This window comes from Actinosynnema sp. NPDC049800 (genome assembly GCF_040656635.1).
GTDB lineage: Bacteria > Actinomycetota > Actinomycetes > Mycobacteriales > Pseudonocardiaceae > Actinosynnema.
The window spans coordinates 1-111606 of the sequence record NZ_JBFAMT010000008.1 but is presented as its reverse complement, the minus strand read 5'-3'; the positions used below and the strand labels follow the sequence as shown (position 1 = coordinate 111606).

At 72.9% G+C, this 111606-nt stretch carries 112 protein-coding genes and 1 pseudogene (1 of these 113 only partly in view); 57 read left to right on the top strand and 56 right to left on the bottom strand.

The genetic code is table 11. From position 1 onward, the window contains the following. Window positions 1-1302: the final stretch of an ATP-dependent RNA helicase HrpA gene (hrpA, locus tag AB0I91_RS12740; protein ID WP_499636798.1), read on the top strand. It extends 2601 nt beyond the left edge of the window; 1302 of the gene's 3903 nt are visible here — the last part of the coding sequence; its start codon lies beyond the left edge, outside the window; the stop codon is at window positions 1300-1302. 38 nt (window positions 1303-1340) lie between these two features. Here the strand turns inward: hrpA and AB0I91_RS12735 are convergent, their stop codons facing one another. Continuing rightward, window positions 1341-1826, bottom strand: a complete 486-nt coding sequence (locus AB0I91_RS12735) for a MarR family winged helix-turn-helix transcriptional regulator (protein ID WP_499636796.1) — start codon at window positions 1824-1826, stop codon at window positions 1341-1343. 525 nt (window positions 1827-2351) lie between these two features. Here AB0I91_RS12735 and AB0I91_RS12730 point away from each other — a divergent pair. Next, window positions 2352-2720, top strand: a complete 369-nt coding sequence (locus AB0I91_RS12730; RefSeq protein WP_498778681.1) for a hypothetical protein — start codon at window positions 2352-2354, stop codon at window positions 2718-2720. Window positions 2721-2932: 212 nt separating this feature from the next. On the opposite strand, the gene AB0I91_RS12725 is transcribed toward AB0I91_RS12730, so the two are convergent. The 10 genes from AB0I91_RS12725 to AB0I91_RS12680 all read right to left on the bottom strand — a co-directional run bounded on the left by AB0I91_RS12725 (window position 2933) and on the right by AB0I91_RS12680 (window position 13526). Further along, a complete protein-coding gene (locus tag AB0I91_RS12725; RefSeq protein WP_498778680.1) occupies window positions 2933-3589 on the bottom strand; it encodes an FHA domain-containing protein in 657 nt (218 codons plus the stop codon). A 4-nt stretch (window positions 3590-3593) separates the two neighbouring features. Continuing rightward, complete coding sequence (locus tag AB0I91_RS12720; protein WP_499636794.1) at window positions 3594-4874, bottom strand: vWA domain-containing protein; 1281 nt, start codon at window positions 4872-4874, stop codon at window positions 3594-3596. Then, a complete protein-coding gene (locus tag AB0I91_RS12715; protein ID WP_498778678.1) occupies window positions 4864-5832 on the bottom strand; it encodes a PP2C family protein-serine/threonine phosphatase in 969 nt (322 codons plus the stop codon). Before AB0I91_RS12715 ends, AB0I91_RS12720 begins: the two co-directional genes overlap by 11 nt. 2 nt (window positions 5833-5834) lie before the next feature. Then, window positions 5835-7943: a serine/threonine-protein kinase gene (locus tag AB0I91_RS12710; RefSeq protein WP_499636792.1), complete on the bottom strand. Its 2109-nt coding sequence runs from the start codon at window positions 7941-7943 to the stop codon at window positions 5835-5837. A gap of 461 nt (window positions 7944-8404) precedes the next feature. Continuing rightward, window positions 8405-9466, bottom strand: coding sequence for a hypothetical protein (locus AB0I91_RS12705; RefSeq protein ID WP_499636790.1), 1062 nt, complete (start codon window positions 9464-9466; stop codon window positions 8405-8407). A gap of 1 nt (window position 9467) precedes the next feature. Continuing rightward, the gene (locus AB0I91_RS12700; RefSeq protein WP_498778675.1) at window positions 9468-10430 is read right to left on the bottom strand and encodes a glutamate ABC transporter substrate-binding protein; all 963 of its coding nucleotides are present in this window, start codon (window positions 10428-10430) and stop codon (window positions 9468-9470) included. Beyond that, the gene (locus AB0I91_RS12695) at window positions 10427-11710 is read right to left on the bottom strand and encodes a GlnX family signal transduction membrane protein (RefSeq protein ID WP_499636788.1); all 1284 of its coding nucleotides are present in this window, start codon (window positions 11708-11710) and stop codon (window positions 10427-10429) included. The genes AB0I91_RS12700 and AB0I91_RS12695 overlap by 4 nt, the downstream gene beginning before the upstream one ends. Before the next feature lie 134 nt (window positions 11711-11844). Further along, entirely contained in the window at window positions 11845-12348 is a 504-nt protein-coding gene (ybiA, locus tag AB0I91_RS12690; RefSeq protein ID WP_499610420.1) for a riboflavin biosynthesis intermediates N-glycosidase, read from the bottom strand. A 64-nt stretch (window positions 12349-12412) separates the two neighbouring features. Then, window positions 12413-12988: a pyridoxamine 5'-phosphate oxidase family protein gene (locus tag AB0I91_RS12685; protein WP_498778672.1), complete on the bottom strand. Its 576-nt coding sequence runs from the start codon at window positions 12986-12988 to the stop codon at window positions 12413-12415. Beyond that, window positions 12972-13526, bottom strand: coding sequence for an antibiotic biosynthesis monooxygenase family protein (locus AB0I91_RS12680; protein ID WP_499610424.1), 555 nt, complete (start codon window positions 13524-13526; stop codon window positions 12972-12974). Before AB0I91_RS12680 ends, AB0I91_RS12685 begins: the two co-directional genes overlap by 17 nt. 97 nt (window positions 13527-13623) lie before the next feature. Between AB0I91_RS12680 and AB0I91_RS12675 the strand changes: the two genes are divergently transcribed. Further along, entirely contained in the window at window positions 13624-14667 is a 1044-nt protein-coding gene (locus AB0I91_RS12675; RefSeq protein ID WP_498778670.1) for a threonine aldolase family protein, read from the top strand. Here AB0I91_RS12675 and AB0I91_RS12670 read toward each other — a convergent pair. The 4 genes from AB0I91_RS12670 to AB0I91_RS12655 all read right to left on the bottom strand — a co-directional run bounded on the left by AB0I91_RS12670 (window position 14624) and on the right by AB0I91_RS12655 (window position 17726). Beyond that, window positions 14624-15871 (bottom strand): RNA polymerase sigma factor, encoded by a 1248-nt coding sequence (locus AB0I91_RS12670; protein WP_498778669.1) that lies wholly within the window; start codon window positions 15869-15871, stop codon window positions 14624-14626. The genes AB0I91_RS12675 and AB0I91_RS12670 overlap by 44 nt on opposite strands. A gap of 1 nt (window position 15872) precedes the next feature. Further along, window positions 15873-16229 (bottom strand): YciI family protein, encoded by a 357-nt coding sequence (locus AB0I91_RS12665; protein ID WP_499610430.1) that lies wholly within the window; start codon window positions 16227-16229, stop codon window positions 15873-15875. Between the two features lie 85 nt (window positions 16230-16314). Next, window positions 16315-17277, bottom strand: coding sequence for a zinc-binding dehydrogenase (locus AB0I91_RS12660; protein WP_498778724.1), 963 nt, complete (start codon window positions 17275-17277; stop codon window positions 16315-16317). Between the two features lie 8 nt (window positions 17278-17285). Continuing rightward, the gene (locus AB0I91_RS12655; RefSeq protein WP_498778667.1) at window positions 17286-17726 is read right to left on the bottom strand and encodes a MarR family winged helix-turn-helix transcriptional regulator; all 441 of its coding nucleotides are present in this window, start codon (window positions 17724-17726) and stop codon (window positions 17286-17288) included. Window positions 17727-17975: 249 nt separating this feature from the next. Here AB0I91_RS12655 and rox point away from each other — a divergent pair, with 249 nt between their 5' ends. Next, window positions 17976-19400: a rifampin monooxygenase gene (gene rox, locus AB0I91_RS12650; protein ID WP_499636786.1), complete on the top strand. Its 1425-nt coding sequence runs from the start codon at window positions 17976-17978 to the stop codon at window positions 19398-19400. A gap of 56 nt (window positions 19401-19456) precedes the next feature. Here rox and AB0I91_RS12645 read toward each other — a convergent pair whose 3' ends face one another. The 3 genes from AB0I91_RS12645 to AB0I91_RS12635 are packed head-to-tail and all read right to left on the bottom strand — an operon-like array spanning window position 19457 to window position 22118. Further along, the gene (locus AB0I91_RS12645) at window positions 19457-20545 is read right to left on the bottom strand and encodes a winged helix DNA-binding domain-containing protein (RefSeq protein WP_499636784.1); all 1089 of its coding nucleotides are present in this window, start codon (window positions 20543-20545) and stop codon (window positions 19457-19459) included. Then, window positions 20542-21630 (bottom strand): epoxide hydrolase family protein, encoded by a 1089-nt coding sequence (locus AB0I91_RS12640; RefSeq protein ID WP_499636782.1) that lies wholly within the window; start codon window positions 21628-21630, stop codon window positions 20542-20544. Before AB0I91_RS12640 ends, AB0I91_RS12645 begins: the two co-directional genes overlap by 4 nt. Before the next feature lie 38 nt (window positions 21631-21668). Continuing rightward, window positions 21669-22118 (bottom strand): GNAT family N-acetyltransferase, encoded by a 450-nt coding sequence (locus AB0I91_RS12635; RefSeq protein WP_498778663.1) that lies wholly within the window; start codon window positions 22116-22118, stop codon window positions 21669-21671. Between the two features lie 189 nt (window positions 22119-22307). Between AB0I91_RS12635 and AB0I91_RS12630 the strand changes: the two genes are divergently transcribed. From AB0I91_RS12630 to AB0I91_RS12615, 4 genes are read left to right on the top strand one after another with little or no spacing between them, the layout of a single operon-like run. After that, window positions 22308-22790, top strand: a complete 483-nt coding sequence (locus AB0I91_RS12630) for a (2Fe-2S)-binding protein (RefSeq protein WP_498778662.1) — start codon at window positions 22308-22310, stop codon at window positions 22788-22790. Then, complete coding sequence (locus AB0I91_RS12625) at window positions 22787-23782, top strand: FAD binding domain-containing protein (protein WP_499636780.1); 996 nt, start codon at window positions 22787-22789, stop codon at window positions 23780-23782. Before AB0I91_RS12630 ends, AB0I91_RS12625 begins: the two co-directional genes overlap by 4 nt. Next, window positions 23779-25956, top strand: coding sequence for a xanthine dehydrogenase family protein molybdopterin-binding subunit (locus AB0I91_RS12620; protein ID WP_499636779.1), 2178 nt, complete (start codon window positions 23779-23781; stop codon window positions 25954-25956). Before AB0I91_RS12625 ends, AB0I91_RS12620 begins: the two co-directional genes overlap by 4 nt. Beyond that, window positions 25953-27653, top strand: a complete 1701-nt coding sequence (locus tag AB0I91_RS12615; RefSeq protein ID WP_499636777.1) for an acyl-CoA dehydrogenase — start codon at window positions 25953-25955, stop codon at window positions 27651-27653. The genes AB0I91_RS12620 and AB0I91_RS12615 overlap by 4 nt, the downstream gene beginning before the upstream one ends. Window positions 27654-27659: 6 nt before the next feature. Here AB0I91_RS12615 and AB0I91_RS12610 read toward each other — a convergent pair whose 3' ends face one another. Next, window positions 27660-28442: an SDR family NAD(P)-dependent oxidoreductase gene (locus tag AB0I91_RS12610; RefSeq protein WP_499636775.1), complete on the bottom strand. Its 783-nt coding sequence runs from the start codon at window positions 28440-28442 to the stop codon at window positions 27660-27662. A 107-nt stretch (window positions 28443-28549) separates the two neighbouring features. On the opposite strand from AB0I91_RS12610, the gene AB0I91_RS12605 reads away from it, so the two are divergent. Continuing rightward, window positions 28550-29185 carry a TetR/AcrR family transcriptional regulator gene (locus AB0I91_RS12605; RefSeq protein WP_499610450.1) on the top strand — a complete coding sequence of 212 codons (636 nt, stop codon included), beginning with the start codon at window positions 28550-28552 and terminating at the stop codon, window positions 29183-29185. Between the two features lie 185 nt (window positions 29186-29370). On the opposite strand, the gene AB0I91_RS12600 is transcribed toward AB0I91_RS12605, so the two are convergent. From AB0I91_RS12600 to AB0I91_RS12590, 3 genes are all read right to left on the bottom strand, one after another. Beyond that, entirely contained in the window at window positions 29371-30807 is a 1437-nt protein-coding gene (locus AB0I91_RS12600; protein ID WP_499636773.1) for an aldehyde dehydrogenase family protein, read from the bottom strand. A gap of 117 nt (window positions 30808-30924) precedes the next feature. Continuing rightward, the gene (locus AB0I91_RS12595) at window positions 30925-32367 is read right to left on the bottom strand and encodes a DHA2 family efflux MFS transporter permease subunit (RefSeq protein WP_498778655.1); all 1443 of its coding nucleotides are present in this window, start codon (window positions 32365-32367) and stop codon (window positions 30925-30927) included. Window positions 32368-32435: 68 nt separating this feature from the next. Continuing rightward, entirely contained in the window at window positions 32436-33095 is a 660-nt protein-coding gene (locus AB0I91_RS12590) for a DUF899 domain-containing protein (RefSeq protein WP_498778654.1), read from the bottom strand. 132 nt (window positions 33096-33227) lie between these two features. On the opposite strand from AB0I91_RS12590, the gene AB0I91_RS12585 reads away from it, so the two are divergent. From AB0I91_RS12585 to AB0I91_RS12560, 6 genes are all read left to right on the top strand, one after another. Next, window positions 33228-33890: a winged helix-turn-helix transcriptional regulator gene (locus AB0I91_RS12585; protein WP_498778653.1), complete on the top strand. Its 663-nt coding sequence runs from the start codon at window positions 33228-33230 to the stop codon at window positions 33888-33890. A gap of 96 nt (window positions 33891-33986) precedes the next feature. Next, window positions 33987-35165, top strand: a complete 1179-nt coding sequence (locus tag AB0I91_RS12580; RefSeq protein ID WP_499636771.1) for an acyl-CoA dehydrogenase family protein — start codon at window positions 33987-33989, stop codon at window positions 35163-35165. Window positions 35166-35200: 35 nt separating this feature from the next. Further along, a complete protein-coding gene (locus AB0I91_RS12575; protein ID WP_499636769.1) occupies window positions 35201-36358 on the top strand; it encodes an epoxide hydrolase family protein in 1158 nt (385 codons plus the stop codon). Window positions 36359-36544: 186 nt separating this feature from the next. After that, window positions 36545-37021, top strand: a complete 477-nt coding sequence (locus AB0I91_RS12570; RefSeq protein ID WP_498778650.1) for an SgcJ/EcaC family oxidoreductase — start codon at window positions 36545-36547, stop codon at window positions 37019-37021. Between the two features lie 37 nt (window positions 37022-37058). After that, window positions 37059-37541 (top strand): SgcJ/EcaC family oxidoreductase, encoded by a 483-nt coding sequence (locus tag AB0I91_RS12565; RefSeq protein ID WP_498778649.1) that lies wholly within the window; start codon window positions 37059-37061, stop codon window positions 37539-37541. A 25-nt stretch (window positions 37542-37566) separates the two neighbouring features. Continuing rightward, complete coding sequence (locus AB0I91_RS12560; RefSeq protein ID WP_230567897.1) at window positions 37567-38031, top strand: peroxiredoxin; 465 nt, start codon at window positions 37567-37569, stop codon at window positions 38029-38031. A 316-nt stretch (window positions 38032-38347) separates the two neighbouring features. Here AB0I91_RS12560 and AB0I91_RS12555 read toward each other — a convergent pair whose 3' ends face one another. Together AB0I91_RS12555 and AB0I91_RS12550 are read right to left on the bottom strand one after the other, a co-directional pair. Next, on the bottom strand, window positions 38348-38803 hold the full coding sequence (locus tag AB0I91_RS12555; RefSeq protein WP_498778648.1) for an SgcJ/EcaC family oxidoreductase: 456 nt from the start codon (window positions 38801-38803) through the stop codon (window positions 38348-38350). Between the two features lie 95 nt (window positions 38804-38898). After that, window positions 38899-40128, bottom strand: coding sequence for an acyl-CoA dehydrogenase family protein (locus tag AB0I91_RS12550; protein ID WP_498778647.1), 1230 nt, complete (start codon window positions 40126-40128; stop codon window positions 38899-38901). 171 nt (window positions 40129-40299) lie between these two features. On the opposite strand from AB0I91_RS12550, the gene AB0I91_RS12545 reads away from it, so the two are divergent. The 4 genes from AB0I91_RS12545 (at window position 40300) to AB0I91_RS12530 (ending at window position 46110) form a co-directional block, all read left to right on the top strand. Further along, entirely contained in the window at window positions 40300-41664 is a 1365-nt protein-coding gene (locus tag AB0I91_RS12545; protein ID WP_498778646.1) for an FAD-dependent oxidoreductase, read from the top strand. Window positions 41665-41800: 136 nt separating this feature from the next. After that, window positions 41801-43378, top strand: a complete 1578-nt coding sequence (locus tag AB0I91_RS12540; protein ID WP_498778645.1) for a GMC family oxidoreductase — start codon at window positions 41801-41803, stop codon at window positions 43376-43378. Window positions 43379-43412: 34 nt separating this feature from the next. Next, on the top strand, window positions 43413-44792 hold the full coding sequence (locus AB0I91_RS12535; protein WP_498778644.1) for an aminotransferase family protein: 1380 nt from the start codon (window positions 43413-43415) through the stop codon (window positions 44790-44792). A 139-nt stretch (window positions 44793-44931) separates the two neighbouring features. Then, the gene (locus AB0I91_RS12530; RefSeq protein ID WP_499636767.1) at window positions 44932-46110 is read left to right on the top strand and encodes a coiled-coil domain-containing protein; all 1179 of its coding nucleotides are present in this window, start codon (window positions 44932-44934) and stop codon (window positions 46108-46110) included. 84 nt (window positions 46111-46194) lie between these two features. Here the strand turns inward: AB0I91_RS12530 and AB0I91_RS12525 are convergent, their stop codons facing one another. The 4 genes from AB0I91_RS12525 to glyA all read right to left on the bottom strand — a co-directional run bounded on the left by AB0I91_RS12525 (window position 46195) and on the right by glyA (window position 50334). After that, window positions 46195-47322: an FAD-dependent oxidoreductase gene (locus AB0I91_RS12525; RefSeq protein WP_499636765.1), complete on the bottom strand. Its 1128-nt coding sequence runs from the start codon at window positions 47320-47322 to the stop codon at window positions 46195-46197. Continuing rightward, on the bottom strand, window positions 47319-47840 hold the full coding sequence (locus AB0I91_RS12520; protein ID WP_498778641.1) for a TetR/AcrR family transcriptional regulator: 522 nt from the start codon (window positions 47838-47840) through the stop codon (window positions 47319-47321). The genes AB0I91_RS12525 and AB0I91_RS12520 overlap by 4 nt, the downstream gene beginning before the upstream one ends. A gap of 30 nt (window positions 47841-47870) precedes the next feature. Beyond that, window positions 47871-48926: a winged helix DNA-binding domain-containing protein gene (locus AB0I91_RS12515; protein WP_499610473.1), complete on the bottom strand. Its 1056-nt coding sequence runs from the start codon at window positions 48924-48926 to the stop codon at window positions 47871-47873. 88 nt (window positions 48927-49014) lie between these two features. Further along, complete coding sequence (gene glyA / locus AB0I91_RS12510) at window positions 49015-50334, bottom strand: serine hydroxymethyltransferase (RefSeq protein ID WP_499636764.1); 1320 nt, start codon at window positions 50332-50334, stop codon at window positions 49015-49017. Window positions 50335-50409: 75 nt separating this feature from the next. Here glyA and AB0I91_RS12505 point away from each other — a divergent pair, with 75 nt between their 5' ends. From AB0I91_RS12505 to AB0I91_RS12495, 3 genes are all read left to right on the top strand, one after another. Beyond that, the gene (locus AB0I91_RS12505) at window positions 50410-51252 is read left to right on the top strand and encodes a helix-turn-helix domain-containing protein (protein WP_498778638.1); all 843 of its coding nucleotides are present in this window, start codon (window positions 50410-50412) and stop codon (window positions 51250-51252) included. A gap of 10 nt (window positions 51253-51262) precedes the next feature. Next, window positions 51263-51895, top strand: coding sequence for an AAA family ATPase (locus AB0I91_RS12500; RefSeq protein WP_498778637.1), 633 nt, complete (start codon window positions 51263-51265; stop codon window positions 51893-51895). A 66-nt stretch (window positions 51896-51961) separates the two neighbouring features. Further along, window positions 51962-52390: a MarR family winged helix-turn-helix transcriptional regulator gene (locus tag AB0I91_RS12495; RefSeq protein ID WP_498778636.1), complete on the top strand. Its 429-nt coding sequence runs from the start codon at window positions 51962-51964 to the stop codon at window positions 52388-52390. On the opposite strand, the gene AB0I91_RS12490 is transcribed toward AB0I91_RS12495, so the two are convergent. The 4 genes from AB0I91_RS12490 to AB0I91_RS12475 all read right to left on the bottom strand — a co-directional run bounded on the left by AB0I91_RS12490 (window position 52371) and on the right by AB0I91_RS12475 (window position 56142). Beyond that, the gene (locus AB0I91_RS12490; RefSeq protein WP_498778635.1) at window positions 52371-53264 is read right to left on the bottom strand and encodes a hypothetical protein; all 894 of its coding nucleotides are present in this window, start codon (window positions 53262-53264) and stop codon (window positions 52371-52373) included. The two genes, AB0I91_RS12495 and AB0I91_RS12490, sit on opposite strands and share 20 nt — an antisense overlap. Continuing rightward, the gene (locus AB0I91_RS12485) at window positions 53261-53908 is read right to left on the bottom strand and encodes a hypothetical protein (RefSeq protein ID WP_499636763.1); all 648 of its coding nucleotides are present in this window, start codon (window positions 53906-53908) and stop codon (window positions 53261-53263) included. Before AB0I91_RS12485 ends, AB0I91_RS12490 begins: the two co-directional genes overlap by 4 nt. A gap of 127 nt (window positions 53909-54035) precedes the next feature. Then, window positions 54036-55322 (bottom strand): M20/M25/M40 family metallo-hydrolase, encoded by a 1287-nt coding sequence (locus AB0I91_RS12480; protein WP_499636762.1) that lies wholly within the window; start codon window positions 55320-55322, stop codon window positions 54036-54038. After that, window positions 55315-56142 carry a M55 family metallopeptidase gene (locus AB0I91_RS12475; protein WP_499636760.1) on the bottom strand — a complete coding sequence of 276 codons (828 nt, stop codon included), beginning with the start codon at window positions 56140-56142 and terminating at the stop codon, window positions 55315-55317. Before AB0I91_RS12475 ends, AB0I91_RS12480 begins: the two co-directional genes overlap by 8 nt. Before the next feature lie 130 nt (window positions 56143-56272). Here AB0I91_RS12475 and AB0I91_RS12470 point away from each other — a divergent pair, with 130 nt between their 5' ends. From AB0I91_RS12470 to AB0I91_RS12455, 4 genes are read left to right on the top strand one after another with little or no spacing between them, the layout of a single operon-like run. Beyond that, a complete protein-coding gene (locus AB0I91_RS12470) occupies window positions 56273-58018 on the top strand; it encodes an ABC transporter substrate-binding protein (protein ID WP_498778723.1) in 1746 nt (581 codons plus the stop codon). Beyond that, a complete protein-coding gene (locus AB0I91_RS12465) occupies window positions 58015-58971 on the top strand; it encodes an ABC transporter permease (RefSeq protein ID WP_498778631.1) in 957 nt (318 codons plus the stop codon). Before AB0I91_RS12470 ends, AB0I91_RS12465 begins: the two co-directional genes overlap by 4 nt. Then, window positions 58968-59852: an ABC transporter permease gene (locus AB0I91_RS12460; RefSeq protein WP_499636759.1), complete on the top strand. Its 885-nt coding sequence runs from the start codon at window positions 58968-58970 to the stop codon at window positions 59850-59852. Before AB0I91_RS12465 ends, AB0I91_RS12460 begins: the two co-directional genes overlap by 4 nt. Then, window positions 59849-61438, top strand: a complete 1590-nt coding sequence (locus AB0I91_RS12455; protein ID WP_499636757.1) for a dipeptide ABC transporter ATP-binding protein — start codon at window positions 59849-59851, stop codon at window positions 61436-61438. The genes AB0I91_RS12460 and AB0I91_RS12455 overlap by 4 nt, the downstream gene beginning before the upstream one ends. On the opposite strand, the gene AB0I91_RS12450 is transcribed toward AB0I91_RS12455, so the two are convergent. From AB0I91_RS12450 to AB0I91_RS12430, 5 genes are all read right to left on the bottom strand, one after another. Continuing rightward, window positions 61393-62214: an SDR family NAD(P)-dependent oxidoreductase gene (locus AB0I91_RS12450; RefSeq protein ID WP_498778628.1), complete on the bottom strand. Its 822-nt coding sequence runs from the start codon at window positions 62212-62214 to the stop codon at window positions 61393-61395. The two genes, AB0I91_RS12455 and AB0I91_RS12450, sit on opposite strands and share 46 nt — an antisense overlap. Window positions 62215-62604: 390 nt before the next feature. Next, window positions 62605-63039 carry a winged helix-turn-helix transcriptional regulator gene (locus tag AB0I91_RS12445; RefSeq protein ID WP_499610496.1) on the bottom strand — a complete coding sequence of 145 codons (435 nt, stop codon included), beginning with the start codon at window positions 63037-63039 and terminating at the stop codon, window positions 62605-62607. A 3-nt stretch (window positions 63040-63042) separates the two neighbouring features. Beyond that, on the bottom strand, window positions 63043-64254 hold the full coding sequence (locus AB0I91_RS12440) for an acyl-CoA dehydrogenase family protein (RefSeq protein WP_499636755.1): 1212 nt from the start codon (window positions 64252-64254) through the stop codon (window positions 63043-63045). Next, window positions 64254-65261, bottom strand: a complete 1008-nt coding sequence (locus tag AB0I91_RS12435) for a phosphotransferase family protein (protein ID WP_499636753.1) — start codon at window positions 65259-65261, stop codon at window positions 64254-64256. The genes AB0I91_RS12440 and AB0I91_RS12435 overlap by 1 nt, the downstream gene beginning before the upstream one ends. Further along, on the bottom strand, window positions 65258-65899 hold the full coding sequence (locus AB0I91_RS12430; RefSeq protein ID WP_499636751.1) for an HAD family hydrolase: 642 nt from the start codon (window positions 65897-65899) through the stop codon (window positions 65258-65260). Before AB0I91_RS12430 ends, AB0I91_RS12435 begins: the two co-directional genes overlap by 4 nt. 246 nt (window positions 65900-66145) lie before the next feature. Here AB0I91_RS12430 and AB0I91_RS12425 point away from each other — a divergent pair, with 246 nt between their 5' ends. Beyond that, on the top strand, window positions 66146-66697 hold the full coding sequence (locus tag AB0I91_RS12425) for an SDR family oxidoreductase (protein ID WP_499636749.1): 552 nt from the start codon (window positions 66146-66148) through the stop codon (window positions 66695-66697). Beyond that, complete coding sequence (locus AB0I91_RS12420) at window positions 66694-66924, top strand: hypothetical protein (RefSeq protein WP_499636747.1); 231 nt, start codon at window positions 66694-66696, stop codon at window positions 66922-66924. The genes AB0I91_RS12425 and AB0I91_RS12420 overlap by 4 nt, the downstream gene beginning before the upstream one ends. Before the next feature lie 65 nt (window positions 66925-66989). On the opposite strand, the gene AB0I91_RS12415 is transcribed toward AB0I91_RS12420, so the two are convergent. Together AB0I91_RS12415 and AB0I91_RS12410 are read right to left on the bottom strand one after the other, a co-directional pair. Further along, window positions 66990-67514 (bottom strand): DUF6886 family protein, encoded by a 525-nt coding sequence (locus tag AB0I91_RS12415; protein WP_499636745.1) that lies wholly within the window; start codon window positions 67512-67514, stop codon window positions 66990-66992. Window positions 67515-67749: 235 nt separating this feature from the next. Next, window positions 67750-68184 carry an Hsp20/alpha crystallin family protein gene (locus tag AB0I91_RS12410; RefSeq protein WP_498778620.1) on the bottom strand — a complete coding sequence of 145 codons (435 nt, stop codon included), beginning with the start codon at window positions 68182-68184 and terminating at the stop codon, window positions 67750-67752. Window positions 68185-68296: 112 nt separating this feature from the next. Between AB0I91_RS12410 and AB0I91_RS12405 the strand changes: the two genes are divergently transcribed. Together AB0I91_RS12405 and AB0I91_RS12400 are read left to right on the top strand one after the other, a co-directional pair. After that, window positions 68297-68866 (top strand): hypothetical protein, encoded by a 570-nt coding sequence (locus AB0I91_RS12405; RefSeq protein ID WP_498778619.1) that lies wholly within the window; start codon window positions 68297-68299, stop codon window positions 68864-68866. Window positions 68867-69393: 527 nt separating this feature from the next. Continuing rightward, window positions 69394-71004 (top strand): outer membrane protein assembly factor BamB family protein, encoded by a 1611-nt coding sequence (locus AB0I91_RS12400; RefSeq protein ID WP_499636743.1) that lies wholly within the window; start codon window positions 69394-69396, stop codon window positions 71002-71004. 95 nt (window positions 71005-71099) lie between these two features. Here the strand turns inward: AB0I91_RS12400 and AB0I91_RS12395 are convergent, their stop codons facing one another. Both AB0I91_RS12395 and AB0I91_RS12390 read right to left on the bottom strand, forming a co-directional pair. Beyond that, window positions 71100-72029, bottom strand: coding sequence for a S66 peptidase family protein (locus AB0I91_RS12395; protein ID WP_498778617.1), 930 nt, complete (start codon window positions 72027-72029; stop codon window positions 71100-71102). Then, the gene (locus tag AB0I91_RS12390) at window positions 72026-73939 is read right to left on the bottom strand and encodes a prolyl oligopeptidase family serine peptidase (protein WP_499636741.1); all 1914 of its coding nucleotides are present in this window, start codon (window positions 73937-73939) and stop codon (window positions 72026-72028) included. Before AB0I91_RS12390 ends, AB0I91_RS12395 begins: the two co-directional genes overlap by 4 nt. A gap of 117 nt (window positions 73940-74056) precedes the next feature. On the opposite strand from AB0I91_RS12390, the gene AB0I91_RS12385 reads away from it, so the two are divergent. From AB0I91_RS12385 to AB0I91_RS12350, 8 genes are all read left to right on the top strand, one after another. Next, the gene (locus tag AB0I91_RS12385; RefSeq protein WP_230567929.1) at window positions 74057-74623 is read left to right on the top strand and encodes a DUF3090 domain-containing protein; all 567 of its coding nucleotides are present in this window, start codon (window positions 74057-74059) and stop codon (window positions 74621-74623) included. Between the two features lie 29 nt (window positions 74624-74652). Next, the gene (locus tag AB0I91_RS12380; protein WP_498778615.1) at window positions 74653-75426 is read left to right on the top strand and encodes an SCO1664 family protein; all 774 of its coding nucleotides are present in this window, start codon (window positions 74653-74655) and stop codon (window positions 75424-75426) included. A gap of 110 nt (window positions 75427-75536) precedes the next feature. Beyond that, window positions 75537-76010, top strand: a complete 474-nt coding sequence (locus tag AB0I91_RS12375; protein ID WP_498778614.1) for a GNAT family N-acetyltransferase — start codon at window positions 75537-75539, stop codon at window positions 76008-76010. After that, the gene (locus tag AB0I91_RS12370) at window positions 76011-76772 is read left to right on the top strand and encodes an aminoglycoside phosphotransferase family protein (RefSeq protein WP_498778613.1); all 762 of its coding nucleotides are present in this window, start codon (window positions 76011-76013) and stop codon (window positions 76770-76772) included. An 11-nt stretch (window positions 76773-76783) separates the two neighbouring features. Continuing rightward, window positions 76784-77590 (top strand): DUF3097 domain-containing protein, encoded by an 807-nt coding sequence (locus AB0I91_RS12365; protein ID WP_499636739.1) that lies wholly within the window; start codon window positions 76784-76786, stop codon window positions 77588-77590. Window positions 77591-77630: 40 nt separating this feature from the next. Next, window positions 77631-78056, top strand: a complete 426-nt coding sequence (locus AB0I91_RS12360; protein ID WP_499636737.1) for an NfeD family protein — start codon at window positions 77631-77633, stop codon at window positions 78054-78056. Window positions 78057-78072: 16 nt separating this feature from the next. Then, window positions 78073-79284: an SPFH domain-containing protein gene (locus AB0I91_RS12355; RefSeq protein ID WP_498778610.1), complete on the top strand. Its 1212-nt coding sequence runs from the start codon at window positions 78073-78075 to the stop codon at window positions 79282-79284. A gap of 145 nt (window positions 79285-79429) precedes the next feature. Continuing rightward, window positions 79430-80395 (top strand): hypothetical protein, encoded by a 966-nt coding sequence (locus tag AB0I91_RS12350; protein ID WP_498778609.1) that lies wholly within the window; start codon window positions 79430-79432, stop codon window positions 80393-80395. Between the two features lie 56 nt (window positions 80396-80451). Here the strand turns inward: AB0I91_RS12350 and AB0I91_RS12345 are convergent, their stop codons facing one another. Next, window positions 80452-81831 (bottom strand): amidase family protein, encoded by a 1380-nt coding sequence (locus AB0I91_RS12345; protein ID WP_498778608.1) that lies wholly within the window; start codon window positions 81829-81831, stop codon window positions 80452-80454. 36 nt (window positions 81832-81867) lie between these two features. Beyond that, window positions 81868-82242 (bottom strand): DUF1707 SHOCT-like domain-containing protein, encoded by a 375-nt coding sequence (locus tag AB0I91_RS12340; protein WP_499617850.1) that lies wholly within the window; start codon window positions 82240-82242, stop codon window positions 81868-81870. A gap of 100 nt (window positions 82243-82342) precedes the next feature. Between AB0I91_RS12340 and AB0I91_RS12335 the strand changes: the two genes are divergently transcribed. After that, window positions 82343-83227, top strand: a complete 885-nt coding sequence (locus AB0I91_RS12335) for a pentapeptide repeat-containing protein (protein ID WP_498778606.1) — start codon at window positions 82343-82345, stop codon at window positions 83225-83227. Window positions 83228-83288: 61 nt separating this feature from the next. Here AB0I91_RS12335 and AB0I91_RS12330 read toward each other — a convergent pair whose 3' ends face one another. Next, window positions 83289-83801: a CGNR zinc finger domain-containing protein gene (locus AB0I91_RS12330; RefSeq protein ID WP_498778605.1), complete on the bottom strand. Its 513-nt coding sequence runs from the start codon at window positions 83799-83801 to the stop codon at window positions 83289-83291. Window positions 83802-83999: 198 nt separating this feature from the next. Here AB0I91_RS12330 and AB0I91_RS12325 point away from each other — a divergent pair, with 198 nt between their 5' ends. After that, complete coding sequence (locus AB0I91_RS12325; protein WP_499636734.1) at window positions 84000-84674, top strand: TetR/AcrR family transcriptional regulator; 675 nt, start codon at window positions 84000-84002, stop codon at window positions 84672-84674. Here AB0I91_RS12325 and AB0I91_RS12320 read toward each other — a convergent pair. Beyond that, a complete protein-coding gene (locus tag AB0I91_RS12320) occupies window positions 84579-85466 on the bottom strand; it encodes a ferredoxin family protein (RefSeq protein ID WP_499617849.1) in 888 nt (295 codons plus the stop codon). The two genes, AB0I91_RS12325 and AB0I91_RS12320, sit on opposite strands and share 96 nt — an antisense overlap. 143 nt (window positions 85467-85609) lie before the next feature. On the opposite strand from AB0I91_RS12320, the gene AB0I91_RS12315 reads away from it, so the two are divergent. From AB0I91_RS12315 to AB0I91_RS12300, 4 genes are read left to right on the top strand one after another with little or no spacing between them, the layout of a single operon-like run. Continuing rightward, window positions 85610-86308: an alpha/beta fold hydrolase gene (locus AB0I91_RS12315; RefSeq protein ID WP_498778602.1), complete on the top strand. Its 699-nt coding sequence runs from the start codon at window positions 85610-85612 to the stop codon at window positions 86306-86308. Then, window positions 86296-87009 carry an SDR family oxidoreductase gene (locus AB0I91_RS12310; RefSeq protein ID WP_499636732.1) on the top strand — a complete coding sequence of 238 codons (714 nt, stop codon included), beginning with the start codon at window positions 86296-86298 and terminating at the stop codon, window positions 87007-87009. Before AB0I91_RS12315 ends, AB0I91_RS12310 begins: the two co-directional genes overlap by 13 nt. A 57-nt stretch (window positions 87010-87066) precedes the next feature. Next, window positions 87067-87240 carry a hypothetical protein gene (locus tag AB0I91_RS12305; protein WP_499636730.1) on the top strand — a complete coding sequence of 58 codons (174 nt, stop codon included), beginning with the start codon at window positions 87067-87069 and terminating at the stop codon, window positions 87238-87240. Beyond that, entirely contained in the window at window positions 87198-87857 is a 660-nt protein-coding gene (locus AB0I91_RS12300; protein ID WP_499636728.1) for a class I SAM-dependent methyltransferase, read from the top strand. Before AB0I91_RS12305 ends, AB0I91_RS12300 begins: the two co-directional genes overlap by 43 nt. 18 nt (window positions 87858-87875) lie before the next feature. Here AB0I91_RS12300 and AB0I91_RS12295 read toward each other — a convergent pair whose 3' ends face one another. Together AB0I91_RS12295 and pip are read right to left on the bottom strand one after the other, a co-directional pair. After that, the gene (locus tag AB0I91_RS12295) at window positions 87876-88352 is read right to left on the bottom strand and encodes a hypothetical protein (protein ID WP_498778598.1); all 477 of its coding nucleotides are present in this window, start codon (window positions 88350-88352) and stop codon (window positions 87876-87878) included. A 208-nt stretch (window positions 88353-88560) separates the two neighbouring features. Beyond that, window positions 88561-89505: a prolyl aminopeptidase gene (gene pip / locus AB0I91_RS12290; RefSeq protein WP_498778597.1), complete on the bottom strand. Its 945-nt coding sequence runs from the start codon at window positions 89503-89505 to the stop codon at window positions 88561-88563. A gap of 43 nt (window positions 89506-89548) precedes the next feature. On the opposite strand from pip, the gene AB0I91_RS12285 reads away from it, so the two are divergent. Next, entirely contained in the window at window positions 89549-90016 is a 468-nt protein-coding gene (locus tag AB0I91_RS12285) for a MarR family winged helix-turn-helix transcriptional regulator (RefSeq protein ID WP_499617846.1), read from the top strand. A gap of 106 nt (window positions 90017-90122) precedes the next feature. Here AB0I91_RS12285 and AB0I91_RS12280 read toward each other — a convergent pair whose 3' ends face one another. Continuing rightward, complete coding sequence (locus tag AB0I91_RS12280) at window positions 90123-91067, bottom strand: helix-turn-helix transcriptional regulator (protein ID WP_499636725.1); 945 nt, start codon at window positions 91065-91067, stop codon at window positions 90123-90125. A 94-nt stretch (window positions 91068-91161) separates the two neighbouring features. On the opposite strand from AB0I91_RS12280, the gene AB0I91_RS12275 reads away from it, so the two are divergent. Next, on the top strand, window positions 91162-91575 hold the full coding sequence (locus AB0I91_RS12275) for a VOC family protein (RefSeq protein ID WP_498778594.1): 414 nt from the start codon (window positions 91162-91164) through the stop codon (window positions 91573-91575). 94 nt (window positions 91576-91669) lie between these two features. Continuing rightward, window positions 91670-92881 (top strand): glycosyltransferase family 2 protein, encoded by a 1212-nt coding sequence (locus AB0I91_RS12270; protein WP_499636723.1) that lies wholly within the window; start codon window positions 91670-91672, stop codon window positions 92879-92881. A gap of 744 nt (window positions 92882-93625) precedes the next feature. On the opposite strand, the gene AB0I91_RS12265 is transcribed toward AB0I91_RS12270, so the two are convergent. From AB0I91_RS12265 to AB0I91_RS12255, 3 genes and pseudogenes are all read right to left on the bottom strand, one after another. After that, window positions 93626-93808, bottom strand: coding sequence for a CysS/YqeB C-terminal domain-containing protein (locus tag AB0I91_RS12265; RefSeq protein WP_499636894.1), 183 nt, complete (start codon window positions 93806-93808; stop codon window positions 93626-93628). Between the two features lie 51 nt (window positions 93809-93859). Next, window positions 93860-94195: pseudogene (locus AB0I91_RS12260) on the bottom strand (YqeB family protein); the annotation flags it as partial. A gap of 126 nt (window positions 94196-94321) precedes the next feature. Further along, complete coding sequence (locus AB0I91_RS12255) at window positions 94322-94927, bottom strand: TetR/AcrR family transcriptional regulator (RefSeq protein WP_499636721.1); 606 nt, start codon at window positions 94925-94927, stop codon at window positions 94322-94324. 92 nt (window positions 94928-95019) lie between these two features. Between AB0I91_RS12255 and AB0I91_RS12250 the strand changes: the two genes are divergently transcribed. Continuing rightward, on the top strand, window positions 95020-95991 hold the full coding sequence (locus AB0I91_RS12250; protein ID WP_498778590.1) for a tyrosine-type recombinase/integrase: 972 nt from the start codon (window positions 95020-95022) through the stop codon (window positions 95989-95991). A 130-nt stretch (window positions 95992-96121) separates the two neighbouring features. On the opposite strand, the gene AB0I91_RS12245 is transcribed toward AB0I91_RS12250, so the two are convergent. Continuing rightward, complete coding sequence (locus AB0I91_RS12245; RefSeq protein ID WP_499617843.1) at window positions 96122-96694, bottom strand: ricin-type beta-trefoil lectin domain protein; 573 nt, start codon at window positions 96692-96694, stop codon at window positions 96122-96124. Window positions 96695-96975: 281 nt separating this feature from the next. Between AB0I91_RS12245 and ku (AB0I91_RS12240) the strand changes: the two genes are divergently transcribed. The 7 genes from ku (AB0I91_RS12240) (at window position 96976) to AB0I91_RS12210 (ending at window position 105376) form a co-directional block, all read left to right on the top strand. Further along, window positions 96976-97767 carry a non-homologous end joining protein Ku gene (ku, locus tag AB0I91_RS12240; RefSeq protein ID WP_498778588.1) on the top strand — a complete coding sequence of 264 codons (792 nt, stop codon included), beginning with the start codon at window positions 96976-96978 and terminating at the stop codon, window positions 97765-97767. A 93-nt stretch (window positions 97768-97860) separates the two neighbouring features. Then, complete coding sequence (gene ku, locus AB0I91_RS12235) at window positions 97861-98742, top strand: non-homologous end joining protein Ku (protein WP_498778587.1); 882 nt, start codon at window positions 97861-97863, stop codon at window positions 98740-98742. A 16-nt stretch (window positions 98743-98758) separates the two neighbouring features. Continuing rightward, entirely contained in the window at window positions 98759-100216 is a 1458-nt protein-coding gene (gene ligD, locus AB0I91_RS12230; RefSeq protein ID WP_499617842.1) for a non-homologous end-joining DNA ligase, read from the top strand. Further along, window positions 100206-101111, top strand: coding sequence for a non-homologous end-joining DNA ligase (ligD, locus tag AB0I91_RS12225; RefSeq protein WP_499617853.1), 906 nt, complete (start codon window positions 100206-100208; stop codon window positions 101109-101111). The genes ligD (AB0I91_RS12230) and ligD (AB0I91_RS12225) overlap by 11 nt, the downstream gene beginning before the upstream one ends. Beyond that, a complete protein-coding gene (locus tag AB0I91_RS12220) occupies window positions 101108-101701 on the top strand; it encodes a GrpB family protein (protein WP_499617841.1) in 594 nt (197 codons plus the stop codon). The genes ligD (AB0I91_RS12225) and AB0I91_RS12220 overlap by 4 nt, the downstream gene beginning before the upstream one ends. Before the next feature lie 69 nt (window positions 101702-101770). Further along, window positions 101771-104770: an ATP-binding protein gene (locus AB0I91_RS12215; RefSeq protein WP_499636719.1), complete on the top strand. Its 3000-nt coding sequence runs from the start codon at window positions 101771-101773 to the stop codon at window positions 104768-104770. A gap of 144 nt (window positions 104771-104914) precedes the next feature. Beyond that, a complete protein-coding gene (locus tag AB0I91_RS12210) occupies window positions 104915-105376 on the top strand; it encodes a PPOX class F420-dependent oxidoreductase (protein ID WP_498778583.1) in 462 nt (153 codons plus the stop codon). Between the two features lie 172 nt (window positions 105377-105548). Here AB0I91_RS12210 and AB0I91_RS12205 read toward each other — a convergent pair whose 3' ends face one another. The 4 genes from AB0I91_RS12205 to AB0I91_RS12190 all read right to left on the bottom strand — a co-directional run bounded on the left by AB0I91_RS12205 (window position 105549) and on the right by AB0I91_RS12190 (window position 109246). Further along, on the bottom strand, window positions 105549-106055 hold the full coding sequence (locus AB0I91_RS12205) for a GNAT family N-acetyltransferase (RefSeq protein ID WP_499636717.1): 507 nt from the start codon (window positions 106053-106055) through the stop codon (window positions 105549-105551). An 8-nt stretch (window positions 106056-106063) separates the two neighbouring features. After that, a complete protein-coding gene (locus AB0I91_RS12200) occupies window positions 106064-106732 on the bottom strand; it encodes a VOC family protein (protein ID WP_499636715.1) in 669 nt (222 codons plus the stop codon). 37 nt (window positions 106733-106769) lie between these two features. Beyond that, window positions 106770-108821, bottom strand: coding sequence for a putative bifunctional diguanylate cyclase/phosphodiesterase (locus tag AB0I91_RS12195; RefSeq protein WP_499617837.1), 2052 nt, complete (start codon window positions 108819-108821; stop codon window positions 106770-106772). Window positions 108822-108889: 68 nt separating this feature from the next. Then, window positions 108890-109246 carry a hypothetical protein gene (locus AB0I91_RS12190; protein WP_498778579.1) on the bottom strand — a complete coding sequence of 119 codons (357 nt, stop codon included), beginning with the start codon at window positions 109244-109246 and terminating at the stop codon, window positions 108890-108892. A gap of 67 nt (window positions 109247-109313) precedes the next feature. On the opposite strand from AB0I91_RS12190, the gene AB0I91_RS12185 reads away from it, so the two are divergent. Both AB0I91_RS12185 and AB0I91_RS12180 read left to right on the top strand, forming a co-directional pair. Further along, window positions 109314-110090 (top strand): glycerophosphodiester phosphodiesterase family protein, encoded by a 777-nt coding sequence (locus AB0I91_RS12185; protein WP_498778578.1) that lies wholly within the window; start codon window positions 109314-109316, stop codon window positions 110088-110090. Window positions 110091-110178: 88 nt separating this feature from the next. Further along, the gene (locus tag AB0I91_RS12180; RefSeq protein ID WP_498778577.1) at window positions 110179-111576 is read left to right on the top strand and encodes an MFS transporter; all 1398 of its coding nucleotides are present in this window, start codon (window positions 110179-110181) and stop codon (window positions 111574-111576) included. The last annotated feature ends 30 nt before the right edge of the window (window positions 111577-111606 follow it).

Below are 111606 nucleotides of genomic sequence, written 5' to 3'. Positions count from 1 at the left end.
TTCGAACCCGGCGCGGCCGTCGACGGCGTCACCGTCACCCTGCCCCTGCCCGCGCTCACCGCCCTGCCCGACGACTCGCTGTCCTGGCAGGTACCCGGCCTGCGCACCGAACTCGTCGTCGCGCTCATCCGGTCGCTGCCCAAACCGCTGCGCCGCAACTTCGTGCCCGTGCCCGACGTCGCCGCCGCCGCCCTGACCGGCATCGACCCCGACGAACCCCTGCTGCCCGCCCTGGAACGCCAACTGCGCACCCTCACCGGCGTCGTCGTGCCCCGCGAGGAGTGGCAGCTCGACCAGGTGCCCGACCACCTCAAGCTCACCTTCACCATCGTCGACGAGAACGACCGCGAACTCGCCCGCGGCAAGGACCTCTCCGCCCTCAAGGCCCGCCTGCGCGGACAACTGCGCGAAACCCTCGCCGCCGCCGCGAGCAACCTCGCCCGCACCGGCCTGACCACCTGGGACGTCGGCGACCTGCCCCGCACCGTGCAGCGACAGCGCTCCGGCATCGTCGTCACCGCCTACCCCGCCCTGGTCGACAAGGGCGACACCGTCGCGGTGGAGATCCTCGACACCCCCGGCCGGCAGGCGCAGGCGATGTGGCGCGGCACCCGCCGACTGCTCCTGCTCAACACCCCGTCCCCGGTCAAGACCCTGCAACGCGGCCTGAACAACGCCGAGAAGCTCGCCCTGACCCGCAACCCCCACGGCGGTGTCGCGCCGCTGCTGGCCGACTGCATCTCCGCCGCCGTCGACAAGCTCCTGCGCGACGCCGGCGGCCCCGTGTGGACCGAGTCCGCGTTCACCAAGCTCACCGACCACGTCCGCCGCGGCCTCGGCGAGACCACGTTCGACGTCGTGCACAAGGTCCGCCGCGTCCTGGAAGCCGCCCAGGACGTCGAACTGCGCCTCAACGGCCTGCGCGGCGCCGTGTTCGACGAATCCGCCGCCGACGTCCGCGCCCAGTTCACCGGCCTGGTGCACAAGGGATTCGTCACCGAGGCGGGCGCCGACCGGCTCGCCGACGTGCACCGCTACCTGCAGGGCATCGCCCGCCGGCTGGAGAAGCTGCCCGAGAACGTCCGCCGCGACCAGGAGTGGATGGACCGCGTCCACGCCGTGCACGCCGAGTACCGGGAACTGCGCGCCGCCCTGCCCGCCGACGAACCGCACCCCGAACTCGACGAGGTGCGCTGGATGATCGAGGAACTGCGGCTGAGCTACTTCGCCCAGACCATCGGCACCCGCTACACCGTCTCCGACAAGCGCATCTTCAAAGCCCTCGACGCCGTGCCCCGCTAGCCCGCGCCGGGCTCCGGCCGACCCGCCGGCGCCCGGTGCTACTCGCACTGCTCCAACAACGCCCGCAACGCGTCGGCGACCACCGCTCTGGTGTCCTCGTCCAACGGCTCCAGCAGCCGCGCGTACTGCCGCATGTGCTCGGCCAGCATCCCGTCCACCAGCCGGCCGCCGCGGTTGGTCAGCTTGATCCGCACCAGCCGCCGGTCCGCGGCGTCGGGCACGCGCTCCACCAGGCCCTTGGCCTCCATCCGGTCGATCCGGTTGGTGATCGCGCCCGCCGTGACCAGCGACGCGGACAGGAACGCCCCCGCCGTCATGCCCTGCGCCGAACCCGCCCGCCGCAACGTGGTCAACACGTCGAACTCGCCCGGCTCCAGCTCGAACCGGCCGGTGAACTCCCGCAACTCGCGCTCCAGCAGCCGCGCCAGCCGCGTCACCCGCGTCAGCACCGCCATCGGCGAGGTGTCCACGTCCGGCCGCTGCACCGACCACTGCGCCAACACCAGGTCGACCGCGTCCGCCATCACCACTCCTGACCCCCTGGGCGCCGTGCCGGACGACCCACCGCCCGACGCCGCACCGACCGCGGTCCCCCTTCGATCCGCACCCCCCACCGTATTCGTGATCGACAACGTGTGCGGGCGTCCCGGCGAAAACCCGCGTCCCGGCCCACCGGCGTCCGCGCGCCCGGCCCAGTCGCGGACTCCGCCCGCCCGACCCGCCCCTGCGCCGACTCGTCGGTCGCCGTGCGTCCGAACGCCGCGGTCCTCGACCGCGCGCACCGCCACCGCACGCCGGTCCGCCGCGTCCGGGTCGCGTTCCCGCGCGGGGGGAGCTCCTCGGCCAGCGCGAGTCCCTGCCGTCGAGAATCGTCCAGTGCCCGATCCGGCGCGCCGCTCACGGGAACCAATTCGTATTCCAGGTGATTGTGGGATGCCGGACCGACTGCTACTGCGAACGGTTGAACGGAATGCGCGTCCCGTTCGCCGACTGGTAGCGTCGCCCGAGCCGCTGACGCAAAAAATTCCCGACTGCCCACAGGGGAGACAATGCGCAAGTTGAAGGCACTCGGCCTGGTGGTCGCAAGTCTCGCGACGATGGCCACGACCTCCTCGCTCGCGAACGGAGCACCACAGCCCGACCTGCTGGTCGGCGGCACCTGCGCCGGGTCGTGGGTGACCGTGACCGGGTTCGCGACCGTTCGCGCGGAGCCCAACACCACGTCCAGGGCGTTGTTCTCCGTCGTGACCGGCGAACCCCGCACCTGCCGCAAGATCGTGACGGGTCAGGTCTACGACGCGTGCGGCGTGTACGACGCCAACGGCTGGATCCTGATCCAGGACTTCAACAACGAGTACGGCGAAGGGCCCGGCTGGTCCGGCTACATTCCCAGCGTCTGCACCCGCGACGGGGTCTGAGCCGAAGTCCCGACACGGCGCACGATAGCCGCGGAAATCAGCGATATCGCCGGGCTGAACGGTGTGGAATTGCGCACCGGGACCAATCCGGCCCCGCGCGGCGACCTCACCGGTAGCGCCGCGGGCCCTGCGTTCAGGGTCATTTATCACGCTGGGTCGCGGTAATCGGCCCACCTTCGGCATTCGGGATGCTTGCCGCCGTCACGCTCGCGCTAGGCGTGCTCGCCGGCCGAGCGGTGCAGGGTGATCGTGGTCCACGCGCCGACGTGGACACGGTCGCCCGGCTCCAACGGGTGCGGCCGGTGGGGCGCCAACGGGGTGTCGCCCTCGTTCACCGTGGTCCCGTTCGTCGAGCCCAGGTCCACCACCGCCCACCCGTCACCCGACGCCACCAGCACCGCGTGGTGGTGCGACACGCCCGGGTCCTCCGGCGGGCCCACCAGGTCGATCCCCGGGAAGATGCCCCGCGACCGGCTCCGCCGCCCGATCGACACCTGCGGCCCCGCCAACCCGAACCGGCGCGGCGGGCAGAACTCCGGGAACGCCATCGCACCCGCGTCCGGCCCGCCCACCGCCACCACCCGCTCGAAGTACGCCCGGTCCGCCTCGACCGTCACGTGCCACGACACCGGCACCGGCCGCGACGACACCGGCGGCGACGGCGCCACGACCGGGTTCAACGAGTCCTGCCCGCACTCCTCGCAGAACCGGCCCACCCGCACCGCGCCACACGCCGCGCACGTCTCCTCGACGGACACCACCGGCTCGGAGTCAACCTCGGATGCCCCGGACCCGGACGGCATCGGCGTGCCGCACACGTCGCAGTAGTCGTCGGTCGCCGAGTCGTGGCCCGCCGGGCAGGTCGCCATCCGCCTAGCCCTTCCCGACCCGCTTGGTCACCGTGGAGCGGGTGTCCAGCGTCATCTCGTCCGCGTCGGCCACCCGCGCGCGCAGCTTCACCGTCCCCGTCCGCGGATCCTCCACCTCCACCACCTTGGCCAGCAGCTTCGCCGTGTCGGTGTTGCCCGACTCGTGCGCCAGCCGCACCGCCCGGCCCAGCTTCGCCGTCGCCCGGCCCACGTCACCGGACTTGCGCGCCTCCAAACCGTCCTGGATCGCCTCCGCCAGCTCCGCCTGCCCCGTGTAGTGGGCGACCTCGGAGCTGATCCGCGTCGACAACGCCGAGTCCTCCGTCCACACCGCCAGCACCCGACCCTGCCCCAGCACCTCACCCGACGGGCCCACCAGGCTCACCCGCGACGCCAGCATCCGGTCGCCCACTCCCGCCGGCCGCACCCGCACCCGCAGGTGGTAGTCGCGGCTCTCCGCGCCACCCCACGCGCCCGTCGGGTACTCACCCGTCCGCGGCCCCGACTCCACCCGCCGCCCCGTCAGGTCGCGCAACCCCGGCGACACCTGCTTGAGCGACACGACCCGCGCGCCCTCCGGCGTCCACAACCGCAGCGACACGTCCGCCACCGCCTTGCCCATCGCGGACGCCGCCATGGACCGGAAGTCCGCGGCCAACCCGTCCGGGTCGGCCACGATGTCCACCGTCCCCAGCATCGCCTCGGCGATCCGGCGCAGCTCCGCCACCCGCCAGTCCGTGCCCACCCCGCGGCAGTCGCACGTGAAGCGGCCCGCCACCTCGTCGAGCACCTTCGTCAACTGGCGCGGCGACTCGTGCTGGTTCTCGCCGTCGGTCAACAGGATCGCGTGCCTCGGCCCGCCCTCGAACCCGGCGAACAGGTCGTCGGCCAACGCCAGCCACCGGCCCATCGCCGTGCCGCCGTCCGCCCGCAGCGCCCGCACGGCCTGCTTCGCCGCGGCCCGCGACCGCGAGTCCGCCACCACCAACTTCCGCGACCGGGGGTAGACCACCCGCGCCGTGTCCGTGCCCGCCACCACCGCGAACCGCACGCCGTCGCGCAACGCGTCGATCGCCGCCACCGTCGCCTGCTTCGCCGCCGTCAACTTCGACGGCGGGTAGGCCATCGACGCCGAGGTGTCCACGATGACCACCTCGGCGGCGTCGGCCGACACCACCTCCGCCGCGACGCCCGTCGTGGTCACCGTGACGATCGCGTCGACGTCCGCGGCGCCCTCGGGCAGGTACTCGTTCTGGAACACCTCGACCGCGAAATCAAGCGCCATGCCCACCCCGCAGTTGGACGACGACCACCGTGATGTTGTCGTGCCCGCCGGCCTTCAGCGCGACCTCCACCAGCTCCCGCGCCACTTCGATCGGCGGCACGCCGCGCGGCAGCACCTCCAGCAGGTCCTCCGGCTCCGGCACGTAGTTCCACAACCCGTCGCTGCACAGCACCAGCAGCCCCGGCGTCTCCACCTTGAACGTCACCGTCTGCGGCGCCTCCACCCCGGAATCCGCGCCCAACCACCGCGACAGCACGTGCGCCCGCCGGTCGGTCAGCGCCTCCTCCTCCGTCAGCACGCCCTCCGCGACCAGCTGCGCCGCCCACGTGTCGTCCGTGGTCAACCGCGCCGCCCCCGCCTCGGCCACCAGGTAGGCGCGGCTGTCGCCCACCCACCCCACCGTCGCCGAATCGTCGGTCACCACCGCCGACACGAACGTGCAAGACGGCGCCACCTCCGCCGCCTCCGGCCGCGCCAACCGGCCCACCGCGTCGTTCGCCGCCACCACCGAGTCCGTCGTCGACGACTCGGCGTCCATCCCCGCCTGCAACCCCGTCAACAGCACGTCCGCCGCCGTGTCCACGGCCGTCTGCGACGCCTGCTCCGCCCGCTCCGACGACGCCACCCCGTCGCACACCACCGCCGCGACCCCGCGCCCGCGCACCCGCCCGAACGCCATCGAGTCCTCGTTGCGCTGCCGCCGCTTGCCGCGGTCGCTCACCCCGGCCACCCCGGGCAGCACGAACTCCACCCGGTCCCGCGCCGACGGCCGCGCCCGACCGCACTGCTCGCAGAACCCGTCCGCGTCGAACTCCTCACCGCCGCACGCGCACATCGGCGGCCACTGCGACCCCGGACCACCCACCGGTGTCCGCTGCAACCGCAGGTTGCGCCCGCACGCCTCGCAGAAGCGGTCCTGCGACGCCACCGGCGACGAGCACTCGGGACAGGATTCCATGATCACACCAACGTCCTGGGCCGGACCGCGTTCGCGCGGTCGACGAGAGCGATGCGTTCCTCCGGGGTGTCGGCCAGCCGCGCCAACTGCCGGTAGCAGCGCTCCAGGCCCGACCGCAGCCCCGAGTCGCTCACCTCGCAGTCCAGCAGCTTCCCGCCGGGCGCCGCGCCGGCGCCCGGCAACGACTCCAACGCCACACCCAACAACTCCACGGTCAACCCGGCCCGCCTCGCCACGTCCAACTCCAACCCCGACAGCCTCGCACCGGCCGCCATCACCTCCGCCAACGCCTCCGCCCCGTCGTCCGCCGCGCACTCCCGGGCCGCGCCCAGCTGCGCCCGCACCGCCGCCACCTGAGCCGCCACGTGGTGGATCGACGTGTCCGGCACCGAGTGCAGCACCCCCACCGCCGCCTCCCGCTCGCCCCGCGCCACCAGCACCCTGGCCAGCCCGAACGCCGCCGACACGAACGCGTGATCGGTGCGCCACACCACCTCGTACCCGGCCGCGGCCGCCTCCGCGTCGCCCGACGCCTCCGCGCACACCGCCACCGCCAGCTTCGGCGCCGCCTCGCCCGGCAACGCGTCGCGCACCCGCTCGAACGCCGCCCGCGCCCGATCACCCCCGCCGTCCACCAACGCGGCCACCCCCCGGTACCAGCCCGGCCGCCAGTCGTCCGGCGCGGGCGTCCACGGGTCGTCCGGGTCGAACGGCGACGCCAGCGCGTCCAACTCGCCGACCGCCTCCCGCACCCGACCCGCCTCGATCAACGCCCGCACCACCTGCAACCGCACCTCCACCGTCTGCACCGGCGCCGCGCGCAACGCCGCCACCACCTGGTCCGGGTCACCCGTCGTCGCCGCCGTCGCCAGGAAACCCGCCGCCGCGTCGGAGGTGTCCACCTGCGGCACCGGCAGCCCCGTCGCCGCCGCCCGCACGTCCAGCCCGTCCTCCGTGCCGAACGCCCGCCGCTCCGGCGTGAACTGCCGCGACACCCCCGGCCGCGGCGTGCCGTCCTGCTGCGCCAACACCTCCCGCAGCACACCGGTCAACTGCTCGGCCATCTCCTCCGCCGACCCGAACCGCTGCTCCGGATCACGGTCCGTGGCCCGCAGCAGGAACCGGTGGAACGAGTCGTGCCGGCGCAGCAGCGGCTGCTCCTCCGGCGACGGCAACGACTCCTTGTAGCGGCCGCGGAAGTCGAACTGGAAGCTCATCACCGCCAACGCCCGACCCACCGTGTACAGGTCGGAGGCCACCGACGGGCCGTCCGTGCCGATCTCCGGCGCCTGGTAGCCGATCGTGCCGTAGATGGGGGAGTGCCGGTCGTCGATGCGCCGCACCGCGCCCAGGTCGATCAGCTTCAGCTGCTCCTCGGTCTGGATCACGTTGTCCGGCTTGAAATCGCAGTACAGCAGGCCCACGTCGTGCAGGTAGCCCAACGCGGGCAGCACCTCGAGCGCGTAGGCGATCGCCTGCGCCACCGGCAGCGACTCGGTGCCCGTGCCGTCCGCCCGCAACTGCTTGATCATGTCCTTGACCGACGTGCCGCCCACGTACTCCATCACGATGTAGTCCACGAGCTCGCCGCTGACCCGGTCGGCGTGCCGCACGAAATTGTGGATCTTGACGATGGTGGGGTGCTCCACCTCGGCCAGGAACCGGCGCTCCGCCATCGCCGCCGCCATCGCGTCCGCGTCACCGGAGTCCAGCAGGCCCTTCAACACCACCCAGCGGTCGCTGACCGCGTGGTCGGCGGCCAGGTAGATCCAGCCGAGGCCGCCGTGCGCCAGGCAACCCAGCACCTCGTACTGGTCGTGCAACACCTCGCCGGGCGCCAGCTTCGGCGTGAACGAGTAGTGGTGACCGCAGTGCGCGCAGAACCCCTCCACCCGCCCGGGCCCGCCGTCCCGGCCGCGCCCGACCTCCTTGCCGCAGCTGGAGCAGAACCGCTTCGCCTCCGGCACCTCCGGATCGGTCAGCACGGCGGTCTTCGGATCCCGGTAGGGCACCCGGGGCACTTCGACCAGTCCCGCGCCCAACCGCCCGCGCCCGGACGACCGGGTGGACGCCGACGCCCGCCGCGCCCGCGCCGCCGACGACGACCCCACGAGCGACCACGGCGCCGTGCCCGGCCCCGTGGCGGGACCGGTCGCGCGGTACGCGCCCGTGGCAGGACCACTGTCGGTTCCGCGGTCAGGCCCACTGCGGGACGCACGGTCGAGCCCACTGTGGGACGCACTGTGGGACGCACGGTCGGGCCCGCTGTCGGAATCCGGCCCGGGGTACGCACCGGTGGCCGCTCCGCTGTCCGCGCCGACCTCGGGCGCACCGACGACCGCCCCACCGCCCGGGCCGGTGGTCCAACCCCCAACCGCACCGGCTCCAAACGCACCGGCCCGCTGCCCGCCCCCGCCTGCGCCCGCCTCACCGGCCGAGGGACCCTGCCCCGGACCGCGCCCCGGACCGGCGGCAGGCGCGGTCGGTGCCAGCACCGGCGCCTCCAGGCCGCACACGTCGCAGAAGCCGTCGTCGTCGATCGCCCCGCCGCAGCCGGCACGTGGACACGTCCTCATCGGGCCTCCGTCCTGGCCAGCACCGCACGCTGGTAGCGCAGCACCGCCACCGTCCCCGCGGTCAAGTCGCACGGCACGCCGGACAGCACGTCACGAGCCCGCCGGTGCAGCACCAGCAGCTCCGCGTCCTCGGCGAACCCACGCCCCGCCGCCTTCGCCCGGTAGGCGGCCAACCGGCCGCGCAGCTCCGCACGCCGGTCCAGCGACCCGGTCAGGTGCGCCACCACCTCCCGCGCCCGCGTCACCGCCGCGCCCACCGCCGCCTCCACGGCCGCCACGTCCGATTCCGCCACGTCCGGGAAACGTCCCCGCAGCCCGTCGAGTGCCCCGGCCACGTCCTCGGCGGGCACCGGCGGGTGGTCGCCGGCGATCGTCGCCACCACCTCCACCCGCACCTCGGCCGCCCGCGCCCGCACCGACTCCACCTCCGCGACCAGCCGCGACAGGGCCGCCGCACGAGACGGGAACGTCCGGTGCAGCGCGTCCACCGCCGCCACCCGTCCGACCAGGTCCGCCACCGCCGGATCGGGCGTCAACGGGTCGGCCGCCGCACGGGCCCGCGCCCGCGCCACCTCCGCGCGCAGCCCCTCCGCCGCCGGCGAGTCGATCCCCGCCACCTGCCCGGCCAACGGCTCCAGCACCGCCAACCGCCGCCCCCACGCCTCGTGCGCCTCCGTCAACACCGCCGTGACCTGCGCGTACTCCGCCTTCATCCGCTCCACCAGCGCGCGCAACGTCACCTGCCGCGCCACCGGCCCGGTCAACGTCCGCACCGACGCCTCCGGCAGCGCGATCGCCGGCCCCCGCAGCAACCGCGCCAGCTCCGCCGGGTCACGCGCGTCCGACGCCTGCCGCAGCAACGCCCGGTAGGCGTCGAACCACTCCCACAGCCGCACCATCCCGGCGTTCGCCGCCTCCCACCGCCGCGCCGACGCACCCGTCAGCTCGGCGCCGCGCAGCAACCGGTGGCCCGGGTGGTCCTCCATCGCCAGCAACGACTCGGCCACCCGGTCGCTCTCCCGCCGGAACGCCGCCAGCTCCTCGTCCAGGGTGTCCACGTCAGTCCCGGTACACCGCGACGGGCGGAGCCGGCGGATCACCGAGCCACCGCTGGTGGATCCGCGCCCACGTGCCGTCCGCCCGCAGCCGCTCCAGCAGCGCGTTGACGAACCGCACGAAGTCCTCGTCGGCCTTCGGGATCGCCATCCCGTACGGCTCGGCGGCGAACTGCGGACCCACCACCTTCGTGTACGGGTCCTGCGCGGCGAACCCGGCCAGGATCGTGTCGTCCGTGGAGATCGCGTCCACCTGGCCCTGCTGCAGCATCACCAGGCAGTCCGTCCAGTGCGTCACCGACACGGGCACCGGCCTCGACGCCGCGGCGGCCACGTTGGCCAGCGAGCTCGACCCCTTCGTCGCGCACACCCGCTTGCCACCGAGCGACTCGATGCCCGTGGCGTCGGAGTTCGACGGCACCAGCACCCGCTGCCCCGCCTGCAGGTACACCGTCGAGAAGTTCACCTTCTGCCAGCGCTCGCACGTCGTCGTCATGGTCCGCACCACGATGTCGACCTCGTGCCGCTCCAACGTCGGTATCCGCTGCTCGGAGGTCAGCACCGTGAACTGGATCGCGCCCGGGTCGCCGAAGATCGCCCGCGCCACCTCGCGCGCCAAGTCGACGTCGAAGCCCTCCAACTCGCCCGAGAACGGGTTGCGGAACCCCATCAGGTACGAGTTCTGATCCGCGCCGACGACCAGCCGGCCGCGCGCCTGGATCTGCGCCATGGTCGACCCCGCCGGCATCTGCCCCGGCGGCGGCAGCGGCCCGGTCGGGCGCAGGCTCGCCGTCGGGTCGCACGACGCCGGCGGCACGTCCGCGGTGCTGGGCGGCTCGGTCAGCTCCACCGCCTCCGCCGGCCGCGGCGGCACCGGCGAACCACCGCCGATCGGCGGCGCGCCACTGGGCACCGGCGCGCACGCCGCCGCCAGCACCACCACGAGCACCGCGAGCAGCCGTCTCATCGGTACTCCTTCAGCCGCTGCCACAACCCGAACACCGAGGCCGCCGCCGCCAACAGCGCCAGCACGACCACCGCGGGCACCACCCCGCCCAACGCGGCCCGCGCCCGTCCGATCCCTTCGGTCAACTCCGCCCGCGCCCCGCCGATCGCCTCCACCAGGTCCGAGTCCAACGCGTCGAACGCCGTGGCCGCGCCCTGCCCGTCGCGACCCAGCGCCAACGCCACGGCCGCCGTGTAGTCGCCTTCGTCGTCGGCCCGGCGGACCTCGCGGTGCGCCTCCCGCCACCGCCCGTGGTGCTCCGCCGCCTCGAGGACCGGCGGCGTCGGGTTCAGCACCCGCACCCGGCCCAGCAGGTCGTCCAGCACCTTGTCGGCCTCGACGTACTCCGCCTCGTAGGTCGTGCCGCTGCCGCGCGCCACCAGCGTCAACGTCTCGTCGCCGCGCGCGGTCAGCGTCGCGATCCGGGCCCGCGCGAGCAGGTCGACCAGCGTGGCCTCGTTCTTGCTCGCCGAGGCGTTGTAGACCACGAGCAGGCTCGCCGCCAGCACCCACAGCAGCGAGACCGCGGTCAACGCGGTCGCCACCACCAGCCCCGGGTTGAGCACCCGGTTCGTCCGGCGGGTCAGGTACCGCTGCGCGAACACCAGCACCACCAGCACGAGCACGCCCAGCAGCAGCTCCAGCCACGGCAGCGACCCGGCGTCCTCCAGGTCGCCCATCACCTTGCCGGTCTCCACCCCGTACAGCTCGCGCGCCGCGGGCAGCAGCCGCGTCTGCATCAACGCCGACGCCTCGCGCAGGTACGCCGCGCCCACCGGGTTGCCCTGCCGGTTGTGCGCGCGGGCCGTCTCGACCAGGCCCGTGTACACCGGCAGCTGGCCCGACAACGTCGACAGCGCCTCGGTCAGCTCGGGGGAGCGGGTGATCTCGCTCGTCGCCGCCGACAACGCCGCGGCGGCCTTCGCCACGTCCGCCTCGTACCGGCCGCGCAGCGCGGCCGACTCCACCCCGCCGGACAGGAACGCGCTCGACGCCGTGGCGTCCGCGTCCGCCATCGCCCGGTAGACCTCCTGGGCGGCGAACGCCAGCGGCTCGCTGCGGTCGGCCAACGCCTCCAGCGCGTCCGACCGGCGCTGCACCGACGTCGCGGTCAACGCCCCGACCAGCAGGCTCACCACCACCAGCAGCAGGGCCAGCAGGCTCAACCTGCCCGGCGTGCTGCGCGCAAGACCCGTCACCCGGCGCAGGGCGCCGCGGTTCCGCCGAGCCTCGACCAGCACGACCGCCCCCTTCCCGAGGTGATCGGCGCCACTCGCCGCTCAGACAGCGTAGATCGAAATTCCACCAATCGGGACGCGAACCGACCCAACCGGCCGGCCCCCGCCCACCGGTTCGCACTCATCGGGTGACGCGGTCACCCCCGACGGAGCCGGGTGCGCACCTCCATCAGGGCCTCGCCCAGCAGGTTCAGCCCCAGCCAGGACGCGGGGTCGGCCGCCCGCTCGTCGTCGGCGGCCAGGCCGATGCCCCACACCCGGTCCAGCGGGCTCGCCTCCACCAGCACCCGGTCGCCGGTGGCCAGCAGGAACGCGCGCAGGTCGTCGTGCGCGCCGAACTTCGCCAGGTTGCCCCGCACGACGATGTCCAGCCGGTGCGCCACCCACCGGTCCTCGGCGAACCCGCGCACCCGGCGGCCCAGCGCCTTCGCCTCACCGGGCGTGCGCGCCGCGAGCACCCGCTCCGCGACGTCCTCGTCGCCGAACAGCAGCGCCTTGCCGCACATCATGAAGTGCTCGGCGGTCCGGTAGGTGCGGCCGTCGACGGTGAACGGCGCCTCCCACCACTGGCTCAGGCACTGCTTGCCGACCGGCGCGCCCGGCCGCGCCTCGTGGCCCCAGAAGAACAGGTACTTGGTCACGGCGCAGACGGTGCCACAGCCTCCTCCCGACGACGGCACGATTTCCGGCGGCGGGCGACGGGGACTAGCGCGGCGGCAGGGGGAGGGGCAGCGCGGGCAGGCCGTCCATGCTGACCGCGTTGAAGTCCTTGCCCTCGCAGTACGCGGCGAACTCCTCGTCCGTCTTGCGGCCGAAGTACTCCTCGTGCAGCGTCCGCTCGCCCCGGTAGTCCATGAACGGCACGGCGAAGCCGCACGTGTCGCTGATCAGCTTCGCGGTCACCACGACAACCGCGCGCAACGCCGGCCCGTCCGCGTCACCGAACCCGGCCACCAGCTCGCCGAACCTCGGGTCGTCCCGGAACACCGGCTCGCCCGTGCCGTGCACGCGCACGATGTTCGGCGGACCGTCGAACGCGCACCACATGAGCGTGATCCGCCCGTTCTCCCGCAGGTGGGCGATGGTTTCGGCGTGGCTGCCGCCGAAGTCCAGGTACGCCACCCGCTGCTCGTCGAGCACCCGCCACGTCCCCCGGCGGCCCTTCGGCGACAGGTTCACGTGCCCGTCGGCGGCCAGCGGCGCGGTGGCGGTGAAGAACACCGGCTGTTGCTCGATGAACTCGCGCAGGCGTCCTTCGATCCGTTCATAGGTCTTCCCCATGGCCGCCAGTATCGCCGACGACCCGGTAGCGCCGGACGTCGCTCCGCGTCAGACCGGTGAACGAGTGCACACGCTCCCACGGCTCCGACACGCCCACCGACCCGTTGCCGCGGGCCATCGCCTCCTCGTGCGCCTCCGGCGACGTCCACTCCGCGTAGTTCAGCACCCGCAGCCCGTCCAGGCTCACGTGGAAGTGCGCCGAGATCCCGCCAGGGTGCAGGTCCCCCTCGGCGGCCAACGCGGTGAACACCAGGTCGACCCACTCCTCGGCGACCCCCGGCCGGTCGAACTCCACCGACACCAGCACCACGCACCCGACCGTCCGGTCCTCGGCGGCCTCCCGACCGGACCGGTAGCGCCGGTAGGCGACCGCGTCGCCCGCCTCCACCGGGCCCGACCACTGCGAATAGGTCACCACGCCGGCACCGTCCACCTGCTCCAGCCACCGCGCGTCGAGCAACGCGCCCGGCCGCGGCTCGAACGGCACGCGGCCGCGGTGGAGGAGGACGAGTTCGGCGTCGGGTCGAGTCAGTTCCATGCCGGCGACGCTAGGCGCGGCGCACCGGCGCCCGAATCAGTCAGCCGACTGGGGAACGTTGTTGCACACAGCTGGCGGCAACGCCCAGACTCCCGCCATGACCTCCGAGATCCGGCGTTCCCTGGTCCAGCACTCCCGGCTCCGCCAGGACCCGCACGCGGTGCTGCGCCGCATGCTCGACCGCGTCGAGCCCGGCCTCCCGCCGGACGAGCCGACCACGCGGTTGGAACAACGGATCGCCGACCTGCTCGGCAAACCCGCCGCCCTGTTCTTCCCCACCGGCACGATGGCGCAGCAGACCGCGTTGCGCGTGCACGCCGAACGCACCGGCCGCCGCACGTTCGCCGCACACCCCCAGAGCCACCTCGCGGTCTGGGAGGAGCAGGGCTACAGCGCGGTGCACGGCCTGCGCCACCGGACCGTCGGCGACCGCGAGGACCTGATCACCCTGGACGACCTCGCCGAGGTCCGCGAACCGATCGCCGCCCTGCTCCTCGAACTGCCCCAGCGCGACCTCGGCGGCCTCCTGCCCACCTGGGACGACCTGGTCGCGCAGACGAAGTGGGCACGCGACGGCGGCGCCGCGACGCACCTGGACGGCGCCCGGCTGTGGGAGGCGCAGACCTACTACGAGCGGCCGTTCGCCGAGATCGCCGACCTGTTCGACACCGTCTACGTCTCCCTCTACAAAGGCCTCGAAGGCGTGCGCGGCGCGGTCCTCGCGGGTGACCGGGCGACGATCGACGCCGCGTCCGTGTGGCGGCGCAGGCTCGGCGGCGCGACCCCCGACTCGTGGCCGGCCGCCGTGACCGCCCTGATGGGGCTGGACGAGGTGCTGCCCAGGATGGCCGAGTTCCGCGACCACGCCGTGGCCCTCGCCGCCGCGATCAACGCCGACGGGTACGCGACCACCCGCCCGCTCGTGCCGCAGACCCCGATGTTCCACGTCCACATCCCCGCGCCCAAGGACGCCGTCGTCGCCGCGGCCCAGCGGATCCTCGCCGAGAGCGGCGTCGAGCTGCCGCGGCGGCCCAGGGCCTCGTCCGACCCGACGCGGTGCAGCATCGAGCTGACCGTCGGCGTCGTGTCGCTCGACTTCACCCCGCGGGAGGTGGCCGATCTGATCCGGCGACTGCGCTGAGCCGACGGCGCAGCAGGTCGCGCTCGGCGTCGTTGCCCGCCAGCTCCAACGCCCGCCGGTACGCCCGCGCCGCGTCCGGACCCCGGCCGAGGCGGTGCAGCAGGTCCGCGCGCACGGCGTGGAACAGGTGGTAGCCCGCCATGCCCGAGCGACCCGACCCGCCGGCGGGCGCCAGGCCGTCGACCAGCGCCAACGCCGCCTCCGGCCCGTCGACCTCGGCCACCGCGACGGCCCGGTTCAACGCCACCACGGGGCTCGGTGTCAAGGCGGACAGGTGGTCGTACAGCCGCACGACCTGCCGCCAGTCCGTCGGCGGCGGGTCGCTGTGCACCGCGTTGATCGCCGCCTGCACCTGGTAGGGGCCGGGCCGGCCGCGGCGCAGGCAGCGCCGCACCAGCTCCCGCCCTTCGGCCACCATCGCCCGGTCCCACAGCGAGCGGTCCTGGTCGGCCAACCGCACCAGGCGGCCGTCGCGGTCGGTGCGCGCCGGGCTGCGACCGTGCACCAGCAGCATCAGCGCCAGCAGCCCGACGACCTCCGGCTCGTCGGGCATCAGCTCCGCCAGCACCCGCCCGAGCCGCACCGCCTCCGCGCACAGGTCCCCGCGCACCAGCTCCGCACCCGAACTGGCCGAGTACCCCTCGTTGAACACCAGGTACACCACCGCCAGCACGGCGCGCAGCCGGTCGGGCAGCTCCGCCTCGCCCGGCACCCGGTACGGGATCCGCGCGTCCCGGATCTTCGCCTTCGCGCGCACCAGCCGCTGCGCCATCGTCGGCTCCGGCACCAGGAACGCCCGCGCGATCTCCGCCGTGGACAGCCCGCCGAGCAGCCGCAACGTCAACGCCACCCGTGCCGCCTGGTTCAACGCCGGGTGGCAGCACGTGAAGATCAACCGCAGCCGGTCGTCGCCCACCGCGTCCACCTCCACGTGCTCGTCACGGGCGTGCAGCAGCGCGGCCTGGGCCTGCCGGGAGTCCCGCGTGGACTCCCGGCGCAGCCGGTCGATCGCCCGGTTGCGGGCCGTGGTGATGATCCAGCCCGCCGGGCTCGGCGGCACACCGGTCTCCGGCCACCGCCGCACGGCCTCGGCGAACGCGTCCTGGACCGCCTCCTCGGCGACGTCGATGTCGCCGAAGACGCGGACCAGGACCGCCACCGACCGGCCGTACTCCGCCCGGAAGACCCGTTCGACCGCCGTCACGTCAGCCGGCGAAGTCCTGGAACGGCCGCACCTCGACCGGCAGCGTGCACGCCACGCTCATCCGCCGGCCCCACTCCAGCGCCGCGTCCAGGTCCGGCACGTCGATGATGTTGAACCCGCCGATGTGCTCCTTGCTCTCGGTGAACGGCCCGTCGGTCACGACCAGCTCGCCGTTCGCGTCCGGGCGCAGCGTGGTCGCCGTCTCCGGGGCGTGCAGACCGCCCGCGAACACCCACACACCGGCCTCCCGCATGTCGGCGTCCACCGCCTGGACGTCCTTCATGATCCGCTCCAGGACCTCCGGCTCGGGGATGTCGTAGCCGGTCGGCTCGATCACGCTGATCAGGTACTGGGTCATCTCGTGCTCCTCAGGTCGGGGTGACTCCGCACCCCCTACACGAACGGCGGAGCACCACATCGACACGACGCGGGAAAAAAGATTCTCAGGGCAGCACGACGAGCTTGCCGACCCGGCGGCCGTGCTCCAGGTCGTCGTGCGCCTGCCGGATCTCCTCCAACCGGTAGACCGTGGTCGGGCCGAGCGACACCTCGCCGCCCGCGACCTGGTCGAGGAACCGTTGCAGCACCTCCGCGGGCAGGTCGGAGCTCTCGCCGCCGTACGCGGTCAGCCGCACGCCCTTGGGGAGGTACCCGATCGGGTAGAAGTCGGGCACGATCCACTCGTTCGACAGCATCCCGGTGAAGCACACCGTGCCGTGCACCCTCGTCGCCGCCAGCGTGTCCGGCAACGTGGGCGTGCCGACCAGCTCCAACGCCGCGTCCACCCCGTCGGGGAACAGCTCGCGCACCCGGCCGGCGACCGTGCCGTCGTCCAGCAGCGGGTGCGCCACGCCGTGCTCGCGCAGCACGTCGAGCCGGTCCGCGCGGCGGGTCGTGGCCAGCACCGTCGCGCCGAGGTCGACGGCCAGCGCGGTGGCGGCGAAACCGAGCGCCGACGTGCCGCCGCGGATCAGCAGCGACTGCCCCGCCCGCAGGTCCAGGCCCGTGGTCAGCGAGCCGTACGCGGTCTGCAACGTCTCCGGCACCGCGCCCAGCACCTCCCACGGCAGGTCCGAGGCGAACGGGATCAGCACCTCGCGCGGCACGACGGTGTACTCGGCGTACCCGCCGTCGAACACCCGCCCCATGCCGCCCATCATCGCCGCCACCCGCTGCCCGGGTGGCAGGTCGCAGTCGCTGTCCACGACACCCACCGCCTCGATGCCCGGCACGCGCGGGAACGTCACGCCCTCCGCCAGGCCCAAGCGGGTGTGCAGCTCGGACCGGTTCAGCCCGAACGCGCCCACCTTCACCCGCACCCACCCCGGCGGCGGCTGCGGCACCGGCAGCTCCGCCACGGCCAGGTTCTCCACCGGACCGGGCCCGCTCAACACGACCGCGCGCATCGACCCGGTCATCCCTGGTGCTCCAGGACCACGTTCAGCACCCGCACCAACTCCTCCCGCTCCGCCGCGGACAACGGGGCCAGCAGCGTCTCCTGAGCCTGCCCCACCACGCGGTCCAGGTGACGCAGGTGGGCCACACCCGACGGGGTGATGCTGACGATGTTGCGCCGCTTGTCGTCCGGGTCCGGGCGGCGCTCCACGGCGCCCTTCTCGGCCAACTCGTTCACGGTGGCCACCACGTCGCTGCGGTCCAGCCCGCCACGCCGCCCGAGCTCCGCCTGGCTGGCCGGGCCGAACTCGTCCAGCGCGGCCAGCAGCGAGTAGTGGTAGCGCCGCGCGCCGACCGCGCCCAACGCCTCCGACACCAGCCGGGCCGCGTGCGTCGTGGCCTGGCCGAGCAGCCAACTCGTCGTGCCGCGCAGCCGCCGGGGCGCGCCTGAGGTCTCCATATGACCGCACTCTACCGACTTGTTGGCCAGGCCAACGTTGACCGGTCGCGGACCCCGCACATGACGAAGGCAAGGAGGAACACCACTCCTTGCCACTCTCAACGTATAGCGCACCGGGGGTCTTGCGGCAAGACCCCCGTCGTGCCGCACACTCTCCCCTCGAAGCCGGGACCTGCGGAAACGCGGAGGTTCCACGAGCGGTGGAACGGCCGGCCGACAGGCGACCCGGGTGGGGAAACAGGGGGTTTCATGATCGACGTGATCGTCGTGGGCGGCGGACCGACCGGCCTGATGCTGGCCGGCGAACTGCGGCTGCACGACGTGCACGTGCTCGTGCTGGACAAGGATCCCAAGCCGACGAAGGTCGTCCGGGCGCTCGGCCTGCACGCCCGCAGCGTGGAGGTGATGGACCAGCGCGGTCTGCTGGAGCGGTTCCTGCCCCTCGGGCAGCAGCACCCGATCGGCGGGTTCTTCGCCGGCATCCCCAAGCCGCCGCCGCAGGGGCTCGACACCGCCCACCCGTACGTCCTCGGCATCCCGCAGCCGGTCACCGACCGCCTGCTCGCCGAACGCGCCACCGAACTGGGCGCGGAGATCCGACGCGGCGGCGAAGTGGTCGGGTTGAGCCAGGACGACGACGGCGTGACCGTCGAGCTGGCGGACGGCGCCCGGCTGCGCACGCGCTACCTCGTCGGCTGCGACGGCGGCCGCAGCACGGTGCGCAAGCTGCTCGGCGTGGACTTCCCCGGCGAGCCGAGCAGGGTCGAGACGCTGCTGGGCGAGATGGAGGTGACCGCGTCACCGGAGACGGTGGCCGTCGTGACGGCGGAGGTCCGCAAGACCCAGACCCGGTTCGGCCTCATGCCGCTGGGGGACGGGACGCACCGCGTCGTCGTGCCCGCCGAAGGGGTGGCCGAGGACCGCACGGTCCCGCCGACCCTGGAGGAGTTCAAGCACCGGCTGCGGGTGGTCGCCGGCACCGACTTCGGCGTGCGCTCGCCGCGGTGGCTCTCCCGCTTCGGCGACGCCACCCGGCAGGCCGAGCGCTACCGGACCGGCCGGGTCCTGCTGGCGGGCGACGCCGCGCACGTCCACCCGCCGGTCGGCGGTCAGGGCCTCAACCTGGGCCTGCAGGACGCGTTCAACCTGGGCTGGAAGCTGGCCGCGGAGGTCGACGGCTGGGCTCCGGAGGGCCTGCTGGACAGCTACCACGCCGAACGGCACCCGGTGGCGGCCGCGGTGCTGGACAACACGCGCGCGCAGATGCAGCTGATGTCCCTCGAACCGGGGGCACGGGCGGTGCGCCGGCTGGTGGCGGAGCTGATGGACTTCGACGAGGTGAACCGCCACCTGACCGAGAAGATCACCGCGACCGCGATCCGCTACGACTTCGGCGAGGGGCACGAGCTGCTCGGCCGACGCCTGCGCGACGTGCGGCTCGAGGACGGGCGCCTGTACGGGTTGATGCACGAGGGCCGCGGCCTGCTGCTCGACCAGACCGGCCGGCTCTCCGTCGCGGGCTGGGCGGACCGCGTCGACCACGTCGTCGACGTCAGCGAGGAACTCGACGCGCCCGCCGTGCTGCTGCGACCGGACGGGCACGTGGCGTGGGTCGGCGAGGACCAGGACGAGCTGGTCGGGCACCTGCCCACGTGGTTCGGTGCCGCCGCCTGAGCACCCGGACGTCGGGCAGGCCCTCGCCTGTGCGAGGTGGCCCGCCCGGCGTCCGGTCAGGCGTGCCCGCCGACCGACACCGTGCCGACGGTCAGCTCCGGCCGCCCCTCCAGGAACTCGCCGACCCACGCCACCTCGCGGTCCAGCTCGGCCGAGTGCGCGGGCGACAGCGGCGCGAACGGCTCGACCGTGACCGCGATCCGCCGACCCGACCGCTTCTGGTGCCACACCCCGGCCACCACGCCGTCCACCAGCAGCACCGGGAAGTTCCCCGCCTGCCCGCCCGACAGCGCCCGCTCGGACGCCCGACCCGGGAACACCACCTCACGCGGGTGGCTGCCCACCACGTAGGCGTCGAAGTAGGGGAGCAGCCGCACCCCGGCCGGCGGCTCGTCCGGCCACGACGTGTCGCCGCGCACCACCCACCCGCCGTCCGCCTGCTCCAGGTCGGCCCGCTCGAACAGCTCGTCCACCCACCGCTTGGGCGCGGCCAGCCACTTCGCGAAGTGCGCCGGTGTGGCCGGCCCGTAGGACCGCAGGTAGGAGTGCAGCAGCTCGACCGCGCCGTTCGCGGCCGGCGCGAAACCCGGCAGCCACCGCTGCGGGCTCGTGTAGGCGGCCTTGCGGCCCTTGTTCGGCGCGAAGCACATCGCGCCGAGGTTCGACGCCACGCCCATCGCCTCCACCCACCGCGGCCACGGCGTCCCGCCGAACGCCTCCATCACCCGGTCGCCCGCCCACACGCCGGTGCGCGCGACCACCTCCTCCGTCAGCTCGTCACCGGTCAGCTCGTCGTCGCGCAACGCGTCCGCGATCGCCGCCACCACCTCGGCCGTCTGCTCCTCGGTCAGCAGCTTCAGCCGTTGCGGCAGCTCCGCCAGCGCGCCCGTCCACATCGGCAGGTCCGCGGCGGGCAGCAGGTGCACCGTGCCGCGCGGCCCGCGCGTCTTCACCAACGTCCGGTCCACCCACACCGCGTCCCGCACCTGCTGCCGGGTCAGCGTCGTGCGGAGCCCGATCGACAACTCCGCCGCCGACATCACCTGGGCGTGCGCGCCGCACATCGCCCGCACCACCTCAACCGGGTCGGCCGACCGCGCCAGCAGCGAGTGCCGGCGCAACCGCCGGCCGAGCACGCGGTTCACCGCACCTTCCCGAAGAACGCGCGCACCTCGGCCGCGAACGCCCCGGGCACCTCCAGCGCCACGAAGTGCCCGCCCGGCTTGGCCTGCGGCCAGTGCACGATGTCGTTGTGCCGCTCGGCCAGCCGCCGGATCGCGGGCGGACCGCTGTAGACGCCCGTCGGCATCAGCTTCTGCCCTTCCGGCCACCCGAACCGCTCGTTGTCGTACATGAACCACGACGACGACCCCGCCGTGCCGGTCAGCCAGTACAGCGTGGCGTTGACCAGCAGCAGGTCGCGGTCGATCGCCTGCTCCGGCGAGTCGACCGTGATGGTGAACTCCCGGAACTTCTGCATCAACCACGCCAGCAGCGCCACCGGCGAGTCGTGCCAGCCCAGCGCGAAGGTCTGCGGCGCGGCGCGCAGCAACGCGTGGTGGTCCACCCCGGCGCCGGCCCAACCCTGCACCTGCCAGTAGAACTCGCGCTCGTCCTCGGTCAACGTCGGCAGGTCCGCCTCGGTCGGGAACCCCAGACCGCCGTTGACGAACACGCCGACCACGTGCTCCGGCGCGGCCTTCGCCACCTCGGGCGCGAGGTAGGCGCCGAGGTCACCTCCCTGCACCCCGTACCGCCCGTACCCCAGCCGCGCCATCAGCCCGGCGAACATCCGGCCCGCGCGGGCGACGTCGAACGGACCGGTCGGCTTCCCGGAGAACCCGAAGCCCGGGATGCTCGGCACCACCACGTGGAAGTCCCGCAAGTGCGCCAACGCGTCCACGAACTCGACGAACGTGTTCGGCCACCCGTGCACCAGCAGCAGCGGCAACGCGTCGGGGTTGTCGCTGCGGACGTGCAGGAAGTGCACGTCCAGCCCGTCGACCTCGGTGGTGAACTGCGGGAAGGCGTTCAGCCGCGCCTCGTGCGCGCGCCAGTCGAACCCCGTGCGCCAGTACTCGGCCAGGTCCCGCAGGTAGTCCACCGGCACGCCGCGCTCCCACCCCTCGCCGGGCAGCGGCCGCACCCAGCGGGCGCGGGCGAGGCGGTCGGCGAGGTCGTCCAGGTCGGCCTGCGGGACGGCGATGCGGAACTCTTCGATCTCGGTCACACCACCGACCCTAGGACCCCAGTAGGACAGGATCCGTCCTAGATCGACCCCGGATGCCCGAACTGGGCGATCCGCAACCCGCCCTCGACCACCACCGTGTCGACCAACCGGAACCCCAGCCCCTCGTACAACGCGATGGCGGGCGCGTTCGCCGCACCCGTCGACACGATCGCCGGCCCGCCCTCGGCCAGCACCTGCTCCACCAGCCGCCTGGCGAACCCGAGCCGGAAGTGGCTCGGCGCCACGCACAGCCGGTCGATGTCCAGCACGCCGTCGACCTTCGCGTAGCCGACGAACGCCACCAGGTCGTTGTCGACGTACCCGCCCAGCCACCGCAGCGGCAGTCTCCGGATGTCCTCCACCGAGTCGTGCAGCCCGGGTATCGCCGTGCTGCCGATCAACTCAGCCTCGACCGCGTACGACAGCGTCGCGATCCGGTGCACCGCCTTCGCCGTCTCGTCGTCGGCGAGGTCCAGGGGAACGATCATGCGGGTCATCCTTTCCCACGAGGTGATCCGCCGGTTACCCGGTCCGATCGGCCGCGGAACGCCGTGTTCGGCGGCCGGCGGCGGCGCTCTGGTCGCCCGGGGGCTACTCCCGGATTGCGCAAGCTGCGAGTAGACCCCCTCCGGCGCCGCGAACTAGCTTCGGGCGACGAGCGGCCCGGAGGGGAAGAAATGGTCGAGATCGCGCTGCGGATCAACGGATCCGAGCACCGGCTGGACATCCAGCCACACGTGAGCCTGCTCGACGCGCTGCGCGACCACCTCGGGCTGACCGGCACGAAGAAGGGCTGCGACCAGGGCGCGTGCGGCGCGTGCACGGTGCTGTCCGACGGCGAGCGGATCAACTCGTGCCTCGCGCTCGCGGTGCAGTACGCGGGCCGGGAGATCACCACCATCGAAGGCGTCGACCACCCGTTGCAGCGGGCGTTCGTGCGGGCCGACGGGCTCCAGTGCGGCTACTGCACGCCCGGCCAGATCTGCTCGGCGATCGGGATGCTCGACGAGCACAAGAACGGCATGCCCAGCGCGGTCACCGACGAGCTGCCCGGCGCGGAGCTGTCCGACGAGGAGGTCCGGGAGCGGATGAGCGGCAACCTGTGCCGGTGCGGCGCCTACAACGGCATCGTCGCGGCGATCCGCGAGGTCGCGGAATGAAGTCGTTCGCCTACGTCGCCGCGCCGGACACGGCCACCGCGTTGCGGGCGGTCGCGGACGGGGACCGCGTGAAGTTCCTCGCCGGCGGCACGAACCTGGTCGACCTCATGCGCGAGCGGATCGAGCAGCCCGACACCGTGGTGGACATCAGCCGGCTGCCGATGTCCGGCGTCGAGGAACTGCCGGACGGCGGACTGCGCATCGGCGCGCTCACGACCAACAGCGGCGTCGCCGCCGACCCGCTGGTGTGGACCCGCTATCCCGTGCTGGCGCAGGCGATTCTCAACGGGGCGTCCCCGCAGCTGCGGAACATGGCCACGGTCGGCGGCAACCTGCTGCAACGCACCCGGTGCCTGTACTTCTACGACGAGGCCGCGCGGTGCAACAAGCGCGCCCCCGGCAGCGGCTGCGACGCGATCGGCGGGTTCTCCCGGGGCAGCGCCGTGCTCGGCGTGAGCGAGCACTGCATCGCGACCCACCCCTCGGACATGGCCGTCGCGCTGGTGCTGCTCGACGCGACCGTCGAGGTGCAGAGCACGCGCGGCACGCGGCGCATCCCGATCGCCGAGTTCCACCGCGTGCCCGGCGACGCGCCGCACGTCGAGACGGCGCTCGCCGCGGACGAGCTGATCACGGCCGTCGAGCTGCCGCCCGCGCCCGTCGCGGCGAACTCGCGCTACCGCAAGGTGCGCGACCGGGCGGCCTTCGCGTTCGCCCTCGTCTCGGTCGCCGCGGCGCTGCGGGTGGAGGACGGCGTGGTCACCGAGGTCCGGCTCGCGCTCGGCGGCGTGGGCACGAAACCCTGGCGTGCCACCGAGGCCGAGCGCACGCTGCTCGGCCGCCCCGCCACCGACGAGTCGTTCCGACTGGCGGCCGACGCGGAGCTGCGTTCGGCCACCGCCACCGCCCAGAACGCCTTCAAGGTCGAACTCGCGCGGCGCACCGTCGTGACGACGCTGCGGCGACTGCTCACCGGCGGGAGCGCGGCATGACCGTCATCGGACAACCGCTCGACCGCGTCGACGGCGACGCCAAGACGACGGGCGCCGCCCGGTTCGCCGCCGAGCACTCCCACCCCGGCCTCACGCACGCCGCGCTCGTGCACGCGACGATCGCCCGGGGCCGGATCACCGCCCTGGACACCGCCGCGGCGACCGCGGTGCCCGGCGTGGTGGCCGTGCTCACCCACCGGAACGCGCCGCCGCTGCAACCGCCGCCCGAGATCAACCCCCTCGACTTCAACACGCTGTTCACCGGCACCTTCGTCCGCTACCTGGGAACCGACGAGGTGCACTGGGACGGGGAGCCGATCGCGGTCGTCGTCGCGGAGACCCTGGCCGCCGCGCAGGAGGCCGCCGCCCTCGTCCGCGTCGAGTACGAGACCTCCGACGCCGCCGTGGACTTCGCGGCGGCGGAGCCGGGCGCGTGGCCGCAACCCGACAGCCCGCTGACGCAGGGCGAGGCGGGCAAGGGCGACGCGGAGGCGGCGCTGGCGGTCGCGCCGGTCGCGGTGGACCTGCGGTTCACCACCCCGCAGCACCAGCACAACGCCATCGAACCCCACGCCACGACCGCGGTGTGGGACGGCGACCGGCTGACCGTGCACGACTCCACGCAGTCGATCGACTGGTTCCGCACCCACCTCGCGGTCAGCTTCGGCGTCCCCACCGAGAACGTGCGGGTGCTCGCGCCCTTCGTCGGCGGCGCGTTCGGCGGCAAGGGCTCGATCTGGCCCGGCACCGTCCTCGCCGCGCTGGCGGCGCGCGCGACCGGCCGGCCGGTCCGGCTGGCGCTCACCCGCGAAGGGGTGTACCGCACCGTGGGCGGCCGGACTCCGTCGATCCAGCGGGTTGCCCTCGGCGCGACCCGGGACGGCAGGCTGACCTCGCTGGTGCACACGAGCACCAGCCGCATCGGCCACGTCGGCGGCATCCCCGAGCAGATCACCGAGCAGTCCCGGCACGCCTACGCCGCCGACAACCTCCTCACCCGCCAGCTCCTGGTGCAGCTGGACCTGGTGTCGAACGCCTTCATGCGGGCGCCGGGCGCGGCGATCGGCTCGTTCGCGCTGGAGTCCGCGATCGACGAACTCGCCTACGAGCTGGACGTGGACCCGGTCGAGCTGCGGATGCGCAACGAACCGGACGTGAACCCGCTGGACGGCAGGGAGTTCGCCCGCCGGCGGCAACGCGAGGTCTACGCGCGGGGCGCGGCCCGGTTCGGCTGGCACGAGCGGAGCCCGCGGCCGGGCACGACGCGGGACGGGCGGTGGCTGGTCGGCACCGGTGTGGCGTCCGCCTACCACCCGTCGTACCAGTTCCCGGCGGACGTGACGGTGCGGCTGTCGGCCGACGGGACCGTGCTGCTGCGCTGCGGCTTCCAGGAGATGGGCATGGGCGCGGCGACCGCGCAGGCCCAGGTCGCGGCCGACGCGCTCGGCGTGCCGGTCGACGCCGTCCGGGTGGAGTACGGCGACTCGGCGCTGCCGCCGTCGCCGGGCGCGAACGTGTCCATCCAGACCGCGAGCATCGCCGGCGCGGTGCTGGAGGCGACCGCGGAGATCAAGCGGTCGCTGAGCGCCCTGGCCGAGCGGACCGGCGGCGACAGCCCCGCCGAGATCATCCGCAACGCCGGCGTGCCGCACGTCGAGGCCGCCGTCGGACCGGAGACCCCGGCCGGCCGCATGACCGGCTCCGAGCGGTTCATGGCGATGATGATGCGCGACCAGCACGTGGTGAGGGCGGCCACGGGCGCGCACTTCTGCGAGGTGCGGGTCGACCCGGAGACCTGCGAGGTGCGGGTGTCGCGGTGGGTCGGCGTGTTCGACATCGGCACCGTGGTCAACCCGAAGACGGCGGGCAGCCAGCTGCGCGGCGGGATCGTGATGGGGCTGGGCATGGCCCTGTCCGAGCAGGCGCTCGTCGACCCGCGCACCGGGCGGATCATGAACCCCAGCCTGGCCGAGTACCACGTCCCCGTGCACGCCGACGTCCCGCCGATCGACGTGTCCTTCCTGGACGAACCGGACCCGACCATGCCCTTCGGCATCCGCGGCGCGGGCGAGGTGGGCATCACCGGCGCCGCCGCCGCGGTGGCGAACGCCGTGCGCCACGCCACCGGCAAGCGCGTCCGCGACCTCCCGATCACCCTGGACAAGCTGCTGTGACCGGCGTCCCCGAACGCTCCGACCGCGACCTCGCCGCGCTGGTCGCCGACCCGTCGCCGACCCCGTCGCCGCCCGCCGGGGACCTGGCCTCGCCGTACCTGCGGCTGCGTCGCCTGCACGCCGAGCGGGGCGACGACACGCCGCTGCTGGCCGACCACGCCCGGCTGCGCACCCTGCTGGAACTGTCCGCGATGGCCGACCCGAGCCTGTTCTTCGCGATGTTCCTGCACCACTGCATGGCCATGGGCGCCGCCCTGGACCAGGGCGCGGACCAGGCGGACGTGGCCGCGCTCGCCTCGGGCCGGTGGATCGGCGGCGCGCTGCTGGCCGAGCTCGGCCACGGCAACAGCAACTCCCGCACCCACACCCAGGCGGTCTACGACCCGGCCACCCGCGAGTTCGTCCTGTCCACCCCGGTCGCGGAGGCGGCGAAGTACCCCGCCACCGCCGGCGCGGCCGGCATCGCCCGGCTCGCCGTGGTCAGCGCGAGGCTCCTGGTCGACGGCACGGACCGGGGGACCGCGCTGTTCCTCGTCGCCCTGCGCGACGAGGACGGCCCGTGCCCCGGCGTCACGATCGAGCCGCGGCCACCGACCGCGCTGCTGCCCCTGGACTACGCGACCGTCCGGTTCGACCGGGTCCGGGTGCCGTACCGGCGGTGGCTCGCCGACGGCGCGACCATCGCCGAGGACGGCTCGTTCCACGACCCGCTGGGCGGGCCCGAGGCCCGCAGCCGCCGCAGCATGAGCATGGGCCGGTTCGGCTGGGGCGCCATCACCGCCGGGCTGGCGGCGGTGGCCCGCGCGAGCTCCTCGCTCGCGCTGACCCGCGCCCGTCGCCGCCGCACCCTCGACCGGCTGGCCGGCAACGTCGCCGCCATCGACCACCTCAACCAGCAACGCCTGCTGTTCGGCGCCCTGGCCGCCGCCCTCGCGGCGACCGCCATCGCCCGCCGCGACACCGAGCGGTGCTGGACGATCCCGGGAGCCGGTGCGGGCGCCGGCCTGTCCGCCGCCGAGCAGCGCGAGCTGGGGTTGAACAAGGTCACGGTCAGCGTGCTCGCCGACGCGGCGGTGAACCGGTGCCGGTCGGCGAGCGGCGCGGTCGGCTTCTTCTCGGAGAACCGGCTGATCGGCTACCAGGGGCTGACGATGGCCTTCCAGTCCGCCGGCGGCGACAACCGGCTGATCCTGATGGACGCCGCCTGGGCGATGGCCACCGACCCGGACCACCTCCCGCCGCAGGAGCAGGCCGCGCCGGACGACTGGGGCAGGCTGCTGCGCGGCCGGGAACGGCTGCTGCACGCCGAGCTCACCGCCGGTCTGCGCGCGGACCGCGTGGACGGCACCGTCCCCTTCGACGTCTGGAACGACCGGACCGAACTGGCCCAGCGCTACGCCGAGACCCACGCGGCACGCGGCGCCGCCGAGATCCTGCACGCCGAGTGGCACGCCCCGACGCTCCCCGAGGAGTCCCGGCCGCTGCTCGCCGACCTGTACGAGCTGCACTGCGTCGAGCAGGTGGGCGAGCACGCCGGCTGGTACCTCGCCCGAGGGCTGCTCACGGCCGAGCAGGTGCTCGGGCTGCCCGAACGCGCCAACGAGATCTGCCGCCGCCTGCTCCGGCACACCGACGCCCTGGACCGACTGCTGGAGGTCCCGGAAGGACTGCTGGGCGACTTCCCCGACACGGCCTGATCGCAGTCATGCCGCCGTCGTGTCGGGTTGCAGGGCGGGGCCGAGCAGGAGTCCGCCGTCCGCGACGAACTCCGAGCCCGTGACGAACGAGGCGTCGGCCGAGGTGACGTAGAGGAGCAGGGCGGTGATGTCGGCCGGGGTTCCCAGCCGCGGGATGGCGTACGGCTCGGGCGAGTAGAAGTCGGCGATGGGCGGCCGGCCCGCGATCGGCTCGTTGATCAACGGGGTGGAGATGACGCCGGGGTGGATGGAGTTGACCCGGATGCCGTCCCGGCCCAGCTCGAGCGCGGCGGTCCTGGTGAGCCCGCGCAGCGCCCATTTGCTGGCGACGTAGGGCGCGTAGAACGCGGTGCCGACGTGGGCCATCGTGGAGGCGATGTTGACGATCACTCCGCCGCCGTTGCGGCGCAGTGACGGGGTCACGGCCTTGATGCCGAGGAACGTGCCGGTGAGGTTGACGTCGAGGATGCGGTCCCAGACCAGCCGCTCGACGGCCTCGATCGGTGCCGCGGGGTTCTGGACGCCGGCGTTGTTGACCAGCACCGCGATCGGCCCGAAATGGCGTTCGGTCTCGGTGACCGCCGCGACCCAGGCGTCCTCGTCGGTGACGTCCAGGCGGACGAACAGTGCCCGCGAGCCGAGTTCGGCGGCGAGTTCTTTGCCCGGCCCGTCGGAGAGCGCGGCGATGACGACGTTCGCTCCCTCCTGGTGATAGGCCCGGACGTGGCCGGCGCCCTGCCCGCCGGTGCCGCCGGTGACGAGAACGGTCTGCTTGTCGAAGCGTCCCATGACGCGGTCCTCCCTGACATTGGTGAGTCGAGTGACTCACCTCGCCATCAGGCTATGGTCGCGACAGATGGTGAGTCAAGTGACTCGCCTCGCGTAGGATGAGGTCCATGACGACGGAGCCCTCGACCTATCACCGGCGCGTCGCCGAGCAGAAGCGGGCAGCCATCATCGACGCCGCCACCCGACTGTTCCTCGATGCCGGGTACGCCGGCACGTCACTGGCCAAGGTCGCCGAGGCGGCCGGGGTGTCGAAGGCGACCCTGTTCAAGCAGTTCCCGACCAAGGCGGCGCTGTTCGACGCGATCGTGACGGAGTCCTGGAAGCTCGAGGACGAAGGCGACCTCCGCCCACCGACGGGCGACCTGCGGGCGGGCCTGACGGCCATCGGCCGCCGGTACGTCGCCCTCCTCACCCGGCCCGGCATGGCCGCCCTGTTCCGCATCGTCATCGCCGAACTGCCGCGCTTCCCCGAGTTGGGCGAGGCCCACTTCGAGCACGGCAAGATGCCCTACTTCGACTCGGTGCGCCGCTATCTCGACACCGAGAACGCCCTGGGAACGGCGAAGCTGGACGACCCGGAGCTGGCCGCGACCCAGTTCCTCGGGATGATCTCCAACTACGTCTTCTGGCCCCGGATGCTGCTCATGAACTGGTCTCCCGACGACGCATCGACGGCACACGTCGTGGACGAGGCCGTACTGATGATGGAAGCCAGATACGGCGTCGCGAACACCACCAACTGAAGCGGCAGGTGCCGTGCTTGAACGTTGGTCAGCGGGCCGGCCGGCGCGCCAACAGGCTCCCCGGCCACAAGGAGCAGCCGCCTGACCAGCACGATCAGTGCTTAGCGGTAGTTTCGTTCCGATGTTCCTCAAACGCGTGATAGGACGGTCCCGCCGCGTGGCGGGACCGTCCCGAGTGGACGGGCTCAGCGGCGGGGGAGGTAGATGGACTTCAGGGTCGAGTACGACGCGAAACCCTCCGGGCCCAGGTCGTAACCGAGGCCGCTGGCCGACAACCCGCCGTACGGCGCGCCCAGGTCCAGGTCGACGAAGTTGACGCCCATCGCTCCCGTTCGGACGGTCCGCGCCACCTCCAGGCCGCGGTCCACATCGGACGTCCAGACGGTGCCGCTCAGCCCGTAGTCCGAATCCTCCGCGATCGCCACCGCCTCCTCGAGCGAGCGGTACGGGGTCACGGTCAGGACCGGGCCCAGGATCTCGTCCCGCGCGATCGGCGACGAGCCCTCCACGTCGCCGAACACCGTCGGGCTGACGTACCAGCCGCGGTCGGTGTCGGGGCGCGAACCGCCGGCCGCCAGGGTCGCGCCGGACGCCCTGCCCGCCGACACGAAGGACTCCACGCGGGCGCGGTGCGCCTGCGACACCATGGGGCCCATCTGGGTCGCCTGGTCCAGCGGGTCGCCGATCGTCAACGACGACGCCACCCCCGCCAGGACCTCGACCAGCTCGTCGTGGTGGCGCGCCGGGACCAGCACGCGCGTGCCCGCGTAGCAGGTGTAGCCGTTGGTCATGAAGATCGAGCCGCCCAGCGACCGGCCGACCGCCGTGATGTCGGCGTCGTCCAGGACGAGGGCCGCCGAACGGCTGCTCAGCGCCAGGGACACCCGGCGCAACAACCGCCCGCACACCTCGCCCACCTCGCGGCCGACAGGCGTCGAACCGGTGAACGCCACGCGGTCCACCCCCGGGTGGGCGACCAGGTGGCGGCCGATGCCGGCCCCGCCGGTGACCACGTTCAGCGCACCGCCCAGACCGGCGCGATCCGCTGCGGCGGCCAGTTCCAAGGCGCCCAGCGGTGTCTGCTCGGCGGGCTTGAGGACCACGGCGCAGCCCGCCGCCAACGCGGCGGCGACCTTGAACATGGCGAGCGGCTGGGGGAAGTTCCACGGGACGACGACGGCCACCACGCCGATCGGCTCGCGCCGCACCACGGTCTCGCCCTCGCCGTCGACGCGCGGCCGGCGGTCCTCCACGGGCGTGCTCGCCGCCAGGCCCGCGTGGTAGCGCACGATGCTGATCGGCGCGAAACCCTCGGCCATCGTGGCCACGGTGATCGGGAGACCGTTCTGCGCGCTGGTCAGCGCGGCGCGGTCGTGGGCGTTCTTCTCCAGCTCATCGGCGAAGCGCAGGAGCAGCTCGGACCGCTCCTCGGGGGTGAGCCCACCCCACTCCGGCGAGCGCAGCGCGCGGCGCGCCGCGGCGACGGCGGCGTCCACATCGGACGTCGTCGACACGGGTGCGGCGCCGACCGGTTCGCCGGTGGCGGGGGAGAGCACCGCCGCCGTGCCTCCGCCCGAGGGGACCCATTCCCCTCCGATGTACAGGGAGTCCCTCGTCGCCATGCCGCGCCTCCGCAGTCCGTCGCGATCGGAAGCACAGTCTCCCCACGGACGGAGGCGGAAGCTTCTTCGGGAATGCGGTGGTTCCGCGGGAGGCGGAACCACCGCACGCCGTCGTGCTTACTTGGCGGTCTCCACGCCGACGGGCTCGGCCGCCGCCGGGGCCGCCTGGCCGGACGGGTTCTTGCCCGGCGCGAACAGCGCGGCGACCATGCCGACCACCGAGGCGATCGCGCCGACCACGAAGGCGGCCTGGAAGCCGTCCATGGCCGTGGACGCGTCACCGTAGCCGCCGTAGGTGGCGAACGCCGCGCCGAGGACCACGACGCCGAACACGCCGCCGATCTCGCGCACCGAACTGTTCACACCGGACGCGACACCGACGTCGTTCTGCGGCACGGACGCGAACACCAGGTTGATCGTCGTCGGCAGGCACATCGCGATGCCGACACCGCCGAGGATCAGCGGCACGATGAACGAGCCGTACCCGGTGCCCGGCGCCGCCACCGCGGCGATCCACGCGAGGCCGGCGCCCTGGAGCAGCAGGCCGATGATCATGAACGGCCGGTTGCCCAGCTTGTCGGCGAACCCACCCGCGATCGGGGCGACCAGCAGCGGCATGGCCGTCCACGCGAGCAGCCGCAGACCGGTGCCCATCGGACCGTTGCCCAGGCCCTCCTGGAACATCTGCCCCAGCATGAACAGCGCGCCGATCAGGGCGAAGTGCTGGAAGAACGCCGAGATGTTGGCGATGGTGAAGCCGCGGATGCGGAAGTACTCCATCGGCAGCAGCGGGTGCTCGACGCGCTTCTCCCAGACCACGAACGCGACGATCAGCACCAGGCCGATGATGATCGACAGCAGGACCTCCGCGCTGCCCCAGCCCAGCGAGGGCTGCCTGACCGCGGCCCACACCAGCCCGAACAGACCGATCGACGCCAGCGCCAGGCCGACGAGGTCCAGCTTGGGACGCGGGCCGTAGCTCTCCCGCAGCAGCACCGCGGACAGCACGGTGGCGGCGATGCCGAACGGCACGTTCAGCCAGAAGATCCAGTGCCACGACAGGCCCTCGGTGATCAGACCGCCGACCACCGGACCGGCCGCGACGGCCAGACCCGAGACACTGCCCCAGATGCCCATCGCCATACCGCGCTTCTCCGGCGGGTAGGCGTCGGACAGCAGCGTCAGGCTGACCGGGATCGCGATGCCGGCCGCCACGCCCTGCAGGACGCGGGCGACGATCAGGATGCCGACCGTCGGCGCCAGGGCGGCCATCGCCGAGGCGAGGGTGAACACCGCCAGGCCGACCACGTAGACCCTCATCCGGCCGTACCGGTCGCCCAGCGCCGCACCGGTCAGCATCAGACAGCCGAACGCCAGGTTGTAGGCGTTGATGGTCCACTCGAGATCGGCCAGGCTGGCGTTCAGGTCCTGCCGGATCGTCGGGATGGCCGTCACCACCACCATCACGTCCAGCGACGTGAGGAAGGCGCACACCGCGACGAGCGCCAGCGTCCAGCCCGGGCGGGCCGGGCGCTGCGTTGCGGCTGAATCAGACCTCATGGCGTAACTCCCGGCTGTGGTAAGACGCGGTGCGCGTCATGTGGAACTCCGTTTCTCAGGTGCTGCGGTCAGGCGTCGTACTGGTCGTGGAGCCGCCACCACTGGTAGGCGGGCGTCTGCGGCCAGCCCTCGGGGGAGTCCTCCCACGTCTCCTGCCGGCCGTAGGGCGTCAGGTCCAGCAGGACGAGGTCGTTGCGAAGGTTGTCGATGCCCCGGGCCGCGGTGAAGTAGGTGCGGAACACGCGGTCGTCGTCGGTGCGCAGGAAGACGCTCAGGCCCGCGCCGCCGTGGATGCCGCAGTCCGCGTCGAAGTCGGTGCCCATGGTCGAGTACCAGGGGATGTCCCAGCCCATCCGCACCCGGTAGGGCTCGAACTGGGACACCGGCGCCGGCGAGGTCTGCACGTACGTGGTGTCGCGGGCGTGCAGGTGCGCCAGGTGGGGCGTGCTGTCGGCGGTGGCCGAGCAGCCGGGGCAGCGGTGGTCCGAACCCGGCTCCATCATGAAGTGGTAGACGATGAGCTGACGGCGCCCGTCGAACAGCCCGACGAGGTCCTTCTTCCCGTCGACGCCTTCGAAGACGTAGTCCTTGTCGAACTCCACCATCGGCATCCGACGCCTGCGCGCGGCGAGGGCGTCCAGCGCGCGGGTCATCTTCTTCTCTTCGACGAGCAGCTCCTCCCGAGCTGCTTCCCACTCCCGCGCGGAGACGATCGGCGGCAGCTTCATGAGCACTCCTGTGGTTCGGCTTCTTCGACTGGCGCACGCCGGCGAGGCGTGGACGGGGACACAGTAGCAGCTACTCCTAAATAAGGAGTAGATACACTCCCTCTCAGGAGTGAACGGGGTACACTCGCCCGTGTGGCAACCAGGCGCAGGTACGGTGACCGGTGTGGTGTCGCGCACGCGTTGGACGTGCTGGGTGAGCGGTGGGCGCTGCTGATCGTCCGTGACCTGCTGCTGGGTCCGAAGCGGTTCACCGACATCCAGACCGGCCTGACCGGCGCGGGACCGAACGTCCTGACGACCCGCCTCAACGCCCTCCTGGCGGCGGGCGTGGTCCGCAAGAGGACGCTGCCCCCGCCGGCGGGCTCGCGGGTCTACGAGCTGACCGAGTGGGGCGCCGAACTGGAGCCCATCGTCATCGCGCTGGGCATGTGGGGCGCGCGGTCGCCCGTGCTGCGGCCCGAGGGCGAACTGCGCGCCGACTCGCTGATGCTGTCGGTGCTCGGCGGGCTCGACCCGGCCTCGCTGGGGCCCGACGGCGGCGTCTTCGAGGTCCGCCTGGGCCAGGACACGTTCACCGTCACGGTCCGTGACGCGGTGCGCGTGACCCGCGGCCAGGCGACGGGCCCGCTGGACGCCACCGTGGACACCGACAGCAACACCCTGGGCGCGCTGATGGCCGGCGAGGACGACGCGGCCTCCGCGATCGCCGCCGGGCGGGTGGTCCTGGGCGGTGACGAGGCCGCGGGACGCGCCCTGCTGACCGCCGTCTCCGGGACCGACGTGTCCGTGGCGTGACCAACGATCCCCGCAATTTGGGAGATGCATTATAGACCCCTTGCGGCACATGCTCCTTGCGTCACCGGCTGGTCGGGCCGAGGCACTCGGGAGGACATGGTGTTGCAGACCAAGACGCCGTCGCGGGTCGAACTCGTCAAGCGGGCGGCCGACGTCGTGCCACTGCTGCGGGAGCGATCGCTGTGGATCGACGAGAACCGTCGGCTGCCCGATGACGTCATCGCCGCCCTGGAGGACTCGGGCCTGCTGAAGATGCAGCTCCCCGTCCAGTACGGCGGCTACGAGAGCGACGCCCGCAGCCTGGTCGACGTCCACGCCGAACTGGCCAAGGGCGACAACTCCGCCGCGTTCTGCGTCTCGGTGTGGGCCCTGCTCAACTGGATGGCCGGCCTGTGGCCCGACTCGGTCCAGGAAGAGGTCTTCGGCGCCAACCCGAACGCCCGGGTGTGCGGCACCCTCGCCCTGGGCGGCACCGCGGCCCGGGTCGACGGCGGCTGGCTGTTCAACGGCAGCTGGCGCTTCAACAGCGCCGTCCTGCACAGCCACTGGAAGATCACCGCCGCCATGTCCGACGACGGCAGCGGCCCGGTCACCGCCCTCATCCCCGTGTCGGACTTCCGCATCGTCGACGACTGGCACACCAACGGCCTGCCGGGCTCGGGCAGCGTCACCACCGTCGCCGAGGACGTGTTCGTGCCCGCCGAGCGCGTCATCGCGACCATGGACTTCTTCACCGACCAGTGCAAGTCCGAGACCAACAAGGTGAAGCCCGGCTACCAGGTGCCCATGCTCGTCACCTCCACCGCCGCCACCGCGGGCCAGCTGATCGGCTCGGCCAAGTACGTCCTCGAGACCTTCCTCGATCGCCTCGACGGCCGCTCGATCACCTACACCGACTACACCAGCCAGCGCGAGGCCCCCGTCACCCACCTCCAGGTCGGCGAGGCGGCACTGCTCATCGAGGAAGCCGAGACCCGGGCGCACCTGTTCGCCGACCTCATCACCGCGAAGATGCGCGCCAACGAGGAGTGGACGCAGGAGGAGCGCGTGCGCTCACGCGTGCAGCTGGGCCGCGTGGCCCAGCTGTGCAAGCAGGCCGTCGACATCATCGCGATGGCCAGCGGCGGCTCGTCGATCTTCCGCGAGGTGCCGATCACGCGCGTCCAGCGCGACGTGCACGCGATCTCCATCCACGCGCTGACCCACCCCGGCACCAACATCGAGCTGTACGGCCGCGTCCTGTGCGGTTTGGAACCCAACACTCCCTACCTGTGATCGACCAGTCGACAACGAACCGCTGTGGAGCAGGTATGAAGCCGTTTCAGATCGACATCCCCCAGAGTGCCCTCGACGACCTGAAGGCCAGGATCGCCAACACCCGGTGGCCGGTCGGGCTGCCCGAGGCGGGCTGGGACCGCGGCGTCCCGGTGGACTACCTCAAGGACCTCGCCGAGTACTGGCGCACCCAGTACGACTGGCGGCGCATCGAGGAGCGCCTGAACTCCACGCCGATGTTCACCACCACCATCGACGGGGCGAACATCCACTTCCTGCACGTCCGCTCACCCGAGCCCGACGCCGTGCCGATGATCATCACGCACGGCTGGCCCGGCTCGGTCGTGGAGTTCCTCGACGTCCTCGGCCCCCTCACCGACCCCCGCGCGCACGGCGGCGACCCCGCGGACGCCTTCCACCTCGTGATCCCCTCGATGCCCGGCTTCGGCTTCTCCGGACCCGCCGAGGCCGGCTGGAACACCCAGCGCGTCGCCGCCGCGTGGGCGCAGCTGATGAGCGAGCTGGGCTACGACCGCTACATCGCGCAGGGCGCCGACTTCGGTTCCGGTGTCGCCCTGGTCCAGGGCCTGCAGGACTCCGAGCACGTGCTCGGCGTGCACGTGAACACCCTCGTGACCGGTCCGAGCGACGACCCCGCGGACCTGGAAGGCCTGACCGACGAGGACCGCCGCCGCATGGCGCGCTCCCAGCGGTTCGTCGACATCCTGTCCGGGTCGATGAAGCTGCAGGCCACGCGACCCCACACGGTTGCCTACAACATCCACGACTCCGCCGTCGGGCAGCTGGCGTGGATCGTCGAGAAGTACATGGACTGGGCGGACACCACCAACGCCCCCGAGGACGCCGTCGACCGCGACCGCATCCTCGACATCGTCACCATCTACTGGCTCACCGGCACCGGCGGCTCGTCCGCGCAGTTCTACTACGAGAGCTTCGACTTCCTGCCCATCGGGCCCAACGCGGGCCGGTACTTCCCGCTGTCGGTCCCCGTCGGCGTGGCGGTGTTCCCGGAGCCCCCGTTCGTCCCGGTGCGCCGGTTCGCCGAGCGCGAGTTCGCCACGATCGTGCACTGGAACGAATTCGACCGCGGCGGGAACTTCGCCGCGATGGAGGAACCCGACCTGTTCATCCAGGACGTGCGGTCATTCCGCCGCAAGCTGAAGCAAGGTTGAGGTCTGCGCAAGCGTGGAGATGGCAGTCCACAAGGATGCGGAGATGATTGACAGGGCGGCTGCCGAACTGGCACGGACGGTCGTGACCCAGCGGCGTGTCGCTCTTTCCACCCTCGTGGGCGGCAGGTCCCGCCCCAGTTCGGGACCTGTTCCTTCCGCCGTCCACCTAGCAACAAGGAGTCACCGATGACCAGCACGGCATCGAGTGTCGTCGATCGCGAGGCGATGCTGAATTCGTACTACGGTCCGTTCACCAGCGAGAAGGAGAAGGAAGTCCTCGGTGTTCCGCTGCGCCTCGTCGGCGCGTGGGCCAAGAACGACGCCGCGGGCGTGGCGAACACGTTCACCGAGGACGGCATCCTCATCCTGCCGGGCGACGTGCTGAAGAAGGGGCGCGAGGAAATCCGCGCTTTCATGCAGGCGGCCTACTCCGGCCCCTTCAAGGGCACCGGCGTCACCGGCAACCCGGTCGACGTCCGCTTCGTGTCCGACGACGTCGCGCTGCTGCGCACCCACGGCGGCATCCTCGCCCCCGGCGAGACCGAGATCGCGCCCGAGCTCGCGGTGCGGTCGACGTGGGTGTGCGTGAAGCAGGACGGCGAGTGGCGGCTCGCGGGCTACCAGAACAGCCCTCGGGGCGACGGCGCGACCCTGCGCTGGTAACCAGCCGGTAGTCGGAGCGAACCAAGGAGTGCCATAAATGCCCACAGCGACCAAGGGGTGGGGCAACGCCTCACAGTTCCTCGCCGAGGCGGGGATCCGCGAGGACACGTCCTACTACCGGGGCTTCACCGCCGAGGACGAGAAGGCGGTGCTGACCGTGCCGATGCGCATCCAGGAAGCATGGGAGCGCAACGACGCCGACATGTTCGCGGACACGTTCACCGAGAACGGGAGCCTGCTGATGCAGGACACCCAGCTCACCAGTCGTGAGGAGATCCGCCAGTACATGGCGGAGGGCTTCCGCGGCGGTCTCAAGGGAGCCCGGGTCCGCGGCGGCCCACTGGAGATCAAGTTCCTCAGTGACACCGCCGCGATGGTGATCAGCGAGGGCGGCATCCAGCTCGCCGGCGAATCGACGACCTCACCGGAGCGCGCCGTGCGCGTCACCTGGGTGATCGTCAAGCAGGCCGACGGCGGCCTGAAGCTGTTCTCCCACCAGAGCAGCCCCCTCAAGGGCTGAGGACCCGCACGACGAGAGGTGAGCCATGGCGGTCGAGGTCGGTTCGCCGGCGCCGGATTTCACCCTGAGCGATCACAACCGCGAGGTGGTGACGGCGTCGTCGCTGTGGCGGGAGAAGAACGTGCTCCTGGTCTTCTACCCGTTCGCGTTCAGCACGATCTGCCAGGACGAGATGTGCCGGGTCAGGGATGACATCGGCGAGTACGCCAACAACGACGTGCAGGTCATCGGTGTTTCCACCGACACACCGTTCGCGTTGAAGGCGTGGGCCGAGCAGCAGGGTTACGACTTCCCCCTGCTGTCGGACTTCTGGCCACACGGCGAGGTCGCCAGGAAGTACGGCGTCCTCATCGAAGAAGCCGGCATCGCGATGCGCGGCACGTTCCTGGTGGACACATCGGGTGTCGTGCGCTTCGCGGAGATCAACGGTCCCCGCGAGGTGCGCGACCAGGCCAAGTGGAAGAAGGCGGTGGCGGAACTGACCGCCTGATCCCACGCCCGGAACGCCCGACGCGTCGCCGGCCACCCGAAGGTGGTCGGCGACGCGTTTTGCGTGCCGCGCAACGGCCGGGATGCGCGGACTCCCGAACCCCTTGGCCCCTCGGACTCCCGAACCGCTGAGGCCGCCCGGACTCCCGAGCTCCCCGGGGCGGTCATCGAACCGCACCGTCCCGCTGCAAGCGGAAACCGCGCCGCCGGACGGGCGAACTGCACCGGCCTCGCAACCCGCGAAACCCAACCACCCCCGGAAAAGCGAAACCGCGCCGCCCCCACCACGGGGGACAGCGCGGTCGCAGTCGCCGGTATCAGCCCTTCATCGGGCTGGTCTGCTGGTTGAGCAGCTTCCACTCGTCGTCCCGGCGCACCGCCACGTACGTGGAGCGCATGACCCGCTCCGGCGGGACCTCGGTCTCACCGGGCAGCAGCACGCCGCCCTCCAGGATCGCCAACGCGACACCGGGCGCGATGATGCGCACCTCGACCGGCTGCTCGACCAGCGTGCTGCCCTTGTAGCCGCCGGCGAACACCTCCTCCAGGTACGCGGCGATGTCCTTGGGACCTGCCAGCGCCAGGTCGCCGATGATCATCACGCCGTCCTCGGCGAAGACGCCGGCGACCGCCGCGGGATCGTTGGAGTCCCACGCGCCCCGGAAGCGGAGCGCCACCGTCAGCGCCGTCCCCTCCTCTCCGAGCGTGTAGTCGCCGTAGTTGGTCGCCCACTGCTTGGCCTGGGCGACCAGTAACGATGCCTTCTCCGTCATTGCTGTGCCTTTCTGTGTAGAGGTGGGGACTGGTCAGGCGACCTGACGGACGCGAGGCGGGGACACCCGGCCGAACATCGGCACACCCCGGCGGATCAGACGTACAGGGTGTTGGGCTCGAGGCCGCTGAGGATCCGGCCGTACAGCTCGTAGGCGGTCGGCGGGTAGACCAGGGCGTGCAGGCCCACCGCGTGGATGTCGCGCGCGATCTTCTGCACCGGGACGTCGTCGTAGATCGACGAGCCGCCACCCGCGCGCGACAGCACGTCGACCGCTTCGGTGGTGAGCTCGCACGCCGCGCTGACGTCCACACGGCACTGCGCGCGCTCCTCCATCGTCCACGGCTCGCCACTGGCGCCCTTGGAATCGACGAGGTCGGCCACCCGCCGGGCGTGGAACTCCGCCTGGTCCGTCTTCAGCACGGCCTTCGCCAGCTGGAGGTGGGTGATCGGGGCCTCTCGCATGCTCTCGTAGCTCGAATAAGTGATGCGGCGGCCGGGCAGGCGGTCCAGGAACACCTCGATGGCCGCACGCGCCAGACCGATCAGGACACCCACCGTCGACGCGGCCGCCACCGCGTTCAGGGGGGCCTTCCACACCGGCGACGAGGCGTTGGCCGCGGAAGCGTGCTGCAACGTCATGGCCGCCGACAGGGGGAGCACCCGATCGGCGGGCACGAAGACGTCGTCGACCACGGTCGAGACGCTGCCGGTACCGCGAAGTCCCGAAGTCTTCCAGTCGTCGACGATCCGCACGTCCTGGATCGGGACCAGCGCCAGCATCGGCTGCATGCCGCCGTCCGGCGTCGGCGCGAGCGCGATCAGCTCCTGCCAGTGGCTGTGCAGCGCCCCGCTGATGAAGTTCCACTCACCGCTGACCCGGTAGCCGCCGTCAACCGGGGTCAGCATGCCGCTCGGACTGAGAGTCCCGCACACCCGCACGTGCTCGGTGGCGAACACCTCGTCCTGGACGTGGTCGGGGAAAAGACCGACCATCCAGATGGGAATCCACCACACCTGGGCGTTCCAAGCCACCGCGGCGTCCCCGCGGGCGAGTTCGGTGGAGACGGCGACCAGCGTCCGCGCGGGCGACTCGTACCCGCCGAGGCGAGCCGGCCTGCGCAGCTTGAAGAACTCCGCCTCCTCGAGACCCGCGATGACGTCGTCGTGCAGCCTGCGGTTTTCCTCTGACCACCGGGAATGCTTGCGCAGCAAGGGAACGAGGTCGGTGGCGCGTTGGACGAGCTCGGTATGGGTAGGTGTTTTCACGAGGGTCACCTTGTCCTCCTCGATAAGACCCGCACAGGCGCATCGTGAGTCCGCCATCGACGGACAGGCGACGGTCGACGACCATCCTGGCCGCGGGCCCGCGCGTGCGGCATCTCTCGGATTGCCCTCTTCCGGAGGCCGGCCTCCGCAACGTCGAAGATGCGCAGGTCACGCCGCCGCTGTGAGCATGTTCTCGTCCCGCCCCGCCTGACGAGGAGCGATGTCCAGATGGGCAACTACATGGGTGGTCGCGCGGTCGTGTTGGGCGGAAGCATCGCGGGCATGCTCGCCGCGAGGGTCCTGTCCGACGCCTACGAGAGCGTCGTGATCGTCGACCGCGACGAGCTGTCCGACGTGCGGGACCCACGGCGCGGCGTGCCGCAGGGACGTCACGCTCACGGCCTCCTCGCCCGGGGCCAGGAGATCCTGGAGGAGCTGTTCCCCGGCTTCCTCGCCGGCCTCGTCGACGCCGGCATCCCCGTCGGCGACCTCTGCGGCGACGTCCGGTGGTCCTTCAACGGCTACCGCATCAAAGCCGCGCCGACCGGCCTGCGGCTCGTCGGCATCGCCCGCCCGGTGCTCGAGCACCACGTGCGGCAACGCGTCCAGGCCATCCCGGGCGTCTCCTTCCGCGAAGGGCACGACGTCGTCGGGCTGGTCGCCCACGGCGGCGCGGTCCGCGGTGCCCGCGTGCAGAGCCGCCAACCCGGCGCCGAGCCCGAGGTGATCGACGCCGACCTCGTCGTCGACGCGACCGGCCGCGGCTCGCGCGCACCCGCGTGGCTGGAGTCGATGGGCTACCCGCGGGTCCCGGAAGAGCGCGTGAAGGTCGGCCTGGCCTACACCAGCCGCAAGTACCGCTGGCACACCGACCCGCTGCGCGGCGACATGTCCATCAACCCCGTGGCCACCCCGCGGCACCCGCGCGGCGCCTTCCTGCACACCCTCGGCGGCGACATCGGCCTGCTGTCGCTGACCGGCACCCTCGGCGACCACCCGCCGACCGATCCGGCCGGGATGCTCGCCTTCGCGAAGTCCCTGCCGGTGCCCGACATCCACGACGCGATCCGGGACGCCGAACCCCTCAGCGACCCGGTGATGTTCCAGTTCCCGGCCAGCCAGCGCCGCCGCTACGAGCGGATGGAGAGCTTCCCCGAGGGCTTCCTCGTCCTCGGCGACGCGGTGTGCTCGTTCAACCCGGTCTACGGGCAGGGCATGGCGGTGGCCGCGCTCCAGGCGTTGGTCCTCGCCGAACACCTGTCGACCGGTCGGGCGCCGAACCCGCTGGAGTACTTCGGCGACATCGAGTCCGTCGTCGACGTGCCGTGGGAGATCGCCGCCGGCGGCGACCTCGCGTTCCCCGGCGTGGCGGGCAAGCGCACGCTGAAGGTCCGGATGAGCAACGCCTTCATGGCCCGCCTCCAGGTGGCCGCGACGCACGACGCCGGCCTCTCGGAGGCGTTCCTGCGCGTCGCGGGTCTGGTCGACCCACCGCAGGCGTTGATGAAACCCGCGATGGTGCTGCGGGTGCTGCGCACCCCCCGCACCCCCGCACCCGACTCCGCTCCCTCTTCCCTGGAGCGGTTGCGCTAGGGGCGTCACCGCCGCAAGCAGGTACGTCCACATCGGCCGTTCCGACGTGAGTCCGGCCGAGCTCTTGAGGTTCACCGCGCCTGGACGACCCTCGCACACCCCAAAGCCGCCGCACGGCGGATGTCTGGAGGACCGGATGTACGATTATGTGATTGTCGGAGCGGGTTCGGCGGGCTGCGTGCTCGCCTCCCGGCTGTCCGAAGACCCCGATGTCACCGTCTGCCTGATCGAGGCCGGTCCCACGGACGACCTGGAGACCATCCACGTCCCGGTGGCCTTCGGCGACCTGTTCCGGACCTCAGTGGACTGGGACTACGACTCGCACGAGGAGCCCCAGCTCAACCGGCGGCGGATCTTCCTGCCCCGCGGCAAGGTCCTGGGCGGCACCAGCTCGATCAACGCGATGCTGTACCTGCGCGGCAACAAGCTCGACTACGACGGCTGGGGCCAGCCCGGCTGGAGCTACGACGAACTGCTGCCGTACTTCAAGCGCTCCGAGGACAACGAGCGCGGCGCGTCGTACTACCACGGCGCCGGCGGCCCGATGAGCGTGTCGGACGGGCGCAGCAAGAACACCCAGTCCGAGGCGTTCCTGGAGTCCGCGGCCCAGGCCGGGTTCGCCTCGAACGACGACTTCAACGGCGAGTCGCAGGACGGCTTCGGCTACTTCCAGCTCACCCAGCGCAACGGCCGCCGGTGCTCGACCGCGGTCGCCTACCTGCACCCGGCCATGAACCGGCCGAACCTGACCGTGCAGACGAACTTCCAGGTGCACCGCATCGTCATCGAGAACGGCCGCGCGGTGGGCGTCGCCGGCCGCCGGTTCGACGAGAACCTCACCGTCCGCGCCAACCGCGAGGTCATCCTCTCGGCCGGCACGTACAACTCGCCGTTCCTGCTCATGCACTCCGGCATCGGGCCCGCGGACCACCTCGGCCTGCTCGGCATCCCGGTCGTGCACGCCAACGACGAGGTCGGGGCCAACCTCCAGGACCACCCGCTGGTGCCGCTGATCTTCGCCCACGACGAGCCGGTCAGCACCCTGATCGCCGAGGAGCCGCAGTACCGCAAGCAGTTCGAGGAGGAGGGCACCGGGCCCATGACCTCCAACGGCCCCGAAGCGGGCGGCTACGTGCGCACGCGCTCCGGCCTGGCCGCGCCGGACGCGGTGTTCTTCTCCGGTCCCATGATGTTCGCCGACAGCGGCCTCGGCCTGCCCACCGGCCACGCCATCACCTACGGGCCGGTGCTGCTGACGCAACAGGCCCGGGGCGCCGTGACGCTGGACTCCAGCAACCCCACCACGAAGCCCAAGATCCAGCACAACTACTACCAGACCGAGGACGACCTGGTCACGGCCGTGGCGGCGACGAAGATCGGCATGGAGATCGCGCGGCAGAAGGCCCTGGCCCGGTTCACCAAGGACTGGTACTCCGCCCCGGAGTCGGACTCCGACGCCGACGTGCGCGCGTACGTCCGCGGCTACACCCACTCCATCTTCCACGGCTCCGGCACCTGCGCGATCGGCAAGGTCGTCGACGCGGAGCTGAAGGTGATCGGCGTCGAGGGCCTGCGCGTGGCGGACGTGTCGGTCATGCCGACGGTCGGCCGCGGCGCCCCCAACGCGTCGGCCATCGCGATCGGCGAGAAGGCGGCGGACCTCGTGCTGGGCAAGGCGCCGCTGACCGAGGGCCAGGCATTCGCCACGGCGTGAGACGGCACCCGCCGACCGTAGTTGAGGAGGAGTCTTGACCATAACCCCTGAGGTCCCGGCGTTATCCGACGTGGCGACCGAACTGGAAGACCTCGACCGCAGGCACCTGTTCCGCTCCATGCAGCGCGGCGACATCACCGACCGGGTGGTGATCGTCCGCGGCCAGGGCTGCACCGTGTGGGACGCCAAGGGCAACGAGATGCTGGACGCCGCCGGTGGCGGCGTGTGGCACTCGCACCTCGGCCACGGACGCCGTGAGCTCGGTGAGATCGCCGCCCAGCAGATGGGCGAGATCGAGTACTTCACCAGTCTACTGGAATTCACCAACGACAAGGCGATCAAGCTCGCGACCCGCATCGCGAACCTGGCGCCCGAGGGCCTCAACCGCGTGTTCTTCACCAGCGGCGGTTCGGAGGCGGTGGAGACGGCGATCAAGGCCGCACGGCTCTACCACCACCGGCGAGGCGACACGGACCGCACGTGGATCATCTCGCGGAACTACTCGTTCCACGGGACCGCGTACGGCAGCGGCACCGCCACCGGTTTCCCGCCCGTGCACCTGGGGGTCGGGCCGAACCTGCCGCACGTCGAACGGGTGTCGCCGCCCTACCCCTACCGGGCGGCGGACCTCTACGGCGGCCGGGACACCACCGACTTCCTGATCGACGAGCTGGAGCAGACGATCCAGCGCCTCGGTCCGGGCAACGTGGCCGCGATGATCGGCGAGCCGGTGATGGCGGCCGGCGGCGTGCTCGAACCGCCCGCGGACTACTGGCCGCGGGTGCGGGAACTGCTGACGCGGCACGGCATCCTGCTGATCGCCGACGAGGTGGTCACCGGGTACGGCCGCCTCGGCTCGTGGTTCGACTCGCCGGGGCGGGGGATGCAGGCCGACATGATCACGTTGGCCAAGGGCATCGCCGGCGGGTACGTGCCGCTGGGTGCGACGGTCATGTCGGACGAGGTGTCGGAGACGCTGCTGAGCACCGGCGGCTTCTTCCACGGCTACACCTACCAGGGCCACCCGGTGGCCTGCGCGGTGGGTCTGGCGACGATCGACATCATCGAGCGCGAGGACCTGCTGTCGAAGGCGGGCTTGATCGCCGGCTGGGCCCGCGCCGGCCTGGCTCCCGCGGTCGACCTGCCCGCGGTCGGCGACCTGCGCATCGTGGGTTCGCTGGCGGGCATGGAGCTCGTGGCCGACCGGACCACCCGCGAGCCGATGGCGTGGGGACCGGTCGAGCAGGTGGCCTTCGAGATCCGCAAGCGGCACGGCGTCATCGCCCGTCCTTACGGCTCGATGCTGGTCATGGCGCCGCCGCTGGTGATCAGCGAGGACGAGATGGCCCGCGCCACCTCCGCCGTGGTCGACGTGCTGACCCACCTCCGCCCGGACGGCACCATCGCCGAGTGACCGGAGCGCACGGGCGGCACCTGTCCGGAATCCTGGCTTCCGATAAGGTTCACTTATCGGAAGCCAGGATTTTTCCGTTGATAGCGTTGCGTTGTGGCCTATAACGTTTGTCCCAACGAAATAGTGCTACGATATTGCCGTGACGACGACGGAGACCTCCGCGCTGACCTGCAACTACCCCGGCTGCACGCGACCGGTGTTCCGGGGCAGCGGGCCTGGCCGGCCCGCCGAGTACTGCGACCTGCCGGAACACACCCGGTGGCGGGCGTGGCGGGAACGGCAGCGGCTCGCACAGGCGGCGGAGGGCGAGCAGGAGATCGTCACCGTGACGAAAGACCCGCAGGGGATCACTGCGGGCAAGATCAGGGCCGAGGAACTGCTGGAGCGGTTCCGGGTGTTGACCGAGCAGCTGTCGACGACGTTGACCGGGGCGGTGGCGGAGCTGTCCGCGATCGCCGACCCGAGCGTGGCCGAGAGCCAGGTGCAGGCGGTCGAGGCCGAGGCCGCACGGCGGGTCGCCGAGGCGGAGGCCGCCGTCGCGAAGGCGGAACGACGGCGGCGTGACGCCGAACAGGCCCGCCAGGCCGCCGAAGCGACCACCGAGGACGCGGTGCGCGCCGCCGAACAGGCCGAACAGGACGCCGAAGCCGCCTACGCGCAACGTGACGCCGCACGTGCCGAAGCCGACGCCGCCGTCCAGCGGGCCGAGGACGAGATCGCCACCATCCGAGTGGAAGCCGCGGCAGCCGTGGACGAGATCCGGCGGGACGCCCAGGCGCAGGTCGACCAGGCGAAGGCCGACGCGGTCACCCACGCCGAACAGGCACGGCGGCAGGCGGTGCGGGAAGTCGACCAGGTCCGCGCCGACGCCCAAGCCCAGATCGACCAGGCCCGGCACGACGCGCAGGCCCAAGTCGACCGCATCGAGGCCGAAGCCCGAACCCGGGTCGAGCAGGCACGAGCGGACGCGCGGAGCCGCGTCGACCAAGCCGTCGCCGAGGCCAAGGCGAGCGTCGAGCAGGCCCAGGCCGCCGCACGCGCCGAAGCCACCGCCGCGCACGAGGCCCGGATCAAAGCCGAACGCGCCGAGCAGTCCGCCCACGACGCCCGCGCCGAACTCGACCGCGCCCGAGCCGAGCTGACCGACCAGCGCGACACCCACCGCGCCCAACTCGACCAAGCCGAGCGCGCCGCCCGCGAACGCCTCGCCGCCCTGGAAGAAGCCCGCACCCAGACGCTCGTCCGAGCCGAACGCGCGGAAACCCAACTCGACCGCCTGCAAGCCGAACTGGACGCGCTGCGCGCGGAACGACCCTGAGGCGGGTCAGCGGAGGACGGCCCAGGCGCGGGTGGTCGGATCCACGATCACCGGCGGTGTCGCGTGTTGTCCCGGCCTTCCGGCTCAGCCGAGGGTGACCGGTTTGCCCACCAGGGTCGTCGCCACCACCCGGTCGACACCCGGTAGGCCGGACAGCCTCATCGCCACCCGCCGGGCGCGCAGCCGCCACGGCGACGAGGGCAGGAACCACCGCGCGCCCGACCGCGCCACCTGCTGCTTCGCCTCCACGACCGGCCGCCACGCGCGTTCGTACGCGGCGAGGTCGTCCAGGTGCCCGGACAGCACGTACGCGCCGCCGATGCCGAGCGACGCGCCCTGCCCGGCCAACAACGACACCGCGCCGCACGCGTCACCGACCAGCACCACGCGCCCGGACGACCACCTCGGCAGCTCCACCTGGGCGACCTGGTCGTAGTAGACGTCCTCGGGGCACCGGTCCAGCGCCCGCGGCACGACCCACCCCAGCGACCCGTACACCCGGACGACCTCCGCCCGCGGGTCGGCGGGCCGGTCCGGTGACGGCGTCCGGTGCACGGTGAACGCCGCCACCCGGCCGTCGCGCAACCCGTAGCACCCGACCTGGCGGCCGACGGTGTCGGTGACGCAGAACCGCCCGGCCACCAGGTCGTGCACCAAGGGGTCGTCGAACGTGAACGCGGCCGTGTGGAACCCCAGGTACCGCACGTGCCCGTCGCCGAACACCAGCCGCCGCACCGCGGAGTGCACGCCGTCCGCGCCGACGAGCAGGTCACCGGATACCGTGGACCCGTCGGCCAGCCGCACGTCCACCCCGGTCGGGCCGTCCTCGACGCCGACCACGCGGGCGCCGAACCGCAGCGCCACCCCGGTGGGCAGGTCCTCGCGGAACGCGCGCTCGAGGTCCGGCCGCATGATGCTCACCAGCCGTCCGTTCACCGCCCGTGCCATCCGGTCGAACCGCAGCCCCGCCACGCGCCGCCCCCGCGCGTCGACGTACGCGGCCTCCTCCACCCGGTAGCCCAGGTCGAGCAGGCGTGGCAGCACGCCCATCCGCTCGGCCGCGTCGTAGCCCGGCCCGAAGAAGTCGATCATGTACCCGGACGTGCGGGGTCCGGGCGCCTGCTCCAGCACGACGACCTCGTGCCCGAGCGTCCCCAGCCGGTGCGCGAGCGCCAGTCCGGCGATCCCCGCGCCGCTGATCACGACCTTCATCGCAGCACCTTCCCGAGCACCGGCACGACGACGTCCGCGGACAGGTCCGGTGACAGGGCGCGGTGCAGCAGCACGCCGTCCACGGCCGCCGCGAGCACCGCGGCCGTCGCCGCCGGGGTCGGCACGTCCCGCGACTCCAGCCACGCGGCGAGCGTGCGGCGGAACTCCACCAGCACCTCGCCGACGGCGTGGCGCAGTTCGTCGTTGCGGGTGGCGGCGAGGAACGTCTCGGTGAACAGCTCCTGCCCGCCGTGCCCGTCCAACGCGCCCAGCAGCAGCGCCAACGCCTCCGAAGGCGTCGAAGCGCGCTCCAGCACCGGTGCGAGGCCGTCCACTGCGGACCGCAGCGCGCCGACGGCGGCCTGCACCAGCACCGCCTGCGTGGAGTCGAAGTGGTAGTGCACGACGCCGGATCCGACGCCGGCGCGTTCGGCGAGCATCCGGGTGCTCACCGCACCCCAGCCCTTCTCGGCGATGAGTTCCGCGGCCGCGTGCAGCAGCCTTTCCCGAACCGTCATTGGACGATCGTACTGGACGATCGTCCAAATCTAGAGTCGGACGTCGCCGGCCACGCCCGCGAACCGCAGCAACCGGGCGCCCTCGGCCTCCACGTCGGCCCGCTGCTCACGGGTCAGCGGCCGGAACACCTCGATGTCGAGCCCGTCGCCCGCCACCTTCCAGGTGCCGTGCACGAAGCCGTCCACCAGCAGCGTCGGCTTCCCGCCGATGACGATCCCGCGCCGGTAGTCCTCGTCGGAGATGACCCGGGTGCGGTCGTCGTGGCCGAGCAGCACGTTGTCGAACTCGGGCAGGAACCGCGCCGGCGCGGGCGTGTCGGGGTCGGGCAGCGGCGCGTCCGGCACGTCGTAGAGCGTGCGACCGCGTTCGTCGGTGAAGACCCGCAGGTCCATCGCCTCGATCACGGGCTTGAGGCGGCTCATGCCCGCCCAGGTCTGCACGTCCTTGACCGAGGCCGGGCCGAACGCGGCCAGGTAGCGGCGCACGAACTCCTCGATCGGCGCGGCGGGTCCGGCGGGTCCGAGCCACCGGGCCGCGGTCGTCCACTTCGCCGCCCCGGACCGGCCCCAGACCGCGCGCGGGGTCGCCTGCACGGTCGGCACCAGGAAGCTGCCCGCGTAGCCGAGCGCGTTGGTGTCGCGGTCGGGCCACCGCGCGCCGAGCAGGTCGCCGATCTCGCGCCGGGTGCGCGGCTCGTCGAGCAGCGCGGTGACGGCGTCGGCGAACTCCTCCGCGTCGAGCCCGTCGAGCACGAACCCGAACGGCGAGGAGGCGAACCGGCGGTGCAGGAACGGTCGCAGCAGCGGTTCGATCCGGCCGTGGTCGGCGGCGGTGACCAGGTGGATCGTGGCGCGGTGCAGCGACGCCCGGACCACGCGCCGGTCCAGCAGCAGCGAGCCCAGTTCGTCGGCCTGGAACGACCGGATGCGCGACCACAGGCCGTAGTAGGGCGAGAACGGCTCCTGCGCCTGCAGGCCGACCAGGTGCTCGACCACCTCGCAGGCGGTCCGGTCGACCCGGTGCAGCAGGTGCTGGCGGTGCAGGGTCGCCCGGTTCAACGCCCGGGTCGTCAGCGTTTCGGTCACGACGCCACCGTAAGCCGTATCGAGGACAGCTTCCGTCCTCGATACGGCGGACGTCCACGTCCTCGCCGGGACGTCGGGCGACCCGGGCCTAGGGAGCGGTGGCGTTGACCTCCCGGCGGAGGGCGACGACGTCGGCGCGGACGCGTTCGGGTGCTTCGCGGTCGATCAGGGCGCGGCGCATCAGGGCGGCGATGGCGGGCTGGTGCGCGGGGGTGAAGCCGCGGCGGGTGATCTCCTGGGTGCCGATGCGCAGGCCGCGCAGCCCTTCGTCGATGCGCTGCCACGGCAGGCTGATGCCGCTGAGGTAGACGCCGGCCTCGCCGAGCAGCACGGCCGCCGCGTCGCCGCCGCCGAGGGTGAGGGCGTCGACGGCGAGGTGGTGGGAGCGGGTGTGGACGCCGTCGTGGCGGGCGACGTCGAAGCCGTTGTCGGCCAGCGCCGCGCCGAGCGCCCGGGCGTTGGCGATGCACGCGCGCGCGTAGTCGGGGCCGTGCTCGGCCAGTTCGGCGGCGGTGACGGCGAGCGCGCCGAGGCGTCCCGCGTCGTAGTTGGCGAGCATGCCGGGGTAGGCGACGTTCGAGACGCGTTCGGCCAGCTCGGGGTCGCGGGTGACGACGCAGCCGCCGGACGGTCCGCCGAACGACTTGTAGGTGGAGAACGTCATCAGGTGCGCGCCCTCGTGCAGGGGCCGCTGGAACTCCTTGCCGGCGACGAGCCCGGCCATGTGGGAGGCGTCGTAGACGAGGATCGCGCCGACCTCGTCGGCCGCCGCGCGCACGGCGGCGACGTCGTGCGGGAACAGCATCAGGCTCGCGCCGATCACCACGATCCGCGGCCGGTGCACCCGGAGGAACCCGGGCAGCGTGCCGTAGTCGAGGTCGAGCTCGTCGGGCAGGTACGGCAGGTCGACGACGGTGAGGCCGCGGATGGCGGGCACGCCCTGCGCGTGGTGGCTGGCGTGGCCGCCGGCGAACTCGGGCAGCACCGCGATCTTGTCGCCGGCGCGGGCGAACGCGGTGTAGACGGCGAGGTTGGCCAGGGTGGCGCTCTGCAGCCGGACCTCGGCGAACCGGCCTTCCATGAGGGAGGCGACGAGCATCGGCGCGAGGACTTCGAGGGTGTCCAGGTGGTCGAGGCCGACCTGGTACTTCTCGCCGGGCCAGCCCATGCTCGGCCGGCTGGACACGGTGGCCCGCACGGCCGCCGCGGCGGTGGGGCTGAGCACGTTGGTGCCCGCGTAGAGCACGATCCCGTCGTCGTCGACCTGGGTGGCGTGCGCTTCGAGGGCCTTGCGGACGGTGCCCGCGACGCCGGCGGCGGTCAGGTCGGTGGAGACGGCGGCCTCGACCTCGGCGAGCCTGCGTTGCGCCTGCGGTGAGGCCCAGGGTGCGATCCTGCTGTTCGTCACGGTCGATCACGCTAGGGCGTGGGCGTCGGGTGGGGCGACCGTCCGGGGACTGGAGTTGTTCCTACAGTTGTCGGAATGCAGGAGCTGCTGGACGAGCTGTCCCGGGTGCTGGGACGCGGGGTGTCGGTGGACGACGTGGCGGGCCGGGTGGTCGCGCACAGCGCCCAGACCGACGACGTGGACCAGGCGCGGGTGCGGGCGATCCTGGCGCGGCGGGTGCCGGCGGACGTCGCCGCGTGGCAGGAGCAGCACGGCGTGGCGACCGCGACGGGGCCGGTGCGGGTGCCGGCGAACGCGGCGTTGGGCTTCCAGCAGCGGGTGGGTTTCCCGTTGCGGCACAACGGGGTGCTGGTCGGCTACCTGTGGGTGCTCGGCGACGTGCCGGAGCTGGACCTGGGTGGGCGGTTGGCGGCGTTGGCGGCGCAGGTGCCGGCCGGTGAGCGGGCGCCGGTGCGGGTGGTGGTGGCGTTGGAGCCGCGGGTGGTGCGCACGGTGCCGGCCGCGGAGGCCGTGCCGGAGCTGCCGGGGCACGTGGGGGTGAGCGACCCGCACCCGCCCGACCGGACCGCCGCGGCCTACCAGCAGGCGTTGGCGGCGGCGGAGCTGGCGCGGCTGGACCCGGCGTTGCCGGATCGGGTGCGGTGGTCCGAACTCGGCGCGTACCGGCTGCTGCTGGGCGCGTCGCCGGACGAGGTGGTGGCGGGGTTGTCGGAGGTGCTGCTGCGGACGCTGGAGGTGTACCTGGACTGCGGGTGCGAGGTGCGTGCGGCGGCGGAACGCCTGCACCTGCACCGCACCAGCCTGTACTACCGGTTGGGGCGGATCGCCGAGCTGACCGGCCGCGACCTGGCCGACGGCGGCGCCCGGCTGGAGCTGCACCTGGCGCTCAAGCTCGTCCGGTTGGCGCGGCGTCCGTAAGGTCGGTGTCGTGCTCCTGTGGATCAACGGCCCGTTCGGCGGCGGCAAGACCCAGACCGCGCACGAGCTCCGGCGGCGGCTGCCGGGCAGCTTCCTGAGCGACCCGGAGCACGTCGGGTTCGCCCTGCACCGGATGACGCCGCCCGCGTTGCGCGGCGACTTCCAGGACCTCGCGTCGTGGCGGCGGGGCGTGGTCGAGGTGCTGGACCGGGCGGCGACCGGGCACGACGGGGTGATCGTGGTGCCGATGACGGTGGTGGAGCCCGAGTACTTCCGGGAGATCGTCGGCGGGCTGCGCGACCGGGGGCACGACGTGCGGCACTTCGCGTTGCTGGCCGAGCGGGAGACGGTGGTGCGGCGGCTGCGGGAACGCGTTCTCGGGCACGCGGCGCAGGTCGTGCTGGGCAAGGACGTGCCGCTGCGGCGGGAGAGCTTCGCGCTGCGGGTGCTGGACCGCTGCCTGGAACGGCTGCGGGAGCCGGAGTTCGCCGAGCACGTGTGGACCGATCACCTCACGGTGGCGCAGGTGGCCGACCGGGTCGCCGCGTCGGCCGGGCTCACGTTGGCGCCGAACACCGACGGCAGGCTGCGCGGCCGGGTGCGGCGGACGTGGACTTCGGTGAAGCACATCCGCTTCGACTAGCGGCGTCACCCGACGGGCGCGACACGATAGGGTGATCAACTTCTCTGACCGATGTCAAGGAGTGACGTGCCCGACGACCTCGGCCTGTTGCTGTACCTGCCGCACCGCGAGCTCGAGAACCGGGTGTTCGCCGCCCTGGCGGAGGCGGGGTTCGACGACGTGACGCCCGCGCAGGCGCGGGTGTTCCACCGGATCGCCCGGGACGGGTCGCGGCTGACGGAGCTCGCGGAGGCCGCCCGGATCACCAAGCAGACCGCCGGTTTCCTGGTCGACCAGCTCGAACGCGCCGGTTACGTGGAGCGCGGCCCGGACCCGACCGACGCGCGGGCCCGGCTGATCCGGGTGGCCGAGCGCGGGCGCCGGGCGATCCCGGTCTGCCTGGCCGCGATCGCCGAGGTGCAGCGGGAGTGGACCGCGCACCTGGGCCGGCCGAGGATGGTGGCGCTGCTGGACGCGCTGGCCCGGTTGCGCGAGATCACCGACCCGGACCTGTAGCGCCCGGGCAGCCCGGTGCGCGCGCCTGTCCGCCGTGGCCCAGTTCGACGCGGATGTCGTCGTTGTCGGCGAGCACGACCACGGTGCCGCGCTCCCGGGTCCAGCCGTCGGAGACCAGGAAGTACTTGGCGCCGACCTTGGCGAACAGGCGCAGGCCCAGGTAGCGGAACCGGTAGCGGGAGCCGTCGGCGGGCAGGGGTTCCTCGCAGGCGCCGGGCGCGGTGATGTGCAGGCGTTCCCCGGCGTAGACGACGACGGCGGTCTGCCCGTGCACGTCGGCGGCGTAGGCGCGGGCCAGTTCGACGCCCCGGACCTCGGCGTAGTTGCCCGCCGACCAGAACAGCGAGAGCGACACGACGGCGAAGACCAGCACCCTGGTCCACGTCGGGTGCGCGTCGGGGCGGCGCAGGCGGCTCGCGTACAGCGACAGCAGGATCCCGCCGCCGACCGCGAGCGGGAAGGCGTAGAAGCTGGTGATCGGGAACAGCAGCCCGAGCGCCACGGTCAGGGCGGGCAGGATCAGCCAGGCCAGCGACAGCGTCACCGACAGCGCGCGGGCGCGCCTGCCCGGCCGGTCGCCCGCCGCGCGGACGCGGGGTTCCAGCCACCGGCAGACCAGGGCGATCCCCACGACGACGGCCAGCAGCAGGAACACCGGTCCGACGCTGCGCAGCACGTAGTCCGTGGTGGTCATGCCGAGCACGGAGCTGTCGATGCCCAGCTCACGGGCCTGCACGTCGCTGCGCCGCCAGCCGAAGTACACCAGCAGCCCGGTGAGCACGGTGACGTTGGCCAGCGCCTCGCCGACGCGTTGCACCGCGTCCGGCTGGTCGGGGCCCTTGCCGGGCGCGTCCCGGTCGGCCGGGGTGGTCATGGCGTGGTCGTGGTCGTCGTGGTGGTCCTTGTGGTGGTGGTCGTCGTCGTGCGGGTGGTGGTCGCGGTGGTCGTGCTTGTCCTCGTGGTCGTCGTGGGGTCGGTGCGCGGGTCGTCACGGTCCGTGTCGGTCGGCCACCCGGGCGGGCGGCCCTCGGTGCAGGGGAACGCGTCGTGCGCCTGCTGCTCCAGGACGCTGCGCACGGCCTGGTAGGTCGCGCAGTCGACCTCGCCGCTGCCGTCGGGGCCGCGGTTCACCGCCCAGCCGTAGCGGGAGGCGCGGTCGTACATCGCGCGGCCGGCCGACCCCTCGCCCCGGCACAGGTGGACCCCGGCCTGGTAGAGCAGCACGTTGCGCGGGGACGTCATGGCGCTCCACTCGTCGTCCAGGGTCGTCTGGGCCTTGCCGCAGTCGTGCGACTTCAGTGGCCGGTACACGTTGTCCTCGGAGAAGCTCGGCGAGTCCGGTCCCTCGGGAAGGAACCAGCCGTACCGGGTGCCCCCGTTGCCCGTGGTGGTCGTCCTGTCCGCACCCGAACCGCTGCCGGTGGTCCGGGTGCTCGTCGTCGGGTCGGTCGTGGTGTCGCCGCCCGGGCGGTCGAACACCCCGCTCTCGCACGAGGCGACGCCCACGGCGACCGCCACCGCCACTGCTCCTCTGGTGATTCGCGCCCACACGATCCGGCCTCCTTCACCATCACTCCCCGAGCTAGGAGGGTGAGCCGATGGGTGGGGATACGCGGGCCGGTGCACCCGATCGTGTGAAGGGGCGTTAAGAGGACAGGAACCGGTCGAGGACGCGGGCGCCGAAGCGGAGCCCGTCCACGGGCACGCGTTCGTCGACGCCGTGCGGCATGGCGCGGTAGTCGTAGCCGGCGGGCAGCGACAGCGGGGCGAAGCCGTAGCAGTCGATGCCCAGCCGGCTGAACGCCTTGGCGTCCGTGCCGCCGCCCATGCAGTAGGGCACGACCACGGCCTCGGGGTCCTCCGCGCGCAGCGCCGCGGCCATGGCGTCGAACCAGGGCGAGTCGATCGGGGCCTGCACGGGCGGTTCGTCGGCGATGAACTCGCGTCGCACGTCCGCGCCGAGGGCGACGTCGATCGAGGCCAGCAGCTCGTCCGCGGCGCCGGGCAGGGTGCGCACGTCCAGCTCGGCGGTGGCGCTGCCGGGGATCACGTTCACCTTGTACCCGGCTCGTAGCACGGTGGCCGTGACGCTGTTGCGGACGGTGTTCTCGACCAGCTTCGCGGCGGGGCCGAACCGGGCGATGGTGGCGTCGACGTCGGCCAGGTCGACCGGCACGTCGAGCGCGGCGCCGACCCGTTCGACGAACGCCCGCACGGTGGGCGTGAGCCGCACGGGGTGCTCGATGGCGGCGACGCGGGCGAGCGCGGCGAGGAGCTTGGCCACGGCGTTGTCGTCGTTGCGGCGCGAGCCGTGCCCAGCGCGCCCGGTGGCGGTGAGCCGCAGGTGGGAGGTGCCGCGCTCGGCCGTGCCGATGGGGTAGACCCGCCGGTCGCCGACGGGGTAGGAGTAGCCGCCGGACTCGCCGATCGCGGTGGCGCAGCCGGCGAAGAAGTCGGCGTGGTGGTCGACCAGCCAGTGCGCGCCGAACTCGCCGCGGTCCTCCTCGTCGGCGACGAACGCGAGCACGACGTCGCGGCGCGGCCGTCGCCCCTCGCGGGACCAGGCGCCCAGCACGGCGAGGACCATGGCGATCATGTCCTTCATGTCGACCGCGCCGCGGCCCCACAGGTAGCCGTCGCGCTCGATCCCGGCGAACGGCGGCACGCTCCACTCGGCGGCGTCGGCGGGCACCACGTCCAGGTGCGCCTGCACGAGCAGCGCGGGCAGCCCCGGTTCCGTGCCGGGCACGCGGGCCAGCACGTTGGCCCGGCGCGGCGCGGGTTCGAGCACGGTGGCCGGCACGCCGACGGCGTCCAGGTGCGCGGCGACGAACTCGGCGGCCTCCCGTTCGCCGGCGGACTCGCCGCCGCCGCGGTTGGTGGTGTCGAAGCGCAGCAGCGCGGCGCACAGGTCGACGACGTCCTCAGCCATAGATGCCCTCCACTGCTCCCGCGGCGATCGCGGTGACGACCTTGAACGCCTGCATCGCCGCGGTCATGGACGCGGCGTCGAACCCGACCCGGCGTGCCCCGACCTGCACCACCGTGGGTACCACGGCCGCGGCGGCGGCCAGGTGGGTGGCGTCGAACTCGACCTCGACCCGGTGCGGCGCGACGGCGCCCGGTCCGCGTCCGGCGCGGCCCATGGCGGCGCGGGCGGCTTCGGTGATCAGCCCGGAAGTCACCTGCGGGGGTGAGCAGACGGCGGCGTAGCGGCTGACGCACTCCTTGACGGCGACGACGCCGGCGTCGGGCGCGTAGTCGCGGGCGTCGTCGCACGCCTTGTCGTCGCCGGTGACGAGCAGCACGGGGACGCCGTGCTCGGCGGCCAGCGCGGCGTTGAGCCTGCCCTCGCTCGCGGGCACGCCGTCCAGCCACACGCCGGTGATGGAGTTCTCCAGGTAGGTGTGCGCGAGGACGCCCTCCTGGCCCGCGCCCGCGTGGTAGCCGAGGAACACCACGCCGTCCACGCCGGAGTCGACGCCCTGCATCATCGACAGCGGCTTGTGCCGCCCGGTGAGCAGCCGCGCCCCGGTGTCGAGGTCCTCCAGCAGGAGGTTGCGCTGGGAGGAGTGGGCCTCGTTGACGAGCACGTCGGTCGCGCCGCCCGCGCGCACGCCCGCGACGCAGGCGTTGACGTCGCCGGTGAACAGCCGCCGGAACCGCTGCCACTGCTCGGTCTGCGGGACGACGTCGGCGGTCCAGGTGACCCCCGTCGCCCCTTCCATGTCGGCCGAGATCAAGATCCGCATGCGTTCACCGTACCGAGGTGATGTCGGTTCTTGACGCGCGCCACAACGTAGTGGTTACTTCTTGACTTCCACGCACGGGCGGGAGGCGGTCACTGTGGGTATCCGACGGTTCGGCGCGGTCACGGCGGCGATGACGATGGTGGTAGTGCTCGCGCCGACACCGGCGCAGGCGCAACAGGCGGTGACCTTGAGGGTGGCGATCACCCAGCAGGTGGATTCGCTCAACCCGTTCCTGTCGGTCTTCCAGGCGGGCACCGAGGTCGGCAGGCTGATGTACGACTACCTGACCGCCTACGACGTGAAGGACCAGCGCCCGGTGGAGGGCCTGGCCGACCGGTGGGAGTCCTCCGAGGACCGGCTGACGTGGACCTTCCACGTGCCCGAGGGCAAGAAGTGGTCCGACGGGCAGCCGATCACCGCCAAGGACGTGGCGTTCACCTACGACCTGATGATGCGCGACGAGACCGCCGCCACGGCCAACGGCAGCTTCACCGCCGACTTCGAGTCGGTGACCGCGACCGACGACCGCACGCTGGTGGTCAAGACCAAGCAGCCGCAGGCGACGATGCTGGCGCTGGACGTGCCGATCGTGCCCGCGCACGTGTGGTCGAAGGTCACCGACATCGGCGAGTACCGCAACGACCAGACCCCCGTGGTGGGCAGCGGGCCGTTCATCCTGACCGAGTACCGGGCCAACGAGTTCATCCGGTTCAAGGCGAACAAGGACTACTGGCGCGGCGCGCCCAAGTACGACGAGCTGACGTTCACCTACTACAAGACCTCCGACGCCGCGGTGCAGGCGCTGGGCAAGGGCGAGGTCGACCTGGTCAACCGGATGGGGCCGGCGCAGTTCGACTCGCTCAAGGACAAGGAAGGCATCACGCGCAACCAGGCGCAGGGCCGCCGCTTCAACGAGATCGTGATCAACTCGGGTGCGGCGACGCGCACCGGCGAGCCGATCGGCGACGGCCACCCGGCGTTGAAGGACGTGGTGGTGCGCCGGGCGATCGCCAAGTCGCTGGACCTGGACGGGATCATCGCCAAGGTCAACGGCGGCTACGCGCAGCGCGGCACCGGCCCGATCCCGCCGGTGTTCGGCGACTACCACTTCACGCCGGAGCAGGCGCACCCCTACGACCCGGCCGCGGCCAACGCCGACCTGGACCGGGCGGGCTACGCGCGCGGCGCGGACGGCATCCGCGTCTCGCCGCAGGGCAGGCGGATGGAGCTGCGGCTGCTCGGGCACGCGAGCCGCGCCTACGACGAGCAGGCCGGCGAGTTCGTCAAGCGGTCGCTGGCCGACCTGGGCATCGTGGTCGACGTGCAGATCGTGTCGGACAACCAGCTCAACGAGTCCAGCACGGCCGGGACGTTCGACCTGGTGTTCTCCGGGTGGGGCACCAACCCGGACCCGGACTTCATCCTGTCGCTGCACACGTGCGGCCAGCGGCCCAACGCCGACGGCAAGGGCGGCACCACCGACACGTTCTTCTGCGACCCGGAGTACGACGCCCTCTACGCGCGGCAGCGCGCCGAGTTCGACCCGGCGAAGCGGCGCGAGCTCGTGCGGCAGATGCAGCAGCGGTTCTACGACCAGGTGCCGGCCGTGGTGCTGGGCTACGACAACGCGCTGGAGGCCTACCGCAGCGACAAGTTCGCCTCGTTCCCCGTGCAGCCCGACCCGGGCGGCGTGATCATGGCCCAGAACGGCGTGTGGGGCTACTACGGCGCGACGCCGGTCGCGTCGACCGGGGAGCCGACCGGGTCCGGCACGGGCCTGGTGCTCGGCGTGGTCGGCGGCGCGTTGATCGTGCTGGTCGGCGGCGCGTGGCTGATCGGCCGGCGGCGCGGGCTGCGCGCGGAGGACCGCGAGTGATCCGGCACCTGGCGGGCAAGGTCGGCGGCGCGCTGGTCAGCCTGCTGTTCGTGGTGGCGCTGGGGTTCCTGCTGTTCCGGGTGATCCCCGGCGACCCGGTGGTCGCGATGACGCGCGGCCGCCCGGTGACCGGCGACCAGCTCGCCGAGCTGCGCGCGCGGCTGGGCGTGGACAAGCCGTTGGATGAGCAGTTCCTCGACTACCTGACCGCGGCGCTGCGCGGCGACTTCGGCACCTCCTACGTCTACAGCAGGCCGGTGCTGGAGCTGATCGGCGAACGGCTGTGGCCGACCGTGCTGCTGACCGGCACGTCGACCGTGCTGGCCGTGGTGATCGGGCTGTGGCTGGGCATCCGGGGCGCGTGGCGGCGCGGGTCGCGGTCGGACCGGATCTCCACCGGGCTGGCGCTGGCGCAGTGGGCGATGCCGACGTTCTGGCTGGGCATGCTGCTGTCGCTGGCGACCGGCGACCTGTTCCCCAGCGGCGGCATGCGCTACCCGGACACGCCGCCGGACTTCCTGTCGCAGGCGGTCGACGTGGCCCACCACATGGTGCTGCCGTGCCTGACCATGATCGCCGTGGTCTACGCGCAGTACCTGCTGGTGATGCGGTCGTCGTTGCTGGAGGAGATGCACGCCGACTACCTGACCACGGCGCGGGCGAAGGGGTTGCGCGACGACCTGGTGCGGCGCCGGCACGCGGTGCCCAACGCGCTGCTGCCGACCGTGACCCTGGTGTTCCTGCACCTGGGGCTGGTGGTGTCGGGCGCGATCACGGTGGAGACGGTGTTCTCCTGGCCGGGGCTGGGGCTGTTGACCTACGAGGCGCTGACCGGCCCGGACCTGCCGCTGCTGCAGGGCACGTTCGTGGTGCTGGCGGGAGCGGTGATCACCATGAACGTGTTCGCGGACCTGCTGTACCGGGTCCTGGACCCGCGGGTGCGTGCGTCGTGACGACGATCGCGTGGCAGCGGCGGCGGGCCGCGGCGCGGGCGACGTGGCGGGCGTTCGCCTCCCAGCGCGGCGGCCTCGTGGGGCTCATCGGGTTGGCGGTGATCGCGGTGCTGGCGGTGCTGGCGCCGTGGGTGACCGACGCGTCGGGGCTGGACGTGACGCGGGTGACCGCGCGGCCGTGGGAGCCGCCGTCCTCGGAGCACTGGCTGGGCACGGACCACAACGGGCGTTCGGTGCTGCTGCTGACGTGGTGGGGCACCCGGATCTCGCTGGTCGTGGGGCTCGCGGCCACGGTGTTGTCGGTGCTGATCGGCACCGTGGTCGGGATCGCGGCGGCGCACTTCGGCGGGTGGCTGTCGGCGGTGCTGATGCGGTTCACCGACTTCTTCCTGGTGCTGCCGTCGCTGGTGCTGGCGATCGCGCTGTCGACCGTGCTGCCGCGCGGGCTCGGCACGATCGTGCTGGCGATCGGGGTGACGTCGTGGCCGGCGACGGCGCGGCTGGTGCGGGCGCAGACGCTGGCGGTGGAGGCGCGGCCGTTCATCGAGCGGTCCCGCGCGTTGGGCGGCGGCCACGGGCACGTGATCGGGCGGCACGTGCTGCCCGCCGTGCTGCCGCTGGTGTTCGTGAACACGACGTTGACGGTGGCCAGTGCGATCGTGGCGGAGTCGACCCTGTCGTTCCTGGGGTTGGGCGACCCGACGCGGGTGTCGTGGGGGTCGCTGCTGCACGCGGCGAACATGCACGGCGCGGTCTCGCAGCGGGCGTGGTGGTTCCTGGTGCCGCCGGGTCTGGGCGTGGTGTGCGTGGTGCTGGCGTTCACGCTGTGCGGGCGGGCCCTGGAGACGGTGCTCAACCCGCGGCTGAAGGGGGAGCGGTGAGCAGCCTGCTGGAGTTGCGCGACCTGAGCGTGCACTACCGGACCGCGCGCGGCGAGGCGACCGCGGTGCGGTCGGTGTCGCTGGCGCTGGAGGCGGGGCGGACGCTGGGGTTGGCGGGGGAGTCGGGCTGCGGGAAGTCGACGGTGGCGATGTCGGTGCTGCGGTTGCTGCCGCGCAACGCCCGCGTCGAGGGCCAGGTGCTGCTCGACGGCGAGGACGTGCAGGGGATGTCGTGGGGCCGGCTGCGGGCGGTGCGGTGGGCGGCGGCGTCGGTGGTGTTCCAGGGCGCGATGCACGCGTTGAACCCGGTGCACCGGGTCGGGGAGCAGATCGCCGAGCCGATGCGGCTGCACGGCGTGACCGGGTCGGTGTCGGCGCTGCTGGACCAGGTGGAGCTGCCGGCGCGGGCGGCGCGGGCCTACCCGCACGAGCTGTCGGGCGGGCAGAAGCAGCGGGTGATGATCGCGATGGCGTTGGCGTGCGAGCCGCGCCTGGTCATCGCCGACGAGCCGACCACGGCGCTGGACGTCGTGGTGCAGGCGCAGGTGCTCGACCTGCTCAAGCGGCTGGTGGCCGAGCGCGGGATCGGGCTGGTGATGATCAGCCACGACCTGTCCGTGCTGGCCTCGACGTGCGACCGGCTGGCCGTGATGCGGCACGGGCAGGTCGTGGAGGAGGGGCCGGCGCGGGAGGTGATCGCGGCGCCGACCCACCCGCACACGCAGGCGTTGGCGGCGGCGTTCCCGACCGTGGGCGATCCGGCGTCGAGGCACGTGACGCCGTCGGAGGTCGCCCCGGACGGGCCGGTGCTGCTGCGGGCGGAGGGCGTGCGGGTGTCGTTCGGCGCGACGCAGGCCGTGGCCGGGGTCGACCTGGAGGTGCGGGCCGGGGAGATCGTCGCGCTGGTCGGCCAGTCCGGCTCGGGCAAGACGACGTTGGCCCGCACGTTGCTGGGACTGCAGAAGCCGACCGCGGGCCGGGTGCTGTTCGAGGGCGTCGAACTCCCCCGGTCGGCGGCGGGTCTGCGCGCGTACCGGCGGCAGGTGCAGCTGGTGCTGCAGGACCCGACGAGCGCGCTGAACCCCCGGCACTCGGTGTACGAGGCGGTCGCGGAGGGCCTGCGCATCCACCGGGTGCCCGGCGACGAGTCCGCGCGGGTCGCCGAGGCGTTGTCGCAGGCCGAGCTGCGGCCACCGGAGCTGTTCTTCCCGTCGTTGCCGCACGAGCTGTCCGGCGGCCAGCGCCAACGCGTGGTGATCGCGGGCGCGTTGGCGCTGGGCCCGCGGCTGCTGGTGGCCGACGAGCCGGTGGCGTCGCTGGACGCCTCCGTGCGCGGGGAGATCCTGGCGCTGCTGCTGCGGCTGCGCCGTGAGCTGGGCCTGGCGGCGCTGGTGATCACCCACGACCTCGGTCTGGCGTGGACGATCGCCGACCGGGTCGCGGTGATGTACCGGGGCGAGCTGGTGGAGCAGGGCACGGTGGAGCAGGTGCTGCTGTCACCGCGGCACGACTACACGCGCACCCTGCTCGCGGCCGTGCCTCACGACCAGCGCAACACCCGGCCGAACTGGACCAGCTCGCCGTAGTGCTCCGGGCGGCGCGCGCCGAGCGCCAGGTCGAGCAACGGCTTCGCCGCCTCGGCCGGACTGGCCGCGCCGCTCATGTCGGAGAACCACGGGCGGGAGGCGTCGGTGTCGACCAGGCCGGGGCAGACGGCGGCGATCAGCGTGCCGGTGGCCGAGTCGGCGTCGCGGCGTTCGGCGGCCACCGCGCGCACGGCGGCGACCTGGCCGACCTTGGACGGGATGTTGATCCAGTCCGGCCAGCCCTGGGCGGCTGCGGTGCCGTCGAGCACGGCGTCGCGCCAGGCGAGCATCGTGGCGTCGACGTCGTCGAGCGACCGTGCGGCGAAGTGCTCGTGCAGGTGGTGGGGCAGTTGGCGCACGGTGCCGAAGGAGCTGGCCACGACCAGCAGCGCGCCGCCGGGGCGCAGCAGTGGGGTGAACGCGCGCAGCACGTGGGTGGTGCCGAGGTTGTTGGTGGCGACGAAGGGTCCGACCTGGTCGCCCCACGGCGCGCCGGGGGTGAGCCTGGCGGCGGCGTTGGAGAGCATGACGTCCACCCCACCGTGCCGTTCGCGCAGGTCGTCGGCGAAGGCGGCGACGGCGTGGCCGTCGCTGACGTCCAGCACGTGGGTGCGGATCGCGGCGTGGTCGATGCGGGCGGCGGCGTCCGCGACCCGACCGGCGTCGCGACCGGTGAGGTAGACGACGTCGGACGGGGCGGCGCGGTGCGCGAGGCCTTCGGCGAGGGCGAAACCCAGGCCCTGGTTGGCGCCGGTGACGACGGAGATGCGGGTCATGTCGGCCATGATCGCGCAGGTCCAGGAACCGATCGGTTCCTCACGTATCGCTCTGACCTGCGCTTTCACACCCCGTGTCGTGCACGAACGGGTGAACCTGCTCGCGACCTTCAAAGAATACGGCGTTATCATTGAACTCGAACGTCGGTTGAAACAACGAGGCCGGCAACCAACCCATGGCCCGCCGGCTCACCGGAGGCCGCCTCGGGACACTCGCCCTGGGACAGACGCGCCGGGACACTCGCCCTCGGGACGCCCCGGTAGACCCCGCCCCTGAACATCCCCCGGGACCACCACCCCGGGCCTCGGGACATCGGACACCGGCCGCCTGCCTACCCGCCCACGGACCCCGCCGCCCTCGCGCCCGCCGCACTACGTGCTGCCGCCCTGCTATCGCACCGCGTGCCGCCGCACGTCGAGCGGTTCGTCCCGTGGCGGGGCCTGGTGCCCCGCGTCGAGTACATCGGCATCGACGCCCGCGTCTACGCCCGCGTCCACGTCGGCGTCCCGCCGGGCGTCAAGCAGTTCGCCGGTGTGCTCCTCGGCCCACGCCGCGAGCGCGCGGACGGGTGTGAGCAGCGACCGACCCAGGTCGGTCAGGTCGTGCCACCCGTCCACGCTCGTCAGCAGCCCGTTGCCCCGCAGCCGAGCCAGGGTCTGGGTGAGCATCTTGTTGCTGATGCCGCCGATCCGGTCCAGCAGCTCCCCGTACCGCAGCGGCCCGTCGCCCAGCGCGACGACGACCACCACCGACCAGGTGTGCCCGACGACCTCCAGGGTCGTGCGGGCGGGGCAGTCGGCGAGGAACACGTCGAAGTCGCTCACCAGTCACAAATACCGCTTGAGCTCCCGCTTCGCCAACGACATCCGGTGCACCTCGTCGGGGCCGTCGGCCAGGCGCAGGGTCCGCGCCGCGGCCCACAGCTCGGCCAGCGGGAAGTCCTGGCTCACGCCGCCCGCGCCGTGCGCCTGGATCGCCTTGTCCAGCACCCACTCGGCCATGAGCGGCGTGCCGATCTTGATGGCCTGGATCTCGGTGTGCGCGCCCTTGTTGCCGACGGTGTCCATCAGCCACGCCGTCTTGAGCACCAGCAGCCTGGCCTGCTCGATCCGCACCCGCGACTCGGCGATCCACTCCTGCACGACACCCTGGCGCGCGATCGGCTGCCCGAACGCGACGCGCGAGATCGCGCGGCGGCACAGCAGTTCCAGCGCGCGCTCGGCGATACCGATCAGCCGCATGCAGTGGTGGATGCGGCCGGGACCGAGACGGGCCTGGGCGATCGCGAAGCCCTCGCCCTCGCCGGCGATCAGGTTGTCGGCCGGCACGCGGACGTTGTCGAAGACGATCTCGGCGTGCCCGCCGTGGGAGGCGTCGGTGTAGCCGAACACGTGCATGCCGCGCTTGACGTGCACGCCCGGCGTGTCGCGCGGCACCAGGATCATGGCCTGCTGGCGGTGCGGTTCGGCGTCCGGGTCGGTCTTGCCCATCACGATGAAGATCGCGCAGTTGGGGTTCATCGCGCCCGACGACCACCACTTGGTGCCGTTGACGACGTACTCGTCGCCGTCGCGGGTGATGCTGGTGGCGATGTTGGTGGCGTCGGAGGACGCGACGTCCGGCTCGGTCATGCAGAACGCCGACCGGATCTCGCCGTCCAGCAGGGGCCGCAGCCACTGCTTCTTCTGCTGCTCGGTGCCGAACATCGCCAGCACCTCCATGTTCCCGGTGTCCGGCGCGGCGCAGTTGAGCGCCTCGGGCGCCAGGTGCGGGCTGCGGCCGGTGATCTCGGCCAGCGGCGCGTACTGCAGGTTGGTCAGGCCGCCGCCGTGCTCGGGGTCGGGCAGGAACAGGTTCCACAGGCCCTGCCTGCGCGCCTCCGCCTTCAGCTCCTCCAACACCGGCGGGCGCGCCCACGGGTCCGCGGCGTCGGCCAGCTGCCGTTCGGCGACCGGCTCGGCGGGGTAGACGAACTCGTCCATGAACCGCAGCAGCTTCTCGCGCAGTTCCTCGGTCTTGGCGTCGTAGGCGAAGTCCATCAGTGCTCCCCTGAGCTCGCGGCGAGTCCCTGGCGCACCAGCGGCAGGGTGAGTTGGCCGATCTGGTCGAACCCCGCTCCCACGGTCTGGCCGTGGGTGAAGCGGAAGTGGATGCCTTCGAGGATCACGGCGAGCTTGAAGTAGGCGAACGCCGTGTACCAGGCCAGTCCGCCGGTGTCGGCGCCGCTGCGCTCGGCGTAGCGGCGCACCAGCTCGTCGGTGCCGGCGAACCCGGGCAGCGTCGGCACGGTGCCGGTGATCGGGTCGTCCTCGCGCGCGCCGATGCCGTTCCAGTACACGCACAGCAGGCCGACGTCGGCGAGCGGGTCGCCCAGCGTGGCCATCTCCCAGTCCAGCACCGCGCTGATGTCCAGCGGGTCCTCGGTGACCAGGACGTTGTCCAGCCGGTAGTCGCCGTGCACGATCGTGGCGCGGGCGGATTCGGGGACGCTGTCGGCGAGCCGGTCGCGCAGCTCGTCGATGCCGGGCAGCTCACGGCTGCGGGAGGCGTCGAGCTGCTTGCCCCAGCGGGCGACCTGGCGCTTGAGGAAGCCGTCCGGTCGGCCGAAGTCGCCCAGGCCGACCTCCTTCGGGTCGACGGCGTGCAGGTCGGCGAGCACGTCGACCAGCCGTTCGGACAGGGTGCGCGCCTTGTCCGGGGTGAGCCAGGGGCACTGGTCGCGGTGCCGCAGCGCCACCCCGGGCACCTCTTCCATCAGGTAGAACGGCGCGCCGATGACGTCGGTGTCCTCGCACAGCAGCTCGACGCGCGGCACGGGCACGGCGGTGTCGGCCAGGGCCTTGATCACCCGGTGTTCGCGGGACATGTCGTGCGCGGTGGCCAGCACGTGGCCCAGCGGCGGGCGGCGCAGCACCCAGCGCTCGTGGCCATCGGTGACGCGGTAGGTCAGGTTGGACCGTCCGCCGGGGATCAGGTCGCCGGTCAACGGGCCGGTGCCCAGGTGCGCGGCGAGCCGGTCGAGGTCCAGGCCCGGTAGTTCGGTCATGCGGCGACTCCCCTGAGCTGGGCGATCACCGCACGGGTCGTGTCGGCGTCGGTGTGCCGGTGGGCGTGCAGGCCGACCGCCTGCGCCGCGTCGACGTTGACCGGCGCGTCGTCGAAGAACACGCACCGTTCGGCGGGCAGGCCGATCTGGTCCAGCGTGTGCCGGAAGATGCGCGGGTCGGGCTTGCGCAGCCCGATCCGCCCGCTGATCACGATCGTGTCGAACAGCTCGAGCAGCAGCTCTTCGGGGTAGCCCTCGCCCCAGCTGTTGGACAGCAGCACGGTCCGCAGACCGTCGGCGCGCAGTTCGCGGACCAGGTCGACCATCTTCGGGTCGGGGTGGGCGCTGCCGAACATGCGGCGCAGCAGGCCCTTCGACGCCACCTCGCGTCCGTCGAGGGTGGTGAGTTCGGCGGCCAGGAGCGCTTCGAACTCGCCGGTCCCGAGTTCGCCGGTCTCCAGTCGGGCCACCGGGCTGTCGGGCAGCGCGTCGCGGCCCATCCAGTCCCGCATGGTCCGGCGGTAGTGGTCCCGGTCGATGTTCTCCGAAGTCAGCCAGTCCTCGATGAAGGCGGGCACGGAGACCGTGAGCACGCCACCCCAGTCCAACACCACCGCGTCGATGCGCCGTTCGTCCACGTCGCGAGGGTACCGACCGGTCGGTATGTGGGCAACCCCGCGTCGTTGTCCCCATTTCCGGAAAACGTGAACAGCGTGTTCGCGTTTGACAATTCGGCATTTGTTTCGGCATTGTCCGACTCGACGATCGAACCGTGCTCCTCAGGGTCCTCACCAGGGCTTATGAGTCGCGCCTTCTTGTCTTGCCCGGAGGAAGCAATGCCGATTCTGGTCACCGGTGCGACCGGCACCGTCGGACGATGCGTGGTGCGTCGACTGCTCGACGCGGGGCGGCCGGTCCGGGCGTTGACCCGTGATCCGGCGGCCGCTCGGCTGCCCGCGGCCGTCGAGGTGGTGGCCGGCGACTTCACCGACCCGGCGTCGCTGTCGGCGGCGTTGCGCGGGGTGGAACGGGTGCACCTGGTGTCGATGGAAGGCGACGGCCCGGCCATCGTGGACGCGCTGGTGGGCGCCGGGGTGCGGCGTTTGACGCATCTCGGGCACAACGACCCGAGCCGGTCCGACGACGATCCGCTGGAGTCGTGGCACCGGGTGTTCCACCGGGCGATCGAGTCGTCCGGGATGGAGTGGACGCACCTGTTCCCGGGCGAGTTCATGGCGAACACGAGGGAGTGGGCGCCGTCGATCCGCGACGAGGGTGTCGTGCGAGCGCCGTTCGGTGATTGGCACAGCGCGATGGTGAACGAGGACGACATCGCGGCGATCGCGGTGACGGCGCTGGTGGAGGACGGGCGCGAGGGCGGACCTACCAGCCGACCGGGCCGGCCCCCGTGCGTCGGCGGGACGCGGTGCGGATGATCGGTGAGGCGATCGGCCGTGACGTGCGGTTCGTGGAGCTGACCCCGGCCGAGGCCCGTGAGCTGTGGCGTGACGTCTACCCGGCCGTGGTGGCCGAGTGGTTCCTGGAGATGGGCCGGCATCCCGAGGGCAACAGCTGGGTGTCGCCGGACGTCGAGCAGGTGCTGGGTCGGCCCGGCCTGACGTTCGACCGGTGGGCACGCGACCACGCCGCCGACTTCCGCTGAGCTGCGGCGGTCGTGCTGGTGGCAGTCCAGTTCGCGCCGGTCCGGTGGTGGTGGCCGCGCGTTCGTCAGTCCGGTTCGGGCAGGGCGTTGCGCAGCCGGATCCCGCTGAACCCGAGCGTGCTCGCGACCACCCGCCGCCAGAACGGCCACAGGTTGGCCATCAGCCGCAGCTCGATGCCCGCGTCCTCGTGCAACGCGAGCAGGTCGCCGACCGCTTCGGGCGCGCCGAGCGGTTCGACCGGTTCGGTGGCCACGTGGGCGTTGGTCGGTTCACCGAACGGCCGGAACGCCCCGGCGTCGAACCGGTAGGCGTAGAGGCGGGTGGTCTGCATCCGGCGCAGCCAGCCGTACTCGATCGCGTGGACCCGCTCGACGCCCAGCCACGCCCGGTCCTCGGCGCTGGTGGTGGGTTCGACCCACGTCAGTGCGCGCGGGCACTGGCGCGGGAACCAGTAGTCGGGCGACCGTGCGTGGTCCACGGCCCACACGTACGCCTCGGGTTGCCGGGCGGTGGCGGCGACGTGCGGCTCGAACCGGGTGATCGCGGGGTCTTCGGAGAAGTGCAGCACTTCCCCCTGTGCCGGTCGCATGGTCGGCGATCCTGTCGGATGCCAGCCGGCACGATCCACCGATTTCCGCCGATGCCACGCCGATTGCCGGGCCGGCGACCGACCGGGCGGTCGACCGTGTTGCGGCGGCACCGCGTCGATGGATCCGTCGGCGTAGTGCGGTGGGTGTGGGCGAAGTCGTGGTCGGTGGACGACGTGCGCCGGGCCTACCTGCCGTAGACCCGGCGCACATCCGGTATCCGACGGCGTCGACGTGTCAGGCGTTGATCTCCTTCGGGGCGTCGTCGGTCTGGCCGATGGCGATCTTGCGCGGCTTCGCCTTCTCCGCGATCGGGATGCGCAGCGTCAGCACGCCGGAGTCGTAGTCCGCCTTGATCCGGTCGACGTCGAGCGAGTCACCGAGGAACAGTTGGCGCGAGAACACGCCCAGCGGTCGCTCCGACAGCTGCATCTCGACGTCGTCGGTGCGGTTGGGGCGACGCTCGGCCTTGACGGTGAGCACGTTGCGCTCGACGTCGAGGTCGATGGCGTCCGGCGTGACACCGGGCAGGTCGAACTCCACCACGAACTGGTCCCCGGCGCGGTAGGCGTCCATCGGCATGGGCGTCGGCCGCGACCAGGTGCCCGGCCCGCTGAAGAACTGCTGCGCCAGCCGGTCCAGCTCCCGGAACGGGTCCGTGCGCATCAACATCGGGAACACCTCCTGGTCTACGTGGTCAATGCGCTGGTGATTGCGCTGCGATTCAGTTGTACCACGTCGTCATCCGGTTGACAAGACCAGATGTCGTCGGTAAGTTGACGTCATGGCGATCGGGGATTACGAGACCGTCCGAGCGGCGGCGACCGGGGAAGACCTCAGTGCGGGGCAGGTGCTGTCCGCACTGGTCCTCCTGCGGCGCTTGCGCGACGAGCTGGCCGGATGGGAACCGCAGCTGATCGCCGCGGCACGCGAGTTGGGCACCAGCTGGGCCGAGCTGGCGCCCGCGCTCGGGGTGGCCAGCAGACAGGCGGCGGAGCGCCGGTACCTGCGGCTGCGCCCGTCCGACCTGGGCGCGACGGCCGAGGGCCGGGTGCGTGCCGAGCGGGACCGGCGGGCGGCCGACCGCGCGGTGTCGCAGTGGGCCCGGGACAACGCGGCGTCGTTGCGCAGCCTGGCCGGTCAGGTCGGCCGGATGGACGTCGTGGTGCGCGAGGCGCTGGCGGCCGACGACGCCGTGGCGCTGCTGGAGCCGTTGATGGCGGCGCTGAGCAGGATGCGGACCAGTCACCCGGAGCTGGCCCAGGAGATCCAGGCCGTCGGCGACCAGGCGGAGGAGGTGCGACGCGACACCCAGACACTGCGGGACAACCAGATGCTCCGCGACAACCAGTGACCACCACCTGACCTCCGCTGACCACCACGTGGCGACCACTGGCCGCCCCTGACATCGGCCGGTGGCTGCCGTCAGGGGCGGACGACCGGCCGTCACCCGCAGCGCTCGTGCCGCCCGCCGGACGCCGTGGAGGGGTCGGCCGACCCCTCCTGACGGACCGTCGCGGCGGGCCGCCCTGACGACTCCGTGGGGTGCACCGGGGATTCTGCAGGTCACCACCCTGCCGAGCGACCGGTCGCTCGGCAGGGTGGTGACCTGCGCCTCCGCGACGGCAGTCCGAGCTTTCGGTCGGGCCGTGGATCGAGTCACCAGGTCGTGGGTCGGTCCGGTCGCCGAACGCGGCGGCGGCCGTGGTGCCGGCCGTCGGGTCGGCGGCGGAGGGTAGTCCGTCGAGGGTGGGTCGGGATCAACCGATCGGCTCGGTCGGGGTGGACCTTCTCCCGACGGGATCGGGTCCTTTCGTGGCTCGTGGTCGTCGGGTTCCGCTGTCACGGTGGAGAGGCTTTCCACGATGGCAGGGGGATGGAATGCCGATCTCTGAACGGGTAGTGGCGTTGGTGGCGGCGGCTTCGGCGGTGGCGTTGCTCGGGGGCGGGGGCACGTCGGCCTCGCCGGGGCGGCCCGAGCGGTCGGGTGACTGGGTCACCTGGTCGAAGGACGCGTCCGGGTCGCGGTACGCGGCGGCGGAGTGGCGGATCACGCCTCGCACCGTGTCGAAGCTGAAGGTGAAGTGGGCGTTCGCGTTCCCGAAGTCGGCGGCTCCGGTGCGGAGCCAGCCCGCCGTGGTCGGCGGGGTGGCGTTCTTCGGCGGGCCGGACGGGAAGTTCCACGCGCGGGACGCGGAGACCGGCGCGGAGGTGTGGACGACGGACCTCTCCGGCATCGCTCCGGGCGCCCGGCCGGCAATCCCGTGGGACAGCCCGTCGGTGTCGGGCGGGCGGGTGTACTTCGGCGACATCCGGGGCTTCGTCTACTCGTTGGACCAGGCCACGGGTCGGGTGGTGTGGGCCGAGCAGGTCGACGCGCACCCGGCGGCGACGGTGACCAGTTCACCGATCGTGCACGACGGGAAGGTGTACGTCGGCACGTCGAGCGGTGAGAACGCAGCCACCAGCCCGGACGGGACCGACGACCCGAACTACCCGTGCTGCACGTTCCGCGGCCACATCGACGCCCTCGACGCGCGCACCGGCGAACTGGTGTGGCGCCACTACACCGTGCCCGAACCGCAGGCGGTCGGGACGTGGCCCAGTGGCGCGACCCGGTACGAGCCGTCGGGCGCCGGGGTGTGGAGCTCGCCGGTGGTCGACCCGCGCAGCGGCACGGTGTACGTCGGCACCGGCCAGAACTACACCGGCAGCGCGGGCGACTTCGACACGTTGCTGGCGCTGGACCACCGCACGGGCGCGGTGAAGTGGCGCAACCAGGTCACGAAAGCCGACACGTGGCGCGGGTTGTGCACCAGCCCCGACCCGGAGGGCTACTGCCCCGGCCTGAAGGACGGCTCGGCGTTGGACTACGACATCGGCGCGACGCCGAACCTGTTCACCGTCGACGGGCGGCGGCTGGTCGGGGTCGGGCAGAAGATGGGCGTCTACCACGTGTTCGACGCGGCGACCGGCGAGGTGGTGTGGCGTCGGCAGCTGGGCGTGCCGCTGCCCAACGGCGGCATCTCGGGCATCCAGTGGGGCACGAGCTACGACGGGCACCGGCTCTACATCGCGACGTACTTCGCCGACCCGGGCACGGTGTTCGCGGTGGACCCGGCCACCGGCCGCGTGCTGTGGGAGACGCCGAACCCGGCGGACGGCTGCACGACCGGCGGCGCCGCGGCGCACCCGGAGGTCTGCACGCTGGGCCACGGCCCGGCGGTGACGAGCAGTCCGGGCCTGGTGTGGGAGGGCGGCAACGACGGCAAGCTGCGGGCGTACTCGGCGCGTGACGGCCGGGTGCTGTGGACCTACGACACGATCCGGGACTTCACCGGCGTCAACGGCCTGCCGGGTCGCGGCGGCACGATCTCCGGTGGTGGCGGTGGCGCGGTCGTGGCCGACGGGATGGTGTACGTGCAGGCGGGCTACTCGCCGGAGTACCCGAACCCGGACGGCGGCGACGTGCTGCTCGCGTTCGGCCTGTGACCGTCGGACCGGGGGAACGGCCGGACCCGGTGAGGACCGGCGACTGGAGCCGGTGACCGGGTCAGGTGACAGCGACGGCGGCGACGCCGGGGTGCTCACGTCACGACGGTGACCACCCCGGTGCCGCCGTCGACCTCGACCGGCACGCCGAGGGGCACGGTGAGCTGGCCCTCGCAGTGCCCGAACCGGGCGTCGGCGACGATCGGCACACCGAGTCCGCCGAGCCGGTCGGCGAGCACGGCGGACGGGTCGCCGCACCCCGTCCACGAGCCGAGGACGAGCCCGGCGACCTGGTCGAACCACCCGGACCGCAGCAGGTCGGTGAGCATCCGGTCGAGGCGGTACGGCTCTTCGTTGACGTCTTCGAGCAGCACGACCGCGCCGGGAGGCGGCGGCGCGTCGAGCAGGCTGAGGTTGCCGCCCACGGCGACACCCCGCGCGACTCCGGGCGCCATGCCGACGCCCCGGTAGGACGTCACGCCGGTGAACAGGGCGGTGCGGAGCCGTTCGCGGGCGTCGGTGTCCTCGACGAACGCCCTGGTGCCGATCATCGGCCCGAACCACGTGGGCACGCCGTGCGCCAGGAACCGCTCGTGCAGCACGGTGGTGTCGCTGGAGCCGACGAACACCTTGCCGTCCGCGGCGGCCGCGACGGCGGTCCAGTCGACCAGGTCGACCATGCGCAGGCTGCCATAGCCGCCCCGGGCGCACAGCACCCCGGCCACGGTCGGGTCCAGCCAGGCCCGTTCGAAGGAGCGGGCGCGGTCGGCGTCGTGGCCGGCGAGGTAGTCCAGCGTCGGGTGGGTGTCCAGGGCGTGGGCGTCGATCCGCACGTCCAGGCCCCATTTGCGCAGCCACGCGGTGCCTGCGTCGAGGAGTTCGGCCGAGCACGGTCCGGCCGGGCTGACCACGACGACCCGGTCGCCGGGCCGCAGCAGCGCGGGCCCGGCCGCAGCGGACCCTGAGGTGGCGGACCCTGAGGTGGCGGCACCCGAGCGGGCGGCGCCGGCCGCGTGGGGCGTCACCGGCGCAGCTCCAGGACCGCGATCCCCTCGGGCGTGAAGCCGAACACCTGCCCGTAGAACGACAGCTCGGCCTCCAGCGCGGCGACGATCGTCTCGGCCTTGCGGAACCCGTGCTGCTCGCCCTCGAACGTGAGGTAGGCGTGCGGGATGCCGGTGCCGTCCAGCGCGGAGGCGAACCGGTCGGCCTGCTCCGGCGGGCAGATCTCGTCCTCCAAACCCTGCAGCAGCAGCACCGGCCCGGCCAGCCGGTCCACCCGGTGCGACGGCGACCGCTCCGCGTACCGGTCGGCGGCGGCGGGCCAGGGCCCGACCAGGCCCTCGACGTAGCGGGACTCGAAGTCGTGGGTCTCGCCGCCCTCGCCGGTCCAGCCGGCCAGGTCGAGGATGGGGAACGCGACCATGCCGCACCGGTAGGTCTTCACCGAGGTCAGCGACGCGGCCGAGGTCCAGCCGCCCGCGCTGCCGCCGCGGATGGCGAGCCGGTCGCCGTCGGCGGCGCCGGAGTCGGCCAAGGCCTGGGCGACGGCGGCGCAGTCGTGCACGTCGACCACGCCCCACTGCTCGCGCAGCCGTTCGCGGAACGCCCGCCCGTAGCCGGTGGAGCCGCCGTAGTTGACCGCGACCACGCCGATGCCGCGGCTGGTCAGGTAGGCGAGCTCCGCGTCGAGCACGGGCGCGGAACGGCCGGTAGGCCCGCCGTGGACGTGCACGACGTAGGGCGGTTTCTCGCCCTCGGGGGCGGCGAAGTCGGGGTTGCGCGGCGGGTAGACGTAGGCGGGCACGTCGCCGTCCGGCCCGCTGAACACGCGCTCCTCGGGCACGGGCAGGTACTCCACCGGCAGCGCCGACTCGGCGGAGGTGTGCTCGGTGAGCACGCCGGTGGACAGGTCCAGCGACACCACGGCGGACTCGGCGAGCGGTCCGGCGGCGCCGCTGACCAGGACGCCGTCGTGCACGGCGAGGTGCGCGTGCCAGACGGGCTGGTCCACGTCGACGTCGGTGACGGTGCCGCTGCGCTCGTCGAGCACGGCCAGCGCGCCGGAGCGCAGCACGGCGTAGCGGCCGGGGCCGATGGCGGCGAACCAGCGGTTGCCCAGCCGCCACATCGGCCCGCCCAGCTCCGCCGCGCACGGCGCGAGGTTCTCCGCCGTGCCGTCCAGGCCGATGCGGAACAGGTTCCACCAGCCGTCGGGATCGGTCAGCGCGAGCAGGGAGTCGCCCTCCCACTCGACCTGGCACACGGCCTCGGTCTCGCCGCCCGCCAGGACGCGGTGGTCGGAGGAGCCGACCTCGGCGACGCACAGCTCGGTGCCGTCCCACGGCATGCGGGGGTGGTCCCAGCCGATCCAGGCGTAGTGGCGGCCGTCGGGCGAGAGCCGCGGCCCGGTCATGAAGTGGTGGCTGGCGGCGAGCACCCGCGGCGGGGAGCCGTCCAGCGGCAGCGCGACCAGTTCGCGGCGCACGTCGGTGCGGGCGTCGCCGGTCACCGTCTCGCGCACGCACCACACCTCGGCGTGGCCGGGTCCGGCGGTGAGGTCGGCGTAGCGGTAGCCGTGCCGGCGCGCGGGCTCGGGGCTGAGCGGGACGGGCCGCGGGTCGTCGGGGTCGAACAGGTAGACGCGCTGGTCGTCCCAGTTCGTGAACGCCACCCGAGTCCCCTCGGGGGTGTCCAGCACGACCCAGGGCCGGCCGCCGTACTCGTGGACGCGGTTGCGCACGTTCCACGGCGGGGGCAGCAGGTCCTGTCCGTCGCGCACCAGCGCGACGCGGCCGCCCTCGGCGGGTCGTCCCTCGGCCCACCAGGGACGACCGTCGTGCAGGTCGACCCACTGCAGGCCCCCGCCGGCCGCGGCGGCGTCGGCCGCGGCGATGGGCGATGTCCACGTTCCGTACGGTGCGATCTTCACCACCCGGCGACCTTATCCGGGTGCGCGGCGCCGACCGGCCGGCGGTCGTGTTCGCCGGTCGTGGAAAAGCAAGGGGCAGGGCTGCCGATCTTGCTCGCGTGGCCTAGGGTCGTCGTTGTCATGGCACGCGTCATCCACGTATTCCGCCAGCCCGACCGGTTCGTCGCCGGCACAGTCGGGCAGCCTGGCGAGCGCACGTTCTACCTGCAGGCCTCCGAGGAGGCCCGGCTGGTCAGCGTGGCGCTGGAGAAGCAACAGGTCGCCGTACTCGCCGAGCGCATCGGCTCGCTGCTGGAGGAGGTGCACCGGCGGTTCGGCGCCGACGTCCCCGACGCGGTCCCCGAGGACCTCCGGGACACCGAACCGCTGGCGGTGCCGGTCGAGGAGGAGTTCAAGGTCGGCACGATGGGGCTGGGCTGGGACGCCGAGTCCCGCGCGGTGGTCATCGAACTGCTCGCGATCACCGAGGAGGAGGTCGACGAGGCGGTGGTGCTCGACGACACCGAGGAGGGTCCGGACGCGGTGCGGGTGTTCCTGAGCCCGGTGGAGGCGCGGGCGTTCGCCGAGCGCGCCGACCGGGTGGTGCGGGCAGGGCGCAAGCCGTGCCCGCTGTGCGCGGAGCCGCTGGACCCGGAGGGGCACGTGTGCCCGCGGCAGAACGGCTACCGCCGTTCGGACGAGGGCTGAGCGCGGCGGTGGGTCCGGCGGACGACGGGGTGCTCGACTTACTGCGGCGTGGCCGCATCGACGTCGAGGGCCGGCTGGTGGACGCGTCGAACGCGACGCTGTTCTGCAGGATCAGCCTCGACGGCGTGACCGCGCAGTGCGTGTACAAGCCGGTGCGCGGCGAGCGGCCGTTGTGGGACTTCCCCGACGGCACGCTGGCGGGCCGCGAGGTGGCCACGTACCTGGTGTCGGAGGCGGCCGGTGTGCACGTGGTGCCGCCGACGGTGCTGCGGGAGGGTCCGTTCGGGTCGGGCATGGTCCAGTTGTGGGTGGAGACCCGCGAGGACGACGACCTGGTGGACATCGTGCCGGTGGACGAGGTGCGGCCGGGGTGGCGTTCGGTGCTGCGGGCGCACGACCGGTACGGGGAGCCGGCGGTGCTGGTGCACGCCGACCACCCGCGGGTGCGGTTGATGGCGGCGTTCGACGTGGTGGTGAACAACGCCGACCGCAAGGGCGGTCACGTGCTGCACGCGCTCGACGGCGCGGTGTACGGGGTGGACCACGGGATCTGCCTGCACGGCGACGCCAAGCTGCGCACGGTGCTGTGGGGGTGGTTGGGCGAGGAGCTGCCCGGGGAGGCGGTGGAGTCGCTGCGGCGGCTGCGGTCGTGCCTGGACGGGGAGCTGTCGCAGCGGCTGCACGAGCACCTGACGCGCGCGGAGGTGCGCGCGTTGACCGAGCGGGTGGAGAAGCTGCTGGCGGCGGGGGTGTTCCCGAAGCCGTCCGACGAGTGGCCGGCGATCCCCTGGCCCGCGTTCTGACCGGGCCGCGCGTGCCCGCCGGGCCCGCGTCCTGACCGGCGCGGACGCCGGCGGGCGGATCCGGGCGGGGAACCTTCTGGCGTCGCGGGTGCGTGTTGTCTACTTGCCGCGTGGACGTCGAACTGCGCGAGGTGACCGCTGCCGACGTGTTGCTGTTCTTCGAGCACCAGCGCGATCCGGAGGCGGTCCGGATGGCCGCGTTCACCCCGTCGGACCCGTCGGACCGGGCGGCGTTCCTGGTGCGGTGGGCGCGGATCCTGGCCGACGACTCGGTGGCGGCGCGGACGGTGGTGTTCGACGGCGACGTGGTGGGCCACGTGGGGCGGTTCACCCGGTTCGGTGGGCCCGAGGTGACGTGCTGGATCGACCGCGAGCACTGGGGCAAGGGGTTGGCGACGGCGGCGTTGCAGCGGTTCCTGCGGGAGGAGCCGCTGCGCCCGCTGTACGCGCGGGCGGCGGTGGACAACGTGGGGTCGCTGCGGGTGTTGGAGAAGTGCGGGTTCGTGCCGGTCGGCGAGGACGTGGGATTCGCGGAGGGGCGTGGTGAGGACGTGGAGGAGTTCATCCTGAGGTTGGACGGCTGAATGGCGTCGTTGGAGGACCGGATGACGCGGCGCTTCGGGCCGGGGGTGCGGTCGTGGCTGGACGGGCTGGACGCGCTGGTGGCGGGGTTGTGCCGGGACTGGGGCCTGGAGGTGGTGCGGTCGTTCTCCGGCGGCACGTCGCACGCGCTGCTGTGCACGCGCGGCGGTGAGCCGGTGGTGTTGAAGGTGACGCCGGAGCCGGCGATCTCGGTGCAGGAGCACGCGGCGCTGCGGGCGTGGGAGCCGTCGCCGCGGATGGTGCGGGTGCTGCGGGCGGATCCGGCGCGGGGCGCGTTGCTGCTGGAAGGGCTGGTGCCGGGCACGCCCGCCGCGGACGGTCCGGGGTTGGCCGAGGTGCTGCGGGCGCTGCACGTCGCGCCGCCGGAGGGGTTCCCGCCGTTGCACGAGCGGGTGGACTTCATCTTCGGTGTGCTGCGCCGGCGGCACCCCGGCGACCACGACGCGGCGCACGCGAAGGCGGCGGCGCTGGCCCGTGACCGGGTGGCGGCGACGTTGCTGCACGGCGACCTGCACTTCGGCAACGTCCTGGACGCGGGCGAGCGCGGGTTGGTGGCGATCGACCCGCGGCCGTGCGTGGGCGACCCGGCGGTGGACGCGGTGGACTTCGCCTACGCCTCTCCCGACCTGCGCGACGGGATCGAGCGCTGGTCGGCGGTGGTGGACGGGGACCGGTTGGCGGCGTGGTGCGAGGTGTTCGCCGGGTTCTTCCCCGGGCACCCGTCGGTGGCCGGGGGCCGGTAACGTCGCCGGCCGTGCGATCACACGACTACGGCCGCGACGTGCTGTCGGGCCGCAAGCGCAGGACGGTGCCCGAGGTGGTGGCCGAGGTCGGGCTGGTGGCGGAGGACCCGGCGTCGGGGTTCTGCGGCGCGGTGGTGCGGTTCGAGCACGGCCAGGTGGTGCTGGAGGACCGGCGGGGGCGGCACCGGGTGTTCCCGCTGCGCCCGGCGGGGTTCCTGGTGGACGGGCAGCCGGTGACGCTGGTGCGGCCCGCGCCCGAGGCGGCCGCTCCCGCGCGCACGGCGTCGGGCTCGGTGAAGGTCGAGGGGCTGCGGGCGCGCACGGCCCGGGACAGCCGGATCTGGGTGGAGGGCCTGCACGACGCGGAGCTGGTGGAGCGGGTGTGGGGGCACGACCTGCGCGTGGAGGGCGTCGTGGTCGAGCCGCTGGATGGGGTGGACGAGCTGGCCGGCCGGATCGCGGAGTTCGGCACGGGCCCGGGGCGGCGGCTGGGCGTGCTGGTGGACCACCTGGTGGCGGGCAGCAAGGAGTCGCGGCTGGTCTCGGCGATCCGGGACGAGGGCGTCCTGGTCACCGGTCACCCGTACGTGGACGTGTGGCAGGCGGTGAAGCCGGCGTCGGTGGGGATCGCGGCGTGGCCGGTGGTGCCGCGGGGCGTGCCGTGGAAGGAGGGTGTGTGCGCCGCGCTCGGCTGGGGCGAGCCCCATGAGGGGTGGCGTCGGGTGTTGGCGGGGGTGTCGGGGTTCCGGGACCTGGAGACGCCGTTGATCGGCGCGGTGGAGCGGCTGATCGACTTCGTGACCGAGCCGCAGGACTGAAACCCCCACCCTCGGTCGCGGATAGTGCGAGGATGGGTGGGTGGCCGCGCTGATCTGGTTGATCCTCGGTGTCGTCCTGGTGGCGGCCGAGATCCTCTCGGGCGACTTCGTGCTGGTCATGCTGGGTCTGGCCGCGTTGGGTGCGGCGGGCGCGTCGGCGTTGGGCGCGGACGTGGTGCTCAGCGCGATCGTGTTCGGCCTGGTGTCGCTGGGGCTGGTGGCGGGCGCGCGGCCCGCGATCAAGCGCCGGATGGCGTTGGGCCAGGGCCACCGGTCGGGCGTGGAGGCCCTGGTGGGCAGCACGGCCGTCGTCGTGTCCACTGTGGACGGCCACGGCGGTAGGGTGCGGATCGGCGGCGAGGTGTGGTCGGCGCGGTCGTTGGACCACGAGGTCATCGAGCCCGGCGCCGAAGTCACTGTTGTCGAGATCTCGGGCGCGACCGCAGTGGTGCTGTCCGGGGCCTGAGTGGAGGCGGGGAGAGTTGACCACCACGCTGATCGTCATCGCGGTCCTGGTGCTGTTCGTCCTGATAGTCACGGTGAAGTCGGTGCTGGTGATCCCGCAGGCCACGGCCGCGGTGATCGAGCGGCTGGGCCGCTACCGCACGACCGCCGCGCCGGGGTTGAACATCCTGGTGCCGTTCTTCGACCGGGTGCGGGCCCGGATCGACCTGCGCGAGCAGGTGGTGTCGTTCCCGCCGCAGCCGGTGATCACCCGGGACAACCTGACGGTGTCGATCGACACGGTCGTCTACTTCCAGGTGACCGATCCGCGGGCGGCGGTGTACGAGATCTCGAACTACATCGTGGGTGTGGAGCAGTTGGCGACCACGACGCTGCGCAACCTGGTGGGCGGGATGAGCCTGGAGGAGACGCTGACGTCCCGTGACCAGATCAACAACCAGCTGCGCGGGGTGTTGGACGAGGCGACGGGCCGGTGGGGCATCCGGGTGGCGCGGGTGGAGCTGAAGGCGGTCGACCCGCCGCCTTCGATCCGCGACTCGATGGAGAAGCAGATGCGCGCGGACCGGGAGAAGCGCGCGATGATCCTCAACGCCGAGGGCCAGCGGGAGGCGGCGATCAAGTCCGCGGAGGGCCAGAAGCAGGCGCAGATCCTCTCGGCGGAGGGCGCGAAGCAGGCGGCGATCCTGGGCGCGGAGGCGGAGCGGCAGTCGGCGATCCTGCGGGCGCAGGGTGAGCGGGCGGCCCGGTACCTGCAGGCGCAGGGTCAGGCGAAGGCGATCGAGAAGGTGTTCGCGGCGATCAAGGCGGGCAAGCCGACGCCGGAGGTGCTGGCCTACCAGTACCTGCAGACGTTGCCGCAGATGGCGCAGGGCGACGCGAACAAGGTGTGGCTGGTGCCGTCGGACTACGGCAAGGCGCTGGAGGGTTTCGCGAAGATGCTGGGCGCGCCGGGCGAGGACGGCGTGTTCCGCTACGAGCCGCCCGCCTACGAGCAGCCGGTGAGCTCGGCGCCGGAGCAGGACGACGCGTCGGTCGCGGAGTGGTTCGACACGGCTCCGGACCCGGCGGTGGCGGAGGCGGTGCGCGCGGCGGAGGCCGTGGCGCGCAAGGAGGTGCCGGGCCCGTTGGAGCAGGCGTCGGTGGAGCGCGGGGCGGAGCGCGGCACGTTGGGGTCGTCGCCGGCGGCGCGCGAGGTCGGGGCCGGGGAGCCGCGTCCGCTGCAGGAGTGAGCACCGGTCAGTGATCTTGGACGCAGTGGTGGGGCGTCGGCGGTGGTCGCCGGCGCCCCTTTCGCGTGGTCGGGGCGGGTCCGGCGGGCGGAAGGGCGTCCGAGCGGGTCTCGTCGGGCCGGTCGGGGTGCGGTTGGATGTCGCGGTGGACGCTTTACCCGGTCGTGCGGCGGCCGCGCTGGCCCGTGTCGACGTCCCGTGGTCGGCGCGGTGGGACGAGTTGGCGGCGGTGGTGGCGGAGCTGTCGGCCCTGGTGCGGGGCGGGCCGGGCGCGGCGGTGGTGGCGCGGGAGTTGGCCGAGGTGCTGGTGCGGGCCGCGCAGGGCGGCGAGCAGCGGGTGGCGTTGGCCGGGTTGGTGGATCGGGTGTTGGACCTGCACGCGGTGGCGTGCGCGGCCGGGCCGTCGGTGGACGGTGGTGAGTTGGCGGCGTGGCTGTTGTGGGTGCAGACGGGGTTCGCCGAACCGCCGGAGGTGCGGTTGGCGGCGTACGCGTCGGCGTTGGGCGAGGACGGGCTGGCGTCCTACCGGGCGGAGGCGGTGGCGCGGTTCGAGCGGCTGCCGGTGATCGGGTTCGGGGAGACCGGCCGGTACGACCGGGAGCGGTGGGCGTTGCTGCGGGTGATGGAGGAGTTGGCCGAGCACACCGGTGACGTGGACCTGCAGGTGCTGGTGCTGTCGCGGGACCTGTCGTCGGGCTGGCACTACCTGCGGGTGGCGACGGTGCTGCGGGACGCGGGCCGGTCGGCGGAGGCGGTGGCGTGGGTGGAGCGGGGTCTGGCGGCGACGGGCGGGCGTGGCGCGGCGACCCCGTTGGTGGACCTGGGCGTGGACGAGTGCCTGCGCGCGGGGTGGCTGCAGCGGGCGGTGGACCTGCGGCGGCGGGCGTTCCTGGCGCATCCGGTGTGGGAGGCCTACGTGCGGCTGCGGTCGGTGGCGTCGTCGTCCGGTGACTGGCCCGCGGTGCGCGAGGAGGTGCTGGGACGCCTGGCCGAGGGGCCGGACGACGTGCTGCGGCGGGTGGTGCAGGGCGAGGTGGACGCGGTGGCGGGCGGCCCGGTGCCGGAGTGGTTGCGGCGGTGGCGGTCGGAGCTGGCGCGGCGGGAGCGGTAGCGGCGCGTCCCGCGCGTTCGACTCGCGGGTTCCGGAGCGTCGGACACGCGCGCGGGTCAGGGGTAGGCGGGTGGGCGGCGGTCGGTCCAGGGGCGGGCGCGTTCGAGTTGGCCGGCGGCGGTGAGGATGGTGCGGTCGTCGTCGGTGGTGGCGACGAGCTGCACGGCCAGGGGCAGGCCGGTGCGGGTGTGGCCGGCGGGGACGGCCGCGGCGGGGTTGCCGGTGATGTTCCACAGGGGCAGGAACGTGGTCATGCGGGCGGCGGCGAGCAGCGCGGCGAGGGTGGGTCGGCGGTTCCACTCGCCCACGCGCAGGGGCGGCCGGGTGAGCACGGGGGTGAGCAGCAGGTCGTGGTGGTCGAAGAGCCGGTTGGCGTGGTCGGTGAGCTTCGCGGTCTGGGCGAGGGCGGCGCGCACGGCGGGCGCGGGCAGGGAGCGGCCGAGGGCGGCGACGGCGCGGGTGCGGGCGTCGAGCCGGTCGGGTCGGTCCAGGGCCTGTTCGGTGGTGGCGGCGCTGTGCAGGTAGCGGGCGGCGAGCACGGCGGGTCCGGCGACGTCGTGCAGGTTGTCGGGGTCGACGCGGGTGACGTCGTGGCCGAGGTCGGCGAGCAGGCCCGCGGTGTCGAGGACGGCGTCGCGGACTTCGGGGTCGACGGGGATGCCGCGTCCCCAGGTGCGCAGGGACACGGCGATGCGCAGGGTCCGGGTGGCGGTGACGGCGGCGGCGTGGTCGCCGCCGGGCGCCAGGACGTCCAGGAGCAGGGCGGCGTCGGCGACGTGGCGGGTGATGGGTCCGGCGGCGACCAGGCCGCCCCAGACGTCGCGGTCGGGGGTCAGCGGCACGTGGCCGCGTTGCGGTTTGAGGCCGAACAGGCCGGTGCAGGCCGCGGGGATGCGGACGGAGCCCGCGCCGTCGGTGCCGACGGCGGCGCCGACGAGGCCCGCGGCGACGGCGGCGGCCGACCCGCCGCTGGACCCGCCGGGCGAGTGGTCGGGCGACCAGGGGTTGCGGGTGGCGCCGGCCCAGGTGGACTCGGTGTACGGCCACAGGCCGAGTTCGGGCATGCGGGTGCGGCCGACGACCACGGCGCCGGCCTCGCGCAGGCGGCGGACGATCTCGGCGTCGGCGGGCGCGGTGGTGTCGACCGCGGCGGTGCCCTTGGTGGTGGGCAGTCCGGCGATGGCGAGGTCTTCCTTGACCGCGACGGGCACGCCGAGCAGGGGCGCGTGCTCGCCGCGGGCGAGGCGGGCGTCGGCGTGCTCGGCGTCGGCGAGGGCGCGGTCGGTGAACACGAGCCGGAACGCGTTGAGGCTCCGGTCGTGCCGGTCGATGCGGCGCAGGCATTCGGCGACGAGGGCGCGCGAGGTGAACGCGCCCGATCGCAGCAGCTCGGCCTGTCGGGCGGCGCCCGCGAAGCACGCGTCGGTCAGGTCCATGGGGCGGACTCTAGGGCAGGAGCGGGTGCGGGTGGATCAGGCCGCCGGGGTGATCGGGTCGCGCCGCCGGCGGTGCCGCAGGCCGCGGTGCACGAGCAGGGCGATGAGCAGCAGCGGCCACGGGAACGGCAGGGGCGAGGCGATCCAGGCGACGGCGAGGACGAGCAGCGCGATCGGCAGCAGGGGCGGCCGGTGCCGTGCGGGCGGGGCGGGCGGTGGCGGCGGCTCGGGCAGGTCGGCGGTGAGGGTGGCGAGCTCGTGGTGGTGGACGGCGGTGTAGGCGGCGGCGATGCGTTCGTCGGCTTCGGCGAGGGTGAGGCGGCCGTCGCCGACGGCGTCGCGCAGCCGCGCGGCGGTGCGTTCGCGGTCGGCGTCGGAGGCGCGCGGGGCCGGGCTGTGGGTCGGTTCCATGCCGTCGATGCTCCGCTCGGGCGCGTGTCTCGGCGTCGGGCACGAAGCGGTGACGGGAAGTACGTCCGTGGACGTAGGCGGGACGGGCATGATCGGGGGTATGTCGTCGTGGCTGATGCCGTTGGCGGTGGCCGTGGTCATCGTCTGGATTGGCGTGCGTCATGTGCGCGCGTCGCGTTCGGAGACGTTGTTGGACGAGCACGCGCGGCGGCGGGTGGGGCCGGAGGCGGGTGCGGCCCAGGCCCCGGTGTCGGTGTGGCGTGAGGCGAACCGGTTGTTCCGGGCCGGTGAGGAGGAGGGGTTGTTGCTGCTGGCCGAGATCGGCCGGCAGGCGCCGCGGCGGCGGCAGGCGGTGGTGACGTCGTGGCTGGCGGCGTTGCGCGGCGGGGTGAGCCTGGGGTTGGACGCGCCGTGGCGCACGGCGGTGCAGCGGGAGCTGGTGTCGCACCTGCGGCCGGGCGCGGACTTCTGGCCGGGGATGGACGTGGTGGCGCCGGGGGCGATCCTGGTGGACTTCGACCTGTCGGGGTGCCGGGTGAACCGGGTGGACCTGATGGGCGCGGTGTTCCTGGGCGACGCGCGGTTCGAGGCGATGACGGTGACGGGTGACGCGAACTTCGCGGGCGCCCGGTTCCTGCGGCACGCGGTGTTCACCGACGCGTTGTTCGCGCGGTCGGCGTCGTTCGGGTTGGCGGTGTTCGCGGGGAACGTGTCGTTGCGGTCGGCGCAGGTGGCCGACCAGTTGGTGTTCGCGCGGGCGAAGGTGTCGGGTCGGGCGGACCTGCGGCGGGCCGAGGTGTCGGGCCGGGCGGACTTCCGGCACGTGCGGTTCGGCGGGCGGGCGTTGTTCGGCGACGTGGTGTTCCACCAGGACGCGTGGTTCCGGCACGCGTGGTTCCGTGGTCGCACGGACGTGGGGTCGGCGTTGATCGGCGAGGCGGCGGAGTTCGGCAACGCCCGCTTCGGCCGCCGCGTCATGCACTGACCGACCGGCGGGGACCCGCGCCGGTCGTGGTCGGGTGCTTGTGCGGGAGCGCGGGTGTGGGTCAGGCGGTGCGGGTGCGGTGGTCGGCGACGTGGACGCGGTTGGCGCAGCGGGTGGTGCAGAAGCGGCGGCGGCCGTTGCGGGAGGTGTCGACGTAGACGGTGGCGCAGCCGGGCCGTGCGCAGCGGCCGAGGCGGCCGGGGTCGTCGCAGACGACGTGGGCGAGGCCGGCGGCGGTGAAGGCGCGCAGCCGCTGCGGCGTGGGCGCGTGTTCGGGCGCGAAGTGCAGGTGGGGCCGCCTGCCGTCGTGGGTGGAGATGTAGGGCTTGGCGGCGGCTTCGGCGAGCAGGTCGTTGACGAGGGCGATCTGGTCGGGGGTGTGGTCGAAGACGGGTGCGAGGCGGGCGGCCCAGGCGGTGAGCTCGCGGGCCTGGTGGTCGTCGAGGGCGCCGAGGGGTTTGTAGCCGTGCTCGCGCAGCAGGTCGAGCAGCTCGTCGGCGGTGCTGCGGGGGTCGGCGTTGACCAGGGCGGCGGCGAGTTCGGCCGCCGCCCCGCCGTAAGGGTTGAAATGCACTGAACCATGACACCACGCTGGTGGGGTGAACACCAGATGCCCTTGTTGCGGGTGGCCCAGTGCCGAGCGCGTGTATCCGGTCTCGTCCCACGGCGCGGTGGACTACGTGCGGTGCGTGTGCGGGGTGTGGTTGGTGCTGGAGGCGGGGCGGGTGGTGGCGACGGCGGGCCGACCTCGATCGACTAGTGTCCCGTCACCGTGACGAGCCGTCGGGACCTGCTGTGCGACTGTGCGATCTCGGTGCTGGCGGCGGAGGGCGGCCGCGGCCTGACGCACCGCGCGGTGGACCGGGCGGCGGGTGTGCCGGAGGGCACCACGAAGAACTACTTCCCGTCGCGGGACGCGTTGCTGGGCGCGGCGGCGGCGCGGATGACCGCGTTGCACGCGGCGGCGGTGCGGCGGTTGCGGGAGACGACGCCGGCCGGGATCTCGCCGGCGGAGGTGGCGCAGCTGTACCCGGCGTTGCTGCGGCGCGCCGTGGTGGAGGACCCGACGCAGCTGTTGGCGATGGTCGAGCTGTACCTGGAGGCGGTGCGCCGGCCGGGTGTGCGCGCGGCGTTGGGCCGGATGGCCGTGTCGAACGCGCAGGCCGGCGCGGGGCTGCACGCGGCGGCGGGCCTGCCGAGCACGGCGCGGGACGCGGGCCTGCTGGACGCCTACTTCCTCGGCGTGGCGGTGTCCCTGCTGGCGTTGCCCGCGGAGGCGTTGGCGGCGGTGGGCCTGGACGACCCCCACGCGGTGGGGCTGGGCCTGTTCCGCGCGGCGGTGCCGGGACGGTCAGGCGACGGGGACGAGCCGTCGCACGGCGGTGGCGACGAGCCCGGTGGCCGGGGTGGGGGCCGCGCCGCAGCTCGCGGGCCGGGCGGCCGGTAGGTCGCGCCCGGCGACGGTGACCTGCCAGGCGCTGCCGTCGACGTGGTGGACGGTGTCGCCGCGCACGGTGAGCACGTCGCGGTCCTCGCCGGTGAGGTCGCGGACCGCGAGTTCGGCGACCTGGCCGTGCGGCGGGTGGGTGGAGCGGCCCCGGCAGCGGTCGGTGACGACGTGGCCGCGGGCGGCGTGGTCGAGCAGCCGGGCGGCGAACTCGGTGTCGAGGCGGCCGTAGGTGTAGCCGGTGGGCAGCAGCACGCCGGTGGGCGCGAAGCGGTGACCACCGGTGTGGGTGCACTCCCAGACGGCGTCGGGCCGGGTCGCGGCGAGGGCTTCGGCGAGGGGCCGCCCGCGCAGGGCGCAGCACACGTCGCGGCGGCTGTTGGCGCACACGAGCAGCAGCGGCCCCGTGACGGGCGTGCCGAACCCGGCGGGTTCGCCCGCGGCGAGGGCGGCGAAGTCGACGTCGAGCAGGGCCGCCGGGTCGGCGACGTCGGTCCGCTCCAGCCACGGCCGGCCGGGGGTGGTGGCGGCGAGGTAGACGCGCCGCGGCGCGTCGTGGTGGGTGTCGGCGTGGCGGCCGGGACGGCGGATCAGCAGGACCCGCACGCCCGTGTCGGCGGCGCGGCGGGCCAGTTCGGCGCCGAGCGCGGGGTCGAGGCGGCTCTGGGTGAGCGCGTCGCGTCCCCAGGGCCCGGGCTGTTCGAGGCAGATCCAGGCGGCGGCGGTCGCGGCGGTGCCCGCCTGGGGTTCCTCGAGGTCCGCGGAGATCGCGGCGCAACGCGGCTCGGTCACGCCTTCAGGGTGCCCTGGCGCGGCCGTTCGAGTGACACCGGGGTGCGGGTTCACGCGTTCGGGAAGCTCGTGGTTGCTGTGCGTGTGCCGTGTTCGCGAGGGGTGGACGCCGTCCGGGCCCGTTGGGACGTAGGTTCGGGGTCATGGTGATCACGGGTGAGGCGGCGGGCGTGCGCTTCCTGGCGGTGCCGCCGGCGCGGACCGGCCGGCGGTTGGTGGTCGTGTGGCACCTGCTGGGCGAGCCGGGCACACCGGAGGCCATGGCCGAGGCGCTGCCGCTGACCGGGGTGGACGCGTGGCGCCTGTACGCGGCGCTGCCGCCGTGGGGCGAGGGCCCGGACCAGGTGGTCGACGGCTACGCGGCGATGGTGGAGTCGGCGGTGGCCGCGATGCCCGCGCTGGTCGCGGCGGCACGCGCCGAGCTCGGGTGCGACGACGGGCCGGTCGACCTGGTCGGCGGTTCGGCGGGCGGGCACGTCGCGCTGACCACCGCCCTGCGGCGCGTCGTGCCGGTGCGGCGGGTGGCGGTGGTGAACCCCGCGGTGCGGGTGCAGGCGGTGGTGCAGGCGTCCATCGACGTGGGCGCCCTCGACTCCTACACCTGGACGGACGCCTCGCGCGCCGCGGTCGAGCCGCTGGACGTGCTCGACCGGGCCACCGCGCTGGACGTGCCGCTGCTGGTGGTGCGGGGCGCGCAGGAGTACCCGGCGTTCCGGCCGGTGCAGGCCCAATTGTGCGCGGCCGTGCCCGGCGCGCGGCTGGTGGACGTGCCGGGGCTGGCGCACATGCTGGTGACCGCGCAGGACGTGGTGGACGCGGAGGTGACGGCGTGGCTGGCCTGATCGTGGTGACGGGCGGCAGCCGGGGCATCGGCGCGGCGGTGGTGCGGCGGGTGGCCGCCGACGGGCACCGGGTCGTGATCGGCTACCGGGCCGCGACGGCGCAGGCCGAGGCCCTGGCGCGGGAGGTGGGCGGCGTCGCGGTGCGGGCGGAGGTGTCCGACGAGGCCGACGTGGACGCCCTGTTCGACGCCGCCGCGGCGCTGGGGCAGGTGACGGGCGTGGTCGTCAACGCCGGGATCACCAGCCCGGTGGGCCCGCTGGCGCAGCTGCGGCCCGAGGACCTGCGCCGGGTGATCGACGTCAACGTCGTGGGTGCGCTGCTGTGCGCGCGGCGGGCGGCGCGGGACCTGGTGGCGGGCGGGTCGATCGTGTCGCTGTCCTCGGCCGCCGCCACGCTGGGCTCGCCGGGCGAGTACGTGCACTACGCGGCGAGCAAGGCGGCGGTGGACGCCATGACCGTGGGGTTGGCCAAGGAGCTGGGTCCGCGGGGGATCCGGGTGAACGCGGTGGCGGCGGGCACGGTCCGCACCGCGATCCACGAGCTGTCCGGCGTGCCCGACCGACCCGACCGGGTGGCGTCGGCCATCCCGTTGGGCCGACCCGGCGAGCCGGAGGAGATCGCGGAGGCGGTCGCCTGGCTGTTGAGCGGGGCGGCGTCGTTCACGACCGGCGCGGTGCTGCGGGTCGCCGGAGGGCTGTGAGCGCCCGTCGGCACCGGCCCGCGGCCGTGGCGGTGACGCCGGTACTACTGTCACCGCATGGTGCGACGGCCGCTGGCCCCCTCCGATCGCCGTGAACGCCCCGGCGGACCGGCGCGCGGCACGGCCGGGGACGCCGCGGTGCACGAGCGCGGCCGGGCGCTGACACCGGCGGCCTCCACCGTGGCCGGGTGGCGGGCGTCGGCTGCGGCGGGGCGGGCGTCGGTCCGGTGATCACCGGACCGGTGGAGGACTTCGTCCGCTCGGTGACGAGCGCGCGCCCCGTGCCCGTGGCCCCGGACATCGTGCTGCGCACCGCGGACGACGTGACGGCGCTGTGGGAACGCACCGGCTCGCCCGAACCGCCGTTCTGGGCGTTCCCGTGGGCGGGCGGCCAGGCGCTCGCCCGACACGTGCTCGACCACCCCGACCTGGTGGCGGGTCGCCGGGTGCTGGACCTCGCGTCGGGCTCCGGGCTGGTGGCGGTCGCCGTGGCCCGCGCGGGCGGCCTGGTCACGGCCAACGACATCGACCCGGTCGCGGTGGCGGCGATCGGCCTCAACGCCCGCGCCAATGACGTCACCGTCACCATCGCCGCCGGCGACCTGCTCGACACCGAACCCGACGTCGACGTGCTGCTGGCCGGCGACGTCTTCTACGACCGGGACATGGCCGCCCGCGTCGAGCCGTTCCTGCTGGCCGCGCACCACCGCGGCGTCCTGGTGCTGGTGGGGGACCCGCAGCGGTCCTTCATGCCGCGCGGCTGGACGCTGGTCGACGCCCTCCCGGTGCCGGTGCCACCACACCTGGAAGGCGTCGCGGTCAGGACGACCAACGTCTGGCGCCCCTAGCGGAGACCGACCGCGGCCCTACCGGGACGCGCGACCCGTGGCCGGGTCGGGGACCAGGCGGAACAGGTCGCGGGTCGGGTGCACGTCGACCGGGATGCCCGTCCCGACCTCGACGACCTCCTCCCCGGCGACGAGGTGGCTCGTGGTGAACGGCGACCGGCCCGGCACGGAGACCAGCATCCGGATCCTCGTGCAGCGCTCGTCCTCGCCGCACCACACCCGCTCCGCGGACGTCACCTCGCCCACGACCCGCACGCCGGCCGCGTCCAGCTCACGCCACACCCGCAGGTCCCGCGCGGTGCCCACGACGGCGACCAGCAGGACGAGCACGGTCAGAGGCGTCCAGACCAGACCGGTCACCACGACGGCCGTCCGGTCGTCGTCCGGGACGTACCCGCCGAGACCGGCCAGCAGGATCACGGGACCGGCGCACACGACCAGGAGCCCGAGCACCGTCCAGAGCGGCTGCTCGAACCAGCCCGTCGGACGGTTCACCGGACCTTCGGCCTCCGGTAAGCCACCGCCCGTCACGACGTGGCCCGGGGGAGCGCGGTACCTCGCGAAAGTCGTGACACGGCCGGAATATAACCGACCTCGTCGAGTCGTCGCGGGAGATCCGGACGGGCGGGCGCGCAACCACGCCCGCCCGTCCGGGATGGCGGACCCGGATCGGCGGCCACCCGACCGTCGACGACAAAGGCGCTCAGCGCCGCGCGAACCGGTCCGTCGCGGCCAGCACCGCGTCCGCCATCCCCGGATCAGACACCGCGTGCGACGCGCCCTGCACCACCACCAGCTCCGCGTCCGGCCACGTCCGCGCCAGCTCCCACGCCGTCCACAACGGACCCTGCAGGTCCAGCCGACCGTGCACCAGGATCGCCGGGATGCCGTGCAACCGCTCCACGTCCCGCAACACCTGCCCGTCCTCCAACCAGACCTTGTGGCTGAAGTAGTGCGCGCACAGCCGCGCGAACGCCATCCGCCACGCCGGATCCGCCATCCGCGGCCCCGGCCGGTAGTCCGGGTCCAGCGACACGATCGAGGACTCCCAGTCCGTCCAGTCCGTCGCCGCCTTCTCCCGCACCGCCGGATCCGGGTCGTTCAACAACGCGTGGTAGGCCGCCACCAGGTCCACGGCGCCCTCGCCCGCGCCGTCGCGGAACCTCGACCACTGCTCCGGGAACAACATGCCCAGCCCGTGGTAGAGCCAGTCCAGCTCGGCGTGCCGGCCCGAGGTGATCGCGACCAGCACGATGTCCGTCACCCGCTCCGGGAACAGCTGCGCGTACCGCAGGCCCAGCGTCGACCCCCACGACCCGCCGAACACCATCCACCGCTCGACGCCCAAGTGCTCGCGCAACCGCTCGATGTCGGCCACCAGGTGCGCCGTCGTGTTCACCGACAGATCCGTCGCGTACTCGCTCGCGTGCGGCCGGCTGCGCCCGCTGCCGCGCTGGTCCAGCAGCACGATCCGGTACGCCTCCGGGTCGAACTGCCGGCGCATGCCGGGGGAGCAGCCCGTGCCCGGACCGCCGTGCAGGCACACCACCGGCTTGCCCTCCGGGTTGCCGCACACCTCCCAGTACACGAGGTTGCCGTCGCCGACGTCCAACATCCCGTGCTCGTACGGCTCGATCTCCGGGTACATCCACCCCTCCTCACAAATACAACAGTGCTGTTACATTAGGCGGGTGGACCACGCACCCGCCGGCGACTACCTCGGCACCCGCCTCCGCCACCTGCTCGACCTCCTCGAAGGCGACGTCGCCCGCGTCTACACCGACCTCGGCCTACCGGGCTTCCGCCCCCGCTACACCCCGGTCATCCGCCTCGTCCACGCCAGGGGACCGCTGTCCATCCGCGACCTCGCCGACACCATCGGCGTCACCCACTCCGCCATCAGCCAGACCGTGAACCAGATGCGCCGCGACGGCCTCGTCGACCTCCACCCCGGCGACGACGCCCGCAGGCGCATCGTCCACCTCACCGACCACGCCCGCGCCATCCTCCCCACCCTCGACGCCGAGTGGCACGCCACCACCGCCGCCGCCCGCGACCTCGACGCCGACCTGCCCTACCCGCTCACCGACCTCGTCGCCGCCGCCCTGCGGGCACTGGGGGAGAAGCCGATGAGGGACCGCATCCACGACCGGATGTGAAACCCCTCGTCACCGACCCGCGTCGGCCACATCGACGCCCACCGCGACCACGGCGTCGGAGCGCAGTGCAGAACAGGCGCAGTCGGCGCGGAAGCCGGAAGCGGCCTCACCGCACTGCGTTCCCCGCCACCAACTCCGCACCCAACCGCGCCAACTCCGCCCGCACCGGCGCCGACTCCACCACCTCCACCAACGCACCCCACCCCGCCAACACCTGCGCGATCATCAGCGCAGTAGTGGCCGACAACCGCAACCGCACCCGACCACCCACCTCCTCCACTACCTCGCAGTGCCTCCCGAACTGATCACGCAACACGTGCGCGAACCGCGACTCCACCGACACCACCGCCGACACCGACGACCGCCGCCGCTCCACCTCCGACACCACCCGCTCCCACGCCACCGACAAGTCGAACCCCTCCGGCCGCACGAACACCTCGTCCGTCACCCGCGCCGACACCACCCGATCCACCCGGAACGTCCGCTCACCCCCACCCGTGCCCGCCACCAAGTACCAAACCTCGTCCTTGTCCACCAACCCCCACGGCTCCACCACCCGCTCCGACCGCACCCGCCCACGCCCCTCGTACACCAACACCACCCGCCGACGCCCCACCACCGCCTCCTGCAACACACCCACCAACCCCGGCCGCTCCCGACCCACACCACCCCACCCCGCCGCATCCACCACCACCGCGTCCGCCGCCGCCCGAGCACCCTCCCGGAACGTCTCCGGCAACGCCCGCACCAACTTCCGCAACGCCGCCCGCACCTCAGGCGACCCCGACGCCGCAGGCCCCACCAACAAGAACAACGCCCGCGCCTCCGACGACGTCAACCCGCTCAGATCCGTCCGCGCACGCCCCACCAACCGCCAACCACCACCACGCCCCGGCTGCGGGTACACCGGCACACCCGCCGACGACAACGCCTCCAGATCCCGACGCGCCGTCGCCACCGACACCTCCAACTCACCCGCCAACTCCGCCGCCGTCACCTGCCCCCGCGCCTGCATCAACAACAGGACGGCCACCAACCGGTCCGCACGCATGAACCCAGTCTCGCCCACAAAGTGCTCACTCCGTGAGCACTTTGACCGCCAAAGTAGGGGACAAGCGACCACCACCGACCGAACAGGAACCACCATGCTCCGCGGACTCACCACCACCAGCTTCTTCGCCGACGACCTCGACGCCGCCGCCACCTGGTACACCCGACTCTTCGGCATCGAGCCCTACTTCACCGTCCCCGGCGGCTACGTCGAGTTCCGCATCGGCGACTACGAACACGAGTTCGGCATCGTCAAGAGCGACTACGCACCCCACGACACCCACACCGGCCCCGCCGGCGCCATCACCTACTGGGCCGTCGACGACCTCCACGCCACCCTCGACCGCCTCACCGAACTCGGCGCCACACCCCACGACGCACCCAAGGTCCGCGGCGAGGGCTACGTCACCGCCAGCGTCGTCGACCCCTTCGGCAACGTCCTCGGCATCATGGCCAACGCCCACTACCACGACATCCTCGACCGCCTGACCACCACCCGAACCGCCTGAACCGACACCGAAGCCAGGGGCTGTATCGGTTCCGCGAACCCGATACAGTCCGCTCCTTCCCAGCGCCCGCACCACCGCGCCCCAAGGAGCCCGGATGCCGCCGCGGATCTCCGTCGTGATCCCCACCTACAACCGCGCCGAACTCCTCCGCCGCACCCTCGACAGCCTCACCGACCAAACCCTCCCACCCGACGACTACGAGGTCATCGTCGCCGACGACGGCTCACACGACCACACCGCCGACGTCGTCACCACCTTCCACGACCGCCTCCACCTGCACTACCACCACCAACCCGACCTCGGCCGCCGCGTCGCCCACGCCCGCAACGCCGGCGCACGCCACGCCACCGCACCCGTCCTCGCCTTCATCGACTGCGGCACCCTCGCCGGACCCGACCTCACCCGCGCCCACGCCGACGCCCACACCGCCCACCCCACCCTCAACCTCGGCTACGTCCACGGCTACCGCCCCTGGGACCCCACACCCGGCCTCGCCGAAGCCATCACCACCGGAACCCCGAAGCAGGTCCACCACGACTTCAAGGACCACCCCGGCTTCCGCGACATCCGCCACGAACCCCTCGCCGCCGTCGACTTCCAGCCCGACCGCCTCGCCTTCCCCTGGCTCTACGCCTGGGGCATGAACCTCTCCGTCCGCACCACCGACTTCCACGCCGTCGGCGGCTTCGACGAACGCTTCGTCACCTGGGGCACCGAAGACATCGAACTCGGCTACCGCCTGCACCGACACGGCCTCGCCACCCACTTCGACCTCACCGCCTGGGCCGTCGAACCACCCCACGAACGCGACACGGGGGAGATGCTCGCCAGCGCCAAGCGCACCATGCGCCAGTTCCTCGACAAGACCCACGAACCCGGCGTCGAACTCGTCTGGGCCTCCCTGGAACGCGACGACCCGCTCATCGCCGAAGCCGAGCACCGCGCCCTCACCACGTGGACCGACCGTGCCCGCGACCTCGACGTTCGAACAGAGATCGAACAGCACACCGCCGACGCCGGGGGACCGGTGTGCGTCGTCGGCTGCGGCGACGACATCCCGGAGAACCTGCCCGAGGGCAGCGTCCTGATCGACTTCGACGCCGAGCTCCTGGCGAAGGCCGGCGGCGCGCACGCCCGCCACCACGCCATCGGCCTGCAGATCCCGCTGCCGGACGACGCGGTGCAGCGCGTCGTGGTCACGTCACGGCTCGACGGCATGTGGCGCACGTGGGGCGACGTCATCACCGCGGAGGCGAAGCGGGTGGGCAGGGAAGCGCCCCGGACGCTCCCCGAACGTTCTACTTAACATAATGTAGATTATCGGCGTTACGGACAGGCTGGTCGGCAGGGGTCGCGGACGCCACGGACCGCAGGCCGGCCACACCGGTGCGACACGACGTCCGCGCGTTGCGTCGCGCGCTCGGCACCTCGCGACCCGCCGCCGTGCGTTCACGCCGTCGGCAGCGCGGCCGGTGCGGCCCGGCCGCCCGGGGGCACGGGCGGAGCCCCCGGGTCGGGAAGGTCGAGACAGCGCCGAGCCGTCGGAACTCCGATACGGCACCGTAGAAACGTCACAGTGACGGATCATGGGTGGTGTCAGCGGATGTCGGACCGACGGACGTGCCGGGCCCGCGTCGGCAGTTGATCATCGAGGCGGGCCACCGGAGCCCTCGGCGCGAACCCCGCGGCCCGCCCGCCAGGCATCCCTTGGGCACGACGTCACGTTCGCGCGTGTCGCACGCAAAATCCGTGTTCCAGGGGCCGGATCGGCCGCCGGCAAAGCGTTCGAGAGGGGCATCCCCCGATCGGAGCCCGAGCCCCTCCCGGACCCGCTTTTGATGGATAATCCCCATTATCCATGAATTGATCTTGATCGCGGGGGACCAGCGCGGGGGCGAACGTCGACGCCCCGTCTCGTCAGGAACCAGGACTCCCCGCTCACCGGGCGAACCGAGCCCGCGGCCTCAGGACGTCGGCAGCCTCGGACCCGTCGTAACGCCCACGCGCGGGTAGCCCGCTCCCCCGTGCGAGACGGCGTGGCCCTCCCCTGTCACGACTCTCGCGCAGTCCGGCGGTACTGCTGCTTGCCGTTCCGGTCCCGGACGGCGATCCCCTTCGCGCGGAGCTCGTCGAGTGCTTCCGCCGCCGCGCCGGGTTTCTTGTCGGCGAGGGCGCGGTGGCGGGTGCGGAGCAGGGTGTGGGTGGCGGGGTCGAGGTCGGGTGTGCCGTCGATCCAGCGGGTGAAGTCGGCTTCGTGCGGGTCGGTGGTCCCCTGCCACGGGTAGTCGAACCGCTCGAACGCCTCGCGCAGTCCCCTGGTGGGCAGGTCGGTGGCCTGGACGCGGGCGATTTCGCCGCCGTCGTGGTCCAGGACGACGAGGTCTCGGCCGTCGGTGAAGACGGCGTTCGTCCGGTCGCGGCGCAGGTGCAGTGCGGTGTCGTCGTGGTGCACGGCGATGTGGTCGCGGTGCACGGTCACGACGGGGCTTTCCCGGCGGGCGGTGGCGGCGAGCCAGGTCCCGGTGGCGGCGCCGAGGAGGGTGAGCACGGGTACGGCCCAGGTGGTGGGCAGTTGTGCGGCGATCCGGAGCGGGGGCCGAGCCGGTGAGGTCGAGCAGCCAGTTCGCCAGTGGCGGGGTGCCGAAGGCGGCGGCGCAGCCGAGTGCGGCTCCGCCGAGTCGGAGGAGCCAGAGCCAGGTGGTGGGCATCCGGACGGTGGCGGTGTGGTGGTCGGTGGTGGTCCCCGTCATGTGTCCTCCGGGTGCTGTGGTGGTGGTGCGAGGTAGTGGGTGACGGTGCGGCGGAGTGCGGGGCGGGGGTCGTGGGCGGGGTCGGCGTTGAGGAAGACGGCGTCGACGACGGCCAGGAGCCAGCGGGCGGTGTGGTCGGGGTCGAGGGTGGGGTCGACGGTGCCGTCCTGGATGCCGCGGGTGATCAGGTGTGCGAGTCCGTCGTGGAGGATGCGGGCGTTGCGGGCGACGATGTCGACGAGTTCGGGGTCGCGGCCGGCTTGGCGCAGGAGTTCGACGAGCAGGCCGGGTGCGGTGGGGTCCTGGGCGTCGGCGGCGAGTTCGGTGACGAGTTCGGTGATGGCGGTGGCGGGGTGTGGTGTGTCGGTGTGGCGGGTGACGAGGTTCTCGGAGCGGGGCAGGTCGCGTTCGAAGACGGAGCGGAAGACGGCCTGTTTGTCGGGGAAGTAGTAGAAGACGCCGGCGGGGCTGAGTCCGGCGGCGCGGGCGATCTGGGCGACGGTGGTCTGGTCGAAGCCGTGGGCTGCGAAGAGTCGGGCGGCGGCGAGGGTGATGGCTTGTCGGCGTTGTGCGACCTGCCGGGTGTCGACGGTGCGTGCCACGGCGCGCCCTTTCTTTGACTGATCGTTCAGTCGAACTATACCGCGGCGCCGGTGGCCGGGTTTTGTCGGTGGTGTTTGGTAGGAAGATCGACATGCTGGTGCTTGCCGCTCAGGAGTCGTTCTTCCTCGCTCGTCGGCCGCGGAAGGATTCGCCGCACACGACGGCGGCGTACCGGCGTGACCTGGCGGGTGTGACGGCGTTGTTGTCGGAGGTGACGGGTACTCCCCCGGAGTCGCTGGTGATGTCGGAGTTGACGACGCGGAACCTGCGTGCGGCGTTCGGGGTGTTCGCGGACTCGCACGCGAAGTCGTCGGTGTTGCGGGCGTGGTCGACGTGGAACCAGTTCTTGACGTTCTGCGTGGCGGAGGAGTTGGTGGCGGGCAATCCGATGGGTGCGGTGGCGCGGCCGAAGACCCCTCCCCTGGTGCCGAAGCCGTTGCGGGGTGAGGACACGCCGGAGCGGTTGTTGGCGGCCGCGGCGGAGGGTGCTCGTCAGGGTCGTGATCCGTGGCCGGAGCGGGATGTGCTGGTGTTGGCGTTGGGGTTGGTGGCGGGGTTGCGGTCGGCGGAGATGCGGACGTTGACGCACGGGTCGGTGGTGGGTCGGCCGGGTGAGCGGCGGTTGCACGTGGCGGGTAAGGGCAATCGGGACCGGTCGGTGCCGATCGAGCCGGCGATGGACCGGATCATCGAGCAGTACGTGGAGTCGTGTCGGCGGCGTTTTCCGCAGGGGCGGTTCGACCGGGGGTCGGCGTTGTTGCGTGATCGGCATGGTGAGCCGATCGGGCGGGGTGGGTTGGAGTACTTGGTGCGGTCGTGCTTCCGGTGGGCGGGGTTGCACGACCGGGTGCCGTCGGGGGCGAACCTGCACGCGTTGCGGCACACGTTCGCGACGCGGTTGGCGGAGGACGGTGCGACGGCGTCGGAGATCATGGCGTTGTTGGGGCACGCGTCGTTGGCGACGTCGCAGAACTACATCGAGGCGACGGCGCGGGAGCGGCGGGCGGCGGTGGCGGGCAATCGGACGTACGCGTCGTTGGCGCGGTTGCCGCGCGCGGAGTAGGTGTTCGAGCCGGGTGGGGCCGTCGGGTCGACCGTCGCGAGTGCTCGGCGGCGTCCGCTCTCCACGCCGGGATCGCTGGGAGGTGGAAGGCGGAACCGCCCGCGTGCGAGGCGGGGTTCAGGGCCTCGTTCTAGCCGAAGTAGCGCCAGGCGCGGATGTTCGGGACGTTGTTGAGGTTGCCGGGGTCGCACCACTCCAGGACGAGCGGGTAGTGGTCGCCCGGCACATCGGTTCCCCACGGGACGAGGCATCCACCGAAAGCCCTGTTCCACAGCATCACCCAGCCGTTCTTGCCCCTTGCGTCCCAGCGGCTTTCGACTCCGGTGCAGTCGCCCAGGTCGATCCAGCCCGCGGAACGAGCGACGAGGCAGTTGCCGGACGCGGCGTGTTCCAGCTGGAGGTTGTCCATTCCGCTGGTGTAGTACCAGAGCTGGTTGTCGACGTCTCCGTGGCCGCACCGGTGGAGGTAGGGTTCGGCCCCGTCACCGTCGAGGCACCAGCCGGGGTTTCCGACGTTCTCGTAGTGCGTGTACCCGGAGGCGGCGGACGCCGGCGTGAGGCCTGCTGTCGTCGTCAGCGCTGCGGCCAGGACCGCGGTGACCACCAGCCGCCCGAGTTTTCCGATTCGCGACATTCTGATCATCCGCTTCTCCGTTCCTCCAGCGGCGACGGGTCGGCGCGTCCGCCCGGTCAGCTCCCCCACAAGTGCATCGGGCCAGGTTTTCAGCCTGACTTTGGGTGTGGAAGTGGTGACTGGGCGTGCCACCCTGACAGCTCAGTCGCTGGTCGGGGCCGTGTGGGTGACGTCGGTCGGGTCCGGTGGGGCCGGGTGTTTCAGCGGTCACGGGTCCCGCCGCCGTCACGGTGAGCGATCACCGGGTGCGTATCGGCTCCGGTCGTGCCGTCGTGCTCGGGAACGTGCTGCGGAGTAGTCCGTGCGGGTGCTTGGGTGAGTCGATGTTCGCACAGGTGTACGCAGGGGTTATGAGGGCTGTGTGGCGTGGTTCGGTGTCGTTCGGGTTGGTGGTGTTCCCGGTGCGGTTGTTCGGGGCGACGCGGGAGCGTGGTGTGCGGTTCCACGAGGTGCACCGGCTGGACGGTGGGCGGGTGCGGCATCGGCGGGTGTGTTCGGTGTGCGGTGCGGGGGTGGAGTTGTCGGAGGTGGCGAAGGGGTTCGTGTTGCCGGATGGTCGGTTGGTGATGGTGGAGGCGGAGGATCTGGCGGGGTTGTCGGCGGGGGTGGAGCCGACGATCGAGGTGGTGCAGTTCGTGGGTGTGGACGAGGTGGATCCGGTGTTGTGGGGTCGGTCGTACTTCGTGGAGCCGGAGCGGGTGGCGGTGGGGTCGTACGTGGTGTTGCGGGATGTGTTGGTGCGGTTGTCGCGGGTGGCGGTGGTGCGGGCGGGGTTGAGGGGTCGGGAGGTGTTGGGGGTGGTGCGGCCTCGGGGTGGGGGTTTGGTGTTGCAGACGTTGGTGTGGCCGGGTCAGGTGCGGGAGCCGGGTTCCGATTTCTCGGGTGTGGTGTCGGGTGGTGCGGAGTTGGCGGTGGCGGAGGCGTTGGTGGAGTCGATGACGGCGCCGTTCGACGGGTCGGTGTTCTCCGACGGGTACGGGGAGCGGTTGGAGGGGTTGATCGAGGCGAAGTCGGCGGGTGCGGCGGAGGTGCCGGTGGCGCGGGGGCCGGAGGAGACGGGTGGTGGGGTGGATCTGTTGGGTGCGTTGCGGCGGAGTGTGGAGCGGGTGCGGTCGGGGCGGTCGCGGCGTGAGGGTGGTTGAGGGTTGCGGTGTCGGGCGGCGGGCCCGGTGTTTGTTAGCCCGTTCGAGTGACGCCCTGGTGCGGATCGCGCTGTTCGCGGGTAGTCACGTGGCATGAGGTCCGTGTGGCGTGGGGCGATTTCGTTCGGGTTGGTGACGATCGGTGTCCGGTTGTACACGGCCACGGAGGAGCACGACGTCCGGTTCCACCAGGTGCACCGTGAGGACGGTGGGCGGATCCGGTACAAGCGGGTGTGCCAGGTGTGCGGTGAGGAGGTCCCCTACGCCGACATCGCGAAGGGGTACGAGCTGGACGACGGCCGGGTCGTGGTGATGGACGCGGAGGACTTCGACAAGTTGCCGGTGAACACCGATCGGGCGATCGAGGTGTTGGAGTTCGTGCCGGTGGAGGAAGTGGATCCGATCTACTTCCAGAAGTCGTACTACCTGGAGCCGGACAAGGCGGCGACGCGTCCTTACGTGTTGTTGCGGACGGCTTTGGAGCGCAGTGGGCAGCTCGCGGTGGTGAAGATCGCGATTCGTCAGCGGGAGACGTTGGCGTTGTTGCGGGCGCGGGACGACTTGTTGGTGATGCACACGATGTTGTGGCCGGACGAGGTGCGGAAGCCGGATTTCGAGTTCCTGGACGCGGACGTGGAGGTGCGGCCGCAGGAGTTGAAGATGGCGTCGTCGTTGGTGGAGAGCATGGCGGGGTCGTTCGATCCGGGTGAGTTCTCGGACGACTACACGGTGGCGATGCAGAAGGTGATCGAGGCGAAGGCGGAGGGTGCGGAGTTGCCGGAGCGGCCGGAGGTGGAGGAGGCCGGTGAGGTGATCGACCTGATGACGGCGTTGGAGCGGAGTGTGGAGCAGGCGAAGTCGGCGCGGGGTGGGCGGTCGGCGGCGCGGAAGCCGGCGGCGAAGAAGTCCGCGTCGGGTTCGGGGTCGGGGTCGTCGCGGAAGGCTCCGGCGAAGAAGAAGGCGAAGCCCGCCTGAGGGCGTGGCGGCGGGGATGGGTGGGGATCTTTCGGAGTACCGGCGCAAGCGGGATCCGGGGCGGACGCCGGAGCCTGTGCCCGGTGACGATCCGGTGGTGCCGCGTGGTGGTGACGACACGTTCGTGATCCAGGAGCACCACGCGTCGCGGTTGCACTGGGACGTGCGGTTGGAGCGGGGCGGGGTGTTGGTGTCGTGGGCGGTGCCGAAGGGGTTGCCGCCGGAGCCGGGGACGATCCGGTTGGCGGTGCGGACCGAGGATCACCCGTTGGAGTACGCGTCGTTCTCGGGGGTGATCCCGAAGGGCGAGTACGGCGCGGGTGAGATGGTGATCTGGGACCGGGGTCGGTACGAGACGGTGAAGTGGTCCGACCGCGAGGTGGACGTGGTGTTGCACGGTTCGCGGGTGGAGGGCGAGTTCGTGTTCTTCCGCCGTGGGTCGACCGGCGGGGCGGGCAAGGACTGGATGGTGCGGCGGCGGCACGGGGCGGTGCGTGCGGACTGGGTGCCGTTGCCGGAGTCGTTGTCGCCCATGTTGGCGACGCCCGCGGCGGAGTTGCCGGGGCCGGCGGCGAAGTGGGCGTTCGAGTTCAAGTGGGACGGGGTGCGGGCGATCGCCCGGGTGGAGGGTGGTCGGGTGCGGTTGACGAGCCGGTTGGGCAACGACGTGACGGGGACGTACCCGGAGTTGCAGGGGTTGGGTGCGCAGCTGGGTGTGACGCAGGTGTTGTTGGACGGGGAGATCGTGGCGTTGGAGGGTGGGCGGCCGAGTTTCGGGGCGTTGCAGCAGCGGATGCACGCCTCGGCGGCGCAGGCGCGGCGGTTGGTGGCGGGGACGCCGGTGACGTTCCTGGTGTTCGACGTGTTGCACCTGGACGGCTCCCCCACGGTGGAGCTGCCGTACGCGCGGCGGCGTGAGCTGTTGGAGGGGTTGGGGTTGACGGGTGCTCATTGGTTGACGCCGAAGGCGTTCCCGGGTCAGGGGGCGGCGGTGTTGGCGGCGAGCCGGGAGCAGGGGTTGGAGGGGGTGGTGGCGAAGCGGCTGGATTCGCGGTACGTGCCGGGTCGGCGTTCGCCGCAGTGGGTGAAGGTGACGGCGGTGGCGACGCAGGAGGTGGTGATCGGGGGGTGGCGGCCGGGTGAGGGCAAGCGCAAGGGGGTGGTGGGTTCGTTGTTGCTCGGGATCCCGGACGGTGAGGGCGGGTTGGTGTTCGCGGGGTCGGTGGGCACGGGGTTCGACCAGGCGGAGTTGGAGCGGTTGACGGCCCGGTTGTCGGAGTCGGGGGTGGCGGGGTCGCCGTTCACGTCGGAGGTGCCGCGGGAGCGGGCGCGGGGTGCGCGGTGGGTGCGTCCGGAGTTGGTGGGCGAGGTGGCGTACCGGCAGTGGACGGCGGACGGCCGGTTGCGGTTCCCGACGTGGCGGGGGTTGCGGCCGGATCGGGCGCCCGGGGAGGTGCGGCGTGGTGACGGGTGAGGCGTTGGTGCGGGTGGAGGGTCGTCGGTTGAAGCTGACGAACCTGGACAAGGTGCTGTACCCGGAGGTGGGGTTCACCAAGGCTGAGGTGATCGACTACTACACGCGGATCGCGCCGGTGTTGTTGCCGCACGTGGCTGGTCGGCCGATGACGGTGCGGCGGTACCCGAACGGGGTGGACGGGAAGTCGTTCTTCGAGAAGAACGTGCCGTCGCACGCGCCGGAGTGGGTGCGGACGGTGCGGGTGGAGACGCCGGGGTCGTCGCGGGGCGCGGAGTACGCGGACTTCGTGGTGGTGGACGACCTGGCGACGGTGGTGTGGTTGGCGAACCTGGCGGCATTGGAGTTGCACGTGCCGCAGTGGACGGTGGGAGCGCGGGGTGGGCGGCACTCCCCCGACCTGCTGGTGTTCGACCTGGATCCGGGTGAGCCGGCGACGGTGGTGGAGTGCTGCCGGGTGGCGTGCCGGGTGCGGGAGGTGTTGGAGGGCGACGGGTTGGCGCCGGTGGTGAAGACGTCGGGGTCGAAGGGGTTGCAGGTGTACGCGGCGGTGTCGGTGTCGTCGGCGGAGCGGACGTCGGAGTACGCGAAGGGGGTGGCGCAGCGGTTGGCGGGCGAGTGGCCGGAGGAGGTGGTGTGGCGGATGGCGAAGGCGCAGCGGACGGGGAAGGTGTTGATCGACTGGTCGCAGAACAACCCGGCGAAGACGACGGTGGCGCCGTACTCGTTGCGCGCCCGGTCGCGGCCGTCGGTGTCGGCGCCGGTGTCGTGGGACGAGGTGGAGGCGTGCCGGGTGGTGGAGGACCTGGTGTTCCTGGCCGACGAGGTGCGGGAGCGGGTGGACGCGGGGGGTGACCTGTTCGTGGCGGGCGAGCCGTCGCCTCTGCCACGGTGACCGGGTTGTCGTGGTCGGCTGATCGGGAGGAGGGGTTGGTCGTGGGGTCGTCGGAGGAGCGGATCAGGGCGGCGCACGTGGGTGCGGCGCCGAGGCTGGCGGGCCGGGTGGTGTTGGTGGAGCACGATCCGGCGTGGGCGGGGCTGTACGAGCGTGAGGCGGCGCGGATCCGGGGCGCGTTGGGTGACCTGGTGCTGGGGTTGGAGCACGTGGGGTCGACGTCGGTGCCGGGGTTGGCGGCGAAGCCGATCGTGGACGTGGTGCTGGCGGTGGCGGATTCGGCGGATGAGCCGTCGTACGTGCCGGCGTTGGAGGCGGCGGGGTACGTGCTGCGGATCCGGGAGCCGGAGTGGTTCGAGCACCGGATGTTCAAGGGACCGGACACGGACGTGAACCTGCACGTGTTCACGGCGGGTGAGCCGGAGGTGGCGCGGATGGTGGCGTTCCGGGACCGGTTGCGGGTGTCGGAGGCGGATCGGGTGTTGTACGAGCGGACGAAGCGGGAGCTCGCGGCGCGGGAGTGGACGTACCTGCAGCAGTACGCGGACGCGAAGGCGGGGGTGGTGGCCGACATCCTGGGCCGCGCCTGACCGCCGCTCCCCCGGTCCGGTGGCGGGGTTCCGGTCCGGTGCGGGTTCGGGGTGCGGGAGGATTCGCGGGTGCGGTTCGGGGTGTTGGGTCCGATGGTGGTGCGGCGTGCGGACGGGACGGAGGTCCGGGTCGGTGGGCCGCGGTTGCGGGCGTTGTTGGCGGTGTTGCTGGTGGACGCGGGCCGGGTGGTGGGTGTCGACCGGGTGAGCGAGGCCCTGTACGGGCCGTGTCCGCCGGCGGGGGCGGGCAACGCGATCCAGTCGCAGGTGTCGCGGCTGCGGTCGGTGCTCGACGTGGAGGTGGAGCGGTCGGCGGCCGGGTACCGGCTGGTGGTGGATCCGGGCGAGGTGGACGCGCTGCGGTTCGAGGACCTGGTGGCGCGGGGGTTGCCGGGTGAGGCGCTGGCGTTGTGGCGTGGTCCGGCGTTGCGGGACGTGGGTGACGCGCCGTTCGCGGCGGTGTGCGCGGCGCGGTGGGAGGAGCTGCGGCTGCGGGCGGTGGAGGACCACGAGGGCGTGTCGGTGGGGTTGGTGCGGGAGTTGGTGGCGGCGCACCCGACGCGGGAGCGGTTGGTGGCGCGGTTGGTGCGGGTGCTGCACCGGGAGGGGCGGCAGGCGGAGGCGTTGGGGGTGTTCGAGCGGACGCGCCGGTTGTTGGCCGAGGAGTTGGGCGCGGACCCCTCCCCCGGGCTGGTGGCGGCGCACGGCGAGGTGCTGCGGGGTGAGGGGCCGGTGGCGCGGCGGGTGCTGCCGGCGCAGTTGACGAGTTTCGTGGGCCGTGAGGAGGAGGTGCGGCTGGTCGGGGCGGCGTTGGGGTCGTCGCGGTTGGTGACGTTGACCGGTCCGGGTGGTGCGGGCAAGACGCGGTTGGCGGTGGAGGCGGCGGCCCGGGAGCGGGGTGAGGTGTTCTTCGTGGACCTGGCGCCGTTGGCGGTGGGCGGGGACGTGCCGCGGGCGGTGGTGTCGGCGTTGGGGTTGCGGGAGGACGGGATGCGGCCGGTGACGGCGCCGGTGGAGCGGTTGGTGGCGGCGTTGCGGGACCGGCCGGTGCTGGTGGTGTTGGACAACTGCGAGCACGTGGTGGACGACGCGGCGGCGTTGGCGGCGGGGTTGTTGGCGCGGTGCGCGGGGTTGCGGGTGTTGGCGACGTCGCGGGAGGCGTTGGGGGTGACCGGGGAGGTGGTGCGGCCGGTGCCGCCGTTGGAGTCGGGCGGGGCGGGGTCGGCGGCGGTGCGGTTGTTCGCGGATCGGGCGGTGGCGGTGAACCCGTCGTTCCGGCTGGACCCGGGGACGGCGGAGCTGGTGGTCCGGATCTGCCGGGCGTTGGACGGGTTGCCGTTGGCGATCGAGCTGGCGGCGGCGCGGGTGCGGTCGTTGCCGGTGGCGGAGGTCGCGGCGCGGTTGGGTGACCGGTTCCGGTTGTTGTCGCGGGGCAGTCGGGCGGCGGTGGCGCGGCATCGGACGCTGCACGCGGTGGTGGAGTGGAGTTGGGGGTTGTTGGACGACGAGGAGCGGGTGGTGGCGCGGCGGTTGACGGTGTTCCGGGGCGGGGCGACGTTGGGCGCCGCGGCGGCGGTGTGCGGGGTGGCGGGCGTGGACGAGGTGTTGCCGTCGTTGGCGGACAAGTCGTTGGTGGAGGTGTCCGGGGACCGGTATCGGATGTCGGAGACGATCCGGGCGTTCTGCGCGGCCCGGTTGGCGGAGTCGGGTGAGGAGCCGGGGCTGTTGCGGGCGCACGCGGAGCACTTCGCGGGGGTGGCGGCCGAGGCGGCGCCGCACCTGTACGGGGCGGCGCAGTTGGTGTGGTTGGGGCGGTTGGCGGCGGAGCACGAGAACCTGACGGCGGCGGTGCGGTGGGCGGCGGCGCGCGATCACGGGCTGGCGTTGCGGTTGGCGGCGGACCTGGGGTGGCCGTGGTGGTTGCGGGGGTTGCGCGCGGAGGGCGCGTCGTTGGCGGCGGAGGTGGTGCGGGCGGTGGGGCCGACGCCGCCGCCCGGGTTGGCCGAGGAGTACCTGTTGTGCCTGGTGAACGCGTCGTCGACGGGTGCGGCGGGGTTGCCGGGGTCGCCGTCGCCGCGGGATCCGTCGCCGGCGGGGCTGCCCGGTCCGCCGGCGCGGCCGTACCTGACGGTGTTGTGGGGCATGGCGCACGGGGTGCCGAAGCTGGACCTGGCGGAGATGGAGGCGTTGCGGGACCGGCTGCTGGGGTCGGATCCGTGGAGTCGGGCGTTGGGCCGGTTGGGGTCGGGGATGGGGCTGCAGTACTCGGGGCGGCTGCGGGAGGCGTGGGAGGAGCACGCGGCGGCGTTGACGGGGTTCCGGGCGGTGGGTGAGCGGTGGGGCATGGCGCTGGCGTTGGCGCAGCTGGCCGAGTTGGCGCGGGCGGGTGGCCGGTTGGCGGAGGCGATGCGGTTCCTGGACGAGGCGTTGGCGTTGTCGCGGTCGTTCGGGGCGACCGAGCACACGGCGAGCCTGCTGTGCCGCCGGTCGGAGTGGGCGTGTCAGTCCGGTGACCTGGACGGCGCGGTGGCCGACGTGGAGGAGGCGGCGGTGCTGGCGCGCTCGCAGGGCACGGTGGAGACGTTGGCGCAGGCGTGGCTGGGTGCGGCGGAGGTGGCACGGCGTCGCGGTGACCTGGAGGGTGCGCGGCGGTGGTGCGAGGAGGCGTTGCGGGTGTGCCCGCGGGGCTGGTTCGGGCCGGAGGAGGTGCGGGCGTCGATCCTGGTCGCGGTGGGGCGGGTGGAGTCGGCGTGCGGTGACCGCGAGGCGGCGGTGCGGGCGTGGGCGTCGGCGGCGGTGTCGGCGCGGGAGTGGGGCAACCAGGTGGTGTTGGCGCGGGTGGTGGAGGCGCACGCGGCGTCGGCGGTGGCCGACGGCGACGGGGTGCGGGCGGCGCTGCTGGCGGGGGTGGCGCGGGGGTTGCGCGGCGAGGTGGCGGTGGTGGACCCGGAGGTGCTCGCGATGGAGGCGGCGGCGCGGGCCCTGGTCGGTGACGGGGTGTTCGCGGAGGTGTCGGCGCGGGGCGCCGGGTCGGGGCCGGACGAGGTGGCCGCCCTGCTCGACGCGTGACGTCGCCCCGACCGGCCCGGGCTGGTCGGGGCTGGTCGGGGCTGGTCGGGGCGGGGAAAGTCGGGCAGGCCCGGGGCGTGGCGGGTGGTGCCCGTCGGGTGTGGCGGGGCGTGCGGTCGGGCGTCGTCTCCTAGGCTGGTGGGCATGCCGAGAATCGCCACCGCCGACTCCGTGTCCCGTGACGAGTTGGTCGCGTTCCTGCGGCCACGCCACCGCGCCCTGCTGGTCACCGCGCGCGCCGACGGGCGTCCGCAGGTGTCGCCGGTGACGTGCGGGGTGGACGAGGAGGGGCGGGTGGTGGTGTCGACGTATCCGCAGCGGGCGAAGTCGCGCAACGCCCGGCGGGACGAGCGGGTCACGGTGTGCGTGCTGTCCGACGACTGGGACGGCCCCTACGTCCAGGTGGACGGTCGAGCCGAGGTGCTGGACCTGCCGGAGGCGTTGGAGCCGCTGGTGGACTACTACCGGTGCATCGCGGGCGAGCACCCGGACTGGGACGAGTACCGGGACGCGATGCGCCGGCAGGGCAAGTCGCTGATCCGCGTCACGATCGACCGGTGGGGTCCGATCGCGACCGGCGGGTTCCCGCCCGACCTGGCCGGCTGACCACTCCCCTCCGCGCCACTCCCCCACGCACCGCTCGTCTTTGCGCCGCTCCCCCCAGCGAGCCCGATCACCGCGAGCCGGACCCGGTTGCCGAGCGCCGGGCCTCCACGCCCCGATCACTGAGTGCCGGGACGACTGGGCGCCCGGATCCCCATGTGTCCGGATCCCCGGGTCACCGCAGGGGGCGGGCCCGCCACACCACGGCGAGCGCGGGGTCCCCGCCGGGGCCCGGTTCGACCCGCTGCACGGTGAAGCCCTCGCGCTCGTAGAACGCGGCCGCGCGTGCGTTGGCCGCGTAGTGCTCGATCCACAACCGGTCGGCGTCGGCGGGCAGCCGTCGGGTCAGCGCGTCGAGCAGCGCGGGCCCCAGGCCGTGGCCGCGGTGGCCGGGGTGGACGTAGAGCTTGTAGGCGACGTGGTCGGCGCCCAGGCGGCCGCGCTGCCCGACGCCGACCAGCTGTCCGTCGATCTCGGCGACGACGAGCAGCCCGTCGGCCGCGGCGGCGGCGAGCCGCGCCTCGTCCCACCACCGGCGGACCTGGTCGGCGGCGGCCTCGGCGCCGATCAGCGGGGTGTAGTGGGCAGGGACGTGCTCCTCGCCGAACCGGCGGACGGCGGCGGCGTCGTCGGGCCCGGCGTCCCGCACGACCGGCCCGGTCCCCGCGTGCTCCTCGTCCATCGCGGTCCTCAGGCGTGGGCCTGGTGGGCGACGCTCCAGGCGCCGCCCCAGCCGGCCGGGTTCTCCAGCAGCGCGAACACCGTGCCGGCGGGGTCGGCGACGGCCGCGACGACACCGGTGGGGACCTCGCGGGGGCCGACGAGGACGGCGCCGCCCATGTCGGTGGCCTCGGCGAGGGCGGCGGCGACGTCGGGGACGGCGAAGTAGCAGGTCCAGCCGCCCTGGGCGGTGAGGCGGCCGGCGACGGGGCGGCGGTCGTCGGCGACGGTGGCGTCGTAGAGGGTGAACTCGCCGTCGGGGTCGCGGACCTGCCAGCCCAGGGCGCCGGCCCAGTGGTCGTCGTCGGCGGCGTCGCCCATGAGTTCCACCCAGCACGGTTCGCCGGGGCGTGGTTGCGGCGCCCACGGGCCGTGCAGGACGCGGCCGGTGTCGACGGCGGCGCCGACGCCCAGGTCGCGGGGTGGGGTGCCGGCGAACACGACGCGCCAGGCTGGGTCGCCGGGGTGCACGCGGGCGGCCAGGCGGTCGCCGACCCAGCCGGTGAACGCGCCGTCGGGTTCGGCGATGAGCACCCAGCCGAGCAGGTGGGCGTAGAACTCGGCGATCGGTTCGGGGCGGGTGGTGCTCAGCTCGACGCGGCGGACACCGCGTGCGGGGCTGTCGGGGGTACCGGGCACGGCGGTGGCTTCCCATCGGGGGGCGGGGCGGCGGTGATCAGGAACGCGCCCCATCCTCCGCACCGGCCATGCGTGGCGACAATGCTCCGTTCGGCGGCTGCGACTGGGCCGAGAGGACCTGGTCGAGCGGCTGGGGGCGGCCGAGGTGGAAGCCCTGGCCGCTCTGCACGCCCAGCCGGACGAGGGCGTCGACCTGGGCGGGGCGCTCGACCCACTCGGCGACGGCGGTCAGGCCCAGGCCCTGGGCGATCTGCACGATCCCGGCGACGAGCACGGCGTCGGTGGAGCGTTCGTCGATGCCGCGCACGAACTCGCCGTCGATCTTGATGCCGGTGATGGGCAGGTGCTTGAGGTGGACGAACGAGCCGAACCCGGAGCCGAAGTCGTCGAGGATGATGCGGCAGCCGAACGCGCGCAGCTGCAGCGACAGGGCGCGGGCGGCGTCGAGGTTGGTCACCGCGGCGGTCTCGGTGATCTCCAGGCCCAGCCGGCCGGGCGCGACGCCCGCGGTGGCGAGCCGGTCGAGCACGAACCCGCCGAAGTCCTCGTCCTCCAGGGTGCGGCCGGAGATGTTGACGTTGAACCGCAGCCGCGGGTCGGGGTGGCCGACGAGGGCGTCGATCGCGGTGGACAGCACCCACCGGTCGATGTCCAGCACGAGGTCGGAGCGTTCGGCCTCGGGCAGGAACTCCGCCGGCCCCAGGTAGGGGTCCTGGCCGTCCTCCAGCCGCAGCAGCAGCTCGTGGCCGAGGGTGGTGCCGGTGGCCAGCTGCACCATGGGCATGGCGTGCAGGGCCAGGCCGCCGCCGTCGAGCGCGGCGCGCAGCCGGTCCAGCACGGAGACGCGTTTCGCGGTGTCGGCGTAGTGGCCGGGCTCGTAGACGGTGACGCGGTTGCGGCCGGCGGCCTTGGAGGCGTAGAGGGCGAGGTCGGCGTTGGCGAGGACGAGCTCCCACGTGTCGCCGGGCCCGTACTCGGCGACGCCGGTGGACACGGTGATGCTGCGGGCGGCGCCGACGAGCGGCAACGCCGCTACGGCATCGCGCAACCCCTCGGCGACCCGGGCGGCGTCGGCGGGGGTCGCGCCGGGCAGCACGACGGCGAACTCGTCGCCGCCGAGCCGGCCGATCAGCTGCGACGGCGACAGCCGTGACCGCAGCGTCGAGGCCAGCGCTTTCATCAGCCGGTCGCCGACGGCGTGGCCGCGCAGGTCGTTGACGTCCTTGAAGTTGTCCAGGTCCAGCAGCAGCATCGCGCCGGGGCCGCCGCCGGCGAGCTGCCGCTCCAGCTCGCGGGTGACCGCGCGCCGGTTCGCCAGCCCGGTGAGCGGGTCCTGCTCGGCCAGCGCCAGCAGCTCGTCGTGCACGCGGCGGGCTCGGGTGATGTCGTGGGCGGTGCCCAGCACCCGCAGCGGCGAGCCGTCCTCGTCGGTGACGACCTCCCCGAAGCACTCGAACCACCGCTCGGTGCGGTCCCGGCCCAGCAGCATGCGGTGGGTGTAGGAGAACCCGGCGCCCGACCGCATGGCCTCCTCGAGGGTGGCCTGGATCATCGACAGGTCCTCGGGGTGCACCACGGCGGCGTAGCCGTCGAAGTCCAGCTCGGTGTCGGGGCCGAACCCGAACATCTCCAGCAGCGTGTCCGACCACACCACGCGGTCCTCGGCGATGTGCCACTCCCACGTGCCCATGCGGCCCAGCACCTGCGCGCGGCGCAGCGCGTCGGCCTCGTGGGTGGCCTCGAGCTCCCGGTCGCGCCACGCGGTGACGTCCACCACCCGGTACAGCAGCCGGTCCTCGGCGTCGGACCCGGTGGCGGCGTCGGGGAGGGTCTGGCAGGTGACCTCCAGCCAGCGGTGCCCCTTGCGGTAGGCGCTGGGGGTGAGCAGCGCCAGCCCGGCCCGGGGCCGTTCGGGCGCGCCGGGCAGCAGCGCGGGCAGCGACCGGCCGACCACGTGGTCCACCGGCACGCCCAGGATCTCCGCCAGCGCGGGGTTCACCCAGGCCAGCGTGCCGTTCGCGTCCGTCACACCGAAACCGACGTCGGCCCGGTCGAGCACCTCGCGGTGCAACGCGCCGTTGCCGTTCACGCGCTCCTCCTCGCCCACCCGCGGGCCATGATGGTCGAGACCACGCGCGGGGGGCAAGCCGACGACCTTCAGCGCAACCGCTCCAGACCACGCGCGGTGTCCACCAGTTCCCCCGCCAACCGCCGCAGCTCGGTGCCGTCGGCGCCGTCCGCGGCGGCGGTGGCGACGTCCTCCGCGGCGCACCGCAGCTGGAACAGCCGGTCCTGCAGGTCGGCCAGCTCCCCCGCGGACAGCACCACGGCGTCCTCGGGCAGCCCGCCCCGCTGCACGGCGGCGCGGCGTTCGTAGGCGCGCTGCCGGCACGGCTGCGCGCAGTACCGGCGCGGCCGCCCGATCCGGCCGCTGTCGGGCAGACGGCGTCCGCACCAGGCGCAGTGCCTGGCTTCCTCACGGCGTGCCGCGACGGGCTCGGTCACCAGCTCCATGGCGGGCGACGGTATCCGGCTACCCACCGGTCACCGCCGCGCCACGCCGCCAGGGCAGACTCCGGGTGTGACCGCGAAGCACCCGTACCTGTCCGGACCGCACCCCCGCGCGTTCGCGCACCGGGGCTGGCACCTCGACGAGCTGTCGGGGATGGAGAACTCGCTGGCCGCGTTCCGCCGCGCGCACCAGGAGGGCTACCGGTACCTGGAGACCGACGTGCACGCCACCTCCGACGGGGTGGTGGTGGTCCACCACGACGCGACCCTGGACCGCACCACGGACGCGACCGGGCCGGTGGCCGCGCAGCCGTGGTCGGCGGTGCGGCGCGCCAACGTGGGCGGCCGCGAGCCGATCACCAGGCTGGAGGACCTGCTGGAGGACCTGCCGCAGGCGTGGGTGAACATCGACGTCAAGGCGGACTCCGCGGTGGTGCCGGTGCTGGAGGTGCTGCGCCGCACCGGCTCGCTGCACCGGGTGTGCCTGGCGTCGTTCTCGGAGAAGCGGCTGGCCCGGCTGCGGCGCCTGGGCGGTCCGGGGTTGCTGACGTCGATGGGGCCGCGGTCGGCGGGCGCGCTGTGGGCGGCCGGGCGGATGCCGCTGGTGGGGCTGCCGGTGCGGGGCATGGTCGCGCAGGTGCCGGTGAACCAGGGCCGGCTGGTGGTGGTGGACGGCCGGTTCGTGGCCGCCGCGCACCGCCGCGGCCTGGAGGTGCACGTGTGGACCGTCGACGACGAGCCGGAGATGCGGCGGCTGCTGGACCTGGGCGTGGACGGGCTGGTCACCGACCGGCCCGACCGGCTGCGCGACGTGCTGGTCGACCGGCGGGCCTGGGCGGGCGGCTGACCCGCCGCGTGGCGGGCGGGCGGACGGTTGGCAACAGCTTGGTGGTGATCACCACCAGTGGATGGCGGGCGATATACAGTCCGCCCCCATGAGCGTGGCCGACAGCACCGCACCCGCCGTGGACCGCAAGCGGGAACAGCGCGGGTGGACCTGGTACGACTGGGCGAACTCGGTGTTCCCCACCTCGGTGGTCACCGTGTTCCTCTCCGGCTACCTCACCGCGGTGGCCAAGGAGGCCGCGGTCGCCGACACCGCCCGCAACGGCCCGAACCCGTGCGCGGACGGGTCGCTCAAGCAGTGCGACATCTCCCTGTTCGGCGCCTACTTCCCCGCCGGGTCGCTGTGGGGCTACCTGCTGTCCATCGCCACCCTCGTGCAGGTCGTGGTGCTGCCGGTGATGGGCGCGATCGCCGACCGCACCCAGAACAAGCGCCGCATGCTCGGCGGGTTGGCGTTCACCGGCTCCGTCGCCACCGTCGCGCTGGCCGCGGTCGGCGGCGACGACTGGCACCTCGGCGTCGTGCTGTTCGTCCTGGGCAACATCTGCTACGGCGCGTCGGTCGTCGTGTACTACGCGTTCCTGCCGGAGATCGCGACCCCCGACGAGCGCGACGCCGTGTCCACCCGAGGCTGGGCGTTCGGCTACCTCGGCGGCGGGTTGGCGTTGGCGGTGCAGCTGGCGCTGTTCATCGGCCACGACGCGATCGGGTTGAGCGAGGGCGCGGCGGTGCGGGTCGGGTTCGTGTTCTCCGGCCTGTGGTGGGCGGGGTTCACGCTCATCCCGCTGGCGCGGCTCAAGCGGCACCAGCCGCCCCACGGCTCGGAGTCGGGCGCGTCGGTGATCACCGCCGGGTTCGCCGAGCTGCGCCAGACGATCCGGCAGGCCCGGCTGTTCCCGTTGACGCTGGCGTTCCTGGGCACCTACCTCATCTACACCGACGGCATCGCCACCGTCGCGAACGTGTCGGCCCAGTACGGGCGCGACGAGCTGCTGCTGGACGAGACGGTGCTGATCACCACGATCCTGATCGTGCAGTTCGTCGCGTTCCTGGGCGGCATGCTGCACGGGCGGGTGGCGAAGTCGTGGGGCGCGAAGCGCACCATCATGGTCAGCCTGTGCGTGTGGATCGTGGTGGTCGGGGCGGCGTTCTTCGTGCAGGCCGGGCAGCAGGTGCAGTTCTACGGGCTCGCGGTGGGCATCGGGCTGGTGCTGGGCGGCACGAACGCGTTGTCGCGGTCGCTGTTCAGCCAGATGATCCCGCCCGGCCGCGAGGCCCAGTACTTCTCGCTCTACGAGGTCGGCGAGCGGTCCACGTCGTGGCTGGGGCCGATGGTGTTCGCCGGTGTCGGCCAGGCCACCGGGTCGTTCCGGCTGGCGATCATCTCGCTGGTGATCTTCTTCGTGGCCGGGTTCGTGCTCATGATCTTCGTGCCGGTGCGCAAGGCGATCGCCGCGTCCGGCAACCCGGTGCCCGCCAAGGTGTGACCCGCCGTGCCCCCCCCCCGGAGCGCGGAC

What these genes read in the sequence shown, in the direction of transcription:
- AB0I91_RS12735 (WP_499636796.1), bottom strand. Translation starts at nt 1,826, where the DNA reads ATGGCGGACGCGGTCGACCTGGTGTTGGCGCAGTGGTCGGTGCAGCGG.
- AB0I91_RS12730 (WP_498778681.1), top strand. Translation starts at nt 2,352, where the DNA reads ATGCGCAAGTTGAAGGCACTCGGCCTGGTGGTCGCAAGTCTCGCGACG.
- AB0I91_RS12725 (WP_498778680.1), bottom strand. Translation starts at nt 3,589, where the DNA reads ATGGCGACCTGCCCGGCGGGCCACGACTCGGCGACCGACGACTACTGC.
- AB0I91_RS12720 (WP_499636794.1), bottom strand. Translation starts at nt 4,874, where the DNA reads ATGGCGCTTGATTTCGCGGTCGAGGTGTTCCAGAACGAGTACCTGCCC.
- AB0I91_RS12715 (WP_498778678.1), bottom strand. Translation starts at nt 5,832, where the DNA reads ATGGAATCCTGTCCCGAGTGCTCGTCGCCGGTGGCGTCGCAGGACCGC.
- AB0I91_RS12700 (WP_498778675.1), bottom strand. Translation starts at nt 10,430, where the DNA reads ATGAGACGGCTGCTCGCGGTGCTCGTGGTGGTGCTGGCGGCGGCGTGC.
- AB0I91_RS12685 (WP_498778672.1), bottom strand. Translation starts at nt 12,988, where the DNA reads ATGGGGAAGACCTATGAACGGATCGAAGGACGCCTGCGCGAGTTCATC.
- AB0I91_RS12680 (WP_499610424.1), bottom strand. Translation starts at nt 13,526, where the DNA reads ATGGAACTGACTCGACCCGACGCCGAACTCGTCCTCCTCCACCGCGGC.
- AB0I91_RS12675 (WP_498778670.1), top strand. Translation starts at nt 13,624, where the DNA reads ATGACCTCCGAGATCCGGCGTTCCCTGGTCCAGCACTCCCGGCTCCGC.
- AB0I91_RS12665 (WP_499610430.1), bottom strand. Translation starts at nt 16,229, where the DNA reads ATGACCCAGTACCTGATCAGCGTGATCGAGCCGACCGGCTACGACATC.
- AB0I91_RS12660 (WP_498778724.1), bottom strand. Translation starts at nt 17,277, where the DNA reads ATGCGCGCGGTCGTGTTGAGCGGGCCCGGTCCGGTGGAGAACCTGGCC.
- AB0I91_RS12655 (WP_498778667.1), bottom strand. Translation starts at nt 17,726, where the DNA reads ATGGAGACCTCAGGCGCGCCCCGGCGGCTGCGCGGCACGACGAGTTGG.
- rox (WP_499636786.1), top strand. Translation starts at nt 17,976, where the DNA reads ATGATCGACGTGATCGTCGTGGGCGGCGGACCGACCGGCCTGATGCTG.
- AB0I91_RS12635 (WP_498778663.1), bottom strand. Translation starts at nt 22,118, where the DNA reads ATGATCGTTCCCCTGGACCTCGCCGACGACGAGACGGCGAAGGCGGTG.
- AB0I91_RS12630 (WP_498778662.1), top strand. Translation starts at nt 22,308, where the DNA reads ATGGTCGAGATCGCGCTGCGGATCAACGGATCCGAGCACCGGCTGGAC.
- AB0I91_RS12625 (WP_499636780.1), top strand. Translation starts at nt 22,787, where the DNA reads ATGAAGTCGTTCGCCTACGTCGCCGCGCCGGACACGGCCACCGCGTTG.
- AB0I91_RS12620 (WP_499636779.1), top strand. Translation starts at nt 23,779, where the DNA reads ATGACCGTCATCGGACAACCGCTCGACCGCGTCGACGGCGACGCCAAG.
- AB0I91_RS12610 (WP_499636775.1), bottom strand. Translation starts at nt 28,442, where the DNA reads ATGGGACGCTTCGACAAGCAGACCGTTCTCGTCACCGGCGGCACCGGC.
- AB0I91_RS12605 (WP_499610450.1), top strand. Translation starts at nt 28,550, where the DNA reads ATGACGACGGAGCCCTCGACCTATCACCGGCGCGTCGCCGAGCAGAAG.
- AB0I91_RS12600 (WP_499636773.1), bottom strand. Translation starts at nt 30,807, where the DNA reads ATGGCGACGAGGGACTCCCTGTACATCGGAGGGGAATGGGTCCCCTCG.
- AB0I91_RS12595 (WP_498778655.1), bottom strand. Translation starts at nt 32,367, where the DNA reads ATGAGGTCTGATTCAGCCGCAACGCAGCGCCCGGCCCGCCCGGGCTGG.
- AB0I91_RS12590 (WP_498778654.1), bottom strand. Translation starts at nt 33,095, where the DNA reads ATGAAGCTGCCGCCGATCGTCTCCGCGCGGGAGTGGGAAGCAGCTCGG.
- AB0I91_RS12580 (WP_499636771.1), top strand. Translation starts at nt 33,987, where the DNA reads ATGGTGTTGCAGACCAAGACGCCGTCGCGGGTCGAACTCGTCAAGCGG.
- AB0I91_RS12575 (WP_499636769.1), top strand. Translation starts at nt 35,201, where the DNA reads ATGAAGCCGTTTCAGATCGACATCCCCCAGAGTGCCCTCGACGACCTG.
- AB0I91_RS12570 (WP_498778650.1), top strand. Translation starts at nt 36,545, where the DNA reads ATGACCAGCACGGCATCGAGTGTCGTCGATCGCGAGGCGATGCTGAAT.
- AB0I91_RS12565 (WP_498778649.1), top strand. Translation starts at nt 37,059, where the DNA reads ATGCCCACAGCGACCAAGGGGTGGGGCAACGCCTCACAGTTCCTCGCC.
- AB0I91_RS12560 (WP_230567897.1), top strand. Translation starts at nt 37,567, where the DNA reads ATGGCGGTCGAGGTCGGTTCGCCGGCGCCGGATTTCACCCTGAGCGAT.
- AB0I91_RS12555 (WP_498778648.1), bottom strand. Translation starts at nt 38,803, where the DNA reads ATGACGGAGAAGGCATCGTTACTGGTCGCCCAGGCCAAGCAGTGGGCG.
- AB0I91_RS12550 (WP_498778647.1), bottom strand. Translation starts at nt 40,128, where the DNA reads ATGGCGGACTCACGATGCGCCTGTGCGGGTCTTATCGAGGAGGACAAG.
- AB0I91_RS12545 (WP_498778646.1), top strand. Translation starts at nt 40,300, where the DNA reads ATGGGCAACTACATGGGTGGTCGCGCGGTCGTGTTGGGCGGAAGCATC.
- AB0I91_RS12540 (WP_498778645.1), top strand. Translation starts at nt 41,801, where the DNA reads ATGTACGATTATGTGATTGTCGGAGCGGGTTCGGCGGGCTGCGTGCTC.
- AB0I91_RS12525 (WP_499636765.1), bottom strand. Translation starts at nt 47,322, where the DNA reads ATGAAGGTCGTGATCAGCGGCGCGGGGATCGCCGGACTGGCGCTCGCG.
- AB0I91_RS12520 (WP_498778641.1), bottom strand. Translation starts at nt 47,840, where the DNA reads ATGACGGTTCGGGAAAGGCTGCTGCACGCGGCCGCGGAACTCATCGCC.
- AB0I91_RS12505 (WP_498778638.1), top strand. Translation starts at nt 50,410, where the DNA reads ATGCAGGAGCTGCTGGACGAGCTGTCCCGGGTGCTGGGACGCGGGGTG.
- AB0I91_RS12490 (WP_498778635.1), bottom strand. Translation starts at nt 53,264, where the DNA reads ATGACCACCCCGGCCGACCGGGACGCGCCCGGCAAGGGCCCCGACCAG.
- AB0I91_RS12480 (WP_499636762.1), bottom strand. Translation starts at nt 55,322, where the DNA reads ATGGCTGAGGACGTCGTCGACCTGTGCGCCGCGCTGCTGCGCTTCGAC.
- AB0I91_RS12475 (WP_499636760.1), bottom strand. Translation starts at nt 56,142, where the DNA reads ATGCGGATCTTGATCTCGGCCGACATGGAAGGGGCGACGGGGGTCACC.
- AB0I91_RS12470 (WP_498778723.1), top strand. Translation starts at nt 56,273, where the DNA reads ATGACGATGGTGGTAGTGCTCGCGCCGACACCGGCGCAGGCGCAACAG.
- AB0I91_RS12450 (WP_498778628.1), bottom strand. Translation starts at nt 62,214, where the DNA reads ATGACCCGCATCTCCGTCGTCACCGGCGCCAACCAGGGCCTGGGTTTC.
- AB0I91_RS12440 (WP_499636755.1), bottom strand. Translation starts at nt 64,254, where the DNA reads ATGGACTTCGCCTACGACGCCAAGACCGAGGAACTGCGCGAGAAGCTG.
- AB0I91_RS12435 (WP_499636753.1), bottom strand. Translation starts at nt 65,261, where the DNA reads ATGACCGAACTACCGGGCCTGGACCTCGACCGGCTCGCCGCGCACCTG.
- AB0I91_RS12420 (WP_499636747.1), top strand. Translation starts at nt 66,694, where the DNA reads ATGATCGGTGAGGCGATCGGCCGTGACGTGCGGTTCGTGGAGCTGACC.
- AB0I91_RS12415 (WP_499636745.1), bottom strand. Translation starts at nt 67,514, where the DNA reads ATGCGACCGGCACAGGGGGAAGTGCTGCACTTCTCCGAAGACCCCGCG.
- AB0I91_RS12410 (WP_498778620.1), bottom strand. Translation starts at nt 68,184, where the DNA reads ATGTTGATGCGCACGGACCCGTTCCGGGAGCTGGACCGGCTGGCGCAG.
- AB0I91_RS12405 (WP_498778619.1), top strand. Translation starts at nt 68,297, where the DNA reads ATGGCGATCGGGGATTACGAGACCGTCCGAGCGGCGGCGACCGGGGAA.
- AB0I91_RS12400 (WP_499636743.1), top strand. Translation starts at nt 69,394, where the DNA reads ATGCCGATCTCTGAACGGGTAGTGGCGTTGGTGGCGGCGGCTTCGGCG.
- AB0I91_RS12385 (WP_230567929.1), top strand. Translation starts at nt 74,057, where the DNA reads ATGGCACGCGTCATCCACGTATTCCGCCAGCCCGACCGGTTCGTCGCC.
- AB0I91_RS12370 (WP_498778613.1), top strand. Translation starts at nt 76,011, where the DNA reads ATGGCGTCGTTGGAGGACCGGATGACGCGGCGCTTCGGGCCGGGGGTG.
- AB0I91_RS12345 (WP_498778608.1), bottom strand. Translation starts at nt 81,831, where the DNA reads ATGGACCTGACCGACGCGTGCTTCGCGGGCGCCGCCCGACAGGCCGAG.
- AB0I91_RS12340 (WP_499617850.1), bottom strand. Translation starts at nt 82,242, where the DNA reads ATGGAACCGACCCACAGCCCGGCCCCGCGCGCCTCCGACGCCGACCGC.
- AB0I91_RS12335 (WP_498778606.1), top strand. Translation starts at nt 82,343, where the DNA reads ATGTCGTCGTGGCTGATGCCGTTGGCGGTGGCCGTGGTCATCGTCTGG.
- AB0I91_RS12315 (WP_498778602.1), top strand. Translation starts at nt 85,610, where the DNA reads ATGGTGATCACGGGTGAGGCGGCGGGCGTGCGCTTCCTGGCGGTGCCG.
- AB0I91_RS12305 (WP_499636730.1), top strand. Translation starts at nt 87,067, where the DNA reads ATGGTGCGACGGCCGCTGGCCCCCTCCGATCGCCGTGAACGCCCCGGC.
- pip (WP_498778597.1), bottom strand. Translation starts at nt 89,505, where the DNA reads ATGTACCCGGAGATCGAGCCGTACGAGCACGGGATGTTGGACGTCGGC.
- AB0I91_RS12280 (WP_499636725.1), bottom strand. Translation starts at nt 91,067, where the DNA reads ATGCGTGCGGACCGGTTGGTGGCCGTCCTGTTGTTGATGCAGGCGCGG.
- AB0I91_RS12275 (WP_498778594.1), top strand. Translation starts at nt 91,162, where the DNA reads ATGCTCCGCGGACTCACCACCACCAGCTTCTTCGCCGACGACCTCGAC.
- AB0I91_RS12270 (WP_499636723.1), top strand. Translation starts at nt 91,670, where the DNA reads ATGCCGCCGCGGATCTCCGTCGTGATCCCCACCTACAACCGCGCCGAA.
- AB0I91_RS12250 (WP_498778590.1), top strand. Translation starts at nt 95,020, where the DNA reads ATGCTGGTGCTTGCCGCTCAGGAGTCGTTCTTCCTCGCTCGTCGGCCG.
- ku (WP_498778588.1), top strand. Translation starts at nt 96,976, where the DNA reads ATGAGGGCTGTGTGGCGTGGTTCGGTGTCGTTCGGGTTGGTGGTGTTC.
- ku (WP_498778587.1), top strand. Translation starts at nt 97,861, where the DNA reads ATGAGGTCCGTGTGGCGTGGGGCGATTTCGTTCGGGTTGGTGACGATC.
- ligD (WP_499617842.1), top strand. Translation starts at nt 98,759, where the DNA reads ATGGGTGGGGATCTTTCGGAGTACCGGCGCAAGCGGGATCCGGGGCGG.
- AB0I91_RS12210 (WP_498778583.1), top strand. Translation starts at nt 104,915, where the DNA reads ATGCCGAGAATCGCCACCGCCGACTCCGTGTCCCGTGACGAGTTGGTC.
- AB0I91_RS12205 (WP_499636717.1), bottom strand. Translation starts at nt 106,055, where the DNA reads ATGGACGAGGAGCACGCGGGGACCGGGCCGGTCGTGCGGGACGCCGGG.
- AB0I91_RS12190 (WP_498778579.1), bottom strand. Translation starts at nt 109,246, where the DNA reads ATGGAGCTGGTGACCGAGCCCGTCGCGGCACGCCGTGAGGAAGCCAGG.
- AB0I91_RS12180 (WP_498778577.1), top strand. Translation starts at nt 110,179, where the DNA reads ATGAGCGTGGCCGACAGCACCGCACCCGCCGTGGACCGCAAGCGGGAA.